The 112,836-nt window shown below is 41.6% G+C and carries 96 protein-coding genes, 3 tRNA genes, 2 rRNA genes and 1 riboswitch; of the genes, 50 read left to right on the top strand and 51 right to left on the bottom strand.

Translation table 11 applies throughout. The features are described from left to right. Nucleotides 1-94 (top strand): 5S ribosomal RNA (gene rrf / locus C9J40_RS16885); the annotation flags it as partial. 136 nt (nucleotides 95-230) lie between these two features. Further along, nucleotides 231-307 (top strand) — tRNA-Asp (locus C9J40_RS16880). Between the two features lie 176 nt (nucleotides 308-483). On the opposite strand, the gene C9J40_RS16875 is transcribed toward C9J40_RS16880, so the two are convergent. Together C9J40_RS16875 and C9J40_RS16870 are read right to left on the bottom strand one after the other, a co-directional pair. Then, nucleotides 484-1,341: a TIGR03899 family protein gene (locus C9J40_RS16875; protein WP_107247499.1), complete on the bottom strand. Its 858-nt coding sequence runs from the start codon at nucleotides 1,339-1,341 to the stop codon at nucleotides 484-486. A 295-nt stretch (nucleotides 1,342-1,636) separates the two neighbouring features. Beyond that, nucleotides 1,637-2,188, bottom strand: coding sequence for a YtfJ family protein (locus C9J40_RS16870; protein ID WP_107247498.1), 552 nt, complete (start codon nucleotides 2,186-2,188; stop codon nucleotides 1,637-1,639). 214 nt (nucleotides 2,189-2,402) lie between these two features. Between C9J40_RS16870 and C9J40_RS16865 the strand changes: the two genes are divergently transcribed. From C9J40_RS16865 to C9J40_RS16855, 3 genes are all read left to right on the top strand, one after another. Then, nucleotides 2,403-2,612, top strand: a complete 210-nt coding sequence (locus C9J40_RS16865) for a DUF1107 domain-containing protein (RefSeq protein WP_107247497.1) — start codon at nucleotides 2,403-2,405, stop codon at nucleotides 2,610-2,612. A gap of 570 nt (nucleotides 2,613-3,182) precedes the next feature. Next, the gene (locus C9J40_RS16860; RefSeq protein WP_107247496.1) at nucleotides 3,183-4,934 is read left to right on the top strand and encodes an autotransporter assembly complex family protein; all 1,752 of its coding nucleotides are present in this window, start codon (nucleotides 3,183-3,185) and stop codon (nucleotides 4,932-4,934) included. Next, nucleotides 4,931-8,686, top strand: a complete 3,756-nt coding sequence (locus tag C9J40_RS16855; protein WP_107247495.1) for a translocation/assembly module TamB domain-containing protein — start codon at nucleotides 4,931-4,933, stop codon at nucleotides 8,684-8,686. The genes C9J40_RS16860 and C9J40_RS16855 overlap by 4 nt, the downstream gene beginning before the upstream one ends. Before the next feature lie 95 nt (nucleotides 8,687-8,781). Here the strand turns inward: C9J40_RS16855 and C9J40_RS16850 are convergent, their stop codons facing one another. The 3 genes from C9J40_RS16850 to fbp form a co-directional block, all read right to left on the bottom strand. Continuing rightward, nucleotides 8,782-9,144: a rhodanese-like domain-containing protein gene (locus C9J40_RS16850; RefSeq protein ID WP_107247494.1), complete on the bottom strand. Its 363-nt coding sequence runs from the start codon at nucleotides 9,142-9,144 to the stop codon at nucleotides 8,782-8,784. A 36-nt stretch (nucleotides 9,145-9,180) separates the two neighbouring features. Beyond that, complete coding sequence (gene ppa / locus C9J40_RS16845) at nucleotides 9,181-9,711, bottom strand: inorganic diphosphatase (RefSeq protein ID WP_105059407.1); 531 nt, start codon at nucleotides 9,709-9,711, stop codon at nucleotides 9,181-9,183. 131 nt (nucleotides 9,712-9,842) lie between these two features. After that, nucleotides 9,843-10,856, bottom strand: a complete 1,014-nt coding sequence (fbp, locus tag C9J40_RS16840) for a class 1 fructose-bisphosphatase (protein WP_107247493.1) — start codon at nucleotides 10,854-10,856, stop codon at nucleotides 9,843-9,845. A gap of 199 nt (nucleotides 10,857-11,055) precedes the next feature. Here fbp and mpl point away from each other — a divergent pair, with 199 nt between their 5' ends. Both mpl and C9J40_RS16830 read left to right on the top strand, forming a co-directional pair. After that, nucleotides 11,056-12,408 carry a UDP-N-acetylmuramate:L-alanyl-gamma-D-glutamyl-meso-diaminopimelate ligase gene (gene mpl / locus C9J40_RS16835; RefSeq protein ID WP_105061285.1) on the top strand — a complete coding sequence of 451 codons (1,353 nt, stop codon included), beginning with the start codon at nucleotides 11,056-11,058 and terminating at the stop codon, nucleotides 12,406-12,408. A 12-nt stretch (nucleotides 12,409-12,420) separates the two neighbouring features. Beyond that, entirely contained in the window at nucleotides 12,421-13,038 is a 618-nt protein-coding gene (locus tag C9J40_RS16830; RefSeq protein WP_107207622.1) for a flavin prenyltransferase UbiX, read from the top strand. A gap of 40 nt (nucleotides 13,039-13,078) precedes the next feature. Here C9J40_RS16830 and C9J40_RS16825 read toward each other — a convergent pair whose 3' ends face one another. Both C9J40_RS16825 and argR read right to left on the bottom strand, forming a co-directional pair. After that, complete coding sequence (locus C9J40_RS16825) at nucleotides 13,079-14,062, bottom strand: TAXI family TRAP transporter solute-binding subunit (protein ID WP_107247492.1); 984 nt, start codon at nucleotides 14,060-14,062, stop codon at nucleotides 13,079-13,081. 261 nt (nucleotides 14,063-14,323) lie between these two features. After that, on the bottom strand, nucleotides 14,324-14,794 hold the full coding sequence (gene argR / locus C9J40_RS16820; RefSeq protein WP_045083547.1) for a transcriptional regulator ArgR: 471 nt from the start codon (nucleotides 14,792-14,794) through the stop codon (nucleotides 14,324-14,326). Between the two features lie 392 nt (nucleotides 14,795-15,186). Between argR and mdh the strand changes: the two genes are divergently transcribed. Further along, a complete protein-coding gene (gene mdh, locus C9J40_RS16815) occupies nucleotides 15,187-16,125 on the top strand; it encodes a malate dehydrogenase (protein ID WP_107207624.1) in 939 nt (312 codons plus the stop codon). Between the two features lie 70 nt (nucleotides 16,126-16,195). On the opposite strand, the gene C9J40_RS16810 is transcribed toward mdh, so the two are convergent. Further along, on the bottom strand, nucleotides 16,196-16,387 hold the full coding sequence (locus C9J40_RS16810) for a hypothetical protein (RefSeq protein ID WP_107207625.1): 192 nt from the start codon (nucleotides 16,385-16,387) through the stop codon (nucleotides 16,196-16,198). 125 nt (nucleotides 16,388-16,512) lie between these two features. Continuing rightward, entirely contained in the window at nucleotides 16,513-17,484 is a 972-nt protein-coding gene (gene ispB, locus C9J40_RS16805) for an octaprenyl diphosphate synthase (RefSeq protein WP_107207626.1), read from the bottom strand. Nucleotides 17,485-17,762: 278 nt separating this feature from the next. Here ispB and rplU point away from each other — a divergent pair, with 278 nt between their 5' ends. The 7 genes from rplU (at nucleotide 17,763) to folA (ending at nucleotide 22,522) form a co-directional block, all read left to right on the top strand. Further along, the gene (gene rplU / locus C9J40_RS16800; RefSeq protein ID WP_005369904.1) at nucleotides 17,763-18,074 is read left to right on the top strand and encodes a 50S ribosomal protein L21; all 312 of its coding nucleotides are present in this window, start codon (nucleotides 17,763-17,765) and stop codon (nucleotides 18,072-18,074) included. Between the two features lie 18 nt (nucleotides 18,075-18,092). Then, nucleotides 18,093-18,350: a 50S ribosomal protein L27 gene (rpmA, locus tag C9J40_RS16795; protein ID WP_005369901.1), complete on the top strand. Its 258-nt coding sequence runs from the start codon at nucleotides 18,093-18,095 to the stop codon at nucleotides 18,348-18,350. A 66-nt stretch (nucleotides 18,351-18,416) separates the two neighbouring features. After that, nucleotides 18,417-19,343 (top strand): DMT family transporter, encoded by a 927-nt coding sequence (locus C9J40_RS16790; RefSeq protein ID WP_005369900.1) that lies wholly within the window; start codon nucleotides 18,417-18,419, stop codon nucleotides 19,341-19,343. 83 nt (nucleotides 19,344-19,426) lie between these two features. After that, entirely contained in the window at nucleotides 19,427-20,596 is a 1,170-nt protein-coding gene (cgtA, locus tag C9J40_RS16785; RefSeq protein ID WP_005369899.1) for an Obg family GTPase CgtA, read from the top strand. Nucleotides 20,597-20,723: 127 nt separating this feature from the next. Beyond that, nucleotides 20,724-21,527, top strand: a complete 804-nt coding sequence (locus tag C9J40_RS16780) for a threonine/serine exporter ThrE family protein (RefSeq protein ID WP_107247491.1) — start codon at nucleotides 20,724-20,726, stop codon at nucleotides 21,525-21,527. Continuing rightward, nucleotides 21,524-22,000 carry a threonine/serine exporter family protein gene (locus C9J40_RS16775; protein WP_045083540.1) on the top strand — a complete coding sequence of 159 codons (477 nt, stop codon included), beginning with the start codon at nucleotides 21,524-21,526 and terminating at the stop codon, nucleotides 21,998-22,000. The genes C9J40_RS16780 and C9J40_RS16775 overlap by 4 nt, the downstream gene beginning before the upstream one ends. A 39-nt stretch (nucleotides 22,001-22,039) precedes the next feature. Beyond that, on the top strand, nucleotides 22,040-22,522 hold the full coding sequence (gene folA / locus C9J40_RS16770) for a type 3 dihydrofolate reductase (protein ID WP_107247490.1): 483 nt from the start codon (nucleotides 22,040-22,042) through the stop codon (nucleotides 22,520-22,522). A gap of 61 nt (nucleotides 22,523-22,583) precedes the next feature. On the opposite strand, the gene C9J40_RS16765 is transcribed toward folA, so the two are convergent. From C9J40_RS16765 to lptD, 6 genes are all read right to left on the bottom strand, one after another. Then, nucleotides 22,584-23,399, bottom strand: coding sequence for a symmetrical bis(5'-nucleosyl)-tetraphosphatase (locus tag C9J40_RS16765; RefSeq protein ID WP_107247489.1), 816 nt, complete (start codon nucleotides 23,397-23,399; stop codon nucleotides 22,584-22,586). A gap of 36 nt (nucleotides 23,400-23,435) precedes the next feature. Continuing rightward, nucleotides 23,436-23,828, bottom strand: coding sequence for a Co2+/Mg2+ efflux protein ApaG (gene apaG, locus C9J40_RS16760; RefSeq protein ID WP_369919091.1), 393 nt, complete (start codon nucleotides 23,826-23,828; stop codon nucleotides 23,436-23,438). A 108-nt stretch (nucleotides 23,829-23,936) separates the two neighbouring features. Continuing rightward, complete coding sequence (gene rsmA / locus C9J40_RS16755; protein ID WP_107207631.1) at nucleotides 23,937-24,761, bottom strand: 16S rRNA (adenine(1518)-N(6)/adenine(1519)-N(6))-dimethyltransferase RsmA; 825 nt, start codon at nucleotides 24,759-24,761, stop codon at nucleotides 23,937-23,939. Further along, a complete protein-coding gene (gene pdxA, locus C9J40_RS16750) occupies nucleotides 24,758-25,750 on the bottom strand; it encodes a 4-hydroxythreonine-4-phosphate dehydrogenase PdxA (protein WP_107207632.1) in 993 nt (330 codons plus the stop codon). The genes rsmA and pdxA overlap by 4 nt, the downstream gene beginning before the upstream one ends. Nucleotides 25,751-25,758: 8 nt before the next feature. Then, nucleotides 25,759-27,060, bottom strand: a complete 1,302-nt coding sequence (gene surA / locus C9J40_RS16745) for a peptidylprolyl isomerase SurA (protein WP_107247488.1) — start codon at nucleotides 27,058-27,060, stop codon at nucleotides 25,759-25,761. Nucleotides 27,061-27,105: 45 nt separating this feature from the next. Then, a complete protein-coding gene (gene lptD / locus C9J40_RS16740; RefSeq protein WP_369919089.1) occupies nucleotides 27,106-29,721 on the bottom strand; it encodes an LPS assembly protein LptD in 2,616 nt (871 codons plus the stop codon). 172 nt (nucleotides 29,722-29,893) lie between these two features. On the opposite strand from lptD, the gene djlA reads away from it, so the two are divergent. Next, nucleotides 29,894-30,745, top strand: a complete 852-nt coding sequence (gene djlA / locus C9J40_RS16735; RefSeq protein WP_107207634.1) for a co-chaperone DjlA — start codon at nucleotides 29,894-29,896, stop codon at nucleotides 30,743-30,745. Nucleotides 30,746-30,812: 67 nt separating this feature from the next. On the opposite strand, the gene C9J40_RS16730 is transcribed toward djlA, so the two are convergent. The 3 genes from C9J40_RS16730 to rapA all read right to left on the bottom strand — a co-directional run bounded on the left by C9J40_RS16730 (nucleotide 30,813) and on the right by rapA (nucleotide 35,680). Continuing rightward, nucleotides 30,813-31,766 carry a D-2-hydroxyacid dehydrogenase gene (locus C9J40_RS16730; protein ID WP_107247487.1) on the bottom strand — a complete coding sequence of 318 codons (954 nt, stop codon included), beginning with the start codon at nucleotides 31,764-31,766 and terminating at the stop codon, nucleotides 30,813-30,815. A gap of 141 nt (nucleotides 31,767-31,907) precedes the next feature. Next, nucleotides 31,908-32,609: a bifunctional tRNA pseudouridine(32) synthase/23S rRNA pseudouridine(746) synthase RluA gene (rluA, locus tag C9J40_RS16725; protein ID WP_107207636.1), complete on the bottom strand. Its 702-nt coding sequence runs from the start codon at nucleotides 32,607-32,609 to the stop codon at nucleotides 31,908-31,910. A 152-nt stretch (nucleotides 32,610-32,761) separates the two neighbouring features. Beyond that, the gene (gene rapA / locus C9J40_RS16720; protein WP_107247486.1) at nucleotides 32,762-35,680 is read right to left on the bottom strand and encodes an RNA polymerase-associated protein RapA; all 2,919 of its coding nucleotides are present in this window, start codon (nucleotides 35,678-35,680) and stop codon (nucleotides 32,762-32,764) included. A 322-nt stretch (nucleotides 35,681-36,002) separates the two neighbouring features. Here rapA and C9J40_RS16715 point away from each other — a divergent pair, with 322 nt between their 5' ends. Beyond that, on the top strand, nucleotides 36,003-37,379 hold the full coding sequence (locus C9J40_RS16715; protein ID WP_045083531.1) for a PhoH family protein: 1,377 nt from the start codon (nucleotides 36,003-36,005) through the stop codon (nucleotides 37,377-37,379). Between the two features lie 81 nt (nucleotides 37,380-37,460). On the opposite strand, the gene thiQ is transcribed toward C9J40_RS16715, so the two are convergent. The 8 genes from thiQ to leuA all read right to left on the bottom strand — a co-directional run bounded on the left by thiQ (nucleotide 37,461) and on the right by leuA (nucleotide 46,743). After that, nucleotides 37,461-38,195, bottom strand: a complete 735-nt coding sequence (gene thiQ, locus C9J40_RS16710) for a thiamine ABC transporter ATP-binding protein (RefSeq protein ID WP_107247485.1) — start codon at nucleotides 38,193-38,195, stop codon at nucleotides 37,461-37,463. Then, on the bottom strand, nucleotides 38,182-39,792 hold the full coding sequence (gene thiP, locus C9J40_RS16705) for a thiamine/thiamine pyrophosphate ABC transporter permease ThiP (RefSeq protein ID WP_107207639.1): 1,611 nt from the start codon (nucleotides 39,790-39,792) through the stop codon (nucleotides 38,182-38,184). The genes thiQ and thiP overlap by 14 nt, the downstream gene beginning before the upstream one ends. 12 nt (nucleotides 39,793-39,804) lie before the next feature. Continuing rightward, complete coding sequence (thiB, locus tag C9J40_RS16700; RefSeq protein WP_173425485.1) at nucleotides 39,805-40,794, bottom strand: thiamine ABC transporter substrate binding subunit; 990 nt, start codon at nucleotides 40,792-40,794, stop codon at nucleotides 39,805-39,807. A gap of 113 nt (nucleotides 40,795-40,907) precedes the next feature. Beyond that, nucleotides 40,908-41,021, bottom strand: a riboswitch (TPP riboswitch). A 27-nt stretch (nucleotides 41,022-41,048) separates the two neighbouring features. Continuing rightward, a complete protein-coding gene (locus C9J40_RS16695; protein WP_107247484.1) occupies nucleotides 41,049-41,831 on the bottom strand; it encodes a DUF547 domain-containing protein in 783 nt (260 codons plus the stop codon). Nucleotides 41,832-41,971: 140 nt separating this feature from the next. Further along, nucleotides 41,972-42,574, bottom strand: a complete 603-nt coding sequence (leuD, locus tag C9J40_RS16690; protein WP_107207641.1) for a 3-isopropylmalate dehydratase small subunit — start codon at nucleotides 42,572-42,574, stop codon at nucleotides 41,972-41,974. 15 nt (nucleotides 42,575-42,589) lie between these two features. Then, nucleotides 42,590-44,032, bottom strand: coding sequence for a 3-isopropylmalate dehydratase large subunit (gene leuC / locus C9J40_RS16685; protein ID WP_107207642.1), 1,443 nt, complete (start codon nucleotides 44,030-44,032; stop codon nucleotides 42,590-42,592). A 14-nt stretch (nucleotides 44,033-44,046) separates the two neighbouring features. Beyond that, complete coding sequence (gene leuB / locus C9J40_RS16680) at nucleotides 44,047-45,135, bottom strand: 3-isopropylmalate dehydrogenase (RefSeq protein ID WP_107207643.1); 1,089 nt, start codon at nucleotides 45,133-45,135, stop codon at nucleotides 44,047-44,049. A gap of 63 nt (nucleotides 45,136-45,198) precedes the next feature. Then, the gene (gene leuA, locus C9J40_RS16675; protein WP_005369859.1) at nucleotides 45,199-46,743 is read right to left on the bottom strand and encodes a 2-isopropylmalate synthase; all 1,545 of its coding nucleotides are present in this window, start codon (nucleotides 46,741-46,743) and stop codon (nucleotides 45,199-45,201) included. A 508-nt stretch (nucleotides 46,744-47,251) separates the two neighbouring features. On the opposite strand from leuA, the gene C9J40_RS16670 reads away from it, so the two are divergent. From C9J40_RS16670 to ilvN, 6 genes are all read left to right on the top strand, one after another. After that, complete coding sequence (locus C9J40_RS16670) at nucleotides 47,252-47,761, top strand: phosphatase PAP2 family protein (RefSeq protein ID WP_107207644.1); 510 nt, start codon at nucleotides 47,252-47,254, stop codon at nucleotides 47,759-47,761. 10 nt (nucleotides 47,762-47,771) lie between these two features. Beyond that, a complete protein-coding gene (locus C9J40_RS16665; protein WP_107207645.1) occupies nucleotides 47,772-48,890 on the top strand; it encodes an MJ1255/VC2487 family glycosyltransferase in 1,119 nt (372 codons plus the stop codon). Nucleotides 48,891-49,213: 323 nt separating this feature from the next. After that, nucleotides 49,214-50,167: a transcriptional regulator LeuO gene (gene leuO / locus C9J40_RS16660; protein ID WP_107207646.1), complete on the top strand. Its 954-nt coding sequence runs from the start codon at nucleotides 49,214-49,216 to the stop codon at nucleotides 50,165-50,167. Between the two features lie 350 nt (nucleotides 50,168-50,517). Beyond that, nucleotides 50,518-52,341, top strand: a complete 1,824-nt coding sequence (locus C9J40_RS16655; RefSeq protein ID WP_107207647.1) for a long-chain fatty acid--CoA ligase — start codon at nucleotides 50,518-50,520, stop codon at nucleotides 52,339-52,341. A gap of 326 nt (nucleotides 52,342-52,667) precedes the next feature. Continuing rightward, nucleotides 52,668-54,386 carry an acetolactate synthase 3 large subunit gene (locus C9J40_RS16650; RefSeq protein ID WP_107207648.1) on the top strand — a complete coding sequence of 573 codons (1,719 nt, stop codon included), beginning with the start codon at nucleotides 52,668-52,670 and terminating at the stop codon, nucleotides 54,384-54,386. Continuing rightward, nucleotides 54,386-54,883, top strand: a complete 498-nt coding sequence (gene ilvN, locus C9J40_RS16645) for an acetolactate synthase small subunit (RefSeq protein WP_107247483.1) — start codon at nucleotides 54,386-54,388, stop codon at nucleotides 54,881-54,883. The genes C9J40_RS16650 and ilvN overlap by 1 nt, the downstream gene beginning before the upstream one ends. A 320-nt stretch (nucleotides 54,884-55,203) precedes the next feature. Here the strand turns inward: ilvN and C9J40_RS16640 are convergent, their stop codons facing one another. The 7 genes from C9J40_RS16640 to rpsU form a co-directional block, all read right to left on the bottom strand. Next, nucleotides 55,204-55,827: an FCD domain-containing protein gene (locus tag C9J40_RS16640; RefSeq protein WP_107247482.1), complete on the bottom strand. Its 624-nt coding sequence runs from the start codon at nucleotides 55,825-55,827 to the stop codon at nucleotides 55,204-55,206. 363 nt (nucleotides 55,828-56,190) lie between these two features. Further along, nucleotides 56,191-57,603, bottom strand: coding sequence for a pyruvate kinase PykF (gene pykF / locus C9J40_RS16635; protein ID WP_005369842.1), 1,413 nt, complete (start codon nucleotides 57,601-57,603; stop codon nucleotides 56,191-56,193). A gap of 568 nt (nucleotides 57,604-58,171) precedes the next feature. Then, nucleotides 58,172-58,247: transfer RNA gene (locus C9J40_RS16630), tRNA-Ile, on the bottom strand. 198 nt (nucleotides 58,248-58,445) lie between these two features. Then, complete coding sequence (gene rpoD / locus C9J40_RS16625) at nucleotides 58,446-60,296, bottom strand: RNA polymerase sigma factor RpoD (protein WP_005369841.1); 1,851 nt, start codon at nucleotides 60,294-60,296, stop codon at nucleotides 58,446-58,448. 92 nt (nucleotides 60,297-60,388) lie between these two features. After that, nucleotides 60,389-62,146, bottom strand: coding sequence for a DNA primase (dnaG, locus tag C9J40_RS16620; RefSeq protein WP_107207650.1), 1,758 nt, complete (start codon nucleotides 62,144-62,146; stop codon nucleotides 60,389-60,391). 133 nt (nucleotides 62,147-62,279) lie between these two features. After that, nucleotides 62,280-62,723 carry a GatB/YqeY domain-containing protein gene (locus C9J40_RS16615; RefSeq protein ID WP_005369839.1) on the bottom strand — a complete coding sequence of 148 codons (444 nt, stop codon included), beginning with the start codon at nucleotides 62,721-62,723 and terminating at the stop codon, nucleotides 62,280-62,282. A gap of 31 nt (nucleotides 62,724-62,754) precedes the next feature. Continuing rightward, entirely contained in the window at nucleotides 62,755-62,970 is a 216-nt protein-coding gene (rpsU, locus tag C9J40_RS16610) for a 30S ribosomal protein S21 (RefSeq protein ID WP_005301411.1), read from the bottom strand. 249 nt (nucleotides 62,971-63,219) lie between these two features. Between rpsU and tsaD the strand changes: the two genes are divergently transcribed. Further along, nucleotides 63,220-64,239 (top strand): tRNA (adenosine(37)-N6)-threonylcarbamoyltransferase complex transferase subunit TsaD, encoded by a 1,020-nt coding sequence (tsaD, locus tag C9J40_RS16605; protein WP_107207651.1) that lies wholly within the window; start codon nucleotides 63,220-63,222, stop codon nucleotides 64,237-64,239. 54 nt (nucleotides 64,240-64,293) lie between these two features. Here the strand turns inward: tsaD and plsY are convergent, their stop codons facing one another. Further along, a complete protein-coding gene (gene plsY / locus C9J40_RS16600) occupies nucleotides 64,294-64,905 on the bottom strand; it encodes a glycerol-3-phosphate 1-O-acyltransferase PlsY (RefSeq protein ID WP_005369836.1) in 612 nt (203 codons plus the stop codon). A gap of 247 nt (nucleotides 64,906-65,152) precedes the next feature. Here plsY and folB point away from each other — a divergent pair, with 247 nt between their 5' ends. From folB to C9J40_RS16585, 3 genes are all read left to right on the top strand, one after another. Then, nucleotides 65,153-65,506: a dihydroneopterin aldolase gene (folB, locus tag C9J40_RS16595; RefSeq protein WP_045130746.1), complete on the top strand. Its 354-nt coding sequence runs from the start codon at nucleotides 65,153-65,155 to the stop codon at nucleotides 65,504-65,506. Continuing rightward, nucleotides 65,503-65,976, top strand: a complete 474-nt coding sequence (folK, locus tag C9J40_RS16590; protein WP_107247481.1) for a 2-amino-4-hydroxy-6-hydroxymethyldihydropteridine diphosphokinase — start codon at nucleotides 65,503-65,505, stop codon at nucleotides 65,974-65,976. Before folB ends, folK begins: the two co-directional genes overlap by 4 nt. 62 nt (nucleotides 65,977-66,038) lie before the next feature. Then, nucleotides 66,039-66,842 carry an undecaprenyl-diphosphate phosphatase gene (locus tag C9J40_RS16585; RefSeq protein ID WP_107247480.1) on the top strand — a complete coding sequence of 268 codons (804 nt, stop codon included), beginning with the start codon at nucleotides 66,039-66,041 and terminating at the stop codon, nucleotides 66,840-66,842. Between the two features lie 76 nt (nucleotides 66,843-66,918). Here the strand turns inward: C9J40_RS16585 and C9J40_RS16580 are convergent, their stop codons facing one another. Next, on the bottom strand, nucleotides 66,919-68,154 hold the full coding sequence (locus C9J40_RS16580; protein ID WP_107207653.1) for a multifunctional CCA addition/repair protein: 1,236 nt from the start codon (nucleotides 68,152-68,154) through the stop codon (nucleotides 66,919-66,921). Between the two features lie 236 nt (nucleotides 68,155-68,390). Here C9J40_RS16580 and C9J40_RS16575 point away from each other — a divergent pair, with 236 nt between their 5' ends. Next, nucleotides 68,391-70,064 (top strand): AAA family ATPase, encoded by a 1,674-nt coding sequence (locus tag C9J40_RS16575; RefSeq protein ID WP_199188107.1) that lies wholly within the window; start codon nucleotides 68,391-68,393, stop codon nucleotides 70,062-70,064. Then, nucleotides 70,064-71,020 carry a general secretion pathway protein GspB gene (locus tag C9J40_RS16570; protein WP_107207654.1) on the top strand — a complete coding sequence of 319 codons (957 nt, stop codon included), beginning with the start codon at nucleotides 70,064-70,066 and terminating at the stop codon, nucleotides 71,018-71,020. The genes C9J40_RS16575 and C9J40_RS16570 overlap by 1 nt, the downstream gene beginning before the upstream one ends. A gap of 83 nt (nucleotides 71,021-71,103) precedes the next feature. Here the strand turns inward: C9J40_RS16570 and C9J40_RS16565 are convergent, their stop codons facing one another. From C9J40_RS16565 to C9J40_RS16555, 3 genes are all read right to left on the bottom strand, one after another. Beyond that, nucleotides 71,104-71,721, bottom strand: coding sequence for a TIGR04211 family SH3 domain-containing protein (locus tag C9J40_RS16565; protein WP_107207655.1), 618 nt, complete (start codon nucleotides 71,719-71,721; stop codon nucleotides 71,104-71,106). Between the two features lie 116 nt (nucleotides 71,722-71,837). Next, nucleotides 71,838-73,106, bottom strand: coding sequence for an inorganic phosphate transporter (locus tag C9J40_RS16560; protein ID WP_107207656.1), 1,269 nt, complete (start codon nucleotides 73,104-73,106; stop codon nucleotides 71,838-71,840). A 30-nt stretch (nucleotides 73,107-73,136) separates the two neighbouring features. Continuing rightward, nucleotides 73,137-73,817: a TIGR00153 family protein gene (locus C9J40_RS16555; RefSeq protein WP_107207657.1), complete on the bottom strand. Its 681-nt coding sequence runs from the start codon at nucleotides 73,815-73,817 to the stop codon at nucleotides 73,137-73,139. Between the two features lie 185 nt (nucleotides 73,818-74,002). Here C9J40_RS16555 and C9J40_RS16550 point away from each other — a divergent pair, with 185 nt between their 5' ends. Then, complete coding sequence (locus tag C9J40_RS16550) at nucleotides 74,003-75,517, top strand: inorganic triphosphatase (RefSeq protein ID WP_107207658.1); 1,515 nt, start codon at nucleotides 74,003-74,005, stop codon at nucleotides 75,515-75,517. Nucleotides 75,518-75,583: 66 nt separating this feature from the next. Here the strand turns inward: C9J40_RS16550 and C9J40_RS16545 are convergent, their stop codons facing one another. After that, a complete protein-coding gene (locus C9J40_RS16545; RefSeq protein ID WP_107247479.1) occupies nucleotides 75,584-76,378 on the bottom strand; it encodes a potassium channel family protein in 795 nt (264 codons plus the stop codon). A 130-nt stretch (nucleotides 76,379-76,508) separates the two neighbouring features. On the opposite strand from C9J40_RS16545, the gene C9J40_RS16540 reads away from it, so the two are divergent. The 3 genes from C9J40_RS16540 (at nucleotide 76,509) to hldE (ending at nucleotide 82,619) form a co-directional block, all read left to right on the top strand. Next, a complete protein-coding gene (locus tag C9J40_RS16540) occupies nucleotides 76,509-78,089 on the top strand; it encodes a methyl-accepting chemotaxis protein (RefSeq protein ID WP_107207660.1) in 1,581 nt (526 codons plus the stop codon). 123 nt (nucleotides 78,090-78,212) lie between these two features. Then, entirely contained in the window at nucleotides 78,213-81,110 is a 2,898-nt protein-coding gene (gene glnE, locus C9J40_RS16535) for a bifunctional [glutamate--ammonia ligase]-adenylyl-L-tyrosine phosphorylase/[glutamate--ammonia-ligase] adenylyltransferase (RefSeq protein WP_107247478.1), read from the top strand. 78 nt (nucleotides 81,111-81,188) lie between these two features. Further along, nucleotides 81,189-82,619, top strand: a complete 1,431-nt coding sequence (gene hldE, locus C9J40_RS16530) for a bifunctional D-glycero-beta-D-manno-heptose-7-phosphate kinase/D-glycero-beta-D-manno-heptose 1-phosphate adenylyltransferase HldE (RefSeq protein WP_107247477.1) — start codon at nucleotides 81,189-81,191, stop codon at nucleotides 82,617-82,619. 74 nt (nucleotides 82,620-82,693) lie between these two features. Here hldE and tolC read toward each other — a convergent pair whose 3' ends face one another. After that, a complete protein-coding gene (gene tolC / locus C9J40_RS16525; RefSeq protein WP_107207662.1) occupies nucleotides 82,694-83,992 on the bottom strand; it encodes an outer membrane channel protein TolC in 1,299 nt (432 codons plus the stop codon). Between tolC and C9J40_RS16520 the strand changes: the two genes are divergently transcribed. From C9J40_RS16520 to idi, 9 genes are all read left to right on the top strand, one after another. Further along, entirely contained in the window at nucleotides 83,991-84,212 is a 222-nt protein-coding gene (locus C9J40_RS16520) for a hypothetical protein (RefSeq protein ID WP_107207663.1), read from the top strand. The genes tolC and C9J40_RS16520 overlap by 2 nt on opposite strands. A 100-nt stretch (nucleotides 84,213-84,312) precedes the next feature. Then, nucleotides 84,313-84,936 (top strand): ADP-ribose diphosphatase, encoded by a 624-nt coding sequence (nudF, locus tag C9J40_RS16515; RefSeq protein ID WP_107247476.1) that lies wholly within the window; start codon nucleotides 84,313-84,315, stop codon nucleotides 84,934-84,936. 38 nt (nucleotides 84,937-84,974) lie between these two features. Further along, entirely contained in the window at nucleotides 84,975-85,403 is a 429-nt protein-coding gene (locus tag C9J40_RS16510; protein WP_107207665.1) for a DUF1249 family protein, read from the top strand. A gap of 38 nt (nucleotides 85,404-85,441) precedes the next feature. Next, nucleotides 85,442-86,266 carry a 3',5'-cyclic-AMP phosphodiesterase gene (gene cpdA, locus C9J40_RS16505; RefSeq protein WP_107207666.1) on the top strand — a complete coding sequence of 275 codons (825 nt, stop codon included), beginning with the start codon at nucleotides 85,442-85,444 and terminating at the stop codon, nucleotides 86,264-86,266. Continuing rightward, entirely contained in the window at nucleotides 86,266-86,844 is a 579-nt protein-coding gene (yqiA, locus tag C9J40_RS16500) for an esterase YqiA (RefSeq protein ID WP_107247475.1), read from the top strand. The genes cpdA and yqiA overlap by 1 nt, the downstream gene beginning before the upstream one ends. A gap of 214 nt (nucleotides 86,845-87,058) precedes the next feature. Then, nucleotides 87,059-88,942, top strand: a complete 1,884-nt coding sequence (gene parE, locus C9J40_RS16495) for a DNA topoisomerase IV subunit B (RefSeq protein ID WP_105059453.1) — start codon at nucleotides 87,059-87,061, stop codon at nucleotides 88,940-88,942. A gap of 73 nt (nucleotides 88,943-89,015) precedes the next feature. Then, a complete protein-coding gene (parC, locus tag C9J40_RS16490) occupies nucleotides 89,016-91,292 on the top strand; it encodes a DNA topoisomerase IV subunit A (protein ID WP_107207668.1) in 2,277 nt (758 codons plus the stop codon). Between the two features lie 173 nt (nucleotides 91,293-91,465). After that, complete coding sequence (locus C9J40_RS16485; protein ID WP_107247474.1) at nucleotides 91,466-92,191, top strand: 1-acylglycerol-3-phosphate O-acyltransferase; 726 nt, start codon at nucleotides 91,466-91,468, stop codon at nucleotides 92,189-92,191. 108 nt (nucleotides 92,192-92,299) lie between these two features. After that, nucleotides 92,300-92,824 carry an isopentenyl-diphosphate Delta-isomerase gene (gene idi / locus C9J40_RS16480; protein WP_107207670.1) on the top strand — a complete coding sequence of 175 codons (525 nt, stop codon included), beginning with the start codon at nucleotides 92,300-92,302 and terminating at the stop codon, nucleotides 92,822-92,824. A gap of 98 nt (nucleotides 92,825-92,922) precedes the next feature. Here the strand turns inward: idi and C9J40_RS16475 are convergent, their stop codons facing one another. The 5 genes from C9J40_RS16475 to C9J40_RS16455 form a co-directional block, all read right to left on the bottom strand. Further along, nucleotides 92,923-93,309: a RidA family protein gene (locus C9J40_RS16475; protein ID WP_107207671.1), complete on the bottom strand. Its 387-nt coding sequence runs from the start codon at nucleotides 93,307-93,309 to the stop codon at nucleotides 92,923-92,925. A gap of 115 nt (nucleotides 93,310-93,424) precedes the next feature. Continuing rightward, nucleotides 93,425-93,916 carry an arginine repressor gene (locus tag C9J40_RS16470; RefSeq protein WP_107247473.1) on the bottom strand — a complete coding sequence of 164 codons (492 nt, stop codon included), beginning with the start codon at nucleotides 93,914-93,916 and terminating at the stop codon, nucleotides 93,425-93,427. Nucleotides 93,917-94,134: 218 nt separating this feature from the next. Continuing rightward, complete coding sequence (pyrI, locus tag C9J40_RS16465; RefSeq protein WP_107207673.1) at nucleotides 94,135-94,602, bottom strand: aspartate carbamoyltransferase regulatory subunit; 468 nt, start codon at nucleotides 94,600-94,602, stop codon at nucleotides 94,135-94,137. A gap of 15 nt (nucleotides 94,603-94,617) precedes the next feature. Further along, complete coding sequence (pyrB, locus tag C9J40_RS16460) at nucleotides 94,618-95,547, bottom strand: aspartate carbamoyltransferase (RefSeq protein ID WP_107247472.1); 930 nt, start codon at nucleotides 95,545-95,547, stop codon at nucleotides 94,618-94,620. A 272-nt stretch (nucleotides 95,548-95,819) separates the two neighbouring features. Next, nucleotides 95,820-96,830: an ornithine carbamoyltransferase gene (locus tag C9J40_RS16455; RefSeq protein ID WP_107247471.1), complete on the bottom strand. Its 1,011-nt coding sequence runs from the start codon at nucleotides 96,828-96,830 to the stop codon at nucleotides 95,820-95,822. 304 nt (nucleotides 96,831-97,134) lie between these two features. Between C9J40_RS16455 and rraB the strand changes: the two genes are divergently transcribed. Then, nucleotides 97,135-97,533 (top strand): ribonuclease E inhibitor RraB, encoded by a 399-nt coding sequence (gene rraB, locus C9J40_RS16450; protein WP_107247470.1) that lies wholly within the window; start codon nucleotides 97,135-97,137, stop codon nucleotides 97,531-97,533. A 194-nt stretch (nucleotides 97,534-97,727) separates the two neighbouring features. After that, entirely contained in the window at nucleotides 97,728-100,160 is a 2,433-nt protein-coding gene (locus C9J40_RS16445; RefSeq protein ID WP_107247469.1) for a glycoside hydrolase family 2 protein, read from the top strand. Between the two features lie 69 nt (nucleotides 100,161-100,229). On the opposite strand, the gene C9J40_RS16440 is transcribed toward C9J40_RS16445, so the two are convergent. From C9J40_RS16440 to pepA, 5 genes are all read right to left on the bottom strand, one after another. Next, on the bottom strand, nucleotides 100,230-101,135 hold the full coding sequence (locus C9J40_RS16440; RefSeq protein ID WP_107247468.1) for a helix-turn-helix domain-containing GNAT family N-acetyltransferase: 906 nt from the start codon (nucleotides 101,133-101,135) through the stop codon (nucleotides 100,230-100,232). A gap of 88 nt (nucleotides 101,136-101,223) precedes the next feature. Further along, nucleotides 101,224-101,640: a DUF2061 domain-containing protein gene (locus C9J40_RS16435; protein WP_107247467.1), complete on the bottom strand. Its 417-nt coding sequence runs from the start codon at nucleotides 101,638-101,640 to the stop codon at nucleotides 101,224-101,226. Between the two features lie 180 nt (nucleotides 101,641-101,820). Continuing rightward, nucleotides 101,821-104,682: a valine--tRNA ligase gene (locus tag C9J40_RS16430; protein WP_107247466.1), complete on the bottom strand. Its 2,862-nt coding sequence runs from the start codon at nucleotides 104,680-104,682 to the stop codon at nucleotides 101,821-101,823. A 28-nt stretch (nucleotides 104,683-104,710) separates the two neighbouring features. Beyond that, the gene (locus tag C9J40_RS16425) at nucleotides 104,711-105,163 is read right to left on the bottom strand and encodes a DNA polymerase III subunit chi (protein ID WP_107207681.1); all 453 of its coding nucleotides are present in this window, start codon (nucleotides 105,161-105,163) and stop codon (nucleotides 104,711-104,713) included. 49 nt (nucleotides 105,164-105,212) lie between these two features. Further along, nucleotides 105,213-106,721, bottom strand: coding sequence for a leucyl aminopeptidase (pepA, locus tag C9J40_RS16420; RefSeq protein WP_107247465.1), 1,509 nt, complete (start codon nucleotides 106,719-106,721; stop codon nucleotides 105,213-105,215). A 195-nt stretch (nucleotides 106,722-106,916) separates the two neighbouring features. On the opposite strand from pepA, the gene lptF reads away from it, so the two are divergent. Further along, complete coding sequence (gene lptF / locus C9J40_RS16415; RefSeq protein ID WP_107207683.1) at nucleotides 106,917-108,017, top strand: LPS export ABC transporter permease LptF; 1,101 nt, start codon at nucleotides 106,917-106,919, stop codon at nucleotides 108,015-108,017. Further along, complete coding sequence (gene lptG, locus C9J40_RS16410; RefSeq protein ID WP_107207684.1) at nucleotides 108,017-109,090, top strand: LPS export ABC transporter permease LptG; 1,074 nt, start codon at nucleotides 108,017-108,019, stop codon at nucleotides 109,088-109,090. The genes lptF and lptG overlap by 1 nt, the downstream gene beginning before the upstream one ends. A gap of 33 nt (nucleotides 109,091-109,123) precedes the next feature. Here the strand turns inward: lptG and C9J40_RS16405 are convergent, their stop codons facing one another. Continuing rightward, nucleotides 109,124-109,615 (bottom strand): RDD family protein, encoded by a 492-nt coding sequence (locus tag C9J40_RS16405; RefSeq protein ID WP_107207685.1) that lies wholly within the window; start codon nucleotides 109,613-109,615, stop codon nucleotides 109,124-109,126. Between the two features lie 224 nt (nucleotides 109,616-109,839). On the opposite strand from C9J40_RS16405, the gene C9J40_RS16400 reads away from it, so the two are divergent. The 4 genes from C9J40_RS16400 to C9J40_RS16385 form a co-directional block, all read left to right on the top strand. Continuing rightward, nucleotides 109,840-109,924 (top strand) — tRNA-Leu (locus C9J40_RS16400). Nucleotides 109,925-110,280: 356 nt separating this feature from the next. Continuing rightward, entirely contained in the window at nucleotides 110,281-111,264 is a 984-nt protein-coding gene (locus C9J40_RS16395) for an acyltransferase (RefSeq protein ID WP_233217747.1), read from the top strand. 22 nt (nucleotides 111,265-111,286) lie between these two features. Next, the gene (locus C9J40_RS16390) at nucleotides 111,287-112,390 is read left to right on the top strand and encodes an acyltransferase (RefSeq protein ID WP_107247464.1); all 1,104 of its coding nucleotides are present in this window, start codon (nucleotides 111,287-111,289) and stop codon (nucleotides 112,388-112,390) included. Nucleotides 112,391-112,751: 361 nt separating this feature from the next. Beyond that, nucleotides 112,752-112,836: ribosomal RNA gene (locus C9J40_RS16385) — 16S ribosomal RNA — on the top strand; the annotation flags it as partial.

Raw genomic sequence — 112,836 nt, 5'->3', positions numbered from 1 at the left:
ACCCACCTGATCCCATGCCGAACTCAGTAGTGAAACGTAATAGCGCCGATGGTAGTGTGGGGTCTCCCCATGTGAGAGTAGGACATCGCCAGGCTTCCAATTCGTTTTCATCTTTTTAAGAAAAAGATGAAAATAAAAAATAGATATCTATTTGAACTATGGATATCGCATGTGGTGTTATCGCTCTTAGCCATCCATGGCTTCACGATATTAGAACATCCATGTTCGTCGGAGCGGTAGTTCAGTTGGTTAGAATACCGGCCTGTCACGCCGGGGGTCGCGGGTTCGAGTCCCGTCCGCTCCGCCACTTTATTAGAGAAACCTGAATCGAAAGATTCAGGTTTTTTTTGTCTGTAGAAAATGATCATTATAGGGTAGTGAGTTAGGTGCTTTATTGGGAAGCTACTAGCTGCCTGCTATTTCGTGTTCCACCCGTTTTAATAATTATTAAAAAAGCGGAGTCAAAAAAATTTAGGCTGTGTATCAGTATTGGTGAGCTACCGTAAAATATTTTAAAAGTAGTTCATTTAGTTGCTCTTGATACTCATCATGAGTCTGTGAACCAATTAGTTGGGCTAATTCCTGTCCTATTGGTGATAAACGATAATAGGTGAACGATGTCCCTTTTTTGATGGGTGATAAACTGTAAGACTCTGTATGGTAGTTGAAATTGAGTTTATCAGTGTAACTTATTAAGTTTGTTTCTAGCTCTGTACTTAATAGCAGCCCAAGTTCAGTTAAAATTAAAATAGACGAATAAGGTAAATGGTATTGGTTATAATCAATATGTGTTTGGTGACTTCTATGAAAACTAAAGCTGCTTGTTCGCTGTTTGATACTTGTGAGAAGTTTTTTATTTTTATCGTTACCAATGCAACAGGTAAGAGTAAGGACTTTTTGAAATAGAGCGGCTTCTCGATGTGTCATTGATAAGAGTATTTTTAACGTGCGAAGAGAGACTGAGCCTGGTTGAATGATCTCTTGTTTTAGAATTTTTGCCCACAGTTTTTGCATGGATGGAGTATGAATTTGTTGAGCCATCTCTATAAATCTTACTAACCAATCAGGATCAGGATCTCTCGCTGTCTCATCATTACATTGGTTATAGGCTTGTTTTATGATCTGCTCTAAATTTGATTGTTCTTGTTGACGTTTTTTTTGAAGACGAACTTGTAATCTTTGTTTTAAAGTCCTCTCTTGAGTATTGTTAATTTCCCCATCGATAGCATATTTTTCTGCGATGCTTTTTATTTTTTTTTTACTGTCGGTTAATGTTTTTAACACTCCAAGCGCTCGACTATTTTCTATTGGTTTATCTATACTCTCTACTTTATTAGTCATACTTCTTTCATTCTCTTAACCAATCGTTAACTCATTTTTGTTATCTTGATCTCATGATTAGCAACGAACATAATGAGATGTTATCTTTGTGTTAATTTAAAGTAACTAATGATTACGGAGCATCCCATGAAAAAATTGAATCGATATATTACTGATCTTATTTTAGTCATTGGTTATTCAACGATCGTGAGTTACTTGCTTTGGTTTTTTAGTAAATAGTATATCGACTAGAGCTATCGTTTCTTTATTACTTTGAAAAAACTTAGCCACCCAGAGAGAGGTGACTAAAGTCTCATTATAAATTTTTACTCACTAAACCGATTACTTTTTTAATCTCACTAGGTGTCAGTTTGCCTTCTTTAGCGAATATGACTTTACCAGCCTTATTTACAACAAATACGGCAGAGCTTTCCTTTTTTAGATCCCATGTTTTTTGAACAATCCCATTGCTGTCCAGCACTATTGATGACCATGGGTATTCACGTTTACTGTCTTCTGTTGCTGATTTTACAAAGCCACCCGTACCCCACATCGCATCATTTTGGTTAATGATCGTTGTTGTTTGGTACTCATTTTCCGGAAATTTTGCGGCAGAAATAGCTGCAACAAGTGGCGCGTTAAGCTCTTTGGCTGCACTGCGTCCAGCTATTGCGAATACGATACGCATTTTGCCTGTTAGTTTTGTACTTCTCCATGATTTGTAACTAATCGCCTTATCTTTTAAAACAAGCTCACCTTTATTGGTAACTGTAACACCAGGTAATGAATAACCTAGCTTGATATTGGTAGCAAAGCTGATTGAAGGGGCTAAAGCTGCAAGTAAGATAAAGGTTGCTTTCAATTTCATGTGTTGCCTCTTTTTAGTCTGATTTGTGATTATGATAGTTAATCTTCTTTGATCTGGTAGTACCAGAAGTTAATATTTGGGCTCTAAGTCGATCATTATTGTTACAAATTTCGTATTTATTGGAATATGGCAGGCTGTTTGCATTAAGTTTTAATGTGATGAAACAAAGTCATCGATTTGCGGTCTATATCTGTAACCGTTGAGTGAGGAAAATATGCTTAGAATCTTTAAAATTTACCGACCAAACCAAGTGGCTCGTTATGTAAAAAGCTATTTTAGAGGTCGTATTTTTATTATGGGGGTAGGTGGCTTTGAATTTGATAGCGGACGACTATTACCACCTAAGTCTGGTGATTTAAAAGCATTAAATGTATTAACTGAGGTGAATAAAGAGATTCAGGTACTATCAGGAATAGCTGTGTAATCACTAAAATCTAGCGTATTTCTCTCTAAATTGGAATACGAGTCAGATGTAAGTTTTACTTTGTTCCTGCTTTCGGCTAACAGAAAACTTGATCCTGCCATATGACAACACAAATATACTCCCTCCTATATAATGTATTCAGTTACAGAGCGGTATTAAATTATTTTTCTCAAAAAAAGTTATTAATTGTTCTACAGTTGTTTTAGTTGCTGAAAGTAGTTTGAACCGTTTTCAGTACACTATTTATTTAGTGATAATTATTAATAATTCCAACAGGCTATAATAATGGCAATGAAGTTATAGTTAAGACTTAGAATACGTCTAATACTTCTATTAAAAAGATGGCATAAATTCGTGTTGAGGCACTGTTTTTCTTAATTTCATTGACCTTAGGTTACTTTTTTTTAGATTCATTTTGTTAATATTTATAAATAGGTAGCTGAAAATGGTTAAAAATTCTATTCGGTTCAATATTCATAAGTTTTCAGATGGCAAAGGTTGGAAGTTACTTATCGCTTTGCCACAATGGATTCGTAATTAATTCTAAATTTCGCAAAGAAGCACAATAGAATGAATAAAGTTTTTAAATGGCTGGGTGTGACATCATTTGCTTTGGTGCTATCGAGTCCAGTTATGGCCTCTTCATTGAAGATTAAAGGCTTAGATGGAAAAGTAGAAGATAATGTTGATGCTTATCTTTCTGCATTATCAAAGGATGATTATAGTGCGACATTGCGCTTTAAAGATCAGGTATTAAATGAAATTAGCGACGCGCTGCAGGCATTGGGCTATTACCAGCCAAAGTTTGATTATCAAGTCTCGGGTAGCGGCGCTAAAACTAAAATAGTGGTTACCGTTGATAAAGGTCCACGAGCGCATATTAGTAAAAGTAATCTGATTATTACTGGTGATGCTAAAAATGATCCTGCTTTTATTTCATTAGTAAAAAGCAGTGGTTTAGGGATTGGTGAACCGCTTAATCAAGGTAAATATGAGGCTTTTAAAGCATCATTAAAGAGCTTAGCACTTCGACGTGGTTATTTTGATTATGAATTAACGAAAAGTACATTAGAGGTGGTACCTAGTCGTAACGAGGTCTTTATCGATATTAATTTTGACTCAGGTCGACGTTATACCTTTGGTGAAACGACTTTTCAGGGAAGCCAAATTGATGATAACCGCTTACGTTCAATGATCCCTTACACGGAAGATGAACCTTATCTAGCTTCAAAACTGGGAGAGTACAATGAACGTTTGTCTAACGTTGGTTGGTTTTCTTCCATTTTTGTTGGTGGGGATGTAAAAGAGCGTAAAGATGATGCGATCCCTATTCATGTTGTTGTTACGCCACAAATAAAAAATCAATTTGAAACCGGTATTGGCTTTTCGACTGATACCGGCCCTCGTTTGAAGTTCAATTGGAAAAAACCGTGGATCACGAGTAAAGGCCATAGCTTTAACTTGAAATCCGAAATATCGAAAGATGAGCCAAAAGTTGAAGCGGTTTATAAGATCCCACTCGATGATGTGTTGAATGATTATTATCAAGTTGTCGGGGGCATACGTTATGTCGATACACACGATACGGTAAGTACACAATTTGGTATCGGGGTTGAACGTCATTGGCGTTTAGATTCGGGATGGAATCGTACTATTGCGCTTCGTTGGTTGACGGAGAAATATGAACAAGGTGGGATGGAAAAAGGTGTTTTCAATGTTTTGATGCCAGGATTGTCATACAGTAAAAGTAGTATGGTTGGAGGAATATTCCCGACCAGTGGGAGTAAATATAATTTTTCTGTTGATCTTGCTAATAAAAATGTTGGATCAAATACGACTTTTGCTCGAGTACAAGCAAAAAATGCTTGGATTCGTAGTTTTGGTGAAAATCAGCGTGGTATTTTGCGTTTAGATGGCGGTGCTATTATTAGTGATGGCATTCAAGATGTCCCACCTTCGTTACGTTATTTTATTGGTGGTGATAGTAGCCTTCGAGGCTATGGTTATCAGTCTATTTCTCCTCGTAATAGCCAAGGCAAAATGGAAGGCGGTCGTTATATGGCAACCTCTAGCATTGAATATCAACACCGTGTTTATGGTGATTGGTGGGGGGCTGTATTTTATGATTATGGTTCTGCTTGGAATACTACACCTGATTGGAAGCGTGGTGCCGGAGTCGGTGTTCGATGGGTTTCACCTGTAGGTCCTATTCGCCTTGATTTTGCTTGGGGCTTAGATAAGAACAAGAGCAATAATGATCGTTTCCTTAAACTGAGCAAAGATGAATTTCAGCTCCACTTTACTTTAGGTCCTGAATTATGATTTGGGTTAAGCGTATAGCACTTGGCGTATTAGCCTTATTATTATTATTAGTTATTGCTGTTGCTGCACTACTTTATACTCCTGCTGGTATTAAAGTTGCTGCATGGGGAGTGCAAAAAGCGCTTCCTGCCCTGTCGATTGGTGAATCGCAAGGCGCTTTGCTTGATGGTTTTGAATTTAAGAATGTCCGTTATAACGACGGTAATATAGATCTTGCTGTTAATAAGTTGAATTTAACATTAAATGATAGCTGTTTATTAACCCCTGAGATTTGTATTTCTGATCTAGGGGTGCAAGGTGTGAAGTTTTCAATGCCAAAACTTCCTCCTGCATCGGATAAGCCTGAACAACCTTCAGAGCCAGTCACTGAAATCTCAATGCCATTACCTATTCATATTGAGAAGGTAACGCTTGATGATATCGATTTAGATATCTTGGCGAATAAAGTGCGCTGGAAGCATTTCTCTACAGCAGCAGATTTACAAGGCAGTCATGTCACCTTAAAGCCAACGGATTGGGAAGGGATTTATTTATCATTAGCGCCATCTAAAACGGCTGATAAGAAGTCAGTTGCAGCGTCGAAATCAACGAAAAAAGCGGAAGCAATAAAACTGCCTGATGTTGTGCTACCGATGTCGTTTGATATTGAGCGCTTTACGGTAAAAGACTTCGAGTTAGCTGGCGAAACGCCACAAAAGATCTCGTTATTAGAGCTGATTGCGAATGCTAAAGACAGCGATATCAAGATTGATAAGTTGCAGGTAAATGCGCCTCAAGCGTCTTTAACCGCGAAAGCTGATGTGACGTTAACGGGAGATTACCCACTTTCATTAGATGCGAATGCAAAGATATCGATGAAGCCTGTTGAAGGACATCAGTTGCATTTAAAAGCATCAGGATCATTAGCGAAATTGGTACTTGATGCGACGTTAAAAGGTAAATTAGATGCGTTGGTTAAGGGTAAATTATCGCCGCTAGATCCGAATCTTCCTTTTGATGTGGTGGTATCCAGTAAGCATTTACAGTGGCCGATTGATAAAAAAGCAGAATTTACTGTTGCCAATACTGATATAAACGCCAAAGGTAGCTTAAAGGGGTTTACGTTTAATGCTAAAAGTAACGTAAATGGCACGCCTATGCCAAACGTGAAATTTAATTTGAAAGGTAAAGGTAACCTTGATTCGGTGAACTTATCTGCGCTGAATGTAGAGACCTTAGGTGGTTCTATTACCGGCAATGCAAAAGCAAGTTGGAAAGATCTTGTTAAATGGCAAGGCCAGCTCGCTTTTGCCAATATCCAGCCAGGTAAGCAATGGCCAGAAGCGGAAGGCAACATAAGCGGTAAGTTAAATACATCGGGTGGTTTAACTGCAAAAGGTGGTTGGTTTATTAAATTGCCAGAACTTGCTGTTAATGGCTCCATCATGAAACAGCCTCTTGAGCTTCATGGTCAGCTTGATGCTTCTGATGTGACGGGTAAAGGTAAAGATCTTAAGTTTAAAACACAGGGCTTAACATTAAAGCATGGTCCTAATGGTTTAGTCGCGAAAGGTGAATTAGACAAGACGTGGAACGTTGTTGCTGATATTAAAGCGCCAGATTTATCTAAATCATTAGCGGACTTACATGGTCGTGTTAATGGTGAGGTGAAGTTATCAGGCAAAATGGCTGAACCGGATGTAACACTTGATCTTGAAGGTGATGATCTTGGTTGGCAAAAAGTCGCAAGCCTTGCGTCTTTTAAATTGAAAGGTAGCGTAACGCCATTACCAGCATTAAAAGCTGATATTAGTTTAAATGCTAAAAAAGGGAAATTTGATAGTGTTACGTTAGATGATATGGATGTGTTGTTTAAAGGCACAGAGCAAGATCATCGTTTAACGGTAAAAGTAAAAGGGGAGCCCGTTGGCACTGAATTACTTCTAACCGGTAAATTAGATCGTAAGACAGGCTGGCAAGGGATCTTGCAAAAAGGTGACTTTACGACTCCTGTTGGTGAGTGGGTATTAAACCATCCAACACCTATTCGTTATGATCTGAAAACTGCAATGGCAACTGTCGGTGCTCACTGTTGGCAACAAGGTAAAGCTGGCATTTGTTTAACTCAGGATCTGACTGCTGGTGCATCGGGTAATGCGCAGTTAGCAATAAAACGATTCAATTTTGATTTATTGAAATCATTTATTCCTGAGCAGATGAAGGTTAACGGCGAGCTTGGTGCGAACGTTGTCGCTAAATGGGCGCCAAAGAGTGCACCCTATGTGAAAGCCCAGATTTTGATGCCAAGCGGCAGTTTTACTCAACAAGTGGATACCGATGATGCCCCATTAGCGTTAGGCTGGGATAAAGTTACCGTCAATGCTGAGATGGAAAATGATGTTCTAAATGCTAATTGGTTAGTGGCGGTTAAAAATAATGGTGATTTATCCGGTAATGCTAAAATCACTGATCTACAAGGTGATAAGCGCATTAATGCTAATGTGAAATTAGATCGTTTTACACTTGCATTCTTAGAGCCTGTTATTAAAGACTACCATCAGTTTGGTGGTCAAGTTGATACTAACTTGCAAATAACCGGCCCAATCATGCACCCCGCAGTGAATGGTTTATTACAAGTCACGAAGCTAGAAGCAAGAGGGCGTAAAGTACCATTAGATGTTCAGAACGCTGATATCAAATTAGCCTTTAAGGGGTATAACGCAACGTTAATGGGGAATATTTATACTCCTGATGGGCAATTGCTGTTACGTGGTACTGGTGACTGGCAAGATATGGCGGCGTGGAAAACAGAATTAAATATTAATGGTAAAGAGTTACAAGTGAGTATGCCGCCAATGGTTTCCCTTAAGGTCTCTCCAGATCTCACCATTAAAGCAACACCTAAATCTGCAGATATTAGCGGAAAGGTGGGGATTCCATGGGGACGTATTACGGTTAATCAATTACCAAAATCTGCGATCGCGGTTTCTAAAGATCAGGTCATTTTAAAAGATAACCTAGAACCAGTTGAACCGAAAAAATCTGTGCCGTTTGATATTACAACCAATATTATGGTGCATGTTGGTGATGACGTGAAGTTATCAGCGTTTGGTTTAAAAGCTGGTTTATTCGGTGATTTGAATGTTCGCCAAGATGGTAAAGGACCAATGATTTACGGTGAAGTGAATATTGCCAAAGGGTCGTTTTATCGAGCTCTGGGACAGGAATTACTTATCCGTAAAGGGCAGATATTATTTAACGGTCCTGCAGATCAACCATTCCTGTCGATAGAAGCGATTCGTGATCCTGATAATATCGAAGATGATGTTATTGCTGGTGTGAAGGTGACAGGCTCTGCAGATAAACCGGAAGTAACGATTTTCTCTGATCCTGCTATGCCACAACAAAATGCTTTATCGTATATTTTAACTGGCCGTAATCTTGATAGTGAGGATGATGGTGGTTCGGGTAATGCGATGACGACGGCATTGATAGGTATGGGACTGGCGCAAAGTGGTCAACTTGTTGGTGATGTTGGTGAAGCCGTTGGGATCAAAGATCTTAGCTTATCTACCGCAGGGGCTGGCGACGACTCACAAGTCACTGTTAGTGGTTATATCGCACCAGGACTACAGGTGAAATATGGCGTAGGCTTATTTAATGATGTGGATGAGTTTACAGTACGTTATCGCTTGATGAAGAATTTATATATCGAAGCAGTAAATGGTCTCGATCAGGCTGTGGACTTGCTTTACCAATTTGAATTTAATTAATCATTAGTGATGCCATCTAATAAAAAACCCAATGCTTGCATTGGGTTTTTTTATGTTTGTAGCATGTGTTTAGTCCTTTGGTTTAGTCCTTTGGTTTAGTCCTTTGGTTTAGTTCGGAGGAGTTGTTGGTAACTTATGCCGTTAAATGTGTTTTTATAGCCAAGAGAATATAGCTCAGCTTCTGCTATTTCAGCACGTCGGCCTGAGCGACAGTAGAGTAATATCGGTTTGGACTTGTCTGTCAAATATTCTGAAATTGTAGCGATCTGTTCAAAAGGAATGTTAACAGCGTTAGGAATATGTCCAGCGGCAAATTCATCGGCTGTTCTTACATCAACAATGATAGGGTTATGTGCTTGCTCTAGTTGCCAAAATTCATCTGGGGTGACATTTTTAGCAAATGAAATAGCGGTAAAAAAAGTTAAAAATACCGCGAGTAAACCACGTTTATTTTTCATTATATTTTACCGCTATTAATAAGTGTTATTAGCTAATTACTTCTTTTGAGCACGTTCAAAGGAAGTCAGAATTTCAGCTTTTGCTGCTTCTGCATTATCCCAGCCTTCTACTTTTACCCACTTGTTTGGCTCAAGCTCTTTGTAGCGCTCGAAGAAGTGAGTGATTTGTGCTTTAAGTAATTCAGGCAGATCATTCACATCTTGGATATGATCATATTCTTTACTTAGTTTGCTGTGAGGCACGGCAACGATTTTTGCATCTTCACCTGATTCATCTGTCATCTTCAACACGCCAACAGGACGACAGCGGATCACTGCGCCCGGAACGAGTGGATGTGGCGTTGGTACGAGTACATCGACCGGATCACCATCAAGCGATAGCGTGTGGTTAACGTAACCATAGTTACACGGATAAAACATCGGGCTAGACATAAAACGGTCAACAAAAATCGCACCACTGTCTTTGTCTACTTCATATTTAATCGGATCTGCATTTGCAGGGATTTCAATAACAACGTAAATATCTTCTGGGATATCCTTGCCAGCAGGGACCTGATTAAGGCTCATGACTAATTCCTTCTAAGGTTAATGAAATGTGTTGTTTGTTAAAATTATAATGAATGTAAACAAAAACAAAAGCAAATCATCATCGTTGATGTGTCGCGCCTTTAAATGCGCGACATGTATCGAGTTAACAGTTAGTTTTCTGGATATTCACGTAACAAACTTTCGACTTTTTCGACCATATTGGTTGAGCCAACAAAAAAGGGTACGCGCTGATGTAGTTCGGTTGGTGGAATATCTAAGATCCGCTGAAAACCATTCGTTGCTTTACCGCCAGCCTGCTCGACAATAAATGCCATGGGATTACATTCGTAAAGTAAACGTAACTTACCATTAGGGTAACTGGCGGTACTTGGGTAGAGATAAATCCCACCTTTTAATAAATTACGATGAAAGTCAGCAACTAACGAGCCTATGTAGCGTGATGTGTAAGGTCGTTTTTCTTCTGGCACAGCTTCTTGGCAATATTTAATGTACTGTTTTACACCGGTAGGAAAACGAATGTAATTACCTTCGTTAATCGAGTAAATGACGCCATCTTGTGGAATGGTCATATTCTCATGAGAGAGACAAAAACTCCCTAATGAGGGATCATAGGTAAAACCATGAACACCATTGCCCGTGGTATAAACGAGCATAGTGGATGAGCCATAAATGACATACCCAGCAGCAACTTGTTGGTTGCCGGTTTGCAGAAAGTCTTCTTTTGTTGGAGGAGAGCCGACAGGGGAAACTCGGCGATAAATGGAAAATATCGTTCCCACAGAGACGTTAACATCAATATTAGATGAACCATCGAGAGGGTCCATTAAAACAACGTATTTTGCATTTAAATTTAATGGCTTATCAAATCCAACAGCTTCATCTTCTTCTTCACTCGCAATACCACAGACTTGATCCCTTGCTTCAAGAGCGGCTTTAAATTTATCGTTGGCATAGACATCGAGCTTTTGTTGCTCTTCGCCTTGGATGTTGTTCTCGCCGACCGTACCTGTAATATCGACCAATCCTGCTTTGTTAATTTCTCGGTTGACGATTTTAGCTGCGAGTTTAATTGACCCTAATAGGGATGAAAGCTCGCCACTTGCATGAGGAAAGTCACTCTGTTTCTCGACAATGAATTCACCAAGCGTTCTAATATCAGTCATAAACATTCCTTTCATCATGTTGTCATATAATCGGGTGAAGAGAGTAGAATATAGCACTTGATAAACTCACCTGCGGGTGAGTGGAAGTGCTAAATCGTATTTTTTGTTATATAAGAAATTGTATATAAAGATCTTTTTTATGGTAACGAAGTAACGCGAAAGCGTGAAACTAACCGAATTAATCACGGAGCCAGCAGCAATGCATATTCATATTTTAGGTATTTGCGGTACATTCATGGGCGGTGCTGCAATGCTTGCAAGGCAGTTAGGCCATAAAGTCACTGGCTCTGACGCCAATGTGTATCCACCGATGAGTACCATGTTAGAAGCCCAAGGTATTGAAATTATCCAAGGGTATGATCCGAAACAACTTGATCCTGCTCCTGATCTCGTGGTGATTGGTAATGCAATGAGTCGTGGTAACCCTTGTGTTGAGTATGTCCTTAACAGCAATCTACGTTACACCTCAGGCCCACAATGGTTACAAGAGTATTTATTACATGATCGTTGGGTAATGGCGGTATCGGGCACTCACGGTAAAACAACAACAGCAAGCATGTTGGCGTGGATTTTGGAAGATTGTGGTTATCAACCGGGGTTTTTAGTCGGTGGTGTGCTGGGGAACTTCGGTATTTCAGCGCGTTTAGGGGAAAGCATGTTCTTCGTGGTGGAAGCGGATGAATATGACAGTGCTTTTTTTGATAAGCGTTCGAAGTTTGTACATTACCATCCTAGAACCTTAATCATGAATAATTTGGAATTTGATCATGCTGATATTTTCGATGATCTTAAAGCTATCCAACGTCAGTTCCATCATCTCGTACGTACAGTGCCTGGTAATGGTCGCATTTTAGCGCCAAAAGGGGTGAAAAATATTGATGAAACGCTAGAGATGGGCTGCTGGAGTGAATTGGAATATATTGGTGGTGATGGACACTGGCGCGCAGAAAAGCACCATGCCGATGGCAGTGTATTTGATGTGTATTTAGATAGCGATATGGTGGGTACCGTACATTGGCCTTTAGTGGGTGATCACAACGTTAATAATGCCTTAATGGCTATCGCTGCGGCACGCCATGTTGGAGTTACGCCAGATCTTGCATGTGAAGCCTTAGCTAAATTTATTAATACTAAGCGTCGTCTTGAGCTTAAAGGCGAAGTTAACGGTGTAACGGTTTATGATGATTTTGCTCATCACCCAACCGCTATCGAGTTAACGTTAGGTGGGTTACGTGCAAAGGTGAACCAATCGCGTATTTTAGCCGTATTAGAACCTCGCTCTAACACCATGAAGTTAGGGGTACATAAAGATGATCTTGCTCCTTCTTTACATGCTGCAGATGAAGTTTTTTTCTTCCAACCGCCAAATATTCCATGGTCAGTAGAAGAGATTGCTGAGCAATGTTCACAGCCTGCTTATTGCAGCGCAGATTTAGATGATTTGGTCAATAACATTACAAACAAAGCACAACCGGGCGATACTATTTTAGTGATGAGTAACGGTGGTTTTGGTGGTATTCATGATAAGTTATTGGCAGCACTAGCTAAATAATAGGAAAACGTAATGACAGATAAACGTATAACGCTAGCATGGACAGGCGCATCGGGTGCACCTTACGGACTACGTTTATTAGAATGTTTATTAGCGGCTGATTATCAGGTGTATTTATTGATTTCATCTGCGGCACGTGTGGTTTTAGCAACAGAGCATGGTTTGAAATTATCAGCATCGCCTGATAAAGCACGAGAACAATTAGCGGTTCATTTAAATGGTAATGCTGATAAATTAACTGTTTGTGGCAAAGATGATTGGTTTTCTCCTGTTGCGTCTGGCTCTGCTGCACCGAAACAAATGGTTGTTTGCCCATGCTCGGCTGGATCCTTGGCTTCCATTGCTTATGGCATGTCAGAAAATTTGATTGAGCGTGCTGCTGATGTAGTGATTAAAGAACGTGGTCAATTGGTGCTGGTGGTACGTGAAACACCATTTTCGACCATTCATTTAGAAAATATGCTTAAGCTTTCTCAGCTTGGGGCTACTATCATGCCTGCCGCTCCTGGCTTTTATCATCAACCACAATCGATTGATGATTTAATTGATTTTATGGTTGCAAGGATCTTGGATCATTTAGGCGTTAAGCAAGGTTTAGTCCCGCGATGGGGGTATGATCAACGCGCATAATGTTAAATATTTAAGCCCGTAATTAATCTTACGGGCTTTTTTAATCTTGTTCGTTAGAGGGAAAAAATCCAGCTTCTTGATAATAACGTACAGCACCTGGATGGAAAGGAACCGATAATCCGTTTTGGAGCATGTCAGCTTTAGTTAAATTGGCAAAGGCAGGATGAAGTCGTTTAAAGGTATCAAAATTGTTAAAGATAGATTTTGTTAGCGCATAAACGGTTTCTTCAGAGACATCTGTACTTGAAATTAATGTTGCTGACACGCCAAAACTTTCAGTATCCCCTTTAATTCCCTTATAAAAACCTTTAGGAGTCATTGATTTGGTATAAAAAGGATGATCAGCAATGATCTTTTCGATATTTGCCCCAGTGGTTGGAATTAATTTCGCATTACAATAGACTGCGGCTTCTTTTATTGCCCCGTTTGGATGGCCAACAAGATTGATATACGCATCAATTTTGTTATTACATAGTGCTTCTGAGCGTTCCTCGGCTGGGATCGAGATAAGCTTAAAATCAGAATATGTCCAACCAAGGCTATCCATAACAATTTCCATGGTTGCTCGATCGCCTGATCCTGCCTCACCAATATTGATCCGCTTTCCTTTAAGATCATCAAGATTATTTATTCCTGAATCTTTACGAACAATAATATTAAAAGGCTCATCATGTAGTGAAAAGATAGCCCTCATCTTGCTATAAGGACCTTGGTCTTTAAACTGGTTCGTACCGTTATAGCCATGAAATTGCCAATCAGATTGAACAACACTAAATTCAAATTGTTTATCTTTGAGTTTATTGATGTTGTAGATAGAGCCGGTGGTTGATTCAACCAAACAACGCAGATTATGTTGCAGTCGTCCTTGATTCACTAATTTACAAATCGCACCGCCTGCAGGGTAATAAACACCATTGATAGGTCCTGTGCCAATTGTGATAAAACGTTGAGCGTGTGCTGTCGATACGATGAAATAACAACTTAAACTAAATAGCCCAAGCATCATTCTTTTCTTTAATGTCATGAATGAATCCTTTCTAATCATGATGGTCAATGGATACGAATGAGAGCGTATTAAAGAATATTTTTGCTATTTATCATAACAAATGACAGTAGTCTGAGGTTTTTTTGTCTGTGCTTCACCACTCAAATTAAGTAATAAGCAAGATGAAAAGAGATAAGCTTGAAATAAAGAACAAGAGTCAGAGATAGGGAATAAAAGTAGGCAAAGAGCCGGGTCTATTTGTTATGTCACTCAATGATGAAAATAAATAGACCCAAGGTATTACTTACTGTAATCAAATAGTTCACAAACAGAATCGTAAAGCTCTTCTGCTGTTACGCTACTCGTTGGTGTAATAAAGATCGTATCATCACCCGCAACTACGCCAAGGATGCCTTCGGCTTTACCTAAAGAATCTAATAAGCGAGCAATCACTTGTGCAGCGCCTGGACCTGTGTGAATAACAACAAGTGCGCTGTTATAACCAACATCCATGACAAGATCTTTTAATGGGCTGCTTGTTGTGGGTACGCCGAGTTCAACAGGTAAGCAATACACCATTTCCATTTTTGCATTGCGTGTTCGTACTGCACCGAATTTCGTCAGCATACGAGAAACTTTAGACTGGTTGATATTATCGAAACCTTGCGCTTTCAATGTATCAACAATCTCACCTTGAGAACTGAATTTTTCTTCTTTTAGAATGAGTTTAAACGCTTTTACTAAGCGCTCTTGTTTATCTGAATTTCGCATAAATAAATATTATCTACAGAGATGAGGTGGGGTATTTTTGCATAACCTATCACTAAGTAGCAAACAAACTGCATGAAATCTGATTTTTGTATTATCAGGTGTTAATGTTCAGCATAAGGTAAGAAATAATCTTTGTCGTTGTTTTTATTAGATAACATTTGTTTAAAACTGCTTAAATTCTCACTTTTTTGCATGAAAGTTGTTTTTGTTGTGACAAGATCGGATGAAAAAAAAGGGTTTCTGCGCAACTTCGCAAAGCGCGCGGCCGAAGATTGTATTTGTTATCGGCTTGCTATAACGTCCTTCTATTATGCTTATCTTATGCAATGAAAATTGGCTTAAGTAAGATGTATTAATAAAAAAAGATACTTCTATCGTAAAGGAGAACGAACATGAAAGTTGCTGTAATTGGCGCTGCTGGTGGAATCGGTCAAGCTCTTGCTCTGCTATTAAAAAACCATCTTCCAGCAGGTTCAGATCTTGCTCTATATGACATTGCACCAGTAACGCCTGGTGTTGCAGCCGATCTTAGCCATATCCCGACCCCTGTAACCATTAAAGGTTATGCAGGTGAAGATCCTACTCCAGCATTAGAAGGCGCTGACGTTGTCCTTATTTCTGCAGGTGTAGCGCGTAAACCGGGTATGGATCGTGCTGATCTTTTCAATGTAAATGCCGGTATTGTTAAATCTCTAGCAGAAAAAATTGCTGTAGTATGTCCTGATGCTTGTATTGGTATTATTACTAATCCTGTAAATACAACAGTGCCTATCGCAGCTGATGTACTTAAAAAAGCAGGTGTGTATAACAAGCGTAAGCTGTTCGGTATTACAACACTTGATGTTATCCGCTCTGAGACGTTTGTTGCTGAATTAAAAGATAAGTCGCCTTGTGATATTAGTGTTCCAGTAATTGGTGGTCACTCAGGTGTAACTATTTTACCGTTGCTATCACAAGTTGAAGGTGTTGAGTTTACTGACGAAGAAGTAAAAGCATTAACACCACGTATTCAAAATGCAGGTACTGAAGTTGTTGAAGCAAAGGCGGGTGGCGGCTCAGCAACCTTGTCTATGGGCCAAGCGGCATGTCGTTTTGGTTTAGCGCTAGTACGTGCATTACAAGGTGAGCAAGGTGTTGTTGAATGTGCTTACGTTGAAGGTGATGGGCAGCATGCACGTTTCTTCGCACAACCTGTATTGTTGGGTAAAGATGGTATTGAAGAAGTAATGGATTACGGTTCATTAAGTGACTTTGAGCAATCCGCGATGGACAGCATGCTAGATACGCTTAAAGGTGATATTGCTCTAGGCGAAGAGTTCGCTGCAAAGTAACCCGTTTAAATAGTAGAGTAAGAAAAAGCGGCGATTAAGCCGCTTTTTTATTGCCTGTGAGAAGTCTTTTCTAATAATAACGATCACAGCCTGTGTGCAATTGCGGTTGATCAGTGATCTCGTTGCATTCAATGGAACGCAGTTGATGATCGTTCTTATGCTCAATGATTACGGCGTTATTTTGTTGATCAATGCCGATCACTTTCCCCACGCCATGTAATGATTCTACCCACATACCAATCTTTAATTGGGTTATTTCCATTATTCACTCCCACTTACCAGCAAAAGAAATAAACTAATACCAATTATAGATCATAGTGATCATCTGATTTTTAGAGATAAAAAAACCTGCCACATTGGCAGGCTCTATGATGCTAAATTGAAGACTTATTTATTACGCTGTACAGCCATGTGTGCTAGTGCAACTAAGGCTTCTTTGTACTTAGAGTCTGCAATAGGTGCTAAAGCCGCAATGGCTTTCTCTGCTTCTTCTTCTGCACGTTGTTGGGTGTACTCAAGTGAACCATGTTCGTGCATAGCAGCTAAAATAGCATCAAGCTTTTCCATCCCATTTGCTTTTTCAATAGCTTCGCGAATCATGCTTGATTGCTCGGTATTACCATGGTGCATAGCATGGAGCAGTGGTAAAGTTGGCTTACCTTCTGCTAAATCGTCACCGACGTTTTTCCCCATTTCTTTACCATCAGCAATGTAATCTAATACATCGTCGATAAGTTGGAATGCCGTGCCTAAATAACGACCGTATTCTTGAAGTGCTGACTCAATTTCAGCTGGTGCTTGGGCAATAATGGCTGCGATTTGAGTTGAAGCTTCAAACAAGCGTGCTGTTTTTGAATAGATCACTTGCATGTAGCTATCTTCGGTGGTGTTAGGATCATTACAATTCATTAATTGTAGAACTTCACCTTCAGCGATCACATTGGTTGCTTCACTCATGATGTCGAGGATCTTTAATGATCGTAGGCTAGTCATCATTTGAAATGAACGTGTGTAAATGTAGTCACCGACTAAAACACTGGCTGCATTACCAAACGCTGCGTTGGCTGTTTCTTTACCACGACGCATGTTTGATTCATCGACAACATCATCGTGTAATAATGTTGCTGTATGAATAAATTCAATAAAAGCAGCAGCTGTAGTGTGTTGATCACCGTCATAGCCCAAAGCTCGCGCTGCCAAAACAGCCAGCATTGGGCGTAGACGTTTGCCACCACTACTGACAATGTAGAAGCCTAGTTGATTGATAAGCACAACCTCTGAGTTAAGTTGTGCTTGTATCTTCGCGTCGACCTCGGCCATATCGTTGGCGGTGAGCGCTTGGATAGCTTTGAAATCCATTAATACATCCAGCAAGATTGTTGGCCACGTAGGGCGGTAAAGTGATTCGAATGGTTTATCGAATCTTACACTAAAATAGCACTATCGTCATAACCCCAACGTGCGCTATTTCAAAGACTTTTTTTGTTGAGCAGCTTTTCATCAATTTTCTTTCTATAATGGCTTGCCAGAATAACTCTTTTCGCGTAACATTCGCGCCCTATTGATGACAAGATTAAGCGCATACCCATTGCCTTTTTTATGTGGCAAATGGCCTATGCGGACAAGCGGAGTAAGACATGTACGCTGTTTTCCAAAGTGGTGGTAAACAACACCGTGTAAGCGAAGGCCAAACCTTACGCTTAGAAAAACTAGACGCTGAAACTGGCGCTAGCATTGAATTTGACTCAGTACTTTTAGTAGCTAATGGCGAAGAAGTATCTGTAGGCGCACCTTTTGTGGCTGGCGGTAAAGTAACTGCTGAAGTTGTTACTCACGGTCGTGGCGATAAAGTTAAAATCGTTAAGTTCCGTCGTCGTAAGCACTCTCGTAAGCAAATGGGCCACCGTCAGTGGTTCACTGAAGTCAAAATTACTGGCATCAGCGCTTAATAATAGGAGAATTTAAAGATGGCACACAAAAAAGCTGGCGGTTCTACTAACAACGGTCGCGATTCAGAAAGCAAACGCCTAGGTGTTAAGCGTTTTGGTGGCGAATCAGTTCTAGCAGGTAACATCATCGTTCGTCAACGTGGTACTAAGTTCCACGCTGGTAACAATGTTGGCCTAGGTAAAGACCACACTCTATTCGCTCTATCTGATGGTAAAGTGAAGTTCGAAGTTAAAGGTCCTAAGAACCGTAAATTCGTATCTATCGAAGCTGAATAATATTCAACTTTGACACGAAGATTAAAGCCCTGCCTATTGGCGGGGCTTTTTATATCTGGAGGGTTTATGCGAGATCGTGGCCCAATGATCGGTTTTTTTCTTGCATTAACAACGGCTGTCTTTTGGGGCGCGTTACCAATAGCAATGAAGCAAGCTGTTGAAGTGATGGACCCTTTCACTATTGTTTGGTATCGCTTTATTACGGCATCTGTCGGTTTAGGTTTATTATTAAGCTGGAAAAAGCAGTTACCAACAATTTCAAATTTAGGCCGAGCTGGTGGGCTAGTGTTACTGATTGCAAGTATTGGTCTTGCGGGTAACTTTGTCCTGTTCAATAGCTCGCTAAAATATCTTAATCCACCTGTGGTACAGGTAATCATTCAATTAGCTCCAGTGGGCTTATTGGTGACCAGTGCATGGGTATTTAAAGAAAAGCTTGCTAAGCACCAGATTATTGGTGTGATTTGTTTATTGGCTGGCTTACTACTGTTTTTTAATGAACGCTTAATTGAGTTATTTACCAGTTTTTCTGGTTATACTTTAGGTGTGAGTTTAGCTGTGGCGGCTGCTATTGTGTGGGTAATATATGGCCTTGCGCAGAAGTGGTTATTAAAGCAATTTACATCAGCGCAAATTTTGCTGATGATCTATGTGATCTGTGCTTTGATCCTTACGCCAGTAGCGCAACCAGAACAAATCTATGCAATGGATAATCGTCAACTTGCGATGTTGGCATTCTGTTGTATTAATACGCTTGTTGGCTATGGTGCTTTCGCTGAAGCGATGTCACGCTGGCAAGCCTCACAAGTGAGTGCAGTGATCACACTGACTCCTTTGTTTACGATATTATTTGTCGATCTTGCGAGCCTTGCTCTACCACAATACGTTGCGCCAGTAACGTTGAACATCTGGGGTTACCTTGGTGCGATGGTGGTGGTAAGTGGTGCGATATGCTGTGCTATAGGCCATAAATTTATTCGCCAGCACAAATAATCTAGGTCGATGACAATAATTACTACGCCATGATGAGTTAGTGATCATGGCTGTATGTTAAACGCCACAGTGCGGAGAAAAGAATGAAGTTTATAGATGAAGCAGTTATCAAAGTTGATGCCGGTGACGGTGGTAACGGCGTAGTGAGTTTTCGTACTGAAAAGTACATTCCTAAAGGTGGTCCTGATGGCGGTGATGGTGGTGACGGCGGTGACGTTTACCTCTTTGCTGATGAAAACTTTAACACCCTGATCGATTATCGTTTTGAACGTTTCCATGCCGCAGAGCGTGGTGAAAATGGTCGTGGTGGTAACTGTACGGGTAAACGTGGTGCCGATAAAATACTGACAGTACCTGTAGGCACACGTGCAGTTGATGACGATACAGGTGAAGTGATTGCCGATCTGACTGAACACGGCATGAAAGTGATGGTTGCTAAAGGCGGTTTCCATGGCCTAGGTAACACCCGTTTTAAATCATCTGTAAACCGCGCACCTCGTCAAAAGACAATGGGGAGTTTAGGTGAGGTTCGTCATCTTCGCCTAGAATTGCTGCTTTTGGCTGATGTAGGTATGTTAGGTTTACCTAACGCAGGTAAATCGACCTTTATTCGCTCTGTATCGGCAGCTAAGCCGAAAGTAGCGGATTACCCATTCACTACGTTAGTACCAAGCTTAGGTGTTGTACGTGTTGATGCAGAGCGTAATTTCGTTGTTGCTGATATTCCTGGTCTGATTGAAGGTGCGGCAGACGGCGCTGGTTTAGGTATTCGTTTCCTTAAGCACCTAGAGCGTTGTCGTGTATTACTTCACATGATTGATCTACTGCCTGCTGATGGCTCTGATCCGGTAGAAAATGCATTCACTATCATCAATGAGCTTGAGCAATACAGTGATAAGCTAGGCAATAAGCCGCGTTGGATTGTATTTAACAAAGCTGACTTGCTTGATGAAGAAGAAGCGCAAGAGAAAATGACTGAAGTATTAGAAGCCCTTGCTTGGGAAGATAAGTACTACAGTATCTCTGCACTAAACCGTACCGGTACGAAAGAGCTAACGTATGATCTGATGGAAGCGATTGATGCTATGCCTAAGATCAAATACGAGCCAGAAGAGAAAGAAGATAAAGTTGACTTCAAGTGGGATGATTACCACGCTGAGCAAATTAAGAAAGCGCAGGATGAAGACGACGATGATGATTGGGATGATTGGAATGAAGATGATTACGATGTTGAAATCATCTACAAGCCATAATCAAGTCTGATTGTGTAGAGGAAGCCGTACCGTGAGGTACGGCTTTTTTTGTGCTTAATCAAAATGGATGCAGGAGTTATTCGGTACTCTAATAGGATAATAAATGCGCAATATTAATGGATGATAAATGGCAACTCATAAGGACGGTATTATTACTTCACTCTCAGAATCTGACCAAAGAGACATAACACGGCTTGTGATATCTGCAGGTCAACGTCTTTTACAGCATGGCGCAGAAAGTACCTTAGTGGCAGATGTGACAAGTCGACTTGGTTTGGCGCTTGGGGTTGAAAGTGTTGAGGTCTCATTATCTGCTAGTTCGATGGTGATCAGTACACGTCATCAGGGAAGTTGTATTACGACCACGCGGCGTTGCCAAGATAGTGGGATCAATATGCAGATCGTGACGGACATTCAACGGATCTGTATTTTAACTGAGCGTGGACTGCTTGATCGTTATGATGTTCACCACAAATTAGAACAAATCCAACCTCAGCGTTATCACCGCTTATTGGTGATTATTATGATTGGTCTATCTTGTGCTTCTTTTAGCCGTTTAGCTGGGGGGGATTGGCCAGTTTTTTGCCTGACTTTTCTGGCTTCATCTATTGGTATGTTTGTTCGCCAAGAGATTGCACATTGTCATTTTAATCCTTTGATTAATTTTGCTTTTACCGCCTTTGTTACCACATTAATTTCAGGTCTTGGACAAGTTTATCAAATTGGTGATAAACCTTTTTTAGCGATGGCTTCGTCTGTACTGATGTTGGTACCGGGTTTTCCTTTGATCAATGCCGTTGCTGATATGGTAAAAGGTTACCCTTCAATGGGATTAGCACGGTGGACGATGGCGAGTTTACTAACACTTGCCGCTTGTATTGGTATTGTTGCTGCGATGAATGTGCTGGATGTGTGGGGATGGTTACTATGAATGATCTGATCTCACTAATGCTGGCGCTAGGTAATGATATGTTTTTCGCTATGATCCCAGCCGTTGGCTTTGCATTAGTCTTTAATGTCCCACCAAAGGCACTGAAATATTGTGCCATTGGAGGGGCGTTAGGGCATGGCACTCGTTTTCTTTTAATGCACTGGGGAATGCCTATTGAGTGGGCTACATTTGCAGCAGCTACTCTTGTTGGTATGATTGGTGTGCATTGGTCGCATCGCTTTTTAGCTCATCCCAAAGTCTTTACTGTCGCAGCAATGATCCCTATGGTACCTGGCGTTTTTACTTATAAAGCAATGATTGCGATTGTTGAAATTAATCATCGTGGTTTTTCAATGGAATTATGGGGAGTGATGATTGAGAATTTGCTTAAAGCGATCTTTATTGTTGCTGCATTAGCCATTGGGTTAGCTATGCCGGGATTATTGTTTTATCGCCGTCGACCTGTGGTGTAACCTATAGCATCACAAATATTAAAAAGGAGTTTCCTGAAGATGAAGATCAGTATGATCGCCGCAATGGCGCATGATCGAGTAATTGGCAAAGAAAATGCGATGCCATGGCATTTACCCGCTGATTTTGCTTGGTTTAAGCAATGTACTTTAGGAAAGCCTGTGATAATGGGGCGCAAAACGTTTGAATCTATTGGTCGCCCGCTTCCAGGTCGTCATAACATTGTGATCACCCGTAACCCTGAGTTTCATGCCGAAGGGATCACTGTTGTGAGCGATATAGAAGCTGCAATACAAGTCGCTGGTGATGTAGAAGAAGTAATGATCATCGGTGGTGGTAGTATTTACCAAGCGTGTTTACCAAAAGCGAATTGTCTTTATTTAACCTTTATTGATGCTAACTTAGACGGTGATACACGTTTCCCTGAATGGGGAGAGGGGTGGCATCAAGTGAAGTCTGAGCATTATGAAGCAGATGAAAAAAATGCTTATGCGATGGACTTTACGGTACTTGAACGCAATTAATCATACTGTTTAATAATGCCCATGCTAGTGGGCATTATTGGATAGGATAAAGTGGCAAGATTTAATAAATAGGGCATTCGGTAACAAAGCGTTGTCCGTCTTCCCAGCGTAACATAGTTAAACTGTTTCCCCACACGCACCCTGTATCAAGCCCAATACAATGCTTATCTTGATGTCCCATGAGTGCCGCCCAATGACCAAAGATAATGGTTTTCTCAATCGGCTCACTGCGCTTTACTTCAAACCACGGGATCAAGTTGCCAACTTCAGGGTTTCCTGGCTCTACTTTACACTGCATATCTAAACGTCCGTTAGGCTCGCAAAAGCGCATACGGGTAAAACTGTTGATGGTATAGCGGAGCTGCTCTAATTCATTAAGTTCTTCTTGCCAAAAATCAGGGCCATCACCATACATATTTTCTAATAGCCATACATAACGTTCAGACTGAAGGGTCGCTTCAACTCGGCGAGCTTGTTGACGCGCCGTCGCTAACGACCATTGTGGGCTAATGCCAGCGTGTACCATAACTAATGGAAAATCAGGATGTTCAGCCAGCAATGGTTGATGGCGTAGCCAATGAAGTAATTCTTGGCTATCGGGCGCGTCTAAAATGGCTTGAGTTTTATCACTCGTTTTTAAACGTGCGAAGCCATTTGAAGCGGCTAATAGGTGAAGATCATGATTACCGAGGATCACCTGTGCACTATTACCCAGTGCTTTTACAAACCGTAATGTTTCTAATGACTCAGGACCACGGGCGACAAGATCGCCAGCAAGCCAAAGGTGATCGTGCTTAGGATCAAAATGCGCTTGAGCAAGGAGTTTTTTTAGATCAGGTAAGCAGCCCTGAATATCACCAACAAGGTAGGTTGCCATATTGCTCTCATTATTGAGGAAAGTGAAAGTAAACAGCTAGTGAATAATGTTAGGCACAGCCAAACGAAAAGGGGCAATGTTAACTTTAAAGCTATTACCGTCCCCGTCTTCCATAATGTAATGTCCTTGCATCACACCAAGCGGGGTATCAATAATTGTACCACTGGTGTAGGTATAGTCATCACTTGCTTGAATTATGGGTTGTTTACCCACAACACCATCACCATCAATCACTAGTTTTTTGCCATTGGCATCGGTGATCAACCAGTGGCGTTTAAGCAATTGTGCTTGACCACGACCAAGATTATGAATAGTGATGGTATAGGAAAACACATAGCGACTCTTGTCAGGCTCGGATTGATCATCGAGGTAATGAGTAACGACATGACATTTTATGGTTGGGGGAGAAGTGGTACTCACAGACAACATCCTTTGTTTATGATCTCTTCTCATTTTAGCGTCATTCAACCACAAATAAAGAAAAACCCCGATAACCGTGAAGCTATCGGGGTTTTTGTGTAATCCACTTAAATGAGGTTAAGCTTTCGCATCTTTTTGGTAATTCGCATCAAGCCAGTTCGCCATTGCCACAAACTGTTCAACGGTAATGTTCTCTGGGCGATTGCCTGGGTTAACCCCCAGTGCTTCAAGTTGCTCTGCTGTAAAGAGTGCTTTATAGCAGTTACGAATCGTTTTACGACGTTGGTTAAAGCCTTCTCTACATACACGATCTAACCATTTTAGGTTGGTACATGGGAACGGCAACACTTCGTAAGGTGTTAGACGTACTACCGCTGAATCGACTTTCGGCGCAGGTACAAAAGATTCTGGCGGCACTTCAAGTACAGGCATCACGCGGCAGTAATACTGCGCCATTACCGTTAGGCGGCCATATGCTTTGCTACCAGGGCCTGCCGCAAGACGGTTAACCACTTCTTTTTGCAGCATAAAGTGCATATCTTCAACATCTTTGTGGAATTCAAAAATGTGGAACATTAAAGGGGTCGAAATGTTGTATGGCAAGTTACCAAAAATACGTAACTTATTATTTTCTTTAATAAGTTGCGTGAAGTCGAAACGCATTGCATCGCCTTGGTGGATCGTTAGCTTGGAAGCTAGATCGGGGTGACTTTCAAGGCGTTCTGCAAGATCGCGGTCGAGTTCGATAACAGTAAATTTATCAACAAGTTTACCAACTTGCTCGGTGATAGCACCAAGACCCGGACCGATTTCAACCAAGTTTTGACCTGGTAATGGGTTAATTGCTGACACTATGCCATCAATGATGTAAGGGTCTTTCAAAAAGTTCTGGCCAAAGCGCTTACGGGCGCGGTGACCTAGATGGACTTGATCGCTGCTCATGCTTGTTTATCTACCAATTCTAGGGCGTGAGATAGCGCTGTCCAAAGGCTACCTGTATCTGCCTGTCCGGTACCTGCGAGTTCCAGTGCGGTACCATGATCTACTGAAGTTCGGATGAAGGGCAATCCTAACGTAATGTTAACTGATTTACCGAAGCCTTTATATTTCAGCACCGGTAGCCCTTGATCGTGATACATGGCTAATACCGTATCGGCATCAGCTAAATATTTTTCTTGGAAAATAGTATCGGCCGGTAAAGGGCCGATAAGATCCATGTTTTCTTGCTGGCGTAATTGTTCAAGAGTAGGAGTAATAATATTTATTTCTTCCATCCCTAAGCAACCATCTTCACCAGCATGGGGGTTTAATCCACAGACATAAATTTTTGGTGACTCAATACCAAATTTACTGATTAAATCAGCGTGTAAAATACGAATCACCTGTTTTAATCTGTCTTCTGTAATTGCTTGTGATACATGACTTAGAGGGATATGAGTTGTCACTAACGCGACGCGTAATCCTTCGGTTGCTAGCATCATAACAACTTGTGCAGTGTCAGATTGTTGAGCAAAAAATTCAGTGTGGCCACTAAATGATACGCCAGCGCGGTTAATGACCCCTTTATGTACAGGGCCGGTGACAACGGCGGCGAATTCATCATTCATACACCCTTCTGCAGCACGTTTAAGCGTCGAGAGCACATACATGCCATTACGTTCATCTAACGTGCCAGCGACAACATCAACTGCAGTATTGATGTGCGCAACCGTCATCGTTCCTGCTTTATGTGGCAGGGCGGGTTGATCGGGCTGATAAGGTAAAATGGTTAGTGGTAAACCTAATTTAGCCGCACGTTCTACCATAACCTGCGCATCAGCACAAATAACAAGTTGGTGCGGCCAATTTTCTTGGCATAAGGCGATGACTAAATCTGGGCCTATTCCAGCAGGCTCACCGGGGGTGATTGCAATCCGTTGTGTGTCAGTCATGTCTTTATTTAGCCATTATTGGTTGTATTCATTGGTTCAATGTAAGCACCTGCACGTAGTTCTTGTAACCATGTCTGTGCTTCTTCATTGAATTTACGGTTAAAGATGATTTGTGCAGCACGGTTTTTCATTGCAGCATCCGTACGGTCGACTTTGCGACGCCCTTCAACTTCAACAATGTGCCAACCAAATGCAGATTTAAACGGTTCACTGATTTTATCGATCGGTAGCGTTTCTACTTTTTCTTTAAATGCTGGAGCATACATATCTGGTACTTGCCAGCCTAGTTGACCACCATTCGCCGCTGAACCTGGATCTTCGCTGTAGGCTTTTGCTGCTGCCGCAAAGGTTTGTTTACCGCTAATAATATTTTGGCGAATTTTCTCAAGCTCAGCTTTTGCTGCTGCATCACTTAGAATCATTGAAGGTTTGATTAAAATATGACGGGCTTTTACCTCAATAACAGAGACGTTTGGCATACCTTTTACATCGTTGATTTTTAAAATGTGGTAACCAACGCCACTACGGAATGGCCCAATGATCGCATCTTTACCGTTATTTTTAATCTGATCAGCAAAGACGGTTGGCATTTCTGCTTTACTCATCCAGCCCCATTCGCCCCCTTTTAGAGCTTTAGGTCCTTTTGAATAACGGTAAGCCAGTTGTGAAAAGTTTGCGCCTTTTTTAAGTTGAGCAACAATGTCTTCTGCTTCTTGTTTTGCTTTCTCACGTGCTGCTTTATCAGCATCTTCATCAACCCGAATTTGAATTTGACTAATGTTGTATTGCACGTTTTGTTGAGTTTGCTCGGCCATTTGTTTGGCTAAAGACTCAACTTCTTGTGGCAGAACGTTAACACGTTTACGAACAATAATGGTACGCGCTTCAGAGGCTAGCATATCGTTACGCATTTGCTCACGGAACATAGAGTAAGAAACTCCTGCTTTAGCAAGGCTTTGACGTAGTTGGTCTACGCTCATATTACGTTGTTTAGCCACATCGGCGATCGCTTGATCTAATTGACTGTCATCAATACGGATCCCTAGCTGCTGAGCTTGTTGGATCTGTAAGTTTTCAAGGATCAGTTGATCCATCACTTGCTGACGTAAAATGTTATTAGGCGGTAATTGTTGGTGCTCTTCAGCAGCGTTAAGACGAACAGTTTTTAGCATGGCGCTCACATCGCTTTGTAAGATCACGCCATCATTAACAGTCATCACAATTTGGTCAAGTTCCTGAGGTGCTGCCATGCTGGTTGCTGACATACCCATCATCATTAGACTAAGTACAGAATACTTCCACGTTTTCATTTATATTCCATCAGGTTATAAGGCGACACATGTGTCGCCTAACTATTAATTATTAAGAGTGAACGGATCGCCGTAAGATAAAATATTACCGCCATCATCCGATGATTGACCGAATGAAGGTCCGGCACCTTGTAAACCAAGTAAACTGAATGAGAAAGTGACATTGCTATCGTATTCAGTAAAATCTTGTGATATTGCATCTTTCGCGTAACGATTGTAGCTAAGCCCTATCATCCAGCATGCAGATGTGTAGGTGAAGCCAACTTTACTTTCAAGCATTTTGTTAACATTCATGTCTTGGTAGTAATCAGCTTTAACATCAACATTATCGCTAACTGGGAAGCCAATGGATAAACCTAACTGTGAAATACCGTCACGCTTATCTTTCGTGCCTGAAATGACAGGGTTCGGGTTGTTCACGTATTTTGTTAAGTAATCACTTGATACGTAACGGTAACTCGGTTGAACAAATACCCCACCATTACGGTACTCAACGGTCACATTACCTTGCTGAATGTCATTCTCACTTGAGTCATATTGCATTGCGCTCTTTAAGAACAGGTTATCATCAAGGTTAAATTCTGTTTCAATCGCTGTCGCTGAGTAACTTTTGGCTTCTTTATTATCAGTTCCTTGGTTAACAGGTTTATCGATATAGAAGATTTGACCCATGGATAGGGTAAATCGTTCCTTAAAATCTTCATCAAAGTAGCGTGTAGATGCGCCGACGGTGAACTGGTTCGCAGGAGCTATATAGTCGTTACCACTGTATGTCCGATCGCTAAATAAGCCGTAGTAATCTTGTTGTAAACGGGTTGAATCATAGCCGCCACCGATATAATCAAATGGGTTATAAATACCGTCTTGGTCAACATTTTTTACATAAAGGTATTGAATTTGTGGTTCTAAACTTTGGGTATAATGACTACCTAAAATGGAGGTATCACGCTCAAAGTATAAGCTACTGTTGACACGAAATTCAGGAACAACACGATTAACACTGTCTTTAAGAGCATCAAAATCTGAGTTTTTGCTTAACTCTTTTTTATCTTGGTTGTAATGAGCGTAGTTCACTTTTGCCTGAGTAGTTACAGACCACCAAGGTGTCGCGTAGGGAAGCGTTAATGTCGGCTCAAAAGTTATACGATCAGCGTCAGGCTTGAATATCGAACTATTCTCAAACTTACTGATACTCATTGGCATTTTAAAATCGAGACCGTAGCCGAGATCTGTTTTATAGTAAGTTGATGATAGTTGTGGCATTAAGCGATACGGTGAACGATTATCTGTTGATGATTCAGCTTCTTCAGGATCTTTTAAAAGCTGAAAATCACGGACCATTAACATCGTATCCCAGTTCGCATTTCGGTAAGATACTTCTGCCGTTTGAAGCAGGTTATTATCTTCACGCTCACCAATACTAGAATCTAAGCCTCGCTCAAAATATTTGTAATCACTGACTTTGCTGTAGTCGATATCAACTAACCAGTTTTTATCGATGATCCCACTGTGTGTCCATTGGAAGCCCCAATATTTACCCGTGTTGGGTTTATTGTCTTCCAATTGATAATCTACGTAATCGGCTTTTTTATCATGGCCCATGTACTCACCGACAACTTGGCCTTCACCTAATTCATTCAGGTAGCGGAATTTAGCCGTTGTTTGTAGACCACGGTGGTTCATGTATTTTGGCGTTAATGTTAAGTCATAGTTTGGCGCAATGTTCCAATAAAATGGCGCTTCATATTCCATACCATTACGTGAGCCATAGGTTAACGTTGGGTATAAGAAACCCGTCATACGCTCATCGGTTACAGGAATACGAAGCCACGGAAGATAGAATACCGGTACATTAAGTACTTCAAAGCGCGCGTTATATAAATCGGCAAAGGGTGAATCACCATCACGCTCCAAAGAGCCAGCAGCAAAGCGCCAACTTTTATCGCCTTCTGGACAGGTAGTGAAAGTACCATCTTTCATTTTGTAGAACTGAGTACCATCAACATTTTTCTTGTCGATTTGCTCTGCGTCACCGCGCCCTGGCTGGCAGGTCATACGATAAACAGCATCATCCATTTGTGAGTCTTTGGTATCAAGATCGCTATGGAGCTCTTTCGCTTCCATTTCTATACCACCGTCATGGTAGTAAACGTTGCCTTTTGCTGTAACAATATTTTGTGGTTGTTGAAGTGTCACAGTATCGGCAGCAATCGTACGCGTTCCTTGCTGAACAATAACGTCACCAGAATACACGGCTTTATGCTCATTTTTAGCTTGAACATTGTCAGCTTCAATGTGGATCGGTGTGTTTTTGGTATCTTCTTTACGGTCTTTTGGTGCTATACAAACACCACGTACCATAGCTAAAGGATCGTCATTAACGGCTGTTTTTGTTGTTTGATCTTCTGCTACTGCGTGTTTATCGTTGATATCTTTATCTAAAGATGTGGCATTTTCTTTGCGGTCTTTTGGCGAAATAAAAACACCATCTGCCATAGCTAAAGGATCGTTATTAACGGCTGTTTTTGTTGTTTGATCTTCTGCTACAGCATGTTTACCGTTGATATCTTTATGTAAAGATGTGGCATCTTCTGCCATTGCCGGCCCATAAAGGGCAAGACCAATCATGGTGGCAAGTAAGCTGTGAGAGGTGAGTGACATCAGATTCAACATTCCTGTATCAGTTTGAGAGCAAGGCGAATAATTGCGCTTTTTACAAGCATTCCCGATAAATGACAGCTATCATAATGCAAATTCGACGCGACGGCATCTTTTCAGCGCATGCTGTTGGGTAAACATTGAAAAAATTTAACAAATTACCAGAGAGTATAGAATGCAGAAGACAGGTATATGGGGAAAAATTATTGGTGCGTTGCTTGGCCTCTCCATTGGAAAATTGCCTGGATTGTTGATTGGTTTATTTATTGGTCACCAGTTTGATAAGGCTTATGCTCGTCAGATGAATGGCGGTTTCGCAGGTTTTGGTCAGAACCGAGCCAGTAGTGCAGAGCAGCAAGCAGAGTTTTTCCATGCTTGTTTTGCAGTAATGGGACATGTCGCAAAAGCGAAAGGGCATGTAACAAAGGAGGAAATTCGTGTTGCAAGTGCGATTATGGATCGAATGGGGTTACAAGGTGAATCTCGACTTCAAGCGCAAAATGCGTTTCGTGAAGGAAAAGAAGATAACTTCCCATTAGAAGAGATGTTAAATCGTGTTCGTAGCCGTGCACGACGTGCTGATTTACTCCAATTTTTCTTAGAATTACAAATTCAAGCAGCATTTGCGGATGGTTCATTACATCCGAAAGAGCGTCAGTTACTGCATATTATTGCGCGATACCTTGGCTTTTCTGAAGCCCAGCTTGAACAACGCTTGCGTATGCAAGAAGCGGCGTTTCGTTTTCAACAAGGTGGTTTCCATCAGCAATATCAACAACAAGGCGGTGGTTTCCAAGCGCCTCCTAGTCGAGATCAATTAGCTGATGCATTTAATGTCTTAGGGGTTGATGAAAATGCCTCTGCGCAAGATGTGAAACGTGCTTATCGTAAACAGATGAATGAACACCATCCAGATAAACTCGCAGCGAAAGGGTTACCACCAGAAATGATGGAAATAGCGAAACAAAAAACCCAAGAGCTACAAGCTGCCTATGATTTGATCCGAAAAGAGAAAGGATTCAAATAATTGTTATTACGCTGAATAATAAATTGAAAAAGCGAGCTTGGTGCTCGCTTTTTTGTTTTTAAAGCTCTTAAACGAGGTTTTGCGGTTTGTTGTTACAAAAGCCATCAATATTTTCAATAAGTTGCTCTACCAGTGTTTGAATCGCGGAATCAGATCCCCATGCAACATGTGGGGTTAGTAATAGATTAGGCAAATGTGCCTGTTGTAATAATGGATTATCATCAGTTGGCGGCTCAGAAGTAAAAACATCACAGCCAGCGCCGGCAATTTTTTTATCGAGCAATGCATCGACTAAATCTTGCTCATTCACCAGTCCACCACGTCCGGTATTGATCAAAATAGCGTTAGGTTTCATCTGTGCCAGTTCTGTTTTTGCGATAAGATCTTCAGTGGTATCTGTTAGCGGGCAATGCAAGGTGATGATATCGGCTTGCTGTAATACGTCGTTAAACAGCGTATAGCCTTCACGACAGGTGGTGACGTGCTTGTGCTCTGCAAATAGCACCTTCATCCCCAGCGCGGTTGCAAGATTGGCTGTCGCTACCCCTAAGCTGCCTTTACCAACAATACCTATTGTTGAGCCTGCGATATCGCTAATTGGATGAGTGAAAAAGCAGAACTGTTGTTGTTTCTGCCACTCACCCGCGATGATATCTTGCTGATAGCCCATTAAATTACGTTTTAGCGCAAAGATCATTGCGAGCACGTGTTCAGGAACAGAGCGAGTCGCATAACCTCGAATATTAGAAACCGGAATGTTATGGCGGTGACAATAATCGACATCGACGTTATTGGTTCCTGTCGCACCGATGGCAATAAATTTCAGGTTTGGTAGTTGAGATAAAATATCGGCAGTGAGTTGGACTTTATTAGAAATGGCGATAGTTGCGTGTTGCAGACGTTCAATGACTTGAGATGGTGATGTACATTGATATTCAATCCATTGATGATCTGATTGTGGGCGAGGAATATCAATGTGTGCTGGGATAGTAGCACGATCTAAAAATACAATATGTTCCACTGTTAGACTCCATGGAACCTTTGTTCCGCTTGGTGTGAAAAGAAGAATGCTAGTTTAGGTTTTTGCTTGTTAAAACAAAGCTAGCATTCTTTTTTATCGTGATCTAACTTCCGTGTGATAGTTGCTGATTACTCAGTGGTTTTATTTACTAAAAATCGTTTGTGTTGGCGCTTCTCGATAAAACTCACAAGGGGCAAACAAATGCATCGGTTGATCACTTCCTGGATGCGTAAAGGTCAGTTCTGCTGCGTGTAACAGTAAACGAGGAGAGGCTACCATTGCTTCCTCATTAGCATAAAACTTATCGCCTAAAATCGGATGACCTAATGCTTGCATGTGAACACGCAATTGGTGAGAACGACCTGTTACGGGCAGTAAACGGACCAAGGTTGTTTTCTCATCACGGCTTAAGACTTCATAATGCGTTACAGAAGGCTTGCCATCGTCAAAACATACTTTTTGGCGTGGACGGTTAGGCCAATCACAGATCAAGGGAAGATCCACGGTTCCTGTGTCTTGTTCGATATGTCCCCACACACGAGCGTAATACACTTTTTGTGTTTCTCGCTCACGAAACTGGGCTTTTAAATGACACTCCGCTTTTTTGTTTAGAGCCAGCACAATTAAGCCTGATGTCCCCATATCTAAACGGTGCACAATTTGTGACTTAGGGTATTTTTCAAGAACGCGAGCAAATATGCTGTCGTGATGCTCTGGTGCACGTCCTGGGTTTGAGAGTATGCCAGCAGGCTTATTAACGGCGATGATGTCGCTATCAAGAAAAAGAGTATCCAACCATGGATCGGTAGGTGGATTGTAGTTCAACACTGGCAATGGTTTCATGATGCACTCGTAGGATAGGTATGAATAACAACGGGGCGAATATTAATATGAATAATAGTAAATTGGTATGCTTGGTGATGTGATTAAAGAAAAAAGCCGTGAATATCAGTAATGACATTCACGGCCTTAATTTAGTTATGATGAGTTATTGATCAGTTATGGCTAACAACGATCAAACGCAGTGAATCAAGCTGGATTTGTGCTTTTTCAATGTAGTTAGTTAACTCAATGATTTGGCTTTCAATTAGCTCTAATTCGTCATCACGAATATTCGGATTAACCGCTTTCAGGGCTTGAAGGCGATCAAGCTCAGCGCGCAACGTGTTTTCCATTTCAGCTTGTGCTTGGCTTCGTACGACATCAAGCTCTTTGCTGATCTCGCGCTCTGCGTGCTCAATCAGAGTATGAATATCTTTTTGAACCGAGTTAACGAGCTTACTGCCAAGGTGACGGTTGACTGGGCTAAGTTGGCGGTTAAAGCCTTCAAATTCAACGTTAGCTGATAGGTTATTACCTTTACCATCAAGCAAAATACGGATCGGTGTTTTGGGTAAGAAACGACCAATACCTGATTGCTTAGGTGCTTGAGCGTCAACCACATAGATAAGCTCAAGTAGCAGTGTACCAACAGGCAGTGCTTTGTTTTTCAACAATGACACTGCTGTCGTACCTACGCCTTCACTTAGCAGTAATTCAATACCGCCTTGGATCATTGGGTGTTCCCAGCTGATGAAGTTGATATCTTCACGAGAAAGTGCAGTATCACGTTCAAAAGTGATGGTACAACCGTCGTAAGGAAGGCCTGGATAGCTTGCCACCATCATGTGCTCTGATGGGGTCACAACAATTGCGTTTTCGCCTTTGTCATCTTGGTTTAAACCAATGGTATCAAATAAGCCCAGTGCGAAAGTCACAAGGTTAGTATCACCATCTTTAGCGCTGATCTTCTCAACCAACTGCTGAGCTTCTTCGCCCCCGTTAGAATGAATTTCTAATAGGCGATCGCGACCTTGCTCTAATTTGGTTTTAAGCTCATTGTGCATTTCAGCACTGCGCTGAATAACGGATTCAAGCGCTTCAAGATCGTGTTTGTCACTGGCAAGCAAGGTGATCAGATCTTCACATACCGCTTCATAGACAGCACGACCAGTCGGACAGGTTTCCTCAAAGGCATTTAAGCCTTCGTTGAACCAACGTGCTAATAGTGCTTGAGAAGTCCCTTCTAGGTAAGGCACATGAATTTCAATTTCACGCTTTTGACCAATACGATCCAAACGGCCAATACGTTGCTCAAGTAAATCAGGGTTGCTTGGTAAATCGAACATCACCAATTGGTTTGCAAACTGGAAGTTACGACCTTCTGAACCGATTTCAGAACATAATAGTACCTGAGCGCCATCATCTTCTTGGGCAAAGTAAGCCGCTGCTTTATCACGTTCGATAATCGACATTCCTTCGTGGAACACAGTGGCACGGATGCCTTCACGTTCACGTAATGCTTGCTCTAAGGTTAATGCGGTTTGCGCACGAGAACAAATCACCAACACTTTCTCGTTACGGTTGGCTTTTAGCATATCAAGTAGCCAGTTAACACGAGGATCGAAGTTCCACCATGTTGCTGATTCACCTTCAAATTCTTGGTAGATATCTTCAGGGTAAAGCAGCTTGATCGCTTTCTCATTGATACCCATTTTACCGCCCATCATTGCCGCAACGCGCATGGCTGTGGTGTATTGGGTTGGCATTGCTAACGGGTACATATTCAGGTGACGCTGAGGGAAACCTGTGATTGCTGAGCGGGTATTACGGAACAATACGCGGCCCGTACCGTGGCGATCCATCAAGTTGTTGATCAATTCATGACGCGCCGCTAATGCTTCAGGATCGTCTTGAGCTGAATCTTCGATCACACGTAACATTGGCTCGATATCTTGCTCAGATAACAGCTCGGTTAAGGTGTTTTTCGCATCATCATTCAGTTTTTCACCAGCAAGCAGTTGGGTTACAGCATCAGCAACGGGTTCGTATTGACGCTCTTCTTCAACAAAGGCTTCATAGTCGTAAAAACGATCAGGATCAAGAATACGTAAGCGTGCGAAGTGGCTTTCACGACCTAATTGCTCTGGTGTGGCGGTTAGTAGCAGCACACTTGGCGTTTTTTCTGCTAAGGCTTCAATCACTTGGTACTGACGACTAGGCTTATCTTCACTCCACTCAAGGTGGTGAGCTTCATCGACAACCAATAGATCCCAATCAGCATCTAGCGCTTGTTCAAAACGACGACGGCTTTTACGTAAAAAGTCTAATGAACACAATACATATTGCGCGGTATCAAATGGGTTAGCGGCATCAGCAAATGCTTCAACACAACGCTCTTCATCAAAGATAGAAAAGTGCAGGTTAAAACGACGCATCATTTCAACTAGCCATTGATGTTGTAGGGTTTCAGGAACCACGATCAGAATACGTTCAGCACGGCCTGATAGAACCTGCTGGTGGATGATCATACCGGCTTCAATGGTTTTACCTAAACCGACTTCATCGGCAAGGAGAACACGCGGCGCATAGCGACGACCGACTTCGTGAGCAATATATAACTGGTGTGGGATCAAACCTGCACGCATACCGCATAAACCACGTAATGGGCTTTTTAGTTGCTCGTATTGGTTTTTCAGCGCGCGGTAACGCAGTGCAAAACGATCCATGCGATCAATTTGACCTGCAAATAATTTATCTTGCGGTTTATTGAAACGAATTTGGTGGCTTAAGAAAAGTTCACGTAGCGCGACATTTTCTTCTTCTGTGTCGGTACGCGTACCTACGTAGGTGATCACGCCTTTATCTTCGTTGATCGCTTCTACCTTTAGTGACCAACCCTCATGGCTTTCAATCACATCACCAACGTTAAACATGACACGGGTAACAGGGGCATCATTACGTGCATATAGGCGATTTTCTTCTGATGCGGGGAACATCAAGGTAACCGTTCTTGGTTCAAGAGCGACAACGGTACCTAGACCTAAATCACTTTCTGTATCACTGATCCAACGTTGACCCAAAGCAAATGGCATAGTGGTAGAAACCTTCTAATTATTTGATATCAAAGAGACTGCAATAAGCTGTGCAAAGTATTAATAAGCTACACTGAAGATAAGTGTACGCTAGAATTTAAAATTTGTGCATAGCTCAAAAAGGGGACTCATGTTACTGCATGATGTGATTAAGGTCACGGTGAAAGTGATGAAAATCGGTCACAGTAAAATCATCATAAAACTTTCATCTACCGAGGGCTTAATAAGAAAGACGTCATAATTAAACCAGATGGGTAATTTTGACGTAAGCTAATAGAGTGATAGCTTAATTATCGCTGTCCAGACTACCAAGGAGGTGCCTATGGACGACGCCGAACGGAAACTGTTTGTACTTGATACAAATATTCTGCTTCATGAACCTCTGGCGTTCTTTTCTTTTCAGGAACACGACGTGGTTATTCCCATGACGGTTCTGGAAGAATTGGACAGAATTAAAGACAGTAAGCGTGATGTTTCTCGTGATGCTCGAGTCGCGATACGTGCGCTTGAAGATATATTCCACGACGCACCACCAGAGCAAATTTCGGCTGGTATTCCTTTCAACGACAAAGTGGCTCATAGCGGTACTATTGCTATTTTTGCTGACTATGAAGTAAAACAAACCGTCCATGCCTTTAGTGATAAGGCGGGTGACAATCGTATTCTTAATAGCGTTCTCTTTCTGCAACAAAAACATGCACCACGTTCTGTGGTATTAGTGACTAAAGACATCAACATGCGACTGCGTGCCAAAGGTGCAGGCGTCTTGTATGTTGATGACTATCGTACCGATCAGTTGATTGATGATGTCGCATTATTAACCAAAGGCTTTCATCGCTATCATGGCGATTTTTGGGAAAATGTTGCTGAGTGTCAGTCGGAAAATAGAGGTCGTTCAACCTTACATACCTTACCTAAAAACTTATTTGAAACTCCCTTTGTTAATCAATATCTACTGGATGAAGGCAATGATTTTGCTGCTAGAATTCAAAGTATTGATGATGAAAGTGTCACCATTAAAGACATTAGCCAAGAGCGACTAATGCATCGACAAGCTTGGGGCGTTAATCCTAAAAATATTTATCAAGGGATGGCGCTAGATGCAATGCTTGATCCTCGGATTGATTTAGTGATCTTAACGGGTCCTGCTGGCTGTGGTAAAACCATTTTAGCAATGGCTGCAGCACTTGAGCAGGTCATTGAAAAAGGGATGTATGACAAAATTATTGTCACTCGTAATACACCCGAAATCGCTGAGTCGATTGGTTTCCTACCGGGTACCGAAGAAGAAAAAATGATGCCATGGCTGGCAGCGGTTACCGATACTATGGAAGCACTTCATAAGCATGATGTTTGTACTGATGGCTCAATGAAGTACATTTTTGATAAAGCCAATATTCAATTTAAATCGATTAACTTTATGCGTGGGCGTTCTATTCAAAATGCCTTTGTTTTACTCGATGAGTGTCAAAACTTAACAGCGTCACAAATTAAAACCATTATTACCCGATGTGGTGAAGGCACAAAAATTGTGTGTTCGGGTAACCTTGCTCAAATTGATTCCAACTATCTATCCCCAGTGACCTCGGGATTAACCTATATTGTTGAGCGCTTTAAAAACTTTGAAGGTAGCGCCAATATTTATCTCAACGGGGTGGTTCGAAGCCGTCTAGCGGAATTTGCCGAAGAAAATCTTTAATCACTAGCAAGAAGAATAAGAAAAGCGAGCACATTGGGTGCTCGCTTTTTTGTTTATATTGTTACTTATTGCATTCTTCGGTTATGTTTCTGGTAGGGTTAAACCGAGATAGTTTTTAAGCTCAGGTAATACGGGATTAGATAAAACATCACAGGTTTCTCCTACCGCTTTGATAGTACCTTCATTAATAAAAATACATTTATTGGCAATTTTTTCGGCATCTTCAGGACTATGAGTGATCATCAATACCGTCATATTACGCGTTGTGGCTAATTGCTTAACGAGGTTTAACATCTCCGTACGCAGTGAAGGGTCAAGGGCCGAAAATGGTTCATCAAGCAGTAGCAAAGGGCGCTCTCGTAATAAACATCGCGCTAATGCTACTCGCTGACGTTGCCCGCCAGAAAGCTGCTCAGGTAAACGCTCAAGATAGGTATCAATCCCCACTTGTTTCGCTGAATTAGTCACTCGCTGTTTTTGCTCTGCGGTAAGTTTAAGGTTTGGGTTGATACCTAACGCAATGTTTTCAAATACACTGAGGTGAGGAAATAAATTGTGCTCTTGAAATAACATCGAGAGTGGACGTTGCGCAGGCTCTAGCTGACAGATAGATTGGCTATTAACGGTGATCTCACCGCTATCAGGGACGAGAAAGCCAGCAATGAGTGCGAATAAGGTACTTTTACCTGCGCCACTTGGGCCAATGAGTGCAGCGATATCTCCCTGCTCAAGCTGAACATCAAAGCTCAACGCCATCGCAACCTCATTTTTGTGTTGAGGTAAGTAGGTATAGTTGAGTTGATTAATGTTTAGCATGATGAGCTCCTTGGCGATGGCGAGTAACAACAAGATACTCGACGGCACTAAATAAACCTAAGCTGAGTAACAGTAAAACCAGTGCAGCAACAGCAGCGGCATCCATTCGGTAACTGCCCATGAGTTCAAATAAATACAATGGCAGCGTTTGAAAGTCTTGACTGCCAAATAATGCAATCGCACCTAAATCCCCCAGTGATAAGACAAAGCTAATAGCGAGAGCTTGGGCAATAGGGGCACGTAATGCACGCCACTCAACCAAACGTAATCGCGATAGATGCGTCATCCCTAAACTGCGACATAACGGATTATATTGCTGCGCGAGGTGGAGCATTGGTTGACTTAATGTTTTGATTACATAGGGCAGTGCCATTAGGGCATTAACACAGACCACAACCCAAAACGCAGCACTGTAAGCATCAGTATATTGGCGCAGTAAAAGAAAAATACCAGTACTTAACACTAACCCAGGTGTCACTAAAATCACTGTGCCGATCATTTCAATCCCGTCAGCAGCCAGTTTTTTACGTGCTAAGCGTAAGCTACGACTCGTGATGAGGATCATGACGCCAAGACAAAATGCTAATAAGCAGGAAAATAGTGCGATATGGAGTGAGTTAGTGATTGCTGACCATAACTGCTTTTGTTCTAAGATATTAAATAATTGATGGTTAATACCCGATACAAAGACGGCTATGATCGGTGGTATAACAAACATTAACGCACAAATGATCCAGAATACATCCCAACATTTAGCGCGCCATGTATCGTTATAATTCACTACATTTTTGCTGATAGAGCCGTTGAGGGTGGAAAGCGGTTTAGCAAAACGTTGGGTAAAAAGTACTAATGAGCAGCAAAGTAGCATTTGCCATAAGGCTAAAATAGCCCCTGTCGCTAAATCAAAGTCATAACGCAACGCTTGATAAATGGCGAGCTCGATAGTGGTTGATTTAGGGCCACCGCCAAGCGACATGATCACGGCAAAGCTGGTAAAGCACAACATAAAGACTAAACCCGCGATATGCGGCAGTTGTTGGCGTAGTCGAGGCCATGCAATTAAGCGAAATTTACTCCAGCCAGTAATACCTAAATGCGCTGCAAGCTGATGTTGCTCTGCGGGGATACCATCGAGACTTTGCAGTAGAAAACGCACGGTCAGTGGCAGGTTTAAAAATACGTGAGCCAGTAAAATCCCGCTTAAACCGTAAATGTTTAATGGCGGTAAGCCTAGTATTTCTAGGTTATGGCTGATCAATCCACTTTTGCCATAAATCGATAATAACCCAAAAACAGCAACCAATACGGGCATCACGAGCGTCATCGCAAATAAACGTAATAGCAGAGCTTTTCCTACAAACTGCCGTCGTGAGAGTGCATAAGCAATCGGAATCGCTGGGATGATGCTAAATAGAGTCGACAAGATGGCTTGATAGAAGCTAAATCCTGTTACATGTCGCAGATAAGGATCATGCCATAGTGTTGATAGTTGCCAGTCGTTAGCTTGGCTGATTAAGGCGGTGAGCGCGGCAACAACAACAAGAGTGATCAGCCCGGCACTGATAATGCCGGGCAATAAGGTAATGCGTTTGTTCAAAGTCTTAAACCATTACTGAGTGAGGGCTTGCTGCCACTCTCGGATCCAGGCTTTGCGATGTGTTGCCACTTCGTCGGCACTAAATTCAAGTGCTTTGCTTGGTACGGTGAGTTCATCAAAACCTTTCGGTAGGCTTTGCTTTGTTACTGGATACATCCAGTTGTGGGTAGCAATTTGTGACTGAAAAGCATCACTTACAATAAATTGCATAAATTGATCGGCAAGTTTTGGATGTGGGCTATTTTTCATCTTCGCTGCCACTTCAACTTGCATATAATGGCCTTCTTTAAAGTTAGCCGCTTTGTACTGGTGCTTGTCTTCAGCAATGATGTGATAAGCTGGTGATGTGGTGTATGAAAGCACCATATCTGATTCGCCTTTTAAGAACATGTTATAGGCTTCAGACCAACCCTTAGTGACGGTCACGGTGTGTTTCGCTAGTTGCTGCCACATTTCAGGGGCTTTATCACCGTAGACCGATTTGATCCATAACATTAGACCTTGGCCAGGGGTTGAAGTACGAGGATCTTGATAGATAACGCTGATATTTTGATCTTTGATCAGAGCATCTAAACTCGCTGGTGGGTTTTTCAGTTTATCGCTGTCATACACAAAGGCAAAATAGCCGTAATCATAAGGGATGAAAGTATCATCACTCCAACCTTTAGGAAGCGTGAGCTTACTGGTATCAACATCACTTTTTGCTAATAGGCCGGTATTTTTCGCTTCTGTCATTAGGTTGTTATCTAGCCCTAATAACACATCTGCTTTACTGTTTTTCCCTTCAAGACGAACGCGATTTAAAATCGATACGCCATCTTCTAAAGAAACAAAATTGACCGTACAACCATTACATTGTTTTTCAAACGCTTTCTTTACTACAGGACCAGGACCCCAGTCGGAAGCAAAGGAGCTGTAGGTATAAACATTAAGAGTATTGTCTGAGGCGAAAGCTGAGCTTGCAACTAATGACAGAGAGATTAGGGGAAGAAGAGTGTTTATTTTTTTCACTATGCGCTCCGAGATGTCCTGCATCCTTGGGACAAAAATTGAAAGAGAGAGCGGCACAGGTTTGAGTGCTGTTGCATCATGCAATGGTCAGCGAGCTCGAAAGCATGTTCGAGCATCTCAATTCCTACGCCAGCATTACCTGGTTCAGGTTCAATGGGTCCTGCTATAAAGCACGTATGCCTAACAATCTCAGCCAAATGGCTCCCCAATGAGAACAAACTATTGTACCTGCAACTGTATCGAAGTTATAGCTTCTGATTAAGTTGCCAATTATAGATGTAATGGATCTGAGTGAATTGTAGGTTAGGCGTAATACGATAATGATTAAGGTGTTGTTGTAACTCAGTTAACGATCCAAAATCAGTTTGATACCAATCATAGATAGATGACAGTGTGATGCCATTTTTTGTTATTTTTATTGCTTTTTCACTATTAATAAAACGTGTTGCAGCTTGATCTAACTGGGAGTCTAATCGATCGCTATTAAACGCTTTAGGCAGTAAATCAGGACAACCAAGACTGGCACAGTTGACTGCGTAGTGGATCCTAGGATCTTGCCAGATAGGGCGTAAGATCCGATGTTCAATATCGTTTAAAGTTAGCTTTTTATTATTAATGGTAATAATGGTTTGATCCCATGGTCCAAAGCTAAATAAACCTCCCAATTTAGTGATTGATTTTACAGGGTAATTATCAATAATTAATTGAACGGTTAGGGCGTTATATAAATTAACCCAATAGGCAAATTGAACATCACGATTATAACGGTGAGGATTTTGGGCACTGAGTCGCTTAATATAAGTTGCTAGCTTTTGTTTATCTGCACTTGATACTTGGTTATAACGAAATAAGGTTTGATCCGGTTGAATGACAAGATATTTATCGAGTAGTTGCTGCCAATCTTGATGACTGATCTTGTTTGTGTTTTTAGGATCATGAGGTTGCCAATATGACCAGAGTTCGGATTTTGGCGCAGCAAAGATCGGCAGAGTGAATAACAGCAGCCAAGTGGCAATAACAATACGCATATTTTTCCTATTAATATAATAAGTAACAATATTGATTAAGACCGTAATAAGTATTGGCTAATTTCATTATCTTTTTGATATTTTAAATAAAAACGCCCTGTTTATATTAAACAGGGCGTCCGATTTCAGATGATGTACGATTACGCTAAGAAGCGAGGAATACGGTTTTCAAAGTCTGTAATTTTATCTTCGTGTTGCAGTGTCAAACCGATATTGTCTAAGCCATTTAATAGGCAGTGACGACGGAATTCATCAATTTCAAAGGTGTACTCTTTACCATCCGCACTGACGATCATTTTTTCAAGATCAACCGTGATCTGTGCGCCTTCATTTTCATCGACATACTTAAATAAAGTGTCAACGTCTTGCTCAGAGAGACGTACGGGCACCATTTGGTTATTGATCGAGTTACCATAGAAAATATCGGCAAAGCTTGGCGCAATCATAACTTGGATACCGTAATCAGCAAGCGCCCACGGTGCATGTTCACGAGAAGAGCCACAACCAAAGTTTTCACGCGCCAGTAAAATACTCGCGCCTTGGTAGCGAGGGGCGTTCATAATAAAGTCAGGGTTTGCCTGCTCGCCTGCATCATCTAGAAAACGCCAATCATGGAAAAGGTGCTTACCAAATCCAGTTCGAGTTACTTTCTGCAAAAACTGTTTTGGAATAATCGCATCGGTATCAATATTTGCCGTATCTAGCGGTACAACTAAACCTGTGTGTTGTTTAAAACCTGTCATGTTCAAATCCTTTTGTTACACCGATGCGGCATCTAGTTGGCGAATATCAACAAAATGTCCGGCACATGCCGCTGCTGCTGCCATGGCTGGGCTAACTAGATGAGTACGCCCATCACGACCTTGACGGCCTTCAAAGTTACGGTTACTGGTTGACGCACAACGCTCACCGGGACCTAAGCGATCGTTATTCATTGCCAGACACATTGAACAACCGGGTAGTCGCCATTCGAAGCCTGCTTCAATGAAGATTTTATCAAGCCCTTCTTTTTCAGCTTGTGCTTTCACTTGCTCTGAGCCAGGAACGACTAAAGCTTGTACGTTAGCGGCAACTTTACGCCCTTTGGCAATGGCTGCTGCTGCGCGCATATCTTCAATACGTGAGTTAGTGCATGAACCAATAAAGACTTTATCAACGGCAAAATCAGACAGGGCTTTGCCAGCTTCTAGTCCCATGTAAGCTAATGCTTTTTCTGCAGAGGCTTTTTCAACGGGATCGTTAAAGCTTTCAGGGGCAGGGATTGGCTCATCAACGGCAATCACTTGACCTGGGTTTGTTCCCCATGTCACTTGCGGCTTTATGTCTTTAGCATCGAGCGTTACAACGGCATCAAACTCGGCGTTTGGATCGGATTTCAATGATGTCCAGTATTCTACTGCGGCATCAAAGTCTGCGCCTTTCGGGGCAAATTCACGATCTTTAATATAATCAAAGGTCGTTTGATCCGGTGCAATTAAACCTGCTTTAGCGCCTAGTTCAATCGCCATATTACAAACGGTCATACGACCTTCCATTGTAAGGTCTGTGATTGCTTCGCCACAGAACTCAACCACATAGCCAGTACCGCCAGCTGCGGTTGTTTTACCAATGATGGCAAGGACGATGTCTTTTGCTGTAATGCCTTCAGCTACTTTACCTTTAACTTCAATCTTCATGGTTTTCGCACGAGATTGTTTTAAGGTTTGGGTGGCTAAGACATGTTCTACTTCCGAGGTACCAATACCGAAAGCCAGTGCGCCAAAGGCACCGTGAGTCGCGGTGTGTGAGTCACCACAAACAATGGTCATACCCGGCAGAGTAATACCCAGCTCAGGCCCCATGACGTGTACAATGCCTTGATATTTGTGGTTTAAGTCATACAGGGTGACACCAAACTCTTCACAGTTTTTTGCCAGTGTTTCCATTTGAATACGTGCCATTTCCCCCGATGCATTGATATCTTTAGTTTGGGTAGAAACGTTGTGATCCATCGTGGCGAATGTTTTTGATACTTGACGCACTTTACGACCTTTTTCACGCAAGCCATCAAAAGCTTGCGGGGATGTCACTTCATGTACAAGGTGACGGTCGATATATAAGATCGGGTTTTCCCCTTCTGCTGCAACGGCAACATGGGAATCGTAAACTTTTTCATAAAGCGTTTTAGGTGAAGCTGAAGCGTTATTATTAGTGTTCGACATTGCTCAATGCTCCCTTATGCTTGTTGAATGTAGGCTGCGATCTTATCGCCCATTTCACTGGTGGTTAGTGCTGGTTTATCACTTGCAAGATCGGCGGTTAACTCACCAGCTTCTAGCGCTTGTGATACTGCTTGCTCAATAGCACGCGCTGCTGTTTCTTCACCTAGGCTGTAACGAAGCATCAGTGCTGCTGATAGGATCTGCGCCACTGGGTTTGCAATGTTTTTACCTGCAATATCCGGTGCTGAGCCGCCAGCAGGCTCGTACATACCAAACTTATCTTGGTTAAGGCTAGCAGAAGGCAACATACCCATAGAGCCTGTGATCATTGCACATTCATCCGAGATGATATCGCCGAAGATATTTGAACATAGCATGACATCAAATTGAGAAGGATCTTTAATCAGCTGCATGGTCGCGTTATCAATGTACATATGAGTTAACGTCACATCAGGGTAATCTTTTGCGATTTCTTCTACGACTTCACGCCATAAAATAGAGCTCTGTAGGACGTTAGCTTTATCAATAGAGCAGACTTTTTTGCTGCGTAAGCGAGCTGATTCAAACGCAATTTTTGCAATACGTTCAATTTCATAGCGGTAGTAGACTTCAGTATCGAACGCTTTTTCTTGTGCGCCTTCACCTTCGCGGCCCTTTGGCTGACCAAAGTAAATACCGCCAGTGAGCTCACGCACAACAGCAATATCAAAACCACGCTCTGAAATATCAGCGCGTAGCGGAGAGAACTTCTCTAAGCCACGGTGAATTTGAGCTGGACGCAGATTACAAAATAATTGGAAGTGTTTACGTAGTGGTAGAAGAGCACCACGTTCAGGTTGATCGTTAGGTGCTAGATGTTCCCACTTAGGGCCACCAACAGAGCCAAATAATACGGCATCGGATTGTTCACAGCCTTTTAGAGTAGCATCAGGTAGTGGGCAGCCATGATTATCGATAGCAATACCACCTACATCATATTCTGTACGATTAAAGGTTAGATTAAATTTAGCCTCGATTGCATTTAGCACTTTATGTGCCTGTTGCATCACTTCTGGACCAATCCCGTCACCGGGTAAAACTGCAATATTGTAAGAACCAGCCATGGTATCTTGCTCTCCATAATTGTTTAAAAGTATAAATTCGTGAGTCGCTGTAAGCGTTATCAACTAGTGAGTTGCTGAGCGCTGCTTTATTTCTTCAATTTGATCTGCACGGTGAATGCTATTGATAACGTGCAGTAACGCTTGACCAGACGCTTCTACAATATCGGTTGCTAAGCCCGTTCCGTGGTATTTTCTGCCTTTATAATTCGCGATGATATCAGCTTGTCCTAAGCCGTCTTCGCCTTCGCCTTTTGCAGTTAAATCAAATTTATCCAGTACAATGTCATAACCTGTTAGGCGGTAAATACACTGGTATAACGCATCGACAGGACCATTACCGACCGCCGCTTCACATTTTTCTTCGTCACCACACAATAGTTTGATACTGGTGGTGGCCATCACACTACCCGACTGAACACTTAGGTAGTTCAGCTTGAAGTAGTCATCTTCATCACGAAGGTTAGAAAAATGCATCAGTGCTTCTAAGTCATAATCAAACACTTGGCCTTTTCGATCAGCCAGTTTTAAGAAATCAGCATACAGTTTATCTAGGCTATACTCTTTCTCGGTGTAGCCCAATGCATCCATGTGACTTTTAACTGCCGCACGACCAGAGCGACTGGTTAGGTTTAGTGCTTGGTTTTTAAGGCCAATCGATTCAGGCGTCATGATTTCATAGGTGTTTTTATTTTTTAGCATCCCATCTTGGTGGATACCCGATGAGTGACTAAAGGCATTAGCACCAACAATCGCTTTATTGGCTTGAATTGGCATATTACACAACTGACTAACCATTTTACTGGTACGGTGAATTTCATCGTGTTTGATATTGGTTGTAACGCCCAGTAACTCCTGACGCGTTTTGATGATCATCGCAATTTCTTCTAGTGAGCAGTTACCTGCACGCTCACCTAGACCATTAATGGTTCCTTCTACCTGACGAGCACCCGCTTGAACGGCCGCCATTGAGTTGGCAACAGACATGCCTAAATCATCGTGACAGTGAACAGAAATCACTGCCTTATCGATATTTGGAACGCGGTTAAATAGTTGAGTGATAATGCCGCCAAATTCGCTTGGCAGGGTGTAGCCCACGGTATCAGGGATGTTAATGGTGTTAGCGCCCGCATCGATAGCGGCTTCTACCATGCGGCACAGATTATCAATTGGTGTACGGCCCGCATCTTCACATGAAAACTCAACATCATCAGTATAATTACGCGCGCGCTTTACAGCTGCGACACCCATATCAATGACATCATCATAGCTACGACGTAGCTTGTCTTGTACGTGAACGGTTGAGGTTGAGATAAAGGTGTGAATGCGGAAAGCTTCTGCGACTTTCAATGACTCTGCCGCTACATCAATATCTTTTGCTACTGCTCGTGATAAAGCACAAATACGACTGTTTTTGATGTGTTTCGCGATAGTTTGTACTGACTCAAAATCGCCAGGGGATGAAACAGGAAAGCCTGCTTCAATCACATCAACGCCTAAACGCTCTAATGCGTATGCGATCTGTAGTTTTTCTTTTACGGTAAGGCTTGCCGATAACGCTTGTTCACCGTCACGTAGCGTAGTATCGAAAATAATGACCTGATCTTTCATTGCTACTTCCTTTTAATCTATTACCGTTACAGGTTAGTTCGCATTCACTTGCGCTAGTCGATATATGAAAAAACCCGCGCAAGTTGCGCGGGTTTTAAAATCTTTAGTGGCGTTTCCCACTCAAAAGCAACCCGCGCGATTTAAGTCACGATAAGGAGGAGGCTAAGGAGTAAAGAGAAACGTTTTTTCATTTTATACACACTTATATAAAGTTGATTAACAAATGAATACCAAATAGACAGGTCAAAGGTCAACCAATAATTACGTTTATTTTACAATTATGGCGGTAACTAATTGATTTTTAATTATTGCGATATGTTTTTCCATAAATAAGGGAAAAAAACAGAGATGATAGGGCAATAACATTTAATGATAAATAGTTGTCAAATTATTAACAATTTACGTAATTCTCTTTTCTTCTAGATTGTCACTGACTCTCCTTTGAAGTTTCACCTTGTTGTCACAAGTCCTTTTTATCCTAGTGATAGTTATAAAAAGGAGAACAATGATGACATTACTTACCCCTATTCAGCGTTTTGATTATGCGTTTTCAACGCTATGTCTCTGTCATCGATTTAATATTCCATTGGCTAAAATTAGCCGTATTGTTTCACGAACCGGTGATGGTCACTTATATGCCATGATTGGCTTGCTCATATGGTGGGGTGATCAACAACAGGGGGGGGCTTTCATTTTTTATGGTTTGTTGATGTTTTTGATTGAACTCCCATTGTATTGGTTGCTCAAAAACAGCTTTAAACGCAGTCGTCCGGTTAGTTTACCCTCCTTTATTAAACCCTCAGATCGCTATAGCTTGCCATCAGGTCATACTGCGGCGGCTTTTATGATGGCCGCCTTAATTTCAAGCTTTTATCCTTCGTATAGTGAAATGGTGTGGCTATGGGCAAGCTGCATTGGCTTCTCCCGTGTATTGCTGGGGGTACATTATCTTAGCGATATCATTGCTGGCGCATTATTAGGTTTTGCTTGTTTCGAATTAGCCGGTTATATCTTGTAAGGAACATACAATGAAAATACTTTATGGGATCCAAGGTACGGGTAATGGCCATATTTCTCGAGCTCGTGAAATGGCACGTGCTTTTGATGGATTAGATTGTGAGGTTGATTATTATTTTTCAGGGCGAGAAAGAGATAAGTTTTTTGATATGGCCTGCTTTGGTGATTATCAATTGGGAAAAGGGTTGACTTTCGTTACCGAACAAGGCTGTATCCAACGGTTAAAAACATGGCATCAGCTTAATTTACGGCAATTTCGACAAGAGGTGAAAACGTTAGATTTATCTCGTTATGATTTTGTGTTGAATGATTTTGAGCCCATTACGGCATGGGCTGCAAAACAGCAGAAAGTGCCCAGTCTCTCGTTAAGTCATCAAGCTGCTTTCCTGCATGATGTGCCAAAAGCGAATGAAAGCGTATTTGATCGATTACTTACACGTTATTTTGCTCCGACTCAATATCAAATTGGTCTGCATTGGCACCATTTTAACTGCCCAATATTACCGCCAATTATTCCTTGTTTTGATACACCAAGTTGTCAGCAAAAACCATTTATTTTGGTGTATTTACCCTTTGAGTCACTTTCTCAAATTACCGATTTACTCTCTCATTTCCAGCAAGTGAATTTTGTTTGTTATCACCCCGATATTGAGAGTAAATCACAATGGCAAAACGTGCAGTTGAAACCATTAAGTCGAGAGGGTTTTCATCACCATTTACATTGCTGTAAAGGTGTTGTGGCAAACGGTGGTTTTGAACTGCCTTCAGAGGCCATTTCTCTAGGGAAAAAATTATTGTTAAAACCACTCCAAGGGCAATTTGAACAAAGTAGTAATGTTGCCACGTTAGCGATGATGGGATTAGCGCATGTTACTCCATCATTAGATGTGACGACGATGCGAGTTTGGCTTGATAGCGAGAGTGTTGGGCGGGTTAAAATCCCAGATGTCGCAAGTGAAGTTAGTAAGTGGTTACTTAATAAGGAGTGGCATGATCTTGATACGCTAAAAGAAGAGTTATGGCAGCAAGTCGAGTTTCCAGAATCAGTTGCTGAAGCAATGTCTGAGCATTACCCTGAAAGCCAATATATTACGACAACACCTTCGCTTATTAAATCATTGGTGAAATGAATTAATAGAAAAAATTACTGATTATTCTTGAATTTGTTATCGCTTTTCACCTTAAAAAAAGGTCTAAAATTTTATTCATATCTTTTTTTATTTATTTTATGTTTGATTTAAGATTATGATTTTTAATGTTTATATTTCTGAATGTGGATTAATTCATACAATCTTCATAATCACTTATATTCTATTATTAGTCTCATCAATTTGTTTGGATAATACTGGTCTCATCCCAAATCAAGCGGGTTTAGATTAGAAGCAAAAATTAAGCTTCTAAGTTACTGAAGGCATAGGACGTGCCGATGAACTCATAAATTTAGAGGCATAATATGACACGTAAAACAGCGTCAGTTTTCCCAACAGAAAGTTACTCAATGGAATCAACATTACGTAGTGTTGATCTTAATTTATTAACTGTTTTTGACGCCGTAATGCAAGAGCAGAACATTACTCGCGCTGCACATAATCTAGGTATGTCACAACCTGCGGTAAGTAATGCAGTTGCGCGCCTTAAAGTAATGTTTAATGATGAGCTATTTATTCGTCATGGTCGCGGTATTCAACCCACGCAACGCGCAAAACAATTGTTTGGTCCACTTCGCCAAGCACTGCAATTAGTGAAGAATGAGTTGCCATGTTCTATCTTTAATCCAATGACATCTAGCCGTACTTTTAAGTTGGCAATTTGCAGCCCCTCAGACATACGTTTTGCACCTCAGATTTTAAAAGAAATGCACTCCCAAGCTCCTCATTTACGTCTTCAACTTGAAGCAGAATTTGAAGCCGGATTAGCACAGAAATTGCGTTATCAAGAAATTGATTTTGTGATTGATTATGTACGCTTTGATGAACAAGGTTTTTGTAGCACAGAATTATTCAGTGATGAACTTGTTGTTATCGCATCTGGAAATCACCCCCGTTTACATGACAGTATTTCTGAAGCTGAATTTAATCATGAAATGCACGCCGTATTAAAAACGAACCCTGAAATTAAAGGTTTTGCCGATCATATTTACAATCAAGCGCACAGTTACAATGAAGCTTATCAAGGTGCGAGTTTAAGCAATATCATGTATGTGGTCGGTCAATCTGAATTAATAGCGGTAGCGCCTCGTTGGTTAGCAGAATCTGTGGCTGATAACCTACACTTAAAAGTGTTAGAGCTTCCCTTTGCGAATAACAAAATTAGCGGTTACCTAAGTTGGCATGAATCTACACAAAAGGATAAAGGCAATATCTGGATGCGAGATCAGCTAATGACAATTTGTGGCGATTTAACGTAATAAACCCCATGATATAAACGTGAAGGTCAGCACAATTGCTGACCTTTTTTGGTTAAAAGCTATCGATATTATAGTGGTAAGAGTTGTCTGCTGTTTCGCAATATGAATAATGCCGCAACGTGAAATAAGGTTGATTTTTTCGTTCTTCAACCATGTTATTTATAGATTCTTACACTTTTGCTTTTTGATTAAAAAGTCGTTTGATAGCCTTTATTCACAAGGCGTAGAGTAGCGGGTAAGCGTTGGGAAATATAATTTTATGTGCATTATGGTTGGCTTTTTATAGGCTGAATTGTAGACTGCATATCTCGAATAAGCTTACAAGTGTAAGCTAAAAAAATAGAGTACTTATGGCACAACACGATTTTCATATTGTTCACCGCATTCGCAGTCAAGTTTCTCGCTTAGGTGATAAGCCTGCATTACGTCATCAAGTCGATGGTGAGTGGCAAGATATTAGTTGGAATTGTTTTGGTGAGCAAATTCAGCAACTGGCTTTAGCATTATTGTGCCAAGGCTTACAAGTACAAGATAAAGTTGGCATATTCGCAAACAATATGCCTCGTTGGACTGTTGCTGATTTTGCCGCGTTATACAATCGTTGTATTACCGTTCCTATTTATCCAACAAGTACAGCGCAGCAAGCGGCTTATATTCTTCAAGACGCAAGTGTAAAAGTACTTTTTGTTGGCGAGCAAGCTCAAATGGATGCGGCTGTTGAAATTGCAGCGCAATGTCCTCAGCTTGAACGCATTGTTGCATTGTCTGACGATGTTACGATCCCAGAACATCCATTGGCGTGTCATTATAATGAGTTTGTTAAGCAAGCAAGTGGTGAGTATCAGCTAGAACTTGATACTCGTTTAGCTGAAAAACAAATGGATGATCTGATCACACTGATTTATACCTCGGGTACAACCGGTACGCCGAAAGGGGTCATGTTAGACTATGCAAATATTGCTTCTCAGATTGAAGCACATGATCAACGTTTAGCATTAGATGAAGGTGATACGTCATTATGCTTCTTACCGTTATCGCATGTCTTTGAACGCGCATGGACGTTTTACGCACTACATCGTGGTGTTGTAAATTGCTACCTATCAGATACGAATAAATTAAAAGAAGCATTAATCACGGTGAAACCGCACTATATGTCAGCGGTTCCTCGTGTATTTGAAAAAATCTATTCAGGTATTCACGATAAAGTCTCTCGCGCACCCTTACACCGCAAAATGATATTTACCTGGGCGGTGAACATGGGCGCTAAGATGTCTGCTGCCCGTCAAGAATGTCGTGAGCCATCTTGGTTATTGAAGAAGTCTTATGCGTTAGCCGAGAAAGTGGTGCTATCTAAACTACAGGCAGTACTCGGTGGTAATATTAAATTTATGCCATGTGGTGGTGCGAAATTAGATGCGGGCATTGGACGCTTTTTTCATGCGATTGGAATTAACGTTAAGTTAGGTTACGGCATGACAGAAACCACAGCGACGGTTTCTTGTTGGGATGACAGCTGTTATAACCCTGATTCTATTGGTATGCCAATGCCTGGTGCTGAAGTTAAAATTGGCGAGCAGAATGAAATTTTAGTTCGTGGTCCAATGATTATGCGTGGCTATTACAATATGCCAGAAGAAACCGCGAAAAATTTCACTGAAGATGGCTTCTTGAAAACCGGTGATGCGGGTTATCTTGATGATCAAGGTAACTTGTTTATCACAGATCGTATTAAAGAGTTAATGAAGACGTCTGGTGGTAAATATATTGCACCGCAAGTGATTGAAGGTGCGATAGGTAAAGATCACTTTATTGAGCAGATAGCCGTGATTGCTGATACTCGTAAGTTTGTATCAGCCTTGATTGTTCCGTGTTTTGAAACGCTTGAAGAACATGCACGCGAATTAAATATCAAATACAAAGACCGTTTAGAGCTGATCAAACATAGCCAAATTGTCGAGTTGATTGAAAAGCGTGTGGTGGAGCTACAAAAAGATTTAGCACGTTTTGAACAAGTGAAAAAATTTACATTGTTACCTAAATCATTTTCGATGGACAAAGGCGAGTTAACGCCGACTCAAAAACTTCGTCGAAAAGTGATTCAAGATCGTTATCACAAAGAAATTGAACATATGTATGAGGAAAGCCATAAAAAGGCCTCTCATAAAGACAAGTAATGTTTTATTTTTAATAAATTAAGGAGCCGTTATGGCTCCTTTTTTATTTTATCCAGTAACATATTTGGCAATAAAACTATGCAGTGGTTATTAATGTTCCTAGATGTTTTTATTGACCTGTAAAAAGTCATAAAACAGCAATTTTTAAGATTTTAAAATCAAAGTCGACTTTTCCTCTAGATTCAAATGCTGCAAAAGCGTTAAAGTTGTTGCAGGTAACTGTGTGTTGTTATGGCATTGCGCAGTATACATAGCATGAATTATTCATGGCGTTTATTAGGCTAAAAATAAGCCCTAACTATGTTTCATCGACCTGGAGACAAAATATGGAGATGTTGTCCGGCGCTGATATGATCGTACGTTCTATGATCGATCAAGGCGTTAAGCATATATTCGGCTACCCTGGTGGCTCTGTTCTTGATATCTACGATGCCCTTCATGAGAAAAGCGATATTGAACATGTTCTTGTTCGTCATGAACAAGCTGCAGTTCATATGGCAGACGGCTATGCGCGTGCCACGGGTGATGTAGGTGTTGTACTGGTGACCTCTGGTCCTGGCGCAACGAATGCTATTACTGGTATTGCAACGGCTTATATGGATTCAATTCCTATGGTTGTGTTATCAGGGCAGGTAATGAGTAGCTTAATTGGTAACGATGCATTCCAAGAATGTGACATGGTTGGGATCTCACGCCCAGTCGTTAAACATAGCTTTCTTGTAACCAAACCTGAAGACATCCCTGAAATCATCAAAAAAGCCTTCTATATAGCATCTACAGGCCGTCCAGGTCCTGTTGTGGTTGATATCCCTAAAGATATGTTAAACCCTGCTGAAGCATATCCATATCAATATCCAGAATCTATTTCCTTACGTTCATATAATCCGACGACCCAAGGTCATAAAGGACAAATTAAACGTGGTGTTAAAGCGCTATTATCTGCGAAAAAGCCAGTATTGTATGTCGGTGGCGGTGCCATCATGTCATCGTGTAGCGAGCAATTGATTGAGCTTGCTGAGTCATTAAACATTCCTGTTGTAAATACCCTGATGGGGTTAGGGGCATTCCCTGGTACACATAAACAGTGTTTAGGTATGTTGGGTATGCATGGCACTTATGAAGCGAATATGGCAATGCATAACGCAGATCTTATATTTGGTATTGGGGTGCGTTTTGATGATCGTACGACCAACAACTTAGAAAAGTACTGCCCTGACGCAACGATCATGCACATAGATATTGATCCTTCATCAATATCTAAAACCGTATCAGCAGATATTCCTATCGTGGGATCGGCGGATACCGTATTAAATAGCATGCTTAAATTATTGAAAGAGCATGAAGTTAAAAATGATCAACAAGAGATCGTGCAATGGTGGCAATCAATTGAATCGTGGCGTGAACGTGAATGTTTAAGTTATGACACTGATGGCGATCGTATTAAACCACAGCAAGTCATTGAAGTGCTTCACCGCTTAACGAATGGCGAAGCTTATGTCTCTTCTGATGTTGGTCAGCATCAAATGTTTGCCGCGCTTTATTACCCGTTTGATAAGCCACGTCGTTGGATTAACTCTGGTGGTTTAGGCACGATGGGTTTTGGTTTGCCTGCTGCGATGGGAGTGAAGTTTGCTTTGCCTGATGAAGAAGTGGTGTGTGTAACTGGTGATGGCAGTATTCAGATGAATATTCAAGAGCTATCTACGGCGCTGCAATATGATATCCCAGTTAAGATTATTAACTTAAATAACCGATTCCTAGGCATGGTAAAACAGTGGCAAGATATGATCTATCAAGGTCGCCACTCTCATTCATACATGGACTCTGTGCCTGATTTTGCGGCTATCGCTGAAGCTTATGGCCATGTCGGTGTGCGAATTTCAGATCCTAATAAATTAGAAAGTGAACTAGAGAAAGCGTTAGCACTAAAAGATAAATTAGTCTTTATTGATATCAGTGTTGATGAAACAGAGCATGTTTACCCAATGCTTATCCGTGGTGGTGCAATGAATGAGATGTGGTTAAGCAAGACGGAGAGAACATAATGCGTAGAATTATTTCAGTATTACTTGAAAACCAACCGGGTGCATTATCTCGTGTGGTGGGGCTATTTTCTCAACGTGGTTACAATATCGAGTCACTTACTGTTGCGCCGACTGACGATCCAACGTTGTCTCGTTTGAACATCACGACCAATGTGAAAAATGAATCGGCTTATGAGCAAATTGAAAAACACCTTCATAAGCTGATTGATATTTTAAAAGTCAGTAACATTACTGAATCAGAGCATGTTGAGCGTGAATTAATGCTTACCAAAGTCAAAGCAAGTGGTTTTGCGCGAGCAGAAGTTAAACGTACTGCAGATATTTTCCGTGGACAGATTATTGATGTGACAAGCCAAATTTATACGATTCAATTAATCGGTACAGGTGAAAAACTTGATGCATTTCTAGCGGCAGTAGGTGAAGCGACAGAAATTATTGAAGTCGCTCGAAGTGGCGTAGTAGGCATGGCTCGAGGAGATCGTGCATTAAAGGCGTAATTGTATAGCGCACTTATTAACAAAGCCGATTGTCGTAATAAGCAATCGGCTTTTGTTTTTTTAATACATAGATATCGACTAACCTTTAGTAAGGAGCAGAAGGCAGGGAAGCGCTTATACCATATGAGGTAAGCGATGCTGCGGCAATTTTTGGTCCGATTAACCACAGCTATTCTCGTTATTTTAGGCTGTAAAGTGAGTGCAATTTACTTTTTGTTAGTTGTATTACTGTTAAACACCCACCATAAAGAGATCTTTGGCTGGTAATCAAAAAAGCTCGTTAATTGTATTAACGAGCTTTTTATTTAGTATTGAAAAGGTTAGAGGTGGTTTTTTATATCATCAACCGCTCTTTCAAAGTGGGTCTGCATGATTTTCTGTGCGAGCTCTATATCACGATCAAGGACTGCTTTCATTAAGGCTTCGTGTTCCCCTTGATCGTTGTAACGATCTTCAGCTTGTCGTGTTTTACTCACCCAAATATGACGATAACGTTTTATTTGATCATAGATATCATTATAGATATCAAGCATTACAGGAGAGTTGGTACTGGTTAAAATAGCAGTATGAAAATCACTATGTCGTTGCTCCCATTCTGATAAATCAGTGTCATCAAGTGCTGGATCTAAGCGACTGAGTTTGTGATAGGTCGTTAAGATATTGAGTTCCCAAGCTTCATCACCTTGTGTGATCGCACGTGTTAGTAGCTCTCGAGAGATAACATTATTAGCACTAAAAAGATCTTGTAGTTCTTCAATTGAAACGGGGGCGACCCAACATCCTTTTTGTGGTGCAAATTTAACGTACTTTTTCCATGATAATTGTACTAAGGCTTCTCTAATTGGAGATGCGCCTACGTTGTATCGCTCTTTAAGATCAGCAACAACGAGCTTTTGGCCTGGAGTCAGTTTACCGAGCAAGATATCTTGTCGGATGATCTCCATAACCTGATTCGTTAAAGTCGGGCTAGACACGTCAATCCTCTTCAGCTTCTTAAATTCTCGTTATTATTATTATTGAGAATTTATCGTCTTGTTATATATGAATTTATTAGCAATTTGAGACTAAAGTATACATTGGTTTGTTTATTGCTTAAACATTTTAGGTGCTATTTGATCATTTATAGAAGGGGTATCATATAAGTGATGGCTAACATAATGATGTCGCATTCCCTAAAGTAAGGGCTATCACGTATTTATTGTTAAGATTAAAAGGGGCACCTTAAGGGGGAGGATGTTTAAGGTGTTAAGAGAATAAAATAAAAAAGGAGCCACAAGAGCTCCTTTTTGTACATCTGTAGGTGCGAATTAAAGTACGTGTACAGATGCTGTGTTTGTAGTACCTGAAGCGACTAGAGCACCAGAAACCATAACAACGATGTCGCCTTTAGCACCAAGACCCGTTTCAAGCGCTAGCTCTTTACCGCGTAGGTAGAATGCATCAGTGCTTTCAATTGAATCAACAACAACAGGTGTAACACCTTTAGAAAGACATAGCTGAGCTGCTGTCTTAGTATTTGTTGTTACAGCAAGAATGCGTGCTGTTGGGAAGTACTTACGTACAGAGCGAGCTGACTTACCAGCTTCAGTAGCAACGATAATTAGCGGAGCGTTTAGTTTCTCAGCTGTATCTACTGCACCTTTACATACCGCTTCAGTGATACGTAGACGAGGGCTATCTAGACGAGAACCTAGCTCTGGCTTAACAACGTAATCAGTACGTGCACAGATTTGCGCCATGATAGTGACAGCTTCAATTGGGTATTTACCCTTAGCTGACTCACCAGAAAGCATTACTGCATCTGTACCATCCATGATTGCGTTAGCAACATCGCCCGCTTCTGCGCGAGTTGGACGTGGGTTCTTAATCATAGAATCAAGCATTTGAGTTGCAGTGATAACAACTTTACGTGCGCGGTTACACTTCTCGATCATCATCTTCTGAGCGAAGATTACTTCTTCTACTGGGATCTCAACACCTAGGTCACCACGAGCAACCATGATACCGTCAGATGCATCAAGGATAGCGTCGAAGTTATCAACACCTTCTTGGTTTTCGATCTTAGAAATGATTTGGATGTTTTCGCCACCGTTAGCGGTTAGAAGCGCACGGATTTCTTGTACGTCTTCAGCTTTACGGATGAAAGATGCAGCAACGAAATCAACACCTTGCTCACAACCGAACTTAAGGTCAGCTTTGTCTTTTTCAGCAAGCGCAGGCAGTTTTACAGAAACGCCAGGTAGGTTAACACCTTTGTTTTCGCCTAAGTCACCGTTGTTAAGTACTTTACACTTAACTTCAGTATCAGTTGTTTCTAACACTTCCATTTCGATTAGACCGTCGTCTACTAGGATAGTGTTACCTTTTGTTAGGTCTTTAGCAAAACCTGGGTAAGTTACTGCAACGCAGTTTTGGTTACCTACAACTGAAGTGTCAGTTGTAAATGTAAAATCTTGACCAGCTACTAGAGAGAAGTCTTGACCGCCTTCTAGTTTGATTGTACGGATTTCAGGGCCTTTAGTATCTAACAGGATTGCTAGCTCTTTGCCTGTATTAGCCATTACTTCGCGTAGGTTACGAATACGTTGGCCGTGCTCTTCGAAGTCACCGTGTGAGAAGTTAAGACGCATTACGTTCATACCAGCGTTAGCTAGTTTAGTAAGCATTTCTACAGATTCAGTTTTAGGTCCAATCGTACATACGATCTTGGTCTTTTTCATTGAGGGTCTCTCCAGACGAACTTTTACCCAAGGGGAAATTATCATCATAGAACCAATGTTCTCATCTGATTGCTGTGTCACTACATCCTAAATGAGAGAATAGTTACTACGATGGTTGTAATAAAAAACTCGATAAACATTACTTTATAAAAACGTTGGCGCTTTGATAAAGTGACAGTACAAATTTTTATTGTTACTTATCGTTGGTTAGATCTTGATACTTGCGTTAATTAATAATATCAAACAGTTTATTGGATATGAGTTTAACGAGCGCAACATTATAGCAGAACTCTTATGATTTGCACTTAGAGTTAAGAGTCAAAATCGTCTCATTGTTATGTGACGTAACGATGATGATTATGCTGAAAAATAAAAATAAAGTATTGTTATTTATCAAGACTTGAAGGGTTATTTAATATTGTCTTTAGGCTGTAACATATTCTGTTGTGGTGAATAATTATCAAAGTAATTGATGAAATCACAATAATGGCTTTTGTGATCTGAATCTGAAAGACTGTAGATAAAACAAAAGGCAGAGAAGGATTAACCTTTTCTGCCTTTCTATGTTTGGTGGCCCCTCCCAGACTTGAACTGGGGACCAAGCGATTATGAGTCGCCTGCTCTAACCACTGAGCTAAGGGGCCAATATGGGCAAATTATAGGGGATGGATTTGCCCTTGTCTAGCGATTAAGGCTAGGATTTTGTTTGCTTTTTCAACAGTTAGTCTTCTATTCGAAATATTTGCAGAATAAATCAAATAAGTGACTTTATTATTTGATTGTATGCATTGTTTTAGATACAAAAAAGCGAGCGCTAGGCTCGCTTTTTTTAATGCTAAAGTTTACTCGTCGAGGAAACTGCGTAGCACATCAGAACGGCTTGGGTGGCGTAACTTACGTAACGCTTTTGCTTCAATCTGACGAATACGCTCACGCGTTACATCAAACTGTTTACCCACTTCTTCTAACGTGTGGTCAGTATTCATATCAATACCGAAACGCATACGTAGTACTTTAGCTTCACGTGGTGTTAAGCCTGCAAGTACATCGTTTGTCGCTGCACGTAGATTGGTTGCTGTTGCTGCATCCATTGGTAATTGAAGCGTGGTATCTTCAATGAAGTCACCTAAATGTGAATCTTCATCATCACCAATTGGGGTTTCCATTGAGATTGGCTCTTTAGCAATCTTCAATACCTTACGGATCTTGTCTTCCGGCATTTGCATGCGTTCAGCCAATTCTTCTGGTAATGGCTCACGCCCCATCTCCTGAAGCATCTGACGAGAGATACGGTTCAGTTTGTTGATGGTTTCAATCATGTGAACAGGGATACGAATGGTACGTGCCTGATCTGCGATTGAACGTGTGATTGCCTGACGGATCCACCATGTCGCATAAGTTGAGAATTTGTAACCACGACGGTATTCAAATTTATCAACGGCTTTCATCAAACCAATGTTACCTTCTTGGATTAGATCCAAGAACTGCAGACCACGGTTGGTGTACTTCTTCGCGATAGAAATAACCAGACGTAAGTTTGCTTCAACCATCTCTTTTTTCGCACGGCGCGCTTTTGCTTCACCGATAGACATACGACGGCTGATGTCTTTAATACGCTCGATAGAAAGACCCGTTTCTTCTTCTAGCATGCGTAGTTTAAGAGAAGAACGACGAAGATCTTCTTCGTATGCTTTTAAGCGCTCAGCATAAGGTTTGCCAGAATTTAGCGCTTCATCAATCCAATCTTGGCTTGACTCGTTACCTGCAAATAAGGAAACGAAAGTTTTCTTCGGCATTTTGCTGTTATCAACACACATACGCATGATAAGACGCTCGTTGGTGCGTACTTTATCCATAGAATCACGTAGTGAGCTAACCAAACGGTCAAACTGCTTAGGGATCAGACGGAACTGCTTGAATACTTCAGATAACTCTTCAACTGCAACTTCAGTCGTCGCATTTTGACGACCGTTTGTTTCAATTGCTAACGCCATTTTATCGTAGGCTTGGCGTAGCTCTAAGAATTTTTCACGAGCAAGCTCTGGATCGATGCTGCCGTCATCTTCTTCTTCATCGCTATCTTCAGCGTCTTCGTCATCTTCAAGATCTTTATCTTCGTCTTCAAGATCACTTTCGCTTAGCTCTGAACCAATGTGCGTTGCAGTTGGTGCAGCTGTTGCTTCTTCGTTAGGATCAACAAAGCCTGAAATAATATCAGTTAGGCGAAGCTCATCAGCTTCAACTTTATCGAATTGCTCAAGTAAGTGAGCAATTGCAGACGGGTATTCAGCGACAGAGCATTGAACTTGGTTAATACCATCTTCAATGCGTTTTGCGATATCAATTTCGCCTTCACGAGTAAGTAGTTCAACCGTACCCATCTCACGCATGTACATACGTACAGGGTCTGTCGTGCGGCCGATCTCGCTTTCTACGCTTGATAATGCTTGCGCCGCTGCTTCAATGGCGTCTTCGTCGGCATTATCTTCAGTCATCATGAGTTCATCGGCATCAGGGGCAGTTTCAACTACCTTAATACCCATGTCATTAATCATTTGAATAATGTCTTCTACCTGATCAGAATCAACAATATCTTCTGGTAGGTGGTCATTTACTTCGGCGTAGGTCAGATAGCCTTGTTCCTTGCCTTTCGCAACAAGTAACTTTAGCTGTGACTGCGGATTTTGCTCCATAGACGGTATCCAACTTCGGGTCTGAGTGATAATTTAGTATGCAGAGTTGCAAACCGTTAATTATAACAAATTTCTTAATTGTTGACTACTTATTAAACAGGACGATTCAGTAATAGTAACTGTAATTCCTGCTTTTCTTCGACTGATAAGCCGACAGTTCTCGATTTAGTCTGCAACTGTTCAATTTGTTGTTTGACGCACTGATCAATAATTTTGTCCATTGCGTCTAAAAATACATCTAAGCTGTTGTCTTCATCTTTCGACAACGGTAATACCCACGCAGCAAGACGAGCCATTGTGGCTTCATTCTTGGTACCGCGCCAGTGTTCTAAAAGCTGTCCAGTGCTAATATTGGGATTACTTCGGCATTTATCAACTATCGATAGCAATAAATTTAAGCCTGATAATTCAATATTTTCAAATGCACCCATGTCAAACTCAAGGTGAGTGACAAAATGAGGGTGCTGAATCAATAATGCGATCACTTCTCGCATTGGTGTTCGCTTGATTTGTACTTGGCCCACAGGTTTTGATGTTTTGCCATGCATTGATATTAGTTGCTGAAGCTGGGCTTCGTCAGGCAGCCCTAAATTTTTGCCAAGCAGTTCACGTAAGTATAGCCTGAGCGTGCCACCAGGGACCTTATCGATCAGGGGAACGGCGAGGGTGCTAAGTTTCGCTTTCCCTTCGCGGCTGGTGGTATCGACTTGTCGCATTAAACTGTTGAAGAGAAACTCTGATAATGGCATCGCTTCATCAACACGTTGTTCAAAGGCGTCTTTGCCTTCAGCACGAATACATGAATCAGGATCTTCGCCGTCAGGCAAGAACATAAATTTAAGTTGGCGACCATCTGTTAAATACGGCAGCGCTTGCTCCATTGCTCGCCATGCAGCGTCTCGTCCTGCTCTGTCGCCATCATAACAACACACAACCGTGCTAGTTTGACGAAACAGACTTTGAATATGATCGCCTGTGGTTGATGTACCGAGTGACGCTACGGCGTAATCAACACCAAATTGCGCTAACGCGACGACATCCATATAGCCTTCAACCACCATGATTTTATTTGGTTCACGGTGAGTTTGTAACACTTCATATAAGCCGTATAACTCACGACCTTTATGGAAAATATCGGTTTCTGGTGAATTGAGGTATTTTGGGGTGCCATCGCCTAACACACGACCGCCAAAACCAATGACTCGTCCACGTCGATCATGGATCGGAAACATCACTCGGCCACGGAAGCGATCATAACGACGACCATTATCGTTTTCGATCAGCATACCTGTGTTGACAAGTGCTTTTTGCGATTCATTATCTCTGCCAAAACGACTACGTACCATGTCCCATTGATCAGGAATAAACCCAATCGAGAATTTCTTTACGATTTCACCGGATAAGCCACGACCTTTGAGGTAATCGATAGCAATTTCACCTTCTTTGGTACGAAGTTGAGATTGGTAAAACTGTGAAACTTGGCCCATCAATTCATAATAATTACGTTTGTCAGCGGCTTTTGGACCACGTTGGGTGTTATTGCCATCGTTTTCACGTGGCACTTCCAAACCTAGCTGTGAAGCTAATTCTTCAATCGCATCAACAAAATCAAGGCGATCAAATTCCATGACAAAATCAAGGACATTACCGTGCACACCACAACCGAAACAGTGGTAAAACTGCTTTTCTTGGCTGACAGAAAAAGAGGGTGTTTTTTCATTATGGAAAGGACAACAAGCACCAAAGTTTTTGCCTTGTTTTTTGAGTTTTACCCGCGCATCAATGACATCGACAATGTCATGTCGAGAAATAAGATCATCAATGAATGAACGTGGTATTTTTCCTGCCATAAGAAAGCAAATAACCTGATAGTGAAATGAAAGAAGATTGTTTTTGGAGTGTGTGGAGTTCTCGCTCAATCAGATACGAACAAGCCGTGCATCCCAAAAGGATAGCACGGCTTGTCGCTGAATAGGAGAGTGATTAACCTAGTTTAGTTTTCACTAACTTGCTAACAATCCCCATATCGGCACGACCCTGAATTTGCGGTTTCAGTACGCCCATCACTTTGCCCATGTCTTGCATAGTGGCAGCGCCAGTCGCAGCAATAGCTTCATCCATTAACGCAGAGATTTCCTCTTCAGTTAGTGGTTGAGGCATAAACTCGGCTAGAACACTGATTTCAGCATGCTCGACATCAGCTAAGTCTTGACGGCCTGCAGCTTCATATTGAGCTACAGAGTCACGACGTTGCTTAACCATTTTTGTTAATACAACCAACACGTCGTCGTCGTTAAGAGTGATCTTTTCGTCAACTTCACGTTGTTTAATTGCTGCAAGAACTAAACGGATAGCGCCAAGACGAGGTTTATCCTTCGCCTTCATCGCCGCTTTTTGTTCGTCTTTAAGACGTTCAATTAGAGTCATTACGCGATCCTTCTGTATTAAAATCTAAAGATTAGTACAGACGAACGCGACGCGCGTTTTCGCGAGCCAATTTCTTCAGGTGACGCTTAACTGCCGCTGCTTTAGCGCGCTTACGTACAGTTGTTGGCTTTTCGAAGTGCTCACGACGACGAACTTCAGAAAGGATACCTGCTTTTTCGCAAGAGCGCTTAAAACGACGTAGTGCTACGTCAAACGGTTCGTTTTCACGTACTTTGATTACTGGCATGTAATACTCACCTCAGAGTGATTCTATTTAAAGCTGACGTTCAAAGTGTCAGCTGATTAAAAATGGTGCGAAATTCTAATCTGATCTGGGGGCATTTGTAAAGCATTCTACGTCTATGAACTGGTTAATTTATGTCAACAACGGTAACATGCCCCTTAATTAGTACTCCCTAACCCTATTTGAGTTATCGGTTGTTATTGAAACTATACCGATTTTTCATTTAAACCCCCTAATAGTATAGAGGTTGTTATGCGTATACTGGGCATCGAGACTTCCTGTGATGAAACAGGTATTGCGATTTTCGATGATGAAAAAGGTCTCTTGGCACATGAACTTTACAGTCAAGTAAAGCTACATGCGGATTACGGTGGTGTTGTGCCTGAGTTGGCATCGCGTGATCACGTTAAGAAAACGATTCCATTGATTAAGGCTGCGCTTGCTTCTGCCGGACTGACTCATGACGATCTTGATGGTGTTGCTTATACCGCAGGCCCGGGTCTTGTTGGTGCATTATTAGTGGGTGCAACCATTGGACGCAGCCTAGCGTATGCGTGGGATTTACCTGCTGTTGCGGTGCACCATATGGAAGGGCATCTTCTCGCGCCAATGTTAGAAGATAATGCACCTGAATTCCCATTCGTTGCCTTGCTGGTGTCTGGTGGTCATACCATGATGGTTGAAGTTAAAGGCATTGGTGAATACCAAATCCTAGGCGAGTCGATTGATGACGCGGCTGGTGAGGCTTTTGATAAAACAGCGAAGATGATGGGGCTTGATTACCCAGGTGGCCCATTACTGTCTAAAATGGCAGAAAAAGGTACTAAAGGGCGTTTTAAATTCCCTCGTCCAATGACAGATCGTCCCGGTCTTGATTTTAGCTTTTCTGGTTTAAAAACATTTGCGGCGAATACCATTCGTGCTAACGACGATGATGAACAAACCCGAGCTGATATCGCGTTTGCATTCCAAGAGGCGGTAGTCGATACCTTAGCCATTAAATGTAAACGTGCACTAAAACAAACAGGTTTAAAGCGCTTAGTGATTGCTGGCGGCGTCAGTGCAAATAAGTACTTACGTCAAGAGCTTGAAAGCATGATGAAGAACCTAAAAGGGGAAGTGTTCTATCCTCGTACAGAATTTTGTACAGATAATGGTGCAATGATCGCTTATGCAGGCATGCAACGTCTGAAAAACAAAGAAACGATGGATTTAGGTGTTAAAGCCTTTCCACGCTGGCCGATTGATCAACTTAAACCGATTGCTGACTAATAAAAAATGGGTATAGCAATAGAAAAGCGAAGCAAAGAGCTTCGCTTTTTTTGTTTAAGCGTCTTTGTTTTTCTTGGAAAACTTATCCCAAATCTTGGTTTCTTGTCCATCAAGTAGGCGACGAATATTTTCGTGGTGCCGCAAAATAATTAAGCAAGACAGCATGGAAACAGGCATGGTGTATTCAGGTTTTACCAACCAAGTGAGCATTGGTGCAGCAAGGGCTGTGATAAGTGATGCGAGTGAAGAGTAGCCGGTTACAACCAGTGTGAGTACCCATGTTGTAATCAGCATGCCGCTTAAATCCCATCCAATAGGCGCTAATGCTCCAAGGGCTGTTGCAACTCCTTTTCCGCCCTGGAAATGAAAAAATAGTGGATAAATGTGGCCTAAACAGGCAGCAATTCCAATGATACCGAGTAAAAATGGATTAATACCTAAAAAGTAGCTTAGCCATACTGGCAACATACCTTTCAAAATATCAGATACCAAGACTAGTGCTGCTGCACTCTTTCCACCTAAACGAAGCACATTAGTAGCACCTGGATTACCGGAACCACTTTTTCGAGGATCGGGAAGTCGATACAACCGCGAAATTAATACGGCGCTAGAAATAGACCCAAGTAAGTAGGCGGCAATGATCATCAGTAGCGCTAGTGGTGTCATGCATTTTTCCGAATAGCTAAGGTAAGTGCCAGTTCAACAGGAATTGAAATGTTAACTGGATCTTATCTGCGTCAATATTACGGAACAGTAATTTTGACTCGTTCATGGCTGTGGTATAGTTCCAGCCAAGTTAACAGTGATAATGTTGCATCATTACTAACAACACTCATGTTAACGAATATTACCTGATAATACGCGCTTTTGCTGACATTGGGTATCCGACCTCTAACAAAATTAGCGATTGAGCATGGATACGGTATTTATCGAAAAATTAGAAGTTATTGCCACTATTGGGGTATATGACTGGGAGCAGGAAATTAAGCAAAAATTAGTGCTTGATTTGGAAATGGCGCATGATAATCGACCTGCTGCTAACAGTGATGATGTTACTTATGCATTGGATTATTCTACGGTAAGTACCGCTGTTACGAATTTGATTGAACAGGGACGATTTCTGTTAGTTGAGCGTGTAGCTGAAGATGTGGCAAATTTAATCATGACAGATTTTAATGTGCCTTGGATCAAAGTGCGAGTGACTAAACCTGGTGCTGTGGTGAATGCGCGTGGCGTTGGAGTGCAAATAGAGCGAGGTAGTAAGTGATCACCGCGTATATCAGTATTGGTAGTAATATTGAACGTGAATATCATTTAAAAGCTGGCTTAGATGCGGTAAAGACACTGGCAAGTAACTGGCGAATGTCTCGCATTTTTGAAGCTGAGCCTGTGGGGTTTGATGGTGATAATTTTTTTAATGCAGTGATTGAAATACAGACATCGTTATCGTTATCTGCATTACAATCTCAACTTAAAGAAATTGAATGCCAATTAGGGCGTCCGGCACATGCGGTTAAAAATCAAAGTCGTACTATCGACCTTGATTTGTTGTTGTATGGCGATGCTGTAAGTGATGCTTTACCGTCGTTACCACGTTCTGATATTTACCGTTTTGCTTTTGTTTTGTGGCCTCTCAGTGAGTTAAATCCAGACTTAGTGATACCACAAGAGACTCAAACATTGGCGCAACTTTGGCAAAATTTTTCTCAACAGCAAATATTATGGCCTGTTGAATGAGTCATTTAGTAAAAAGTTAGTCACTACTTACTTTTTATGCTGTGTTTAATTAAGGACAATTAATGAGTCATTTAGAAGCATTTATGTTAGCCCTTATTCAAGGACTGACAGAGTTTTTACCCGTCTCTAGCTCCGCCCATTTAATCTTACCGTCTGAGATCTTAGGTTGGCCTGATCAAGGCTTAGCGTTTGATGTCGCTGTACATGTTGGTACGTTGATGGCGGTTATTCTGTATTTTCGAAAAGAGGTGGTTTCGTTATTAACCGCTTGGATTAACTCCATTTTTAAACGTGAACATAGCGCTGAATCGAAATTAGCATGGATGATTGTGATAGCGACAATCCCCGCCTGTATCTTCGGTTTGGTGATGAAAGACTTTATCGAAATGTACTTGCGTTCAGCATGGGTGATTGCGTGCACCACGATTATCTTTGGTTTGTTGCTATGGTGGGTTGATAAACGCGCCAAGCAAACCGATAACGAGTATCAAGCGAATTGGAAGAGTGCGTTGTTTATTGGTCTAGCGCAGGCGGCGGCTATTATCCCTGGAACTTCTCGCTCTGGCGCGACGATGACAGCTGCACTGTATCTTGGCTTTACGCGTGAGGCTGCAGCGCGTTTTTCATTTTTAATGTCGATCCCGATTATTCTGCTTGCTGGTAGTTACCTTGGTTTAAAATTGGTGACGGGCACAGATCCAATTGATTTCGGTAATCTAAGCATTGGTATTGCTGTTTCGTTTATCAGTGCTTATGCGTGTATTCATGTGTTCTTGAAATTAGTAACGCGTTTGGGAATGACACCGTTTGTTATCTACCGCTTAATTTTGGGTATTGGTTTGTTCTTATTCTTGATGTCCAAGTAATTTTAACGCGCTATTTACGATCAAAAAAGCCGACATTAAGTCGGCTTTTTTGTGTCTTTTATTTTAAAGCTAATACTTAGCTACTTTGGCGTGTCGCTGTTAAATGTAGAGCAACTGCCTCTATACGTTTTGCCGCTAATTGCTCTCTGATCTCTGCGCCTTTAAACCCTGCTGCAACAATTGCTTTTACATCCACTTGTTGTGCTATAGCAAATACAGTTTGGAAAATATCAGCTTGTTGGTACGGTGTTTGCTCAAAGTGGGTGCGTCCACGAGCATCAGCACGGCAGCACGTTGCTAGTTGAGCAACACGGTCGGGTTTTCGCCATGCGTCAATTTGATCAAAGATTTTAATAAAGGTATCAGCACGCATTTCTTCGGCATAATGGATTTTGGTGTGCTGTTCACAGACCAATAATGCCAGATCGCGATAGTCATTCGGTATACGTAAACGTTGGCACAGTGCTTTGATAGGTTTAATACCATCTCGACAGTGTGTCTTGTGATGAGGTAGATCCTCCTTTGGGGATAAGGCTTTCCCCAAATCATGTACCTGTGCGGCAAAACGAATGGTTTTATCGGTCGTTAACTCAGCGGCTTTTTTAGCCACTAATAAAGTATGGATACCGCAATCAATTTCAGGATGCCACTTTTCAGGTTGTGGTACCCCAAACAGTGCATCAATTTCAGGCATGACAACTGATAACGCACCACATTGGCGCAGTACCGTAAGAAATACTTGTGGGTCATCACTAGAGAGTGATTTTTCCCACTCTTTCCATACCCGCTCAGGTGTGAGGCTTTCTAATTCACCACTGATCACCATCTCTTGCATTAACGCGATAGTTTCAGGCGCGACAGTAAAACCTAAATGGGCAAAACGTGCGGCAAAACGCGCGACACGTAAGACACGCAAAGGATCTTCACTAAATGCAGGGGAGACGTGACGTAAAATTTTATCGTGAAGATCTTGTTGTCCATGGTAAGGATCAATTAACTCACCCGTTGGTGATTGGGCCATCGCATTGATGGTAAGATCACGGCGCTGTAAATCTTGTTCAAGCGTTACATCAGGTGCAGAATAACAAGTAAAGCCAGTATAACCATGCCCGGATTTTCGCTCAGTTCGAGCTAGAGCATGTTCCTGTTTCGTTTTTGGGTGAAGAAAAACAGGAAAGTCACTGCCTATTTGTTCAAATCCTGCAGCTAGCATTGCTTCAGGTGTTGTGCCAACCACCACCCAGTCTTTATCTGTTACCGTAAGGTTTAATAAGGTGTCACGAACTGCACCACCAACAAGATAGGTTTGCAATGAAAGCTCCTTATATCTGAAACTAATGAGATGAATCTCTACCGATTTTAGTTAAAAACTGACCATAATACTGTATTCAGTGTGAACTTGGTCTATGCGCTACTGCTTGGCAGTATACAATAACCCAATCAATACCCATGATAATAAATACCGCAATGTTGACGGGTATTTTAGAACAAAAGAGCATTTAACCTCGTTAAACGGTTATCACTTATTTTAAGCACTAGAGTATTTCTATGTATCAAGACTTTTTCGGGATCACTGAAGCGCCTTTTTCTATCGTCCCTAGCGCACGTTTTTTATATCTCAGTGAACGACATCGAGAAGCATTGACACATATGTTGTCAGGATTAACCGATGGTGGTGGTTTTGGTTTATTAACGGGAGAGGTGGGTACCGGTAAAACCACCGTACTACGTGCGATGATTTCCCGGTTGTCACACCAAACACAAGTTGCTGTTATTTTAAATCCAGCGTTATCTGCTCATGATTTATTAGCTGCGATTTGTGATGAGTTAGGTTTACATTATCAATCTGACGCGAGCTTTAAACAGTTAACAGATATCATTTATCGCCACTTAATTGCGAATCATGCTGAAGGTCGACAAACATTGCTGCTGGTGGATGAAGCACAGCACCTTATGCCTGATGTATTAGAACAATTACGCTTATTGACCAATTTAGAAACGGACAGCAGAAAATTGCTTAAGGTCGTGTTAATTGGTCAGCCTGAATTACAGCAATTATTGCAACAAGAGCGTTTACGTCAGCTTGCTCAACGTATAACTTCTCGTTATCACCTGTTGCCCTTAACCGAAACTGAAGTGAGTGAGTATATTCACTACCGTTTAACTGCTGTCGATTGTTTATACCCTGTATTTGACGCAAGTAGCATCAAATATATTGCGAAAGCAACTCAAGGTATTCCGCGCTTAATTAATCTTGTGTGTGATAAGTCGATGCAATTGGCTTGTCAAGCCGGCACGCATCAAGTGACTAAAACAATGGCGGTTCAAGCGTGTGAAGATATTTTAAGTTGGCAAGTCCCTGTTCAGTCAAAAGCGCGCTTAAAAGGGGCTAAAACGGCGGCATCATGGCTCCCATGGGGAGTTGCTATGTCATTATGTTCAACATTAGTGATGGGGGTATGGCATTATTGGCCATTACCTGTCGCGCCAGTTGCATCACCGATAGCACCGAACCATTCGTCATACGCTGCGGTAAATTTGTCTGCCATTGAGACATCGAGTGAGTTAAATAATCAGAAAATAACAACAGCCTTAAATCACCCAGAAAATACCCAAGAAAGGTTAGCGAAACTGATTGATGCGAGTCGTAAAGAGCGAACTTCGATGCAAACGTTATATCGTTTATGGGGCTTTGATACCGCATTAAATCAAGCAACATGTGCTACCAGTTCGCGGATCAGCTTGGCGTGTTTTAGTGGTAAAGCGACATTAGCAAAATTAGGCTTAATTAACCGTCCCGTGATCGTAACTTTAAAAGATGGCGCGCAGAAGCCTTTTTACGCGGTGTTATACGCGATCACCGATGATCGTATTGAATTACTCTTAGGGAAAGAGCGAATTTCGGTGACACCAAAATGGTTTGAATCACGTTGGGATGGACAATTTAGTTTATTGTGGCGTCCACCATTAGGTGATAAAACCAGTATTCGTTTTGGACAGAATGGTCCACGCGTTGCGTGGCTTGACCAACAATTGAATGATTTTCTTGGTGAAGAGTCGCCAAGAAAAGGCTATTTTGATCAATCAATATTAGATAAATTGCGTCGTTTCCAACGTTCACAAGATTTAGCGGCTGATGGGATAGCAGGGCCAATGACACTTATGGTGCTGGATTCTGCGATGAACCTACCTGGACCAACGTTACAGCCGGAGCACAGCTAATGTCTCAATTGCTAGATAGTTTAAAACAATCAGATAATAAAAATACGGATCAGTCTGAACGAGAAGCGGGTCAAGGAACCGTTAAAGTTGTGCATCCAATGCGAAGTGTTAAAGCTCAGAAAATGCCAACATCATGGGCATGGCCACTTGTTATTGCATTACTTCCTGCCGCTTCAATTGTTGGATATAAGTTTTATCAGCAAGCCAAATATGAGCAGGTTCAAACAACAGCGCTGAGTGCACCGTTAAAGCAAGTACCTCAATCGCAACCCTCGACATCAACATATGATCAGCGAGTATTGCAAGCGCCAGCAGAGAGCCGTCAGGCTACTGTATTATCACCAACCAAAGACGTTGTTTTTCTGGATTATCCTCAATTGGTGACAGAGCCTCTTCCTGTTGGTGATAGCCTGTATTCAGCCGCGCCTGCTTATCAAGATTATGAAGTCGCAACGCCGACTCAATCTTATTTAGCTAATGCTTCTGCAGACAGTTATGCTGCGGTATCTAAACCTGTTGCAAAACAATCTGAAGATCAAGATCCCTATCAACTAGATAATTTAGATCTTTCTGGATTATCACCTAAGTTAGCCGCTCAGCTTAAATCCGCGATTGTGGCAACAGATGGCGAAAGTTATCAAGACAATGAACTGGATCGCAGTGGGGATAAAGTTGATGCTCAACCTTCAGTTAAAGCGCCTAAACAATCACAAAGTAAAGTGATCCCTATTGGCTTGCTACCAGCATCGATTCAAAACCAATTACCTAAAATGAACTTTGAGCAGCATATCTATTCGTCAGCCCCTGCTAAACGTTGGGTTAAGGTCAATGGTAAGGAATTTCATGAAGGGGACAGTATTGCGCCAGGCGTCAAATTAGCCCGTATCGAGTCACGTGATGTGGTATTAAAATTTGATGGTTACGAAATCAGTATGCCAGCATTATCAGAGTGGTAAATGCACGCTAACAAGAGATAATAAAAAAGGCAGCTTAGCTGCCTTTTTTGATCCAGATGTCGAGACCTCTGCCTCTTTGGTCATTATGCCCAACCGTTATTACGTTTACGACGGCGTGGGATAAGGTGAGGTAGCACAAGACCAAATAATAAGCCTGCACCTGCAACAAGACCACCATAAGTGAACCACTTCATTAATAGGTCGTCTTTTTGAGTATCAATTTTTGCGCGAAGTTCACGGATTTGATCTTGAGATGAAGACAACTCGCTTTGCAGTTTATTATTGCGTGTTTCTAAATCATTAATCTGTGTATTACGTTGAGCTAGTGTGTTTTTAAGCCCAGCGTTTTGACTATCGCTTGAAGTAAGTGCTTCAGCAAGTTTAGCCTTAACTTCTGTTAATTCAGTTTGTAGCGCAGGAACACGCTCTTTTAGGCCAATTTCGGTTGAAACAAATTTTGAATCGACCCAACCACTACGACCACGGTCATCGGTTATTTGGGTAAAGCCTGCCGCTTTATTAGAGCTTAGTAGGGTAACTTTAGTACCTGCATCAACGCTACCAATTATACGGTATTGTGTGCCGGGGCCTGAATGCATATAGGTAAATAGGTTGTCGGAGATATAACGAACTTGTGCCGCATTTGCAATAGGCGCAATTGCCGCACAAATAAGTAAACAAAGACTAATGAGGTGCTTCACAATCTGATCCTTGGGGAGTCTTGATTTTGTTAAGGTCGTTGATAGTAAGAATTTTGGCAGGAAGGTGCAAGAAAAGAGGGAGGCTAAGCCTCCCTCTTTTGAACCTGTGCCACTATTTAACTAAATATGGCTTGCATAATGTAGAAGAAAATGACAGCAAGTAGTGCACCCGCTGGCAGAGTAACTACCCATGATGCAACGATGTTACGAACAACACCAAGATTCAATGCTGCAATACCACGAGCAAAACCCACACCTAAAACGGCACCAACAAGTGTTTGTGTCGTTGAGATAGGTAAACCTGTACCTGATGCCAGTACAACAGTCGATGCTGTTGCAAGCTGCGCAGCAAAACCACGGCTTGGGGTTAGTTCTGTGATACCTGTGCCTACGGTAGCCATTACTTTATGACCTAGAGTTGCGAGGCCGATAACAATACCGATACCACCTAGTGGAAGGATCCACCATGCAATTTCACTTTTATTTGCAATTTGGCCAGCATGCTCAACCGTAGAAACTACAGCAGACAAAGGACCAATCGCATTAGCTACGTCATTAGAGCCGTGAGCAAATGCCATTGCACAAGCGGTTACTACCATTAGTACGCTAAATACACTTTCAACACCGGCATAGCCATTACTATCAACAGAAGAGCCGTCGTCGGTGTATTTACGCTGAATGTATAAGTAACCTGCTACCATCACAAGTAGTGATACAACAAGTGATGCAACCCAAGCTTCACTGGTTGTTAAATGCAAACCAACGTGCTTTAGACCTTTCTTAATTGTTACTAGTGCAATGACCATCGCAGTAATAAACATGTAGACAGGAACAAAGCGCTTTGCATTTTTCAGTGGAGTATCAGTGTCAAAAATTAATTTTTGGGCGCTGATAAATATTAGGTAAGCAAAAATACCTGCAATAAGAGGGGTAATTAACCAGCTACCAACAATACCTTGGATTGAATGCCAATCCACTGCATTAGTACCAACAGACACACACGCAAAACCGATAATTGCACCGATAATTGAGTGAGTTGTTGATACTGGCCAGCCCATATAAGAAGCGAGCAGTAGCCATGTACCAGCAGCAAGTAACGCTGACATCATGCCGTATACCAGTACTTCAGGTTGGGCTGCATAGAGTGAGGTATCGATAACACCTTTACGGATTGTATCTGTTACTTCACCACCAGCAAGATAAGCACCTGCGAACTCAAAAATCATCGCAATGATGATTGCTTGCTTTACAGTTAGCGCCTTTGAGCCTACTGAAGTACCCATGGCATTGGCAACATCATTTGCACCAATACCAATCGCCATTAAAAGACCAAAAATAGCTGCCACTCCAATAATTAGAGTGCCGTAGTTAGCCAGGATTTCCATTGTAAAACCTTGTTTTGTTAATTCTCGTTATTAAGAACGCGAAAGCATAATCTCTAAACGCGAGCCTACACGCTGTGCTTGATCAGCAATTGCGCCTACCCACTCGAGAATCTTATACAGGAACATGACATCCACCGGGCTGTGTTGGTCTTCGATGGACATTAATTGTTGACGTAGAACAATCTGCATAGAATCAGTATCATCTTCGATAACATCTAGCTGATTAATCATTTCGGCAACAAGCGTCACTTCTCTGCCTTTGAAACCAGTCTCAAGAAGCTCATCCAATTCGTTAATTACACGGCGTGCTTGATCAGCAGCGTCTAAACATCGTTGAACGTAAGCGACAAAGTCTGGGTACATGATCGCAGGAATTTGTAGCTTACGACCTAAGACACGACCTGCGATATCTTTAGAGAGGTTAGCGAGTTTATCCTGCTGGGTTAACAGTCCTAACATATCAGTACGATCTACTGGCATGAAAAGACCACGAGGAAGCTTCAGACGGATCTCACGCTTAAGCACATCCGCATCTTTTTCAAGTTGCGAGATCTGTTCGCGTAAAGCAGCCGCCTTTTCCCAGTCTCCAGCATTACATGCTTCAAAGAATGGGATAAGCAAGTTACAACATTCAGTTACGCGAATAACGTGACGTTGCAGTGGTTTGATTGGGGATTTTGCAAAGAGCCCCATAATTGTATTTACTGGCATAGCCGATCAACCTAGAGAGCGCCCGAAAAAGGCTAAATCTTGAGCGATGGTCATTGAAGCGCGCATGTTAACGTATATATGAGTATAGTGGAACTAATTTTGATCAAGGTTTTATCGATATTTCTGACTTGCCCTTAAGCGCAGAAGCAAATATCCTTGGATTGCCACTGTTTATAGGTATAACTATGGAAACCGAGATAGAACTGAAGTTTATCGTCTCACCAGAATTTTCTAGTCAATTATTGAACAAAATAACTGAAGCGAAAATTCTGCAGCAGAGCAGTCGAGAATTAGGCAATATTTACTTTGATACGCCAGACCAATTATTGCGTCAGCATGATATTGGCCTTCGGATACGTCGTTTTGACGATGTTTATGTACAAACATTAAAAACTGCAGGTCGGGTCGTTGCGGGTTTACACCAGCGTCCTGAATATAATGTAGAAATTGATGGTGATGCGCCCATTTTGGCTTTACATCCAGCGGATGCGTGGCCAGAAGGTTTTGATGTTGATCTCGCTCAACAGCAAATTAAACCTTTATTCTCAACCGATTTCACCCGTCAGCAATGGTTAGTCGCCATGCCGGATGGAAGCCAGATTGAATTGGCCTATGATCATGGTGATGTCCATACTAATGGTAAATCATCGCCAATTTGTGAAGTTGAGTTAGAGCTTAAATCGGGTCAAACTGATGCTTTATTTACGCTTGCCCGTGCACTTTGTGCGGATGGTGGTATGCGATTAGGTAATTTGAGTAAAGCGGCTCGTGGCTACCGCTTAGCAGCAGATTATCAAGGTGATACACCAAAGCCTTTAACGCTGGTGGCAACGACTGAGCAAGATACGGTTGAATCGACGTTTATTAAAACGTTAGAGCACGCATTAGAGCATTGGTTATACCACGAACAAATTTATACTGAATCGCAAGATCAGCAAGCGTTAGTTCAAATCTCCCAATCATTAAGCTTATTGCGCCAAACCTTTGCAACGTTCGGCGGTATTATCCCGCGTCGTGCCAGTGCTTTGTTACGCCAAGAATTACAATGGTTAGAAGGTGAGTTAGCGTGGTTAGAGGATGCCAATAGTATTCAAGCGCTAACGGACGATAAATCTTATGTGTTGCGTAAGTTAAATGTCCGAAAATCACTACAACAGCAGTTAGATACGCGCTATGAACAGCTACCCGATAGCGAAGATATGCTGCGTTTGATGAACTCTGCACGTTATTGCGGTTTATTGCTTGATTTAAGTCGTTGGATATTAAGCCGTGGTTGGCAGCCGTTTTTAGATGATAAATCACGCGCAAAACTTGCTGGTGCGATTAAACCTTTTGCCGATAATATCTTATCTCGTTCATGGCGTGAGCTAATGGATGCTTTTCCTGCTGAGCGCCAATTAACCCGTTCTGATTACATTGATCAGAAACCACGTTTGCAACGGAATTTAATGTGTGGTTTATCTTTTGCTGCGCTTTACGATCCTGAATTACGTCAATCTTTCCGTATGCCATGGTTTGATTTATTGCAAGGCATTGACGACCTTTATGCCTTAGAGCCAATACGTCAGTTATTGCCGTTATTTGAAGGTGATGACTTTGTACAAATTGAGAAATGGTTGCAGCGTCAAAATGAATCATTGATCCATGCAATGGATCAAACACGTAAGATGAGTATTGAACTCGCGCCATATTGGCCTTAAGTGCTATAGAGAAAATAAAAGCCTTGCTCAAGCAAGGCTTTTTTATAGCGATATATTTTTGTTTTCTTAATGCTGGCTTGGTGTATTGGTGCTTTTCTCTTGTGATAGTTGATCAAGTTTTGTTTCCAAGCGATCTAATTTAGCCAGTAAGACTTGTTGATTGGCTAGCATTTCTCGCCATTCTTTTCGATGTGCTTTTTCGAGTAAGTCTTTTTCATGTTGTGGATCTGAAATGATTGAGCTTATCAAACCAGCCACCATACCAAATAAACCCACACCACAGATGATGATCCCGACAGCAATGATTCGACCTAATGTTGTAACCGGATAATAATCGCCATAACCCACGGTTGAGATAGTGACAAATACCCACCATAGTGCATCCCCTGCAGTATGAATGTTCGCTTCAGGGACATTGCCTTCTACAAATAAGATAGAACTTGCGCCAATAGTGATAAGGACCGTCAATAATAAGAAGATCGAAGCCAAAGTGGTTTCTCGGCGATTGTTTTGTAGCTGAAAGTAAATGTGTTTACTCGAACGTAATAAGCGAATAACGCGCAGAACTTGTAAAATACGCATAAAACGTAACGGTTCGATAGCGGGAATACTGGCGATAAAATCAGGCCAGTGGTGCTTTAGGTAGGCAGCTTTACTTTCACTTCTAAATAAATCTATCAGCAGTTGGCACCAGAAAATCAGGCAGATAAAAGTGTCTATGGCAATAAAAATACGAAACGTTGGACTGTGTTTATTGAGAAAAAGTGTGCTGGTCACAATGATAAGCGAGGTGATAGAGAGAACCAATGCCATCAAACTCATGGGATGTAGCTCATACTTTACGTCATCAATTACTTTCATCACTAAGGTCTTTGTGGTTATTGTCGATATATTGCTATTAAGAAAGACGATAGCAAAATTCATTGATAGTTATTGTGCTTCATCTTCATTTATTTGACTTGAAAATTGAAGGGCAATAAGGAGGATCCAAATGGCAACGATGCACTTTTCATCATGGGAAAAAGGACTAACAAATATCCGTCTTGTGCCCAAATTGATCCTATTAATGGTATTTAGTACGGTACTGCTACTTGGAAAGCAGTTATGGGATGCCCAAACATTTTATTCTGCAGTCTCACAAATCCAAAAAGATCGTGCCAAAGAACAAGCGGTTTCATATTCTAATTTATTGAAAGGTAATGATAAATCAGGTGTCGATATAGCAAAATCCTTTTTTAACCAAGTTTCTGCTCAAGACGCGTATGTTTATATCATTGATCGTAAAAGTGGCAAGGTTGTTGGGCATCCATCTGTAACGCAACTGGATCAACTCAGTGCAACAACGTCAGAAAATCAACCCTTGTCAGCTTTACTCTCTCAATTAACGATCTCTTCTCCACTAACGTTAGATCAAGGGCGTTATGAATATGCAGAATTACTCCCCCAGCGTGATTTAGTGGTCGTGGGCTCTCAGTCAAGCCAAGTTGCTAATAACTATTACCATCAATACTTATGGCAAATTGCATGGCAAACAGGGGTTATGATCCTTGCCTTTATGGTGCTACTACTGGGTGGTTCAAGGATAATGCTACGTCAAATTAATTACTTAAAACTAAGTATTAAAAATTTGGCACAACGTAATTTAATTGAGCCGATTGAGATGGATTGCCGTGATGAATTTGGTGATTTAGCACGTGAACTAGAAACCGCACGTTTTCAGTTACAGGAAGTATTGCAAGCTCAACGTACAGTGGCGAGTGAGCTTTCGAGCCTGTCCGATATTATGTCAATTAGTATGGTAGAGACGAAAGCGTCGGCACAAGAAGAGTTTGCAGAGATTGATCAATTAGCTTCTGCGATGTCAGAAATGACCTCTACGGTACAAACCGTCGCTGAACATGCAAGGCAAGCTTCTGATGCCACAGTGGGAACATCAGAGCAAGCAGCGCAAGGACAAGAGTTTGTAGGCAAAACAATGAGCACAATTAATCAGCTTTCTGGCGATATTCGTCAATCTGCTGATGCGGTTAATCAGGTCGAAGCGCGCGTTGAGAAGATCAGCACAGTTATTGTGACAATCCAAAGTATTTCAGAGCAAACCAATCTACTGGCATTGAACGCTGCGATTGAAGCTGCACGCGCAGGCGATGCTGGACGCGGTTTTGCTGTTGTTGCCGATGAAGTACGTAATTTGGCGCAACGGACACAAACTGCAACGGTTGAAATTCAAGAGATGATCAGTCAATTACAACAAAGTGCCCAGCAAGCCGTGGGTTTGATGGAGCAAAGTGTTGAAGAGGCGGCTGAAGGGGTTGACTTGGTGACCAATGCTGGGGATGAATTAGAAAAAATTGTTGCACAAGTAAAGCTAATTAATGATATGAATTTCCATATTGCCACCGCAGCAGAGCAGCAAACAACGGTTGCTGATGAGATGAACCAGAATTTAACCAATGTACGAGAGCTGGTAGAAGCGTCGGTGACAGTGGTGACTGAGCTTGCTGAAACGTCAGATACCATGCACCAACATGCTAATGATTTAGAAACAAAAATTAAGGCATTTCAGGTGTAACTCATCGCCTCATGTAATGAGATAACCTGTAATGTATAAAATTATAACGCCCATCATTTGATGGGCGTTTTTCTATGCTAATGTAGAAACAATTCTGTCAGATTACTTGTTCAAGGAAAGCACATGACTGTAGAAAATAGCGCTTTTTTTCCTAATATTTCTCGTTTTACTTCTCTGGCTGATGCCGCTGATCTTGCTATTCATAAACTTGCCGAACATCACCCTGAAGCGTTAGCGCAATGGCAAGGGCAAGATAGAGAAGAGCTGCGTTCAGTTTTAGGCTTAAGTGATTTTATTTTTTCGTCATTAGTGCAAGATCCTGAATGGCTAACTTGGCTACTGCATCATCGTCAGCATCTTGAATCGATTGATTACCGCCAGTGCTTATCTGAGCAGTTAAATGATGTGAAAGATGAAAACCAATTAATGCATGTGTTAAGGCAATTTCGTCGTCGACAAATGTGCCTTATTGCTTGGCATGACTTTACTAATGTTGTCCCGTTAAAGCAGAGTTTAGAGTCTTTATCGCAGCTTGCTGAAGCGTTGATCATGGAAGCCTACCATTGGTTATATCATCAATGTTGTGCTGATTGGGGCACACCAATGAACGCAAGCGGTGAAGCTCAACCTATGTTGGTATTAGGAATGGGTAAACTGGGTGGTGGAGAGCTAAACTTTTCTTCTGATATCGATCTTATTTTTACCTATCCAGAAAATGGTGAAACACAAGGTGGGCGTCGAAGTCTTGCCAATGCGCAGTTCTTTACCCGTCTAGGACAGAAGCTGATTAAAGCGTTAGATCAACAAACTTATGATGGTTTTTGTTATCGCGTTGATATGCGTTTACGTCCTTTTGGCGACAGTGGTCCATTAGTGATGAGCTATGCTGCCCTTGAAGATTATTACCAAGAGCAAGGACGTGATTGGGAACGTTATGCGATGATCAAAGCGCGCGTGATGGGCAAAGAAAGCTTTAGCCAGTATCAAGAATTACGTCAAATGCTACGGCCCTTTGTTTTTCGTCGTTATATCGACTTCAGTGCTGTACAAGCTTTGCGTCGCATGAAAGCGATGATCAGCAGTGAAGTAAGACGTCGAGGACTTAGCAATAATATTAAATTAGGCGCTGGTGGGATCCGAGAGGTTGAATTTATCGCGCAGTCATTTCAGTTGATCCGTGGTGGACGTGAACCGAGTCTGCGAGGACGAGGATTACTGCCCACCTTATCAGCGATGAATGAATTAGGTTTATTGCCATCACAAGATGTGGCTGTGTTACAAGATGGCTATTGTTTCTTGCGCCGTTTAGAGAATTTACTCCAAGCAATCGATGATAAACAAACCCAAACGTTACCAGATAAAGCACTTGATCAAGCGCGTTTAGCGTGTGCAATGGGATATGCTGATTGGGCTGCTTTACTGCAAGATGTCGAATCTCATATGTCTGCAATTCACTTGATTTTTGAAGATATCATCGGTGTGGAGGAGCAAGATGATCAAGCAAGTGTTGATGCTCAATACCATGAAATGTGGGCAATGGTGCTCAATTATGAAGTCTTACTCGCGATCCTTGCTGAATTAAATGAGCCAGCATCCATTGAGTTAGCAGAGCACTTAATTGGTTTTAAAGCTGAGCTATCTAAACGTACATTGGGCCCCCGTGGGCGCGAAGTGTTAGCTCGCCTAATGCCCGAAGTATTATCACAGGTTGTGATGCGAGATGATGCGACTCAACTGTTACCGCGTTTAACCAAACTGATCATTCGGATCGCAACACGTACCACTTATCTTGAGCTATTGGTTGAACACCCAGCCGCTTTACAGCAATTGATTCGACTTTGTGCAGCAAGCCCAATGGTTGCCGATCAGCTGGCGTTATATCCACTTTTATTAGATGAATTACTCGATCCACAGCACCTTTATAAGCCGACAGAGCTCACCAGTTATAAAGACGAATTGCGTGAATATCTTGCTCGTATTCCAGAAGAAGATATGGAGCAGCAAATGGAGGCGATTCGACAGTTTAAGCAAGTTCAGTTGTTGAAAATTGCAGCAGCTGACATTGCTGGTATTTTACCTGTGATGAAGGTTAGTGATCACTTAACTTATTTAGCTGAAGCGATTGTTGCAGCTGTAGTGAACCAAGCATGGTTACAAATCGCTCAGAAATATGGTGAGCCGAGCCATTTAGTTGAACGACAGGGGAAAGGGTTTGGTGTTGTGGGCTATGGTAAAGTTGGTGGTTGGGAGCTTGGTTATGGCTCTGATCTTGATTTGGTTTTTATGCATGATTGCCCTGATAATGTTTACACCAACGGCCTTAAAGAAATAGATGGCCGTCAATTTTATTTACGTCTAGCGCAACGGATCATTCACCTATTTTCAACTCGAACCGCATCAGGCGTGTTATATGAGGTTGATATGCGGTTACGTCCATCTGGTGCATCAGGGTTATTGGTCAGTACCGTCACCGCGTTTGCTGATTATCAGCAGCAAGAGGCGTGGACATGGGAGCATCAGGCGCTTGTTCGTGCTCGCATGATTTATGGTGACCAACAATTGCAGCATGCCTTTGCCGATGTTCGCCAGCAGATATTATCAATTCCTCGCAAACGAAATGAATTAGCCAAAGCCGTTGTCGAGATGCGCCATAAAATGCGTGATCATTTAGGTAAGAAAAAAGCGGGAATGTTTGGTTTAAAACAAGATAAAGGTGGGATCACCGATATTGAATTTCTCGCCCAATTTCTTGTGTTAGCGAATGCTGCTGAGCAACCTGACGTAACTCGTTGGTCTGATAATATCCGTATATTTTCATCAATGACGCAAGAAGGCATCATTTCTGCTGAGGATGCAAAATTACTCCAGCATGCTTACTGTGAAATGCGTAATGAAACCCATAAGCTTAATTTATTAGGATCAGATGCGTATGTATCTGATAAACAATTTGTTGAGCTACGAGAAAATGTTGAAGCGATATGGCTGCAAATTTTAGAGCCAATCAATAGTGATGATAATTAACGGAATAACATTGTCCTGATGCATCTTGATTTTAGTTTATGCTAGTATTTGAGCGTTTTCATATTCCCGGAGAAAAAAATGAAACTGACCCTTCCTGATTATAACCAAGCAGGTGTCTTGATTGTTGGTGATGTCATGCTAGACCGTTATTGGACAGGTCCTACAGGGCGAATTTCACCAGAAGCGCCAGTACCTGTTGTTAAGGTTGATCAGATTGAAGAGCGCCCGGGCGGTGCCGCTAACGTTGCAATGAATATTGCAGCATTAGGCGGGCATGCAAAATTGATTGGTTTAACGGGCATTGACGAGCAAGCGAAAGCGCTGACTGAAAAGTTATCTTCACTGAACGTTTATTGTGATTTTGTTTCACTGCCTAACTATCCGACAATTACCAAACTTCGTGTAATGAGTCGTGGGCAACAGTTGATCCGTTTAGACTTTGAAGAAGGTTTTCATAACGTTGATCCTGCACCGATCATGGCGCGCATGAAGCAATCCTTAACGGATGTGAAAGCCGTCATTTTATCTGATTATGCGAAAGGCGTATTAGAGCACGTTCAAGGTATGATCCAATTAGCGCGCGAAGCAAATGTGCCTGTGTTAATTGATCCAAAAGGTTCAGATTTTGAACGTTACCGTGGCGCTACGTTACTTACACCGAACTTATCTGAATTTGAAGCGGTAGTAGGTAAAGTCACGTCAGATGAAGACTTAGTTGAGAAAGGTTTAGCCCTTATTGAAAAGTTTGATTTTGAAGCCTTGTTAGTCACTCGCTCTGAGCATGGTATGACGTTACTTGAAAAAGGCAGTGAGCCTTTACATATGCCAACGCAAGCGCAAGAAGTGTATGACGTAACAGGTGCTGGTGACACGGTGATCTCAGTGCTTGCCGCTTCATTATCTGCAGGTAAATCGTTATCAGATGCTTGTAAATTAGCCAATGCTGCGGCTGGTGTCGTTGTCGCGAAACTGGGTACATCAACCTTATCTACTATTGAATTAACAGATGCCATTCATGGTAGCCAAGACAGTGGTTTTGGTGTTATTTCTGAGCCTCAATTAATTCAAGCTGTAAAGTCAGCACGTGCGCGTGGTGAGAAAGTAGTTATGACAAATGGCTGTTTTGATATTTTACATGCTGGTCATGTTGCTTATTTAACTGAAGCTGCAAAATTAGGTGATCGTTTAATTGTTGCGGTTAACTCTGATAGTTCAGTGAAAGGCTTAAAAGGTCCTGGTCGTCCAGTCAATCCAGAAGACCGTCGTATGGCGGTATTGGCAGGTCTTGGTGCAGTTGATTGGGTGGTACCGTTTACCGAGGAAACACCACAACGTTTGATCAGTGAAGTGCTGCCGAGCCTTTTGGTGAAAGGTGGCGATTATAAACCTGAAGAAATTGCGGGTGGTAAAGAAGTTGTGGCAGCTGGTGGTCAAGTACTGGTACTTAACTTTGAAGACGGCTGCTCTACATCCAAAATTATTGAAGCGATCCGTGGTGGCCGTGGCTAATCAGTTATAGCGACAAAAATCGCAGATAATAAAAAAGCGCCTTTGGGCGCTTTTTTATTTTTGATGATTAAAACTTATTGTTTAATTAAGCCTTTATTTATATCAACAATATCTTGCTCACTCAGGGTACCTACCGCTTGTTTTAGCTGTAGTTGTGCAAGAATATAATTATAACGAGCATTAGCTAATAGGCTATTTGCTGAATAGAGGCTCTTTGTTGAGTCAAGAACATCAACAATAGTACGCGTACCCACATCAAAGCCCGCTTCTGTTGCTTCTAAAGCTGATTTAGCTGAAATAACTAGTTGTTTGTATGCTTTTATTGAACCAGCAGCGGCATGAATGTTGTTGTAATAGTTACGTACATCTTTCACAACTGTGCGGTATTGGCCTTCAAGCTCTTCACTAGAGGCAACATATGCGTATTGCGCTTGTTTTACTTGAGAGCTGATATTACCACCAGAGTAGACTGGAAGGTTTAACTGAATTCCTGCAGTCAAAGAACCTTGATCTGGATCTGGAGTGCCCGGTCCTGACTTATTATATTGATAACCTGAAGTGAACGATAAGGTTGGTAGATGGCCTGATTCTGCAAGTGAAATATTGTCTCTTGCGATATCTTGACCAATTCTTGACGCCAATAATGATAGGTTGTCAGTCTCAGCTGTTTTTACAAACGTATCAGGTGATTGTTGTAATGGCGTCACTGAGAAAGTCTTGGTGTTCAAGGCATCCAGAGAGGTGTACTCACGGCCTGTAATTTCACGCAGTTCTTCGTAGCTATTTGCGACTGCATTTTCTTTTAGAATCACATCAGCTGCAACTTTATCGTATTGTGCTTGGGCGTCATGGACATCCGTAATGGCAGATAGACCCACTTCAAAGCGCTGTTTCATCTGTTCTAGTTGTCGGCCTACAGCTTTCTTTTCGGCCTCACCAAAACTCAGATCGTCTTTGGCTTCTAAAACATTAAAGTAAGCCTGTGCGACACGAAGAATTAAGCCTTGTTGCTCAGCTGAGTATGCAGCATCACTTTGACGGGCTTTTTTTTCTGATACATCTAAACCAATCCAGCTTGAGCGATTATAAATCTCTTGGTCAAGCTGAAGACCGCCAACAAATCCATCTGTATTTTTGTCTTTGGCATCTAAATGGTAAGTATTGTAGCCCGCGCTTAAGTTAATCTGCGGTAGTAACGTACTTCGAGATGAGTTAATTGCTTCAAATGCTGCATCTTTATCTGCTGCAGCTTTTAGAAGTTGTGGATCATTTTGTTTTGCTTGCTGATAAATTTGAGCGAGATCATCAGCAAGAGCTGATTGACTTAGTGAGCCAAATGCAAGGCTGATAACGATTGGAAGCAATTTTTTCATGGATGCCTTTCCTGGTCTTGCTGACAAAATGGGAGCTAAAAATATAATTACAAATTGTAGTTTACCTCAACATGCCTTGCTTGAAACTGATCATTGCAAAAATTTACCTAAATATGATGGTTTATTTTTTATTTATGGTGGTGGAAATTTAAACTCTTATCAATTTGGTTTAAAAAAAAATGTAATATTTATTAATTTTGTTGAAGTTAAACGTTGCTGATAATCTGATTGAATGAAAAGATAGCTAACCTTCTCTGTTTGTTATGATTATCTGTTAATTATTGCGAGCTAGCGCACTTTATTTATACAAGGGAATAATGATGAGCCAAAATGAGAAAAGTCCACTGCAGTTTGGTGTGGATGATGTAAAAGTTGAGGCGAAAGATATTGTCTACAATGGCTTTTTTAAAATGGTGAAATACCGTTTTCGTCATAAACTTTTTGCAGGCGGATGGAGCGATACGGTCAATCGAGAAATGTTTGAACGTGGGCATGCCGCCGCCTTATTACCTTATGATCCAGTCACTGATGAGGTTGTTTTAATTGAACAATTTCGTGTCGGTGCGATGGCGGCTGGCTGTGAGCCTTGGCAGTTAGAAATTGTCGCGGGCATGATTGATCACCAAGGTGAATCTGCAGAAGATGTCGTTAAACGAGAAGCTGTTGAAGAGGCGGGGCTAACCGTCACTGAACTTCAAAAAGTGACGCGTTATTTATCAAGCTCAGGTGGTTGCTCTGAAATGCTGGATATATTCGTTGGCACTGTTGATAGCACAACAGCGAGTGGTATTCATGGTTTAGCTGAAGAAAGTGAAGATATTCGGGTGCATGTTGTGTCAAGAACACAGGCCTATCAGTGGGTAGAATCTGGTAAAATTGAAAATGCAGCCTCGATTATTGCCTTACAATGGTTACAGCTTCATTATTTACAGTTACAGCAATAGGCCAATAAAAGGTTGTAACTATTTAAAGGATTTTGTCATTGAACTCTCGATACTCTGTCGATTTATCAAGCCTAATGCGCTTGTATGAAACCAATTATGCTAAGTTGCTCCCGTTATTACCTCGTAGTGACGAAGTGGGTGATGAAAGGTTTTATCGAGTGTGTGATGATATATATCGCTTAAAAATAATAGAATCCACACGCTATACTACGATGATTTCTCTAGGGTTAAAGAGTGATCAAGATGTTGTCGATTATTTATCGCCAGCGTTAACAGTAAGGCTTTATCATGATGCTAGAGTCGCAGAAGTGTGTTCCGCTCAACAGATTTCTCGTTTAAAGCCAATATATGATTATCCTAACTTGCGTATGCATCAGAAAGATGAGAAACATCAAGTAAATCGTTTTTTAGGCGATTGGTTAAACCATTGTTTACGCCGTGGGATCAGTAACCAATCTGTTTGTTAACTGTTTTTGATTGATTAAAAGACAAGGTTTTTGACGTTTTGCAGACCTATTCGCTGCCACAGACGAACCCTGATAGTGTGGTTCTTCTTCAAATTACAGACACTCATTTGTTTGCCAATGAATCAGGCGCTCTGCTTGGTGTGGCAACTCAACAGAGCTTTCATGCCGTCCTTAATGCGGTAGATGCTTCTACGCGTAAATTTGATGCAATTGTTGCAACGGGAGATATTTCCCAAGATCACACTCCTGATTCCTACCAACGTTTTGCTGAAGGCATTGCTCGTTGGGAACAACCGTGTTTTTGGTTACCGGGCAATCACGATTACCAACCAACCATGGCATCAATATTACCTTCTGAACAAATTAAAGATAGTGAACAAATATTGGTCGGTGATCATTGGCAAGTTGTCCTACTTGATAGCCAAGTAGCTGGTGTTCCACATGGCGAATTATCTCATCATCAATTAGCACTACTTGATCATGCTTTATCGCTACACCCTGAGCGACATGCGTTGGTATTACTTCATCACCATCCGTTACCCGCGGGGAGCGCATGGCTTGATCAGCATCAATTACACAATAGTGATGCGCTGTGGCAGGTCATTGATAAACATCCTCAAGTAAAAGCTATTTTATGCGGTCATATTCATCAAGAGTTGGATCGTATTCATCGTGATGTCAGAGTGCTAGCGACACCTTCGACGTGTATTCAATTTCTACCCGATTCTGATGATTTTGCATTAGATCAAGTAACCCCAGGTTGGCGTTATTTAGAATTAACCGCGACAGGGGATATTATTACTCACGTTGAACGTCTTGAAGGTGATGTATTCCAACCAACTTTTGATTCAGCAGGGTATTAATGGCATCACTATTGATTTATTTGCACGGCTTTAATAGCTCGCCACAATCATTAAAAGCGCAGCAAATGGCGCAGTATTGTGCAAACCATCGACCTGATATTAAGGTTGTGATGCCGCAACTACCGAGCTACCCTGAAGAAGCGCAGGTTTATCTTGAACAGTTGATCCTTCGCTGCAAAGACGAGTACAAGATAGGTTTAGTAGGGAGTTCATTAGGTGGGTATTTATGTACTTGGTTAAGTGAACGGTTTGCTTTAGCTGCGGTATTAATTAACCCAGCAGTAAAACCTTATGAGTTGTTAGTTGATTATTTAGGACCCCAGCAGAATCCATATAGTGGCGAAAATTATGTACTTGTTCCCCAGCATATGGCGCAATTGCAGCAACTAGATGTGGCGACATTACATGCTCCACAACGTTTTTGGGTGCTATTGCAAGAAGGTGATGAAGTATTAGATTATCGCCAATCCATAATGAAATATGCTGAATCAAAATTGACCGTTGAACCTAATGGGGATCATAGTTTTGTCAATTTTGAACGATTTCCTGCATCAATTATCCAATTCTTAGAATTATAACTGGTAGAATGCTGCCATGTTTAGCATTCGCGAGTGACTCTGTGTCGCGATATGTTTTCTGATATTACTTATATTTCTATGACATGTTCTATCTGATGTTCTTGTAAATAACATCATTACTCACAGTCATGAGCCTTCATGTGTCCCAGAACTTGACATATAGCGCTGGGTTACTGACTATTATTTTCAAAACTTTCCCGTAAATTTCCGTGATATGACAGATCAAAGCTATAACGCTGGAGCCATTGAGGTTCTTAATGGCCTTGAGCCAGTACGCCGCCGTCCCGGTATGTATACCGATACGGCTCGACCTAACCACTTAGGTCAAGAAGTTATCGATAACAGTGTCGATGAAGCATTGGCTGGACATGCCCGTAAAGTTGAAGTGATCCTTCATGCCGATCAATCATTAGAGGTGGTTGATGATGGTCGTGGTATGCCTGTTGATATTCACCCCGAAGAAGGTGTATCAGGGGTTGAACTTATTTTATGTAAGCTTCACGCCGGTGGTAAGTTTTCTGGTAAAAACTACCAATTTTCAGGTGGTTTACACGGGGTAGGTATCTCGGTTGTAAACGCCCTTTCTAAGCGTGTTGAAGTTACGGTAAAACGTGATGGTCAAGTGTATCAAATTGCCTTTGAAAATGGCGATAAGGTCTCAGAGCTTGAGGTGATAGGCACTTGTGGCCGTCGCGCAAAAGGCACACGAGTTCACTTTTGGCCAGATCCAAAATATTTCGACAGTGCCAAGTTCTCAGTTTCCCGCCTGAAGAGCAATCTAAAAGCTAAAGCAGTGTTATGCCCTGGTTTAGAAATTGTATTCACCAATAAAATCACTGATGAAACGATTCGTTGGTGCTATGAAGATGGCTTAAAAGACTACCTTGCTGAAGGTGTAAAAGGGTATACATTACTGCCAGAAGAACCATTTACTGGTGTGTTCAGTTCGCAAACAGAAGCCGCTGATTGGGCGCTGTTATGGCTACCTGAAGGTGGTGAATTGATCACTGAAAGTTATGTTAACTTGATCCCAACAGCGCAAGGGGGGACTCACGTTAATGGTCTGCGTCAGGGCTTGTTAGATGCGATGCGTGAATTCTGTGAATTCCGTAATCTTCTGCCACGAGGCGTGAAATTAACGGCTGATGATATTTGGGATCGTTGTGCGTATGTCTTGTCGGTAAAAATCCAAGATCCACAATTTGCCGGTCAAACCAAAGAACGTTTATCGTCACGTCAATGTGCGGCGTTTGTTTCTGGTGTGGTAAAAGATGCCTTTAGCTTATGGCTTAATGAGCGTCCACAACTGGCAGAGCAATTAGCAGAAGTCTGTATTGCAAATGCGCACCGTCGTATGCGTGCAAGCAAAAAAGTGGTACGTAAGAAAATTGCATCAGGCCCAGCACTGCCTGGTAAGTTAGCGGACTGTTCACAACAAGATCTTAATCGCACTGAATTATTCCTTGTCGAGGGTGACTCGGCGGGCGGCTCGGCGAAACAAGCTCGTGATCGTATGTTCCAAGCGATCATGCCACTTCGCGGTAAAATTTTAAATACGTGGGAAGTGTCTGCCGATCAAGTCCTTGCCTCTCAAGAAGTCCATGATATTTCGGTCGCACTTGGTATTGATCCAGATAGTGATGATTTAAGTGGGCTTCGTTACGGTAAGATCTGCGTCCTTGCGGATGCGGACTCCGATGGTCTTCACATTGCTACCTTGTTGTGTGCGTTATTTATGAAGCACTTTGAAACCTTAGTACGTGCCGGACATGTATTTATTGCAATGCCTCCTTTGTACCGTATCGATTTGGGTAAAGAAGTGTACTACGCCCTCGATGAAGCTGAGAAAAACAGTATTCTTGATCGCCTAAAAGGTAAGCGTGGCAAGGTTAATGTTCAGCGATTCAAAGGTCTGGGTGAGATGAACCCATTGCAATTGCGTGAAACGACCATGGATCCGAATACTCGCCGTTTAGTGCAGTTAACGATTGATGACGACAGTGAAACCAACGAAATGATGGACATGCTACTTGGTAAGAAGCGTGCTGAAGATCGTCGTCACTGGTTGCAAAGCAAAGGCGATATGGCTGAAGTGTGATCAGCTTTTTACTCTATTTCATCTGCTAGTAATAACTGGCAGATAAGCAAAATTAAAGACGGATTATCTAACGATGACTGATGTCTCAATGGATGGCGTTGAACAGCTTCCTCTTAGGAAGTTTACTGAAGACGCTTATTTAAATTACTCCATGTATGTAATCATGGATCGTGCCTTACCGTTTATCGGTGATGGCCTTAAACCCGTACAGCGCCGTATTATTTATGCGATGTCTGAGTTGGGTTTAAGTGCAACGGCAAAATATAAAAAATCAGCCCGTACGGTGGGTGATGTATTAGGTAAATATCACCCTCATGGTGATTCTGCCTGTTATGAAGCCATGGTATTAATGGCACAGCCTTTTTCTTACCGCTACCCACTGGTTGACGGTCAAGGTAACTGGGGTGCTCCGGATGATCCGAAATCATTCGCGGCGATGCGTTATACCGAATCACGTTTGTCTCGATTTTCTGAAGTGTTGCTGTCTGAATTAGGCCAAGGCACCGCAGATTGGGTACCAAACTTTGACGGTACAATGCAAGAGCCTAAGATGTTACCTGCACGTCTGCCGCATATTTTGCTTAATGGCGTAACGGGTATTGCTGTTGGTATGGCAACTGATATTCCACCGCACAATGCGCGTGAAGTTGCCAATGCAGCAGTACATATGATTGAAAATCCAAAGGCAGATCTTGATGCGCTAATGGAGTTTGTTCAAGGCCCTGATTACCCAACTGAAGCGGAAATCATTACCTCTAAAGCTGACTTAAAGAAAGTCTATAAGAGTGGCCGAGGCAGTATTAGAATGCGCGCGGTTTGGCACAAAGAAAACGGTGATATTGTTATTACCGCATTGCCACACCAAACGTCAGGTGCAAAACTGCTTGAGCAAATCGCTAGCCAAATGCGTGCGAAGAAATTGCCAATGGTTGAGGATTTACGTGACGAATCCGATCACGAAAACCCAACTCGCATTGTGATTGTGCCACGCTCTAACCGTATTGATTGCGAGCAGTTGATGAATCACTTGTTTGCTTCAACGGATCTTGAAAAGAGCTTCCGTGCGAACTTGAACATGTTGGGTCTAGATGGTCGTCCACAAGTTAAAGGTTTAGTGGAGATTATTGCTGAATGGCTGGAATATCGCCGTACAACAGTACGTCGTCGTTTACAGTACCGTTTAGATAAAGTGAATGCACGCTTACATATCTTAGAAGGTTTACTGGCCGCTTACCTTAACATTGATGAAGTGATTGAGATTATCCGTAATGAGGAAGATCCAAAAGCAGAATTTATGTCACGTTTTGGTTTATCAGCGATTCAAGCAGACGCAATTTTAGAAATTAAACTGCGTCAGTTAGCCAAGCTTGAAGAAATTAAGATCCGTGCAGAGCAAGACGAATTAGCCAAAGAGCGTGAGCAACTAGAAAAGTTACTTGGCTCTGAGCGTCGCTTAAATACTTTAATTAAGAAAGAAATTCTCGCTGATGCTGAGAAGTACGGTGATGATCGCCGCTCGCCATTAGTTGAACGAGAAGAAGCGAAAGCATTAACTGAACGTGACTTGATCCCAAGTGAGGCGATCACCGTTGTACTATCAGAGAAAGGCTGGATCCGTCATGCTAAAGGGCATGAGGTAGATCCGAGCACGCTAAACTATAAGTCGGGTGACAGTTACCTTGCGCATGCTCGCGGTAAGAGTAATCAGCCTGCGATTTTCTTAGGCTCTGATGGACGTAGCTATGCGTTAGAATCACATAGCTTGCCATCTGCGCGTAGCCAAGGTGAACCTATCACGGGGCGTTTAAATTTAACCCCAGGCACAAATATGCGCCAAGTGTTAATGGCAGAAGACGATCAAATTTGGTTAATGGCATCGGATGCAGGTTACGGATTTATCTGTAAGAGCACAGATATGGTATCGAAAAATAAGAGTGGTAAAGCCTTATTAACGGTACCTGAAAATGCTGCTGTGCTGCCGCCACAGCCTGTTGCTGATATTGAGAATGATCAGATATTAGCCATTACCAATGAAGGTCGAATGTTACTGTTCCCAATTAAAGATTTACCGCAACTGGGTAAAGGTAAGGGTAACAAGATCATCAACATTCCATCTGCACGTTCAAAAGCGCGTGAAGAATTCTTATCCTACTTAACGGTAATTAGTGCAGATACCCATGTCACTCTTTATGCGGGCAAACGTAAACTAGGATTGAAACCGTCGGATCTCGATAATTTCCGTGGTGAGCGTGGACGTCGAGGAGCGATGTTACCTCGAGGCTTACAGCGAGTAACACGGATGGAGATTGATTCACCAAACGAGCAATCTTCTGACGTTCCATCGGAATAGTTATTTCTGATGCGCTATTCAAAGCCCTCAAGTTGAGGGCTTTTTTGATCTAAGCTGTGCGTATCGTTTCTATTGATAAGCGAATAACAAGTGAGTAAAGAATACACATAAAACGTGTATTTTCTCTTGCTGTGAGTATACTAGCGAACGCTTGTACGCTGAGGAGAGCTAGAATGATTTTTGTTTTGCGGATATTTGCTATCGCAATTTTTGCTATCGTGACGTTTATTTTTGGTTGCGGATACTGTTTATTAAGCCCACGTAACCCTAAACACGTTTATACCTTTGGACGTTTGTTTAGCAAAATGTCACGTGTGCTAGGGATCAAATTAGAGTTCCGATACGCAGAGGGTGCTGAAAAAGTAGGCTCTGCTATTTATATTGCGAACCACCAGAATAATTATGATCTTTTTACGGTTTCTGGTGCAATCATGCCTCGTACTGTTACCGTGGGTAAAAAAAGCTTAGTATGGTTACCGTTATTTGGTCAGCTATACTGGATCACGGGTAACATCTTAATTGATCGTGCAAACCGCAGTAAAGCGGTGGGCACCATAGGTCAAGTCGTCGATAAAATTAAACAAAACAAAGTGTCAGTGTGGATGTTCCCTGAGGGGACTCGCTCTCGTGGTCGTGGTTTATTGCCGTTTAAAACTGGTGCTTTCCATGCTGCAATTGGCGCGAACGTTCCTGTTGTACCGATTGTGTGTAGTTCAACTGATCATGTTAGGTTAAATCGTTGGGATAACGGTGTCGTGATCGTAGAAGTAATGAAGCCGATTTCAACGGACGGCTTACATAAAGAAGATGTTCGCAGCCTCTCTAGCCGTTGTCATGATGTTATGGCTGAAAAATTAGCAGAGCTTAATGCAGAAGCGAGTGAGCGAGGTAAACGCTAATTTATTTGTCTCGTAAGTATTAATATACAAGGACATGTTTATCACATGTCCTTGTTTTATTTTAACCCCTGAATATCAGGGGGTAATTTATAACAGTAGTAAAGAGTGATGACTGAAGAATATGTAGTCTTGGTTGATAGCCAAGGTGAATTTCAAGGCTTACAAGAGAAGATGGCAGCGCATAAACAAGGTGCTTTGCATTTGGCTTTTTCGGTTTTGTTGTATCGAAATACCACGTCTGGTCGTGAATACTTACTTCATCAACGCGCGTTGCACAAATATCATAGTGGTGGGTTGTGGACTAACACGTGTTGTTCACACCCTCGCCAATATGAGTCGATAGAGCAAGCAGGGATACGACGATTAGCTGAAGAAATGGGGATCACGCAAGTGACTTCATTATCTGATATTGGTCACTTCTGTTATTACGCAGAGCTTGATAACCAATTATTTGAGCATGAGCTCGATCATGTGCTGGTGGCTGATGCTGGCGAGATAGAGGTTGTTCCTAACGCTGATGAAGTGATGGATTATCGCTGGTGGTCTGAAGAGACGATTAAACAAACGCTAAAGACTCAGCCTGAGTTATTTACGGCATGGTTTAGTCAAGTGTTTGCTTTTGCCACTAAGTAATTAGTGTTGTTTTATGAATAAAAAAGCTGCCAACGAGATCCCGTTAGCAGCTTTTTTTATGGCAAATTAAGATGCAATGAAACGTTTATTAGCAACGATTATTTACGAACAGCAATCGCTTCGATTTCAATTTTTACATCTTTTGGTAAACGTGCAACTTCAACACAAGAGCGTGCTGGGTAAGGTGCGTTATGTTCATCAAAGAAGTTACCATACACTTCGTTAACGGCAGCGAAGTCATTTAGATCTTTAACAAAAACAGTCATCTTAACAATGTCAGAAACCTGAAGACCTGAAGATTCCACTACCGCCTTTACATTGTCTAAAGATTGGCGAGCTTGCGCTGCAATTGCTTCCGGTACTTCACCTGTTGCAGGGTTTACAGGGATTTGACCGGAAGTTAGCACCATATTACCAAGATCAACACCTTGTACGTATGGACCGATTGCTGCAGGAGCTTGCTCTGTATGAAGAACCTTAGTCATTGTTTACCCTTACTTATATTTTTTTGATTGTTATAGCGTAAGTGACACGTCACGCTATCTGATTGATGGTGTTATGGGGGCTAAGTCAGGAAGATTCAAGCTGATTAGAACGTTTTTATATCATCCCAAGACTTAGACAAACGGCTTGTTCACAATCACGGATCCGATCAATATTGCGAGGTGCAACCATAATAGTGTCATTGCCAGCTATGGTGCCTAAAATTTCTTGATGGGGATTAAGGTCAATAATTCTAGCGATGAGTTGTGCAGAACCCGGATGGGTTTTTACTACAATCACTAATTTATTATGAGTAACAAATTCAATTTGTGAAGCGATCTCAGAATCAGTATATGTGGGATTGGTGGTTTCAGTAACACAATACACCCGTTTACCATAGACATTTGGTGCTTTTACTATTTTGAGTTTAGTGAGAAGACGTGAAACGGTAGATTGGCTGATATCATCAAACCCCTCTTTAATTAGCGCGTCGCGAATATGATCTTGAGTAGAAAAATGGTGCATTTGTAATAATTGTTTACAAACGGCTGTCATGTTTTTTTCGCAATAATGACTGATGATCCCGTGTGGTGATTCATGTTCATTCATGGACAGCTCCCTGTCGCTTTTTTATGCATTTTATTTGCTCGATATCGCAATAATAATCACTTTTTGTGATATTTAATGCAAATATGATAACAGGGAATAATCAGAAGAAACTTGATGGTTATCACTAAATAATACCTAGCTGGTATTTTGTGTTATTTTGTGGCTGAGATTTAATGAATAAAGCCCGCTATGAAGCTAACGGGCTGTTTATAACAAAGTTATGCATTGCACTCTGTCACGATTTCGCGAGAGAAAACTTTTTCGCAGTATTTACATTTAAGTTGAATATCTGCTTTTTTAGTCAGTACCTTAAAGCCACTATTTACCGGCTCACCGTGTGAAATACAGTTAGTATTTGGGCACTTAAATACCGCACTAATAAAGTCAGGTAATGATAAGTTAAGTTTCTTTACTACTTCATAATTTTCAATTTGGTTAACGGTTGCTTTCGGGGCATAGAGTGCGAGTTGGTTAGCTTGATCTTCATTGATAAAGACGTTTTCGATCTTGATCAGATCTTTGGCACCAAGTGCTGACGAAGGCAGATTCAAACCAATTGTCACTCGTTGGTTCGAGTTATCCATACTAAAGAGCTTAAGTACCTTGATACCCACATGCGCAGGAATATGGTCGATAACAGTGCCGTTTTTGATTGCTTCAACTTTTAGTTGGGTTTCTTTAGACATGATCATCGCTCCTGCTTATAAGGTTTCGTTAAGAACTAGGGCTAATAGCGCCTGACGTGCGTAAACACCATTTTCTGCTTGCTGGAAGAAGTAAGCATGTTTAGTTTTATCAACATCTACCGTAATTTCATCGACACGTGGCAGTGGATGCAGCACTTTTAAGTTGTCTCTTGCCCCTTCTAGCATCTTCGCCGTTAAGATATAAGCCGCTTTCATGTGGGCGTATTCTGATTCATCAAAACGCTCTTTTTGTACTCGCGTCATGTAAAGGATATTAAGCTCAGGGATCACATCTTCCATATCGCTGTGCAAGCTGTAAGCGATACCTGCATCATCTAATTCTTCACAAATATAGTCAGGCATTGCGAGTACTTCCGGGGCGATAAAGAAGAACTTCACGTTATCAAATTTAGATAATGCTTGGGTTAACGAGTGCACCGTACGACCGTATTTCAAGTCACCAACAAAGGCGATATTAATGTTATCTAACGTGCCTTGGGTTTCGTAAATGGTGAACAGATCTAACAGGGTCTGCGTTGGGTGTTGGTTTGCCCCATCCCCACCATTGATCACAGGAATACCGTTAGAAAATTCAGATGCCAGACGAGCAGCGCCTTCTTGAGGGTGACGCATAACGAAAGCGTCAACGTATGAAGTAATCACTTGAACGGAATCAGACAGGGTTTCGCCTTTATTTGCTAGAGACGTATTGCCAGCGCTATCAAACCCCACCACAGTCCCGCCTAAACGTTGAATAGCCGTTTCAAATGAGAGTCGGGTACGGGTTGATGGTTCAAAGAAGCAACTTGCAATCACTTTGTTTTTTAGCAGTTCAGGATTAGGATCAGCTTTCAATTGTCCTGCGGTTTGGATAATTAATTCAAGCTCTGCGCGACTAAGCTCTGGGATGGAAATAATATGCTTTTTAAACAGCGAATTAGCCATGGTTTCTTTCCCTCAAAATAAAATAAATAACGCTCAATACGGCATTCACCGTGATCCTTGCCGATTTACAGACAAAAAAAAGCCTCCTTAATAAAAGGAGGCTTTTTTTATAAAAATAGAAACACGAACCTGCGTTAAAAAGCGGTGACGATAATTCTGTAGTGGAGTTATTGTCAGGTTCATCTCTTAGCTCGTGTTCGACAAATTGGCAAGAATTATACCGTCATTTTTAAGTGACGCAAGCGTTTGCGAAAACTATCAACAGGCATTTATTAATGCCCTAGTGTTGCCACCATGACCGCTTTAATAGTGTGCATACGATTCTCTGCTTCATCAAAAACAATTGAATGTTTGGATTCAATGACCTCATCGGTGACTTCAACGCCTTGGGCCAGTTCAGGATATTCTTGCGCAAGCTCCTTACCAATTGTGGTGTCTTCACCATGAAAAGCGGGTAAGCAATGCATAAATTTCACATGTGGATTCCCTGTTGCTTTTAGTAAGTCCATATTGACTTGATAAGGGAGCATTAACTGAATACGCTCAGCCCATGCTTGTTTTGCTTCGCCCATTGAAACCCATACATCGGTATACAAAAAGTCACATCCTTGAACGCCTTCTTGCACATTTTCTGTGAGAGTGATTTTCGCGCCTGTTTCTAATGCAATTTCACGACACTGTGCCACTAACTCGTCTTCAGGCCAGAACGCTTTGGGCGCAACGAGACGAATATCCATCCCCATTTTCGCCGCCCCAACGAGCAATGAATTTCCCATGTTATTACGTGCATCACCTAAATAAGCAAAGGTGATTTCATTGAGTTGCTTGCCACGACCATGTTCTTGCATCGTTAGAAAATCAGCTAAGATTTGAGTCGGATGGAATTCATCGGTTAACCCATTCCAAACAGGTACGCCAGCGTATTGCCCCAACTCTTCAACAATGGCTTGACCAAAGCCGCGGTATTCAATGCCATCATACATACGACCCAATACGCGCGCGGTGTCTTTCATTGATTCTTTGTGGCCGATTTGTGAGCCTGATGGGCCAAGATATGTCACTTTTGCACCTTGATCAAAAGCCGCCACTTCAAATGCACAACGAGTACGGGTCGATGCTTTTTCAAAGATAAGCGCAATATTTTTTCCGCTTAAGCGTGGCTGCTCGTAACCATTGTATTTGGCTTTTTTTAATTCAGCAGATAAATCGAGAAGATGTTGAATTTCTCGTGGAGTAAAATCTAATAATTTAAGGAAGTTACGGTTACGAAGATTAAAAGCCATGATAGTTCCCTCTTGCATTTTATAATGTTTCTAACCGAATACCCCTTTGTTGTGACTAGGTTACTAGATATTCGTTATTGTTGCTTTATGTTTATCTTATTATTACTTCATTGTGAATAGCTGTGCGCTTATTATGCAAGATTATTTGGTTTCCTTGGTTTTTCCGACAGTAATAAGAATGTTGAATATGAACGCTAAAACTCAAGGCAATACTAATTATCGGTGCTTCTCACTAACAGGTGGTAATTGATGGCAAACCATGCGATATTTGCCAGCAAATTGATTCCACAGTCGGAGTGAACCCATGTCTTATGCAGAACTGATCGAAGAGCAAAAAGAAGAAACACGCGAAATTATTGCCGCGTTACTTGAAGATGGCAGTGAGCCAGATGCTCTTTATACGATTGAGCACCACTTTTCAGCGGATACGTTTGAAGAGTTAGAAGGTGCTGCTGTAGAAGCCTTTAAACTTGGTTTTGAAGTTTTAGAAGCAGAAGAACTTGAACTAGCGCCAGAAGATGGCGGCGGTAAAGTTGTTTGTTTCGATGCTGTAATGGAATCAGCACTGAACGCTGAGTTGATTGACGAACAAGCTGAGAAGTTGATCAAACTTGCTGAAAAACACAATATCGATTACGACGGTTGGGGCACTTACTTCGAGTCTGGTGAAGACGACGATGAAGAGTACGACGACGAAGAATAATCGTTAAAATAGACGAATAATAAAAAAGCCGGCATATTTGCTGGCTTTTTCGCCTTTTAGCTGTGGGGACTCGCACTTTTTATTCTGCTTAATGATCAAAGTTTAATAATGATCACAGTGCGTTATTGAAAAACTGCGTAGATATACCTTTTTTATTATCAAGCTTACTGAGTGTACTCAGTGCTGGAGTTATGATGACAATTTCGCTTAATGGTCAATGGCAATTAACCTGTGTTCAGCGAGCGGCTTTACAAGATCTGCATATTGATTTACCAGGTGATGTTCATTCTGCGCTTTTTGCTGCAGGTGAGATCCCTGATCCTTACTGGGCTACCAATGAAAAGAAAGTCCAATGGGTTGGGGAGTGTGATTGGATCGTAAGTCGACAGTTCGACTTAACCGAAGCGCAGTTAGCCTGTAATGCGATGGATTTAGTGATGGATCATCTTGATACCGTGGCTGAAATTCGTTTAAACGGCCACACTGTGGCTGATTTCAATAATATGTTTATGCGTCACAAAGTAGATGTATTAAGTTGTCTGCAAGTAGGCTGCAACAGAATTGAAATCGTATTACACCGTGCTGATCTTGCAGCTAAAAAGCGTGCTGATAAATTGCCATTTCCAGTGCCATGGGCAGAAGGTAATAACCAGATCCCTCATATGAATACCTTGCGTAAAACCCAATGTCATGCGGGTTGGGACTGGGGTATTTGTTTATCTGTATTAGGGGTATATGGCGATATTGAATTACAGCCAATTGAGCATATTCGAATCAGTCATGTGAGTACGAAACAAAAGTGGCTAGATCAAGAGTGTGAATTATCTGTCACGCTCAATTATGAAGTGGTATCAGAGAAAGGATTAGCAAACGCAGCTGTCACGTTTAACGATCAAACCTTCCACTTGACGCTTGATCGTGACGCAACGAAAACATCTGTCTTGTTCCGTATTGCAGAGCCTCGTCGTTGGTGGCCCGCTGGGTATGGTAAACCACGTTTATATGATCTTAAAATTGAAGCTGACGGCAGTTATATCAATAAGAAGATTGGTCTGCGCAAGCTTGAGTTGATCACTGAAGATGATGAACTTGGCCAAAGTATGGTCTTTAAAGTTAATGATGTTGAGATCTCGGCATTAGGTGCCAATTGGATTCCGATGGATGCGATGCCTTCACGCATGACGGATCAACGCTATCGTTCTTTGCTTGAAGATGCGTTAGCTGCCAATATGAACATGCTACGTGTTTGGGGCGGAGGCATGTATGAAAAAGATATCTTCTATGAGTTATGTGATGAATTAGGGATCATGGTATGGCAAGATTTGATGTTTGCTTGTGCGCTGTACCCTTCAACACCTGATTTTGTAGCAGAAGTAAAACAGGAAGTTGAATACCAAGTCCGCCGTCTAAAAGATCATGCAAGCCTAGCCTTATGGTGTGGTGACAATGAAGTGATAGGTGCGATTAGTTGGTATCCTGAATCACGTCAAAACCGAGAAAAATATCTTGTTAACTATGATCGTTTAAACCGAGCATTAGCAGAAGTAGTTGAAAAAGAAGATCCTTCTCGTCGTTTTTGGGCGAGTTCGCCGTGTAATGGTGAGTTAGATTTTGGCGATGCGTGGCACGATGATAAACGTGGCGACATGCATTTTTGGGATGTATGGCATTCAGGTAAAGATTTTGAAGCCTACCAAACCGTTACGCCACGTTTTTGCTCAGAGTTTGGTTTCCAATCATGGCCGTCACTGCCGACAGTGAAGACGTTTGCTCCTGAGCAAGATTGGAATATCACGTCACCAAGTTTTGAATGTCATCAGAAAAATAGCCGTGGTAACTCGATTATCACTGAAATGTTTACCCGTTATTTCCGTTTCCCTAATGGTTTCGTCAATATGTTGTACCTATCGCAAGTACAACAAGCGATGGCGATTAAAACGGCAGCAGAATATTGGCGTGCACATAAGCCGACAAACCGTGGCATTTTATTCTGGCAATTGAATGATTGCTGGCCAGTAAGCTCATGGTCTTCGCTAGAATATAGTGGTCGTTGGAAACAGTTGCACTATCATACTCGACGTTTCTTTGCGCCACAGATGGCGACCTTTATTCGTGATGAGCAAGGGGTAAAACTTCACTTAATTAATGATGGTCGCAATAGTGCTGAGTTAAAAGGTGAAGTGGTATGGCAGAGTTGGGAAGGTGAGATTTTATATCGTGAACCTATTTCAGAGTTCCTTGATCCTGATTGCACGAAAGTGGTGTGGGAATGGTTAAACGAGGATCTTGATGGTCACGAGACTGAAGGCTTCTTCCATGTGCATTTACGTAACGGCGATAAACTAATTGAAAACACATGGTTCCCAGCTAAACCTAAAGAATGTGAATTAGAAGATCCTGATTTACGTTTTGAAGTTGCTGAAATGAATGGTGAAATATCAGTGATGCTGAGTAGCAGCAAACCTGCTTTCTATGTTCATTTGGAATTTGAAGGGGAAGGTCGCTTTGAAGATTCAAGCTTCACGCTCGTCCCTGAGCACCAACGCCAAGTGAAATACATTGGCTCAGCCAGTTACGATGAAGTTGTGCAAGGCTTACGTGTTTACCATTTAAAGCAAAGCTATTAATACAGTATATCGTTTAAAAAAGCCTGCTGAGAGAGTCTCTGAGCAGGCTTTTTATTATCAATTAATATGTTAGAAGGTTTTAAGCATGTGAATTTCACAAGCGTTGTGCCCTGTATTACCAAGCGCAGTTGGAATATCGACAAAACCTAAAGATTGATAGAGTTTCACCGCTTCTTTTAATACCTCTGTGGTTTCTAAATAGCATCCTTTAAAGCCATTTTCTCGGGCAAACTTTAATGCTTTAACGGTTAATACCCGTGCGAGTCCCTTACCTCTGAGCTCTGGCAAGAAGAAGACTTTTTGCAGTTCACTCCACTGCGCATCTCCTGTTAATGGCGCGATACCGCCACAGCCTAAAATACGATTGTTTTTTTCTATTACCCAATAACGGCTTTTCGGTAATTGGTAATGCTGGCAGAGATCATCAAGATGAGGATCCGCAACGCTAAAGCCTCTATCTGGGGTTAATCCATATTCTGCTGAAACACGACGAATGAGTGCAGCAACGGCGGCATTATCCAAAGGCGTGATTTCTCTTAGCACGTACCCCTGTTGATGCTCTGTGATTGTCAAAGCTTTATGATAACGGCGTAAACTTGTTTCTAACTGCTCTATTTCATCTTGATCCAGCTGATCTAAAATCGTTTGGGTATCTTGATCAAGCTGATGGTGAAGAGCGGTGAGTGTTTGAATACCCTTGGGTGTTAACTGGGAGAGTTGGCTACGTTTATCGCTAGGGTTAGCAATTGATTGGATCAATCCTTGATTGAGTAACATGGCTAAATTACGGCTGGCATTGGATTTATCGACCCGTAAACGCTCTGCCATTTGATTAACCGTACAAGGTCCTTGCTCGAGCTCAATCAAAGTATGGGCTTGTACAGGGGTAAGGGCGAGTTGGCCGCACTGACTATTTAGCATGCCGAGTTGACGGACTAATTGACGAGAAAGTTGGCGAAGTTGTTGGGGCAGCATGATCCGTCCTTGAATTTAATTGCATTACGCAATTAAAATAGTTGCAGCCTGCAACAATGTCAATATGTTTAATCTATCTTGGTGTTTATCAGTGCTGACAAGCCATTGTATCTAACCAAGTGTGTTGATGTGTTTCTGCTTGGTTGTGATCTTTTCGTTGCCATACACGCTCATGGAAATAGTAAGCCATGGTATTAATTGCAGGTTCGATCATTGCCATTAAGCTACCAATCAGTATGTCACCAGTAAGAAGGTACACAACACTAAATGCGACACTGAAGTGCACAATAGCAAAGCTTACTGTTTTTCGACTTGGCGTATTAAAGTGTGATTGTTTGAGTGTTTTGCTTTGCCACACTTTTTCATGGAAATAAAAAGCAACGGTATTAACCATCGGCTCAATCATTGCAATTAAACTACCAATAATGATATCGCCGGTAAGAAGGTAAGCCACGCTAAAAGCGACAGTAAAATGGATGGCGGCAAAACTGATTGTCTTTTTCATAAGGTGATCCTCAATTCGATGAGGTCATTATCATTGAACATTATTAAGAACTAAATTTGTTATTTTTTATATTACTAATAGGTAAAAGCTATTGTTTGAAAAGAGATGCCAGATTTGAGATATAAAAAAACCGACAGTATGTGACTGTCGGTTTTTATTAATCAAGAATGATTGGTGAGATTATAGCGCAGCAATCGTTGCTTTTTGCTCAATAAGCTTCACTAATGTTTCTTCATAACCGGCTAGCTTTTCACGCTCTTTAGTGATCACGATTTCAGGCGCTTTAGCAACGAAGCCTTCGTTACTTAGCTTGCCAGAAGTACGTTTGATTTCGCCTTCCATTTTCGCGATTTCTTTGTCTAAACGTGCAAGCTCTGCATCTTTATCAATCAAGCCCGCCATAGGGATCATCAATTCAGATTTGCCTACAAGTGCAGTCGCACAAGCTGGTGTTGCTTCACCGTCAGCCAATACTTTTACTTCTTCTAGTTTTGCTAGAGATTTCAGTACCGTCAGGTTTGCTTCAACACGTGCAGTATCAGCGGCATCAGCCACTTTTAGCATTACTGATAATGGCTTACTTGGCGCGATATCGTATTCTGCACGGAGGTTACGAATACTCGTGATAAATGCTTTAACAAACTCAATGTCAGTGATTGCTGCTTGGTCAAATTGCGCTTCATCAAACTGAGGCAATGCCTGAGTCATGATGGTTTCACCTTCAACACCGTCAACAAGTGGCTTAACGCTCTGCCAGATTGATTCAGTGATGTAAGGAAGAACAGGATGCGCAAGACGTAATGTCTTCTCTAGCACTGTGATTAGAGTATGACGCGTTGCACGTTGCTGTGCTTCTGTACCTTTCCATAGAACAGGTTTAGTTAGCTCTAGGTACCAGTCACAGAATTGGTTCCAGATGAACTCGTAAAGTACACCAGCAGCCATATCTAAACGGAAGTTATCAATGTGAGCATTGAACTCTTTTGCCGCTAGCTGGAATTGTGATTCAATCCACTTGTCTGCTAGTGAGTAGTCAAGCTCGCTACCTGCTGCGAAACCGCAATCTTGATCTTCTGTGTTCATTAGTACGTAACGACTTGCGTTCCATAGCTTATTACAGAAGTTACGGTAACCTTCAAGACGTTTCATATCCCAGTTGATGTCACGGCCCGTTGAAGCCATAGCAGCAAGAGTGAAACGTAGGGCATCAGTACCGTAAGGTTCGATGCCGTTCTCAAATGTTTTACGTGTCGCTTTTTCGATCTTCGCTGCAAGTTGTGGCTGCATCATATTGCCACAACGCTTCTCCACTAGAGACTCAAGATCAATACCGTCGATCATGTCGATAGGATCGATAACGTTACCCTTAGATTTCGACATTTTATCGCCGTTTTCGTCACGGATAAGACCCGTTACGTAAACTGTTTTAAATGGTACTTGTGGCTTGCCGTCTTCATCTTTACAGAAGTGCATGGTCATCATGATCATACGTGCAACCCAGAAGAAGATGATATCAAAACCTGTTACCAACACATCAGAGGGGTGGAAGGTTTGAAGATCAGCGGTGTTTTCTGGCCAGCCTTGCGTACCGAATGTCCATAGTGCTGAAGAGAACCATGTATCAAGTACATCATCGTCTTGGCGTAATACGACAACCGGTGCTAGGTTATGTTTTTCACGTACTTCAGCTTCGTTACGACCAACGTAAACATTACCGTCGTTGTCGTACCAAGCAGGAATACGGTGACCCCACCATAGCTGACGTGAAATACACCAGTCTTGAATGTCACGCATCCAAGCGAAGTACATGTTTTCGTACTGCTTAGGTACGAATTGAATATCACCGTTTTCAACCGCTTCAACAGCAGGTTTTGCTAGCGGAGCTGCACGAACGTACCATTGGTCAGTTAGCATTGGTTCAATAACCACGCCACCACGGTCACCGTAAGGGATCGTTAGGTCGTGATCTTTGATTTCTTCTAGTAGACCTAGTTCATCAAATTCAGCAACAATCGCTTTACGTGCAGCAAAACGTTCCATGCCATGGTATTTCTCTGGCAGCGCTGTGCTGTATGCATCACTTGGCTCGCCATTGGTTGTGAATACTTCAGCAGCATCACGAATATCAGCATTGAACGTTAGGATGTTGATCATAGGCAGGCTATGACGTTTACCTACTTCGTAGTCATTGAAATCATGTGCAGGTGTGATTTTCACACAGCCGGTGCCTTTTTCCATGTCTGCGTGCTCATCACCTACGATAGGGATGCGACGACCAACGATTGGAAGGATGATTTCTTTACCGATCAGATCTTTGTAACGTGGATCTTCAGGGTTAACGGCAACACCAGTATCGCCCAGCATAGTTTCAGGACGTGTAGTTGCAACAACGATGTAGTCTTTTCCTTCCGCTGTTTGTACGCCATCAGCTAATGGGTAACGGAAGTGCCACATGTGGCCTTTTTTATCTTTGTTTTCAACTTCTAGATCTGAGATCGCAGTGTGTAGTTTAGGATCCCAGTTAACTAGACGCTTACCGCGGTAAAGAAGATCTTCTTGGTATAGACGAACGAAAACTTCTTGAACGGCATTTGATAGACCATCATCCATCGTGAAGCGCTCACGATCCCAGTCTACTGATGCGCCAAGGCGACGAAGCTGCTTAGTGATTGTGCCACCAGATTCGCCTTTCCATTCCCAGATCTTATCGATGAAAGCATCACGACCGTAATCGTGCTTTGTTTTGCCTTCTTCAGCAGCAATCTTACGTTCCACAACCATTTGGGTAGCAATACCTGCGTGGTCAGTACCAACCTGCCATAAGGTGTTTTTGCCTTTCATACGCTCACAACGGATCAGGGTATCCATAATGGTATCCTGGAACGCGTGGCCCATGTGTAGGCTACCTGTGACGTTTGGTGGTGGGATCATAATGCTGTAAGCATCTTTAGATGTATCACCATGAGGCTTGAAGTAACCAGCCTCTTCCCAGCGCTGATATAGCGCTTGTTCAATTGATTGTGGGTTGTATGTCTTTTCCATAGCGCTCTTAGAAGGATTCTATGTGGAATTAGGGCGTCTCAGTAGCAGTGGCAGTCGTAATTTGAATGCCAGCAAGACGATATGCCTTGTAACGCTCGCGCGCTAACTGCTTGAGCTTTTCATCGCAAGGAACGAAGTCTACCACTTGTGCAAAGCTAACCGCAAAATTTGGTGCGTTTTCCGCTAAATTAATTAGCGTAGCACGGCGTCCAGTATGACGTAATGTTGACCACCCTATCTCAACGGGAGAGCCGCCATTAGGCCCTTCTCCGACAAGGTTGTGGGGCACAAAACTGTCAGGATCTTGCTGCCATAGATATTCATCTATTTGTTCTGCTTGCTGTTTATTTGCTGCGAGTAGGTAAACGCTGTTACCTTGCCGGTAACTCATTGCTGCTAAATGACAGGCAAAATGGCACTGAAAGTGACTATCAGCGCTCTCTTGCTTGTCATCGATTATATAAAACGTAGCATGAGTCATGGTTTTTTGTTCCTAAAGAAAAGGGCCTTGCGGCCCTTTTCGATGTCTTTTACTCGACGATCTCTTGGCCTGCTCTGTTTAATAAGAACTGGACAAGTAGAGGGACTGGTCGACCGGTAGAGCCTTTTGCAGCACCACCTTTCCAAGCGGTACCTGCAATATCAAGGTGCGCCCAGTTGTACTTTTTAGTAAAGCGAGATAAGAAACAACCAGCCGTTATAGTACCAGCGCCAGGCGTGCCTAAGTTTGCCATATCAGCAAATGGGCTCGCAATTTGCTCTTGGTATTCATCACTCATCGGTAGACGCCAAGCGCGATCACCGGATTGCTCTGACGCATTTATAATTTCATGCGACAGTGGATTATGGTTACTCATTAAACCACTAATGTGATTACCTAAAGCAACAACACAAGCACCTGTTAGTGTCGCAACGTCAATCACACATTCAGGTTCAAAACGCTCAACGTAAGTTAATGCATCACAAAGCACTAAACGACCTTCAGCATCGGTATTTAATACTTCAACTGTTTGACCTGACATGGTGGTTAAAATATCACCAGGACGATAAGCATTGCCGCCAGGCATATTTTCACAGCCCGCTAACACACCAACCACATTGATGGGTAAATTAAGCTTAGCTAATGCTTTCATGGTACCGAACACAGAGGCTGCACCACACATGTCGTACTTCATTTCGTCCATTTGAGCACCAGGTTTAATCGAAATACCACCTGAATCAAAAGTTAACCCTTTACCGACAAGAACGATAGGCTTAGCGTCTAAATCGGGGTTACCTTTGTACTCAATAACAGACATCATCGCTTCATTTTTAGAGCCACGACCCACTGCAAGGTATGATGTCATCCCTAAAGATTGCATTTCTTGCTCACCAATGATTTTAGTGCTTACGGTCTCAAAATCATCGGCTAGACGGCGTGCTTGTGAAGCAAGATAAGCTGGGTTTGCCACGTTTGGTGGCATATTGCCCAAATCTTTACTTGCGCGAACACCAGATGCTATCGCTAGACCATGGCTGATAGCGCGTTCACCTAAAGAGAGCTCGCGACGGGTCGGTACATTAAAGACTAGTTTACGTAGTGGACGACGAGTCTCTGGTTTATTACTCTTAAACTGGTTGAAGGTATACAAGCTATCTTTAGTTGTTTCGACAGCTTGACGTACTTTCCAGTATGTATCACGACCTTTTACATGAAGCTCTGTTAAGAAGCACACAGCTTCCATAGAGCCAGTTTCATTTAAAGTACTGATCGTTTTTTTGATGATTTGCTTGTATTGGCGCTCATCTAATTCCCGTTCTTTACCACAACCGACCAGTAAAACACGTTCTGATAACACGTTTGGTACGTGGTGTAGTAAAAGCATTTGCCCAGGTTTACCTTCGAGGTCGCCACGACGCAGTAAGGAGCTGATATAACCATCACTGATTTTATCTAGCTGTTCCGCGATTGGAGAGAGGCGACGTGGTTCAAAGACGCCAACAACAATACAAGCACTACGCTGTTTTTCGGGGCTGCCGCTTTTTACACTGAACTCCATGCGTACTCCTAACATCCTAATTAAAGACAATTAACGCTAAATGTTGGATAATACCACACTGTTTGCTCTGCCGTGATTTCGGTATACGCTTAGAGTGCAGTCTTTCATTTAGCTGAAAGATAACAAAATAACTGATTTAACGAAAAACTATAGTGATTCCATCAAAAAAACAAGTTTTCTATGGGAATATAACGCGTGATTATTGTTAGGTATTTGACAAGAGAGACATTAAAGAGCCAATTAGCGGTACTTTTTGTACTTTTCCTTGTCTTTATTAGCCAAAAGTTTATTAGCATTTTAGCCGATGCAACCGATGGCTCGATCCCGAGTGATCTCATTCTAACCTTCATGGGATTATCTATCCCTTCGATGGCACTATTAATGCTCCCTCTGAGTTTATACATCGGGATCTTACTCACGTTCGGTAGATTATATGCTGAAAGTGAAATCACGGTGATGAATGCGACGGGGATGGGGAACAAATTATTACTCCAATCAGCATTAGCTTTGGCCATTATTACGGGGGCAATTGCCGCTGTGAATTCATTTTGGGTTGCACCTTGGTCGCAAGAGCATATAGAGCAGCTTAAAGAAGAGACAAAGGCTGGGCCAACGTTAAATATGTTGGTAAAGGGGACGTTTCAGCCGGCACCGAATGGAAGTGGGGTTATATTTATTGACAATATCACCGATAAAGGCTCAAAACTTCATAAGGTTTTTGTCGCGCAATTAAAAGCCTCTGGAACCTTACAGCCTAGTGTGATTGTTGCAGACAATGGTACCGTCAAAGAGTTATCTGATGGTCGTCAAATGTTAGAATTAAATAACGGTGCTCGATATGAAGGCATCCCTACTCAGCTAAATTACTCCATTACTCATTTTCATGACTACCAAGCGCTAATAGGGCAACGTGAAGTTAAAGCTGGTAATCGTGATTGGGAAGCCCAGCCCACAATGACCTTAATAAAAGATCAAAGCTTAGCTGCAAAAGCTGAATTACAGTGGCGTTTCTCTTTAGTACTTTGTATTCCATTGTTAGTAATGATTGTTGTTCCGCTATCGGCTGTTAATCCACGTCAAGGACGATTTGCAAAATTAGCACCTGCTGTGTTGATTTATCTGGCTTATTTCTTAGCGATCTCATCCGCAAAATCAGCGATTGAGGATGGTATTATCCCATCAGCTATTGGCATGTGGCCAATTAATATTACAACCTTGTTAGTTGCTCTTGCTTTAAATAGCTGGGATTCTATGCCTGTGCGACGCCTTAAAGATAAATTACGGAGACGCAGTTAATGTTTAAAATTCTCGACTGGTATATAGGTCGAACGATCATTGCAACTTTCTCACTGACACTATCAACCTTAGTGGGCTTATCTGCGATTATTAAATACGTTGATCAACTAAGAAAAGTGGGACAAGGAAGCTACGATCTCCTCAAGGCGCTGTATTTTGTTTTATTATCAATGCCGCAAGACATCATTATGTTCTTTCCTATGGCGGTATTATTAGGCGCATTGATTGGTTTAGGAATGCTGGCATCAAGCTCTGAGCTGGTGGTAATGCAAGCGGCAGGCTTTTCTAAACTTGATATTGGTTTATCGACCTTAAAAACGGCAGTCCCTATGATGATAGTGGTTGTATTACTGGGACAGTGGGGAGCACCGCAAGCGCAGAAAATGGCACGTGAGTATCGTTCGATATGGGTTTATGGCGGTAGTATGATTTCTGCACAAAGTGGCGTATGGGCTAAAAATGATAATAGCTTCATTTATATGGGACGTGTTCATGATCTCAATAAAGTGGATGTTGTTAATATTTGGCAGTTTGACAACAAAGGCCAGTTGGAAGATGTAACATCTGCAAAACGCGCGTCTTACGATAAAGCGACGGGTTGGACAATGCATGATGTAACCATAACAGACATGACAGGTAGTAGTCAGTTAACCAATAGCCATATAGCAAGTAAGCATTGGGAAACAACATTAACACCAGATAAATTAGCGGTTGTGACGGTGAAACCTGAAGAATTATCGTTGTCTGGCTTATATCATTATGTGAATTATCTCAAAGAGACCAAGCAAGATGCTTCTCGTTATGAGTTAGCATTCTGGCGTAAAGCGCTTCAGCCTATATCCATTGCTGTTATGATGCTATTAGCATTATCTTTTGTATTTGGTCCTCTTCGCTCTGTTACTATGGGGGCTCGTGTCCTTTCAGGTGTCATTTTTGGTTTTGCATTTTATATTTCAGACCAAGTGTTTGGACCGATGATTTTAGTGTACCGATTACCGCCTATTTTAGGGGCATTAGGTCCAAGTTTAGCGTTCTTGTTTATCACGATATATTTGCTAAGACGCAAACTATAAAATGGAAAAAGGAGCCTAAAGGCTCCTTTTTTATTAGCGAATATCTTTTGTCACTATCATTTCACATTCAGCCATTACGTCTTGTAATGCTCGACGTTTAGTGTTGTATGCGAGCAAATTCCCTAACCCTAAGGCTGCCGTTGCAGCGCGGATCAATGCTTGAGTGATAGTAATTGGGCGACCATCTTTATTTTGTACTTTTAATTTCCATGCTCGCATACCTAACGTTTGGCCACCATGAGTCCAAAAGTAAGTGTAGAATCCAATAATTACGGCGCCTAAGTAACTAGAGTAAAGTAAATTAGCTTGTGGATGATGTGTTAAATAAGCACTTACATCTTCATAGTGAGCTAAATCGAGAATATTAAAATGAAGTAAAAGCGCTATTCCTGCCATTGCTATACCGCCTGCTAGCATAAGAATCGCAGCGACAATTATAGCATCATAAAACCAAGCGGCTAAACGCCGAAATAAGGTTGGATATTGTGGGGAAGTGGTTTTTTTTATTATTGCTGATTTTGACATAAAACATCCGATTTATCTGACTGTGTCCATATGTGCTGAGTGTAACAGTAAACAATAAGTCAGAGAACGCTTGATATTGCTACAGAATGTGTAAGGGATCTGGTGTTATTATCACCAACAAAGAGGTAAATAGGATGAAAAAATAGCGGTCAAAGAGATTGGTTGAATATCTTAACGATAAAGGCTTGCCTCGCTGCATTGGATACGTATAATAGCCGCAATAAGCCCGAGTGGTGAAATTGGTATACACGACGGATTCAAAATCCGTTTCCTTCGGGAGTGACGGTTCAAGTCCGTCCTCGGGCACCAAATTTCAAACAAAGCCTCAATCGAAAGATTGGGGCTTTGTTGTTTTTAGATAGTAAGCTCACCAACACCTCCTTGACATTCATATCATATTTATTGTTACACTAAACAGACGTTATCTGACTTGATTGCAGCATTGCGTCGAATCAATCGAATAACGTAGCTATTCAAGTATTTAGTTTATAATCAAATATGTCATCTCATTTACTCATATATAACAAAAAGATAGATATGATTGTTCTAAATGAATATATAGTCTCTCATTTTTATTTATAATAATTTATGTGAAGGTCTTATCTGAAATGAGAAGGATACTTTGATTATAAAAAAACTGTGTAATAATTATTTCTGGTTCATTTTTGAGTTTTGATCTCGTGGTTAAAAATAATTTTGATGTATTACGAATTTTCCTCGCTGTACTTGTTTTCTATTTCCATATAGGGATAGAAACTCAAAATGAATACCTCATGTATGTACCAGGCGGCTTAGCAGTGCATTGCTTCTTCGTTATTAGTGGCTATTTGATAGTAAAAAGCTACTTAAAAAGAAAGTCTTTATCGACTTATGTAAAGTCACGTTTCTTACGTATTTACCCACTGTATTTTATTGTTATTACAACGGCGTTTATTTTTGGATATTTTCATTACTCCGGTAGTTTTATTGACGACATAAATAATGGTGCCGGTAAATACTTAGCGTCTAATTATGTGTTCGCTAACTTCTTGCATCCGACGTTACCCGGTTTATTTGAAAATAATTTTCAACCTTTTGTTAATGCAGCATTATGGACCATTAAAATTGAAGTCATGTTCTATATTTGTGTACCTATTATCTATGGTGTACTGAATAAAAAGTTAGATAATAAAAAGCTGACAATACTACTAGGTTTAGTATCGATTTGCTGTTTTTATACAGTGCAGTATTTCATTGAGTATCATGGTTTACCAGCAAGCATTAATCGACAATTACCATCTATGTTAGTGTTCTTCATGCTAGGGGCATATTGGAATTTTGCGGAGCCTAAGTTTTTAAGGCTTTGGCATCTACTGATCTTGATCCCGATAGTATTCTTTTTACAAAGCTGGTTTGTGATTTATGCGTTCGCGGTGAGTTTTATAGTGTACGTTATTGTCTTTAAGTTAAAGCCAATAGCGGTTAGCAAGCGTATTGGTGATATATCATACGGTATCTACATTTGGCATTTTCCAATCTTACAAACATTAATCATGTATGGTTTTTTCAAGAATATTTATCAAGGTACAGCAATTGCAACTGTACTTGTTTTCTCATTTGCAATGATTAGCTGGCACTTCATCGAGTCCAAATTAGTCGTTAGACATTAATTGATTGAAGTTGAGTTGTTATATGGCAAGACGTTTTGAAGCCCTTGATGCCTTTCGCGGGTTATGTGCATTATCTGTTGTGTTATTTCACTTTCGTGCAGTTGGGAGTGTGACTGAGTTACCTTTTTTTAGAGGCAGCGAATTATTTGTAGAGTTTTTCTTTGCCCTAAGTGGCTTTGTGCTCGCCCATAGTTATGGTTTTAGGGACAACCTAGACTTTAAATCTTATATAGCATCGCGTTTTTTTCGACTATATCCATTGTATGTTTGCATGCTGATGGTATTCATTGGGTTAGAGGTGGTGAAATATATTGCGTATAAAACCGTTGGTTTTAGTTTTAATACATTGCCCTTTACAGGCCATGGATCTCTGTCTGAAATACTCCCTAACCTATTAATGGTGCAATCATGGACATCATTAACCGATCCTTTATCGTTCAACTATCCATCGTGGAGTATAAGCATTGAGTTTTATCTCTATGTTTTACTCTTCCTGACGCTATATCTATTTGGTCGTTACAAGGTATGGAGCTGGTTGACGATAGCCGTCATGATTTTAGGCTTAATGGGGAACAATTCAACACTACTTCAACCATATGTATTTAATGGATTATCATGTTTTTTTGGTGGTGCATTCACGTATGTTGTATTTACCAAAGTAAAGCACATATCGATTCCATTTATTGCAGGCTCTATTATTGAAGTCGCGCTTTTAAGTGCTGTAGCTTATTTGGTTTCAAATGAAATAAGCTACAGATATATATACGCAACGCTATTGTTCTATCTTGTTGTATTGTTTTTTGCTTTTGAGTCTGGTGCGATTTCAAAACTGTTAAATAGAAGTATATTTCAAGTTTTAGGTAAATGGTCCTATTCTATCTATTTAACACATGCCGCTATTCTCTTTATGGTTACATCGGTCGCATTAGTAGGGCAAAAAGTGTTAGGTAAAGCAATCGCTCCAATGATAGAGGGTGTACGGTTTATCGATTTAGGTTCGACGTTTTATAATAATGTACTTGTTGTTTCTGTTCTTTTGATCGTTATCCTTGTGTCGAAGACGACATATAAATATATAGAGCTTAAAGGACAAGCATTAGGAAAACGGGTTATGGGCTTTAAATAGATATGAAATGTCAGACGTTCAGTGTGTAAAATATACGATTATTATGTTCGTGATTAGATGTTGAGCTATCGCATTTTTGTGGTATTTTTTATTGAAAAAAAAGCTTGCCAATGTGATCTGAATCTCTATAATGCGGCCTCACTGACACGGAGCAAGCCACTGGCAAGCGACAAAATCAGTATTGTTCTTTAACAATTTGACCATGCAATCTGTGTGGGCACTCGTTGAAAAGTTAAGTCGAAAGATTTATCAATGATACTAGTGACCAATTGATACGTAAGTATCAGCACAGTCAATTCATTCATCATTTTATGATGAATTAACAGTATTCATTGAGCCGGTCGAGCGACCACAAAAACTTTAATTGAAGAGTTTGATCATGGCTCAGATTGAACGCTGGCGGCAGGCCTAACACATGCAAGTCGAGCGGTAACAGATTGATAGCT

Origin of the sequence: Photobacterium sp. GB-72, from assembly GCF_003026095.1 — a bacterium.
Taxonomy (GTDB): Bacteria; Pseudomonadota; Gammaproteobacteria; order Enterobacterales; family Vibrionaceae; genus Photobacterium.
The sequence above is the reverse complement of the archived record's forward strand: the minus strand, read 5'-3'. Positions and strand labels throughout refer to the sequence as shown.

Coding starts and splice junctions, on each gene's coding strand:
- C9J40_RS16875 (WP_107247499.1), bottom strand. CDS start 1,341: ATGACTAATAAAGTAGAGAGTATAGATAAACCAATAGAAAATAGTCGA.
- C9J40_RS16870 (WP_107247498.1), bottom strand. CDS start 2,188: ATGAAATTGAAAGCAACCTTTATCTTACTTGCAGCTTTAGCCCCTTCA.
- C9J40_RS16865 (WP_107247497.1), top strand. CDS start 2,403: ATGCTTAGAATCTTTAAAATTTACCGACCAAACCAAGTGGCTCGTTAT.
- C9J40_RS16860 (WP_107247496.1), top strand. CDS start 3,183: ATGAATAAAGTTTTTAAATGGCTGGGTGTGACATCATTTGCTTTGGTG.
- C9J40_RS16855 (WP_107247495.1), top strand. CDS start 4,931: ATGATTTGGGTTAAGCGTATAGCACTTGGCGTATTAGCCTTATTATTA.
- C9J40_RS16850 (WP_107247494.1), bottom strand. CDS start 9,144: ATGAAAAATAAACGTGGTTTACTCGCGGTATTTTTAACTTTTTTTACC.
- ppa (WP_105059407.1), bottom strand. CDS start 9,711: ATGAGCCTTAATCAGGTCCCTGCTGGCAAGGATATCCCAGAAGATATT.
- fbp (WP_107247493.1), bottom strand. CDS start 10,856: ATGACTGATATTAGAACGCTTGGTGAATTCATTGTCGAGAAACAGAGT.
- mpl (WP_105061285.1), top strand. CDS start 11,056: ATGCATATTCATATTTTAGGTATTTGCGGTACATTCATGGGCGGTGCT.
- C9J40_RS16830 (WP_107207622.1), top strand. CDS start 12,421: ATGACAGATAAACGTATAACGCTAGCATGGACAGGCGCATCGGGTGCA.
- C9J40_RS16825 (WP_107247492.1), bottom strand. CDS start 14,062: ATGACATTAAAGAAAAGAATGATGCTTGGGCTATTTAGTTTAAGTTGT.
- argR (WP_045083547.1), bottom strand. CDS start 14,794: ATGCGAAATTCAGATAAACAAGAGCGCTTAGTAAAAGCGTTTAAACTC.
- mdh (WP_107207624.1), top strand. CDS start 15,187: ATGAAAGTTGCTGTAATTGGCGCTGCTGGTGGAATCGGTCAAGCTCTT.
- C9J40_RS16810 (WP_107207625.1), bottom strand. CDS start 16,387: ATGGAAATAACCCAATTAAAGATTGGTATGTGGGTAGAATCATTACAT.
- ispB (WP_107207626.1), bottom strand. CDS start 17,484: ATGGATTTCAAAGCTATCCAAGCGCTCACCGCCAACGATATGGCCGAG.
- rplU (WP_005369904.1), top strand. CDS start 17,763: ATGTACGCTGTTTTCCAAAGTGGTGGTAAACAACACCGTGTAAGCGAA.
- rpmA (WP_005369901.1), top strand. CDS start 18,093: ATGGCACACAAAAAAGCTGGCGGTTCTACTAACAACGGTCGCGATTCA.
- C9J40_RS16790 (WP_005369900.1), top strand. CDS start 18,417: ATGCGAGATCGTGGCCCAATGATCGGTTTTTTTCTTGCATTAACAACG.
- cgtA (WP_005369899.1), top strand. CDS start 19,427: ATGAAGTTTATAGATGAAGCAGTTATCAAAGTTGATGCCGGTGACGGT.
- C9J40_RS16780 (WP_107247491.1), top strand. CDS start 20,724: ATGGCAACTCATAAGGACGGTATTATTACTTCACTCTCAGAATCTGAC.
- C9J40_RS16775 (WP_045083540.1), top strand. CDS start 21,524: ATGAATGATCTGATCTCACTAATGCTGGCGCTAGGTAATGATATGTTT.
- folA (WP_107247490.1), top strand. CDS start 22,040: ATGAAGATCAGTATGATCGCCGCAATGGCGCATGATCGAGTAATTGGC.
- C9J40_RS16765 (WP_107247489.1), bottom strand. CDS start 23,399: ATGGCAACCTACCTTGTTGGTGATATTCAGGGCTGCTTACCTGATCTA.
- apaG (WP_369919091.1), bottom strand. CDS start 23,828: ATGTTGTCTGTGAGTACCACTTCTCCCCCAACCATAAAATGTCATGTC.
- rsmA (WP_107207631.1), bottom strand. CDS start 24,761: ATGAGCAGCGATCAAGTCCATCTAGGTCACCGCGCCCGTAAGCGCTTT.
- pdxA (WP_107207632.1), bottom strand. CDS start 25,750: ATGACTGACACACAACGGATTGCAATCACCCCCGGTGAGCCTGCTGGA.
- surA (WP_107247488.1), bottom strand. CDS start 27,060: ATGAAAACGTGGAAGTATTCTGTACTTAGTCTAATGATGATGGGTATG.
- lptD (WP_369919089.1), bottom strand. CDS start 29,721: ATGTCACTCACCTCTCACAGCTTACTTGCCACCATGATTGGTCTTGCC.
- djlA (WP_107207634.1), top strand. CDS start 29,894: ATGCAGAAGACAGGTATATGGGGAAAAATTATTGGTGCGTTGCTTGGC.
- rluA (WP_107207636.1), bottom strand. CDS start 32,609: ATGAAACCATTGCCAGTGTTGAACTACAATCCACCTACCGATCCATGG.
- rapA (WP_107247486.1), bottom strand. CDS start 35,680: ATGCCATTTGCTTTGGGTCAACGTTGGATCAGTGATACAGAAAGTGAT.
- C9J40_RS16715 (WP_045083531.1), top strand. CDS start 36,003: ATGGACGACGCCGAACGGAAACTGTTTGTACTTGATACAAATATTCTG.
- thiQ (WP_107247485.1), bottom strand. CDS start 38,195: ATGCTAAACATTAATCAACTCAACTATACCTACTTACCTCAACACAAA.
- C9J40_RS16695 (WP_107247484.1), bottom strand. CDS start 41,831: ATGCGTATTGTTATTGCCACTTGGCTGCTGTTATTCACTCTGCCGATC.
- leuD (WP_107207641.1), bottom strand. CDS start 42,574: ATGACAGGTTTTAAACAACACACAGGTTTAGTTGTACCGCTAGATACG.
- leuC (WP_107207642.1), bottom strand. CDS start 44,032: ATGTCGAACACTAATAATAACGCTTCAGCTTCACCTAAAACGCTTTAT.
- leuB (WP_107207643.1), bottom strand. CDS start 45,135: ATGGCTGGTTCTTACAATATTGCAGTTTTACCCGGTGACGGGATTGGT.
- leuA (WP_005369859.1), bottom strand. CDS start 46,743: ATGAAAGATCAGGTCATTATTTTCGATACTACGCTACGTGACGGTGAA.
- C9J40_RS16670 (WP_107207644.1), top strand. CDS start 47,252: ATGACATTACTTACCCCTATTCAGCGTTTTGATTATGCGTTTTCAACG.
- C9J40_RS16665 (WP_107207645.1), top strand. CDS start 47,772: ATGAAAATACTTTATGGGATCCAAGGTACGGGTAATGGCCATATTTCT.
- leuO (WP_107207646.1), top strand. CDS start 49,214: ATGACACGTAAAACAGCGTCAGTTTTCCCAACAGAAAGTTACTCAATG.
- C9J40_RS16655 (WP_107207647.1), top strand. CDS start 50,518: ATGGCACAACACGATTTTCATATTGTTCACCGCATTCGCAGTCAAGTT.
- C9J40_RS16650 (WP_107207648.1), top strand. CDS start 52,668: ATGGAGATGTTGTCCGGCGCTGATATGATCGTACGTTCTATGATCGAT.
- ilvN (WP_107247483.1), top strand. CDS start 54,386: ATGCGTAGAATTATTTCAGTATTACTTGAAAACCAACCGGGTGCATTA.
- C9J40_RS16640 (WP_107247482.1), bottom strand. CDS start 55,827: ATGGAGATCATCCGACAAGATATCTTGCTCGGTAAACTGACTCCAGGC.
- pykF (WP_005369842.1), bottom strand. CDS start 57,603: ATGAAAAAGACCAAGATCGTATGTACGATTGGACCTAAAACTGAATCT.
- rpoD (WP_005369841.1), bottom strand. CDS start 60,296: ATGGAGCAAAATCCGCAGTCACAGCTAAAGTTACTTGTTGCGAAAGGC.
- dnaG (WP_107207650.1), bottom strand. CDS start 62,146: ATGGCAGGAAAAATACCACGTTCATTCATTGATGATCTTATTTCTCGA.
- C9J40_RS16615 (WP_005369839.1), bottom strand. CDS start 62,723: ATGACTCTAATTGAACGTCTTAAAGACGAACAAAAAGCGGCGATGAAG.
- rpsU (WP_005301411.1), bottom strand. CDS start 62,970: ATGCCAGTAATCAAAGTACGTGAAAACGAACCGTTTGACGTAGCACTA.
- tsaD (WP_107207651.1), top strand. CDS start 63,220: ATGCGTATACTGGGCATCGAGACTTCCTGTGATGAAACAGGTATTGCG.
- plsY (WP_005369836.1), bottom strand. CDS start 64,905: ATGACACCACTAGCGCTACTGATGATCATTGCCGCCTACTTACTTGGG.
- folB (WP_045130746.1), top strand. CDS start 65,153: ATGGATACGGTATTTATCGAAAAATTAGAAGTTATTGCCACTATTGGG.
- C9J40_RS16585 (WP_107247480.1), top strand. CDS start 66,039: ATGAGTCATTTAGAAGCATTTATGTTAGCCCTTATTCAAGGACTGACA.
- C9J40_RS16575 (WP_199188107.1), top strand. CDS start 68,391: ATGTATCAAGACTTTTTCGGGATCACTGAAGCGCCTTTTTCTATCGTC.
- C9J40_RS16570 (WP_107207654.1), top strand. CDS start 70,064: ATGTCTCAATTGCTAGATAGTTTAAAACAATCAGATAATAAAAATACG.
- C9J40_RS16560 (WP_107207656.1), bottom strand. CDS start 73,106: ATGGAAATCCTGGCTAACTACGGCACTCTAATTATTGGAGTGGCAGCT.
- C9J40_RS16555 (WP_107207657.1), bottom strand. CDS start 73,817: ATGCCAGTAAATACAATTATGGGGCTCTTTGCAAAATCCCCAATCAAA.
- C9J40_RS16550 (WP_107207658.1), top strand. CDS start 74,003: ATGGAAACCGAGATAGAACTGAAGTTTATCGTCTCACCAGAATTTTCT.
- C9J40_RS16545 (WP_107247479.1), bottom strand. CDS start 76,378: ATGAAAGTAATTGATGACGTAAAGTATGAGCTACATCCCATGAGTTTG.
- C9J40_RS16540 (WP_107207660.1), top strand. CDS start 76,509: ATGGCAACGATGCACTTTTCATCATGGGAAAAAGGACTAACAAATATC.
- glnE (WP_107247478.1), top strand. CDS start 78,213: ATGACTGTAGAAAATAGCGCTTTTTTTCCTAATATTTCTCGTTTTACT.
- hldE (WP_107247477.1), top strand. CDS start 81,189: ATGAAACTGACCCTTCCTGATTATAACCAAGCAGGTGTCTTGATTGTT.
- C9J40_RS16520 (WP_107207663.1), top strand. CDS start 83,991: ATGGATGCCTTTCCTGGTCTTGCTGACAAAATGGGAGCTAAAAATATA.
- tolC (WP_107207662.1), bottom strand. CDS start 83,992: ATGAAAAAATTGCTTCCAATCGTTATCAGCCTTGCATTTGGCTCACTA.
- nudF (WP_107247476.1), top strand. CDS start 84,313: ATGAGCCAAAATGAGAAAAGTCCACTGCAGTTTGGTGTGGATGATGTA.
- yqiA (WP_107247475.1), top strand. CDS start 86,266: ATGGCATCACTATTGATTTATTTGCACGGCTTTAATAGCTCGCCACAA.
- parE (WP_105059453.1), top strand. CDS start 87,059: ATGACAGATCAAAGCTATAACGCTGGAGCCATTGAGGTTCTTAATGGC.
- parC (WP_107207668.1), top strand. CDS start 89,016: ATGACTGATGTCTCAATGGATGGCGTTGAACAGCTTCCTCTTAGGAAG.
- C9J40_RS16485 (WP_107247474.1), top strand. CDS start 91,466: ATGATTTTTGTTTTGCGGATATTTGCTATCGCAATTTTTGCTATCGTG.
- idi (WP_107207670.1), top strand. CDS start 92,300: ATGACTGAAGAATATGTAGTCTTGGTTGATAGCCAAGGTGAATTTCAA.
- C9J40_RS16475 (WP_107207671.1), bottom strand. CDS start 93,309: ATGACTAAGGTTCTTCATACAGAGCAAGCTCCTGCAGCAATCGGTCCA.
- C9J40_RS16470 (WP_107247473.1), bottom strand. CDS start 93,916: ATGAATGAACATGAATCACCACACGGGATCATCAGTCATTATTGCGAA.
- pyrI (WP_107207673.1), bottom strand. CDS start 94,602: ATGTCTAAAGAAACCCAACTAAAAGTTGAAGCAATCAAAAACGGCACT.
- pyrB (WP_107247472.1), bottom strand. CDS start 95,547: ATGGCTAATTCGCTGTTTAAAAAGCATATTATTTCCATCCCAGAGCTT.
- C9J40_RS16455 (WP_107247471.1), bottom strand. CDS start 96,830: ATGGCTTTTAATCTTCGTAACCGTAACTTCCTTAAATTATTAGATTTT.
- rraB (WP_107247470.1), top strand. CDS start 97,135: ATGTCTTATGCAGAACTGATCGAAGAGCAAAAAGAAGAAACACGCGAA.
- C9J40_RS16445 (WP_107247469.1), top strand. CDS start 97,728: ATGACAATTTCGCTTAATGGTCAATGGCAATTAACCTGTGTTCAGCGA.
- C9J40_RS16440 (WP_107247468.1), bottom strand. CDS start 101,135: ATGCTGCCCCAACAACTTCGCCAACTTTCTCGTCAATTAGTCCGTCAA.
- C9J40_RS16435 (WP_107247467.1), bottom strand. CDS start 101,640: ATGAAAAAGACAATCAGTTTTGCCGCCATCCATTTTACTGTCGCTTTT.
- C9J40_RS16430 (WP_107247466.1), bottom strand. CDS start 104,682: ATGGAAAAGACATACAACCCACAATCAATTGAACAAGCGCTATATCAG.
- C9J40_RS16425 (WP_107207681.1), bottom strand. CDS start 105,163: ATGACTCATGCTACGTTTTATATAATCGATGACAAGCAAGAGAGCGCT.
- pepA (WP_107247465.1), bottom strand. CDS start 106,721: ATGGAGTTCAGTGTAAAAAGCGGCAGCCCCGAAAAACAGCGTAGTGCT.
- lptG (WP_107207684.1), top strand. CDS start 108,017: ATGTTTAAAATTCTCGACTGGTATATAGGTCGAACGATCATTGCAACT.
- C9J40_RS16405 (WP_107207685.1), bottom strand. CDS start 109,615: ATGTCAAAATCAGCAATAATAAAAAAAACCACTTCCCCACAATATCCA.
- C9J40_RS16390 (WP_107247464.1), top strand. CDS start 111,287: ATGGCAAGACGTTTTGAAGCCCTTGATGCCTTTCGCGGGTTATGTGCA.